The organism is Streptomyces purpureus, from assembly GCF_014648195.1.
GTDB classification, from domain to species: Bacteria; Actinomycetota; Actinomycetes; order Streptomycetales; family Streptomycetaceae; genus Streptomyces; species Streptomyces purpureus.
The window spans coordinates 17,818-128,590 of sequence record NZ_BMQQ01000018.1 but is presented as its reverse complement, the minus strand read 5'-3'; the positions used below and the strand labels follow the sequence as shown (position 1 = coordinate 128,590).

Sequence of the window (110,773 nt, the reverse complement as noted above, 5' to 3'; positions counted from 1 at the left end):
CGCCACGGCCGGAACCGCGGCTTGCCCGGCCGCCGGTTTCGTGTCACAGCACTTCCACAAGGACCACAACGGCGTCGACATCGCCAACGACGTCGGGACGCCGATCTACGCCGTCGGCGACGGTGAGGTGACCATCTCCGGACGCGAGCCCGGCTACGGCCAGTGGATCCGGGTCCAGCACCCCGACGGGAGGATCTCCGAGTACGGGCACATGTCCCGGCGGGACGTCTCCGCCGGTGACCGGGTCGTGGCCGGTCAGCAGATCGCTCTGATGGGCTCCGAGGGGCAGTCCACCGGCCCCCACCTGCATCTGCGGATCTGGGGGGATCGCTCCGCCACGTACGGTATCGACCCCGAGGACTACCTCGCGGAGCGCGGCGTCGTGCTGCCCTGCACCCCGGGCAACGGCCCGCGCCCCCGGCCGTTGGTGTATCCGGCCGAGTCGGGGCGGGTCGTGTCGGCGCGGTCGGCGGACGGGCGCCTTGAGGTGTTCGCCGCCGGAGCCGATGGCATCCACCACGCCTGGCAGCAGGAGGTCAACGGCAACTGGTCGGCTTGGGAAGCCCTCGGGGGACCCGGCAACGCGGAACTCGCCATCGCGCCCAACGCGGACGGCCGCCTGGAACTGTTCGCCCTCAATGGGAACACCTTCCAGCACCGCTGGCAGATGAGCCCGTCCGGTGGCTGGTCGAACTGGGAAACCTTCGGCGGTGGCGGACGGGACACCGCGGCCGGTGTCAACGCCGACGGCCGTATCGAGGTCTACGCCTCGGGCCCGGTCGGTCTCTTCCACCGGTACCAACTCGCCCCGAACGGCGGCTGGTCGGAATGGGAGCCCACGGGCGGCGGCCCTGCCGACAGCCGCGTGGAGATGGAGAAGTCACCCGACGGGCGCCTGGAAGTCTTCGCCCTCAACGGCGACACCTTCCAGCACCAGTACCAGACCGCCCCCAACGGCGGGTGGTCCCCCTGGGGCGCCTTCGGCGGCGGCGGACGCGACCTGACGGTCGACCACAATGCCGACGGCCGCCTGGAGATCTTCGCCTCCGGTCCGGTGGGTGTGTTCCACAAGTACCAGACCAGTCCGACCAGTTGGTCCGAGTGGGAGCCCACCGGCGGCCCTGCCGATTCGCAGCTCACCAGCGAACGTACCCCCGACGGGCGTGTGGAGGTCTTCGCCATGAACGGCAGCACCGCCATGCATATGTGGCAGAGCGCCGTCAACGCGCCCTACAGCGAGTGGGCCGCCTTCGGCACCGGCGGCAGCGAAGTCACCGCCGCCACCAACGCCGACGGCCGCATCGAGATCTTCGGCACGAGCCACGCCGGCACCTTCCACAAGTGGCAGACAGGCTTCACCACCTGGTCCGAATGGACCTGGGTCAACGACACCCCCGGCCCCACCCTCAACTGACCATCTCCCCCGTCCTCATTGACCTCTCCCGTGGTCGGCTGTGCCCTGTACGACGCACGGCCGGCCACCGGTCCCGCTGGAGGGACTCGTGCTTCCGATCAGCAGACGGAGCCTGTTGCGCGGTGCTGCCGGGGCGGGCGCGCTCCCGTTCCTGGGCGCCGGCCCGGCCGTCGCCGCGACCTCCGCGGACGCCCCGGCCCCGCACTGGGTCGGCGCGGGACCCTTCACGTACGTCTACGACCCGTCCACCCCGGCCGGCCCGCGCTACCTCAACGACCATACGCTGATCAAGGCCCAGGGCCGCTGGCACCTGTTCGGCATCGTCGGAGACAGCGCGCCGCGCGGCGAATCCCCGGACAGCTCGGCGGAGATCACCTTCGCCCACGCCTCCGCGGCGAGTCCGAACGGGCCGTGGACCACCCACGCCGACGCGCTCACCGTCGACCCGTCCTATTTCGGCGAGGAACACCTGTGGGCGCCGCACGTCGTCGAGGCCGGCGGCACGTTCTGGATGTTCTACGCCGCGGGCGGCGAGAGTGGTGCCGCGATCAACCTCGCCACGTCGACCGACCTGTTCACCTGGACCCGCGAACCGTCCGGCCCGCTGTTCCGGGGGCTCGCCGCGCGCGACCCCATGGTGCTGCGGGTCGGCGGCGAGTGGGTCATGTACTACACAGAACTCTCGGGTGCGGGCGGCCACCATGTCGTGGCCTACCGGCGTTCCGCCGATCTGCTGCACTGGAGCGAGCCGGGCGTGGCCTTCACCGACGCGAGCACGGACGCGACCGTCTCGGTCACCGAGTCGCCGTGCGTCGTCGAACGGGACGGCTGGTACTACCTGTTCATCGGGCCGCGCGGCGGCTACGAGGGCACCGACGTACTGGCCTCGCGGGATCCCTTCCACTTCGAACTGGCCGGGTACGCGGGTCATGTGGCCGGTCACGCCGTCGAGGTCGTGCGCGACGGGGAAGCGTGGTACGCCAGCGCCGCGGGCTGGTTCCGTCATGGGCTGTACGGGGCGCCGCTGTACTGGCGGGACACCCCACCGCCGTGGCAGAGCCCCGACAACCCGGTGGCCGGCCTCGACGTGCACGGCCGACTGACGGTCTTCGCACTCGACGCCACCGACCGCTCGATGCTGCGGCGCGTGCAGCTCGACCCGTACACCGACACCTGGTCGGAGTGGGAGTCCTTCGGAGGACCGGCCGGCGCGGTTCCCACCCTCGGCCGCAACGTCAACGGCAGGCTGGAGGTGTTCTCCCTCGCCCCGGGCGGCGTCAACCTGCACCACCGGGCGCAGCGGCCGGACGGTGGCTGGCACGCCTGGGAGGAGTTCGGCGGCCCGGCGGGTGCCACCCCTGCGGTCGCCCGCGACGCCGACGGCCGGCTGGAGGTCTTCGCCCTGAGCCCCGGCGGCGCCTCCGTCGCCCGGCGTCGGCAGGGCTCGCCCGGGTCCCTGAGCTGGGACCCGTGGGAGCCCGGCTTCGGCGGGGCGGCGGGCGCGCCACCGGTGGTCGCGGCGAACGCGGACGGCCGGCTGGAGGTGTTCGCCCTCTCCCCCGGCGGCTCCGGGATCTACCACCGCTGGCAGGAGGCGCCCGGCGGCCGCTGGACCGCGGCATGGCACCGGTTCGGCACCGCGGCCGGCGCCGCCCCTCGGGTGGCCAGGGACGGCAGCGGCCGGCTCGGTGTCGCCGCGATCGGTCCGTCGGGCGTGGGAAGCTTCGCCCGGCGGCAGGCCGCGCCGAGCGGTGGCTGGGGCGACTGGCGGGGGCTGTTCGGCTGGAGCGCCGCCGCCCCGGCGTTCGCCGCCAACGCCGACGGCCGGCTGGAGGCGTTCTCCCTGACGCCCGGCGGCGCCCGGCTGAGCCACCGCTGGCAGGTCGCTCCGGGCGGGGACTGGCATCCCGGCGGCGAGTTCGGCGAGCCCGGCATCAGGCTCGTCGCCACGCCCACGGCCGCGCTGGACTCCACCGGGCGGCTGCACGTCTTCGCCGTCACCGGCGCGGGCAGGATGCGGACCCGCGTCCAGGACCGGCCGAACGGCGGGTGGCACCCATGGACGGCCTTCGGCGACCGCACGGTCGCGCCCCTCGTGTCGGGCAGTCCCGCTCTGTGAGCGGAGGGTGCGGATCTCGCCAAGTGAACGGGCACATCGACGTTTCGTCGGCGCCGCGAAGCCGCCCCGTACGCCGGTTCCTTCCCTCCCCGCACGGTGACGTTCCCCACCTTGCGCAACGCGGAACGAGGCATCCGCACCCGGCGCGGGAGGCTCCTCCCGCGCCCCGGCCGCCCGCGGCGGCAGGCCGTTCCCCCGGCGCCTCGGCGCGATACCCTCCGGGCCGAACAGCCGGGCAGAGAACGGGAAACAGCCTCAAATCGCTGCCCCTCTCGCGGCACCCCGGTGACCTGAGACACAGCCAACGGAGTGCCTCACGGGACCCGTGAAAGAGCGCCCTGGTGAGAGCGGTTCAGGAGCCTGCTCGCACCACATTCGGCCGGCCGGCCTGACCCCGTCGGCGGTCCCGGTGAAGTGGCCGAAGTACGCCGGTGAACTCCCCTGACCGATGAGTATCGTTCCGCTCGTCAGGCAAGTGCGACGCGGGGGAACGGGGGGGAGCGGTGAGCGGCGTAGTGGTCCATCTGCCGCAGGGAAGCGGTGGCGCCGACGGCGGCGAACCGCACGGTGACGCGGTGACGTTACGGCTCGGCCCGGGCGAGGTCGCCCGCTTCGGACGGGGCTCCACGACGGTCCCCGTCGAGCTGCGCCTCGCCGACCCCGCGATCTCCCGGCTCGCCGGGGAGATCCGCGTGACAGACGACCACTGGCAGCTGACGAACCACAGCACCACCCACAGCTATCTCGTGGAGAATCCGGAGGGAGCGGGGGAATACCTGAGGGTTCCGCCGCGACGGGTCGGGGCGCCCATCCCGTTCGAGTTCTCCCGCGTCGTGCTGCCCACCCGCGGTGACGTCACCATCTCCTTCCAGGTGTTCGCCCCCGACCACCTCTATCTGGACCCGGAGGCCATGGGCGTTCCCTGGGGAACCAGCACGGTCACCGCCTACTCCCTGGACGAGACGGCCACGTACTTCCTCGTCCTGGTCGCACTCTGCGAACCGCGCCTGCGTGACCAGTCCCGCGTGGCGGTCCCCACCACTCCGCAGATCGTCGAGCGGCTCAGGGGGCACGTCACCTGCGGCACGCTGACCGCGCGGGCGGTCAGCTCGCACATCGACTACCTCGCCGAGGAGAAGTTGCGCCTCGGCGTCGCGGACGCCCACGAACCCGGCAAGGGCGACCGCCGCAACGGCAAGCGGGAGGAGATCGTCGGGCTCGCGCTGCGGTTCGGCCTCGTACGGGAAGAGCACCTCGCGCTGCTGCCGCCCCTGGCCGGGGCCGGCGGGCGGGAGCGGCCGGCCGCACGATGACACCGCCGCACGGCCATGGAGACACCGCGGAGCACGACCGCGCCGACCTTCTCCCACCCGGCTGTCAGGTGGGCGGCTGGGTGGTCACCGAGCTGATCGGATCCGGAGGCTGGTCCTCCGTCTACGCGGCGCGGCCTGCCGACGGGCCCCCGGGCGGAACCGGCGAGGCCCGCACGGGCCGGTCCTCGGGCCCCAGCGACGTCGCGCTCAAGATCATGCCGACCGCGGGGCTCGCGCCTCGGCAGGCGCGCAGGATCGTGGAATCCGCCCGCCGCGAGGTCGAGCTCGGGCGCAGGGCCGGGCATCCCAGGCTGATCGGCCTCCGGGAGTCGTTCGTTCTCGCCTCACCCGACCGTCCCTCCCTGGAGGGGGCGATCGTGCTGGTCATGGAGCGGGCCGCCGGCAGTCTGCGGGAACTCGTCGACACGGGGGTGCCCGAGGCCGATCGCGCCCGGCTGATCGCGGGAATCTGCGAGGGACTCTCGCATCTCCACCGCTCGGGCTGGGTCCACGCGGATCTCAAGCCGGAGAACGTCCTCCTGGGCGGGGACGGTTCCGTGAAGCTCTCGGACTTCGGCCTCGCCACCGAGCTGACGGGGACGCACGGCTATGCGCCGCCCATGGGCACCCTGGACTACCTGCCGCCCGAGCGCTGGAGGGCGCCCCTGGGCGAACTCGGCGTGCGGGTCCGGCCGACCGCCGACATCTGGGCCCTGGGCATCCTCATCCACGAGGTCTTCGCGTCGGGCGCCTCACCGTTCCCCGGCGCCACACCCATGGCGCGGGGCGCCGCGGTCCAGGAGTACGGCGAGGGGCGTGCCCCGCTGCGCATGGACCACGCCGTGCCGCCGTTCTGGCGGGCGCTGATCGCCGACTGCCTCGCCCCGACCCACGCGGCCCGCGCCCCGCACACCGCCGAGAGCCTGCTCGCCCGTATCACCGCCGAGCAGCAGACGCCCGGGGCGGGGCGGCTACGGGGCCGGGCCCGCGCCGCCGTCCTCGCCACCGCGCTGTGCGGGGTTGCCGGCGCGACCCTGTACTCGGACGCGGTACGCGCGAGCTCGCCCGCACAGTCCGGCCGTACGGGCGCGACGGTCGGCACGGTCCGGGTCTTCAACGCGGAGCGGGGCTGCCAGGACCGGGTCGACCGGGACCGGCAGTGCAGTCTGGGCCTGGCGATCGATCCCGCACAGCCCTACACCGCGGAAAACGTCGTACCGACCAGGGTGTGGCACGGCGACGTCCTCACCGCGGACTGCGAGCTGCCCGACGGACAGCCCATCATCGACGAGGAGGACCTGCGGTCCACCCACTGGTTCCGCGTCCACCTCCCGCCCGGCTCCACGCCCCCCGCGGCCTGGCTGCCCGCCGTACGCACCAGGGAACGGCCGGCGCTGCCGGAGTGCCCGCACCCCACGGCCGTGCGCTGACGCACCTCGACGCACATCGTCGAACGGCGCGCATCATCGAAGGTGGGGGGGAGCGTCGAAGGTGGGGGGAGCGTCGATGAGGAGTGGCGATGCGGCTGTCGTTCCTTGAGCCCCTCTACGCGGAGTCGGGCCCGTTCGCCTCCGTGTACCTGGACACCTCCCGGGACGTCGAGCATCCCGAGCGGGCCATCGCGCGGCGCTGGGGGCGGCTGCGCGAGAGCCTCTCCCGCCAGGGCGCGGACCGGGCGCTGCTGAACGTACTGGAGGAGGTGGTCGGCGCCGACTCGGAGGTGCCGGGGATGCACGGTCAGGCGATCTTCGCCGCCCACGGCACGCTCCTCCTGGACGGCGAGCTGCCCAGGCCGCCCGAGCACGACTCCGCGCGCTACAGCACCCTGCCGGACGCGATGCCCCTGGTCACCCAGCACGTTCCGGAGATCCCCTACCTGGCCGTGGTCGTCCACTACAGCGGCCTTCCCACCGCCGAGACCCACGGCTGGGTGACCCTGGAGGCGGAGACCGGCACCTGGCCCGCCTCCACCGTCACCCCCGGTGAGCGCCTGCACCACAGGGTCGCGGTGGCGACCTGGCACCGCACCTGCCTCCGGCTCGGCCACCTGCTGGACGAGCGGGCGCGGCACGCCCATGCCGACGCCGTCGTCATGGGCGGGGACGAGTGGGCATGCAACGTACTGATCCGCCGCCTGCCGCAGACCCTGCGGGACAAGGTCGTCCGCGTCGGCGGCCGGACCCCCACCGACACCGGGCGCGCCCTGCTGGAGCCTCAGCTGGACGCCGTCTTCCGCGGCCACATCGCCGCGCACGACCGGGAACTCGTGGACCTCTTCATCAGCCGGCGCGCCCTGGACGGGCCTGTCACGGAGGGGCTGGCCGCCACCGTCGCCGCCCTCCAGCGCGGCCAGGTCGCGGCACTGCTGCTGAACCGTACGCCCCGATCCTCGCTGCGGCTCTGGACGGGCTCCCAGCCCACTCAGCTCGCGCTGACGGAGGCGGAGCTGGTGTCCTTCGGGGTCCGGGCCCCGCGCGAGGAACCCGCCGACGAGGCCCTCGTCCGGGCCCTCGTCGGCACCGGCGCCGAGCTGGTCGCCGTACCGGAGAGCGGACTGAGGCTGTACGAAGGCGTGGGCGCCGTACTGCGGTACGCCGACCCGGGGACCTCCCGGGGGTCCGATGCCCCATGACCCCTGAAGGGACCCCCGAGGACCTGGTCCGGGCGGCCCGCGCCGTGGGCGTGAGCGACAGCCGCCTCCTCGATGCCGTACGCAGCATCCCTCGGGCGGACTTCGTCCCCGTGGAGGAGGCCGCGTCCTCGTACCGGGACACGCCCGTTCCCCTCCCGCACGGGCAGGTCACCACCCAGCCCTCGCTGATCGCCATGATGGTCGCCGCGCTCGGCCTCACCGGAGACGAACACGTCCTGGAGGTCGGGACCGGATACGGCTGGCAGACCGCGCTGCTGGCCCGCCTGGCCGCGTCCGTCGTCAGCGTCGAGCGCTACCCCGACCTGGCCGAGGAGGCCCGCCTGCGGCTGGCCGCGCAGGGGGTCGGCAACGCCGAGGTCGTAGTCGGCGACGGGACCCTCGGGGTGCCGGCCCCGGCGCCGTACGACGCCGTCATCGTCTGCGCGGCCTTCCCGCAGGTGCCGGAGCCGCTGGTGGAGCAGCTGCGCGGCGGTGGCCGGCTCGTCCAGCCGATCGGGCGGGGCGGGCAGGAGTACGTCGAGCTGTACGAGCGGGGGGCCTGCGGGCTGGTGCGCCTCAGGACGGTCGCCGTGGCCAGGTTCGTCCGGCTGTACGGCGCCCATGGCTACGACGAGCGGTGACCGGCTCGCTGCCCCGGCTACGGCCGACGGTGACCGGCCGGCTGCTGTGGCTACGGCCGACGGCGACCGGCCACTCCTCCCCCGGCAACGACCGGCCCCGTGCCGGCTCAGCGTTGGTAGGTACCGACGAGGGTGCCGGAGGCCAGCTCCTTGCCCTTCAGGGCTCGGTGTACGTCGTCCACGCCCGGGTGTTCGGGCAGCTGGAGTGGCTCGGACAGGGCGTACAGGCGGAAGAAGTAGCGGTGCGTCCCATGCCCCGGTGGAGGCATCGGCCCTCCCCAGCCCACGTGCCCGAAGTCGTTGGGCCAGGGCAGGCCGCCCGTGGGCTTCTGGCCCTCCGTCACACCGGTGGTCCCGGGGTCGATGCCCGTCACCAGCCAGTGCAGGAAGGTGGACCCCGGCGCGTCCGGGTCCTCGCACAGGAGCACCAGCTCCGTGGCCTCCTCGGGCACCCCCGACCAGGTCAGAGGCGGTGAGATGTTCTCTCCCTCCCCGCTGTACCGGCGGGGAATCACCGTCTTGTCGTCGAACGCGGCACTGCTGAGTTCCATTCCGCTCATGCGCGGCGCCATACCCGCCACGGCGGCCCCGGCACCGGCCAAGCACCCCAAAACCCCTGTTCGGCCGAGCCGCCCGCCCGGTCCGTTCGCGGAAGCGGGGTGAAGATGGCGGTGTGCCGACGAGAATCCTGCTGGAAGGCCGCCCGGGCGTGGGCAAGACGACCGCCCTGCGTCGACTGTCCGCGCTGCTGCCCGCCGGCGCGGCCACCGGCTTCACCACCGAGGAGATCCGGCAGTCCGGCGCCCGCGTCGGTTTCGCCCTGGAAACCCTGGCGGGCCGACGGGAGGTGCTCGCCCATGTCGACCTGCCCGGGCCGCCGCGGGTAGGGAAGTACGGCGTCGACCTGGGCGTCATGGAACGGCTGGCGCTGCCGTCGCTTCGGCCGGCTGCAACCGGCGAAGCGGCAGGGCAGCTGGTGCTCATCGACGAGCTGGGGCGGATGGAGCTGGAGTGCGCGGAGTTCCGGGACGCGGTCGACGCGCTGTTCGTGGCGGAGGTCGACGTCGTCGCGACGGTCCACGTGCACCGCGATCCGTTCACCGACGCCCTGAGGCGGCGCACCGATATCGAAGTCGTCCACCTCACGGCGGCGAACCGGGACGCCGTTCCCGGTGAGCTCGCGGCCCGGCTGCGGCAGCTCCGGAAGGACACTTGGTGACACGGTCCGCCGGGGGCTGTTCAGGACAGCTCGGTCGGTCTGCGTGGCGGCGGGACAGCCCGGAGCAGCTCCCACAGGGGACGCGAGCCGGACGCCCACACCGCGAGGGTGTGGCGGTCGACGACGTGGAGCCGCTGCTGCGTGGCGAAGGCCACAGCCGGTGCGGTGACCCGGCCGTTGGTGACGATCACCGCGACGTCGGCGCCGTGGACCTGGCGTGCGGTGCCGTTGAGGACTTGGAGGTCCGGCGTCCCTACCGCGGCTCCGGCCAGGCCGTTGCGCCGGTGTTTGCACTGGATCACCCAGCGTCGCCCGTACGGGTCGGTGGCCTTCACGTCGGCCCCGAGGTCTCCGCCACCGCCGCTGCGGACCGCGTCCCGGCAGCCGTCACGGCGCATCAAGTCCCGTACGGCGTCCTCGAACCGGGAGTGGTGCAGGGCGTCCAGCTGGGACAGTCCGTACCGCAGCCCCTGCGTGCGGACCGCCTCCCACCGGGCCCTCTGCTGCTTCTGGTGGAGCCGGACGCCGCCGGCCAGTACCGCGAGCGTTCCGACGACGACCAGGATCCATCGGTGGGCCAGCAGCCAGTCGACAACGGCCACCATCAGGGCGACGGCGACGACCGCGGCCACGAGGAGCCCAATCACCCGGTCCTCTGCGCGCTGCCGCCGCTTGCCGGGCCTGCGGGCCCGGGTCCGCCGCCGGGCCGGCGGGCGACCCCTGCGCGCGCGGGGGCTCATCGGCCGGCCTGCGTGACGCCGCTCGCGAGCTCATTGATGGTCAGCAACCGTTCAGACCTCCCCCAACGACCGGCAACCACGACGCCCGGGGCGGCAGCGGGCCACTCCAGCCCTCTTGTCTAGCTGGGCGTCGGAGATACCGGCGGCCGTTTGCCGACGAATGGCACAAAGCCGTTCGGGCCTGGCTGGATACCGCGCGGCGGGACGCGGCGGGACTATCCCGGCTGAGGCACCCTCACGTTCAGCGAGGGCGCTCTCCACGCCAGAGCCGCCCCGCTCGGGGGGACGACTCGCCTACGGGCAGTGGGTCGAGGGTGAACTCCCACTCGTGCCGGCTCTTGTCGATCACGAGCAGGAGGGGGCCCTCGGGGATACGGACCTTCTCCTTGACCCGGCGGCCGTTCCAGGCGTGGATGAGCTCCTCGGCGGGGCGTCGCAGCTCGGCGGGTGTGTCGCCCTGGTGGTGGTTCAGTTGGAACCATCCGTTGTGCCGGTCCGTCGCCCGGACCTTCAGTTCGGCCGCGCCGCCCGTGTGGATGAAGACCTCGCGGGCGCTTCCCTGGACCGTCCCGGTGCCGATCGGGCGGGCCGCGGACAGGGGCCGGAGGGTGAGCTCCCACTTCCCGGAGTGGCCCACCTTCATCTTCAACGGGCCGCCCTTGCGGGGCGGCACGAGCAGGGCGCGGCTGTGGAATTCAGGCAGGTCGTCGCAGAAGACGTCGCTGGAGCGGCCGACGATCTGGACGTGGAGGAATTGGTACTCCTGGACTCGTGCCTCCAGGATCACCGGTTCGCAGTCCGGCGGGAACGGCAGGTCCACGGTGACCGTCTTCTCGCCCTTGCCGCTGTAGACGCGCGGCTCGAAGTCGAAGAATCCGGCTCCCCAGGGCAGGGTGTCGGTGGGGGCGGTGACGGTGGCGACCTCGGGTGCGGAGGGCACCGGCTCGGCCGGGTGAGGCGCCGCGGGCGCCGGCACCGGTGGCGTGGCCGTGCCCACCGGCGCCGAACCCGTCTTGGTCACGCCCGTCAGCGGCACCGGTCCGGACGCCGGCGGAGCCTCCCCCACTACGACCCCGAAGTCCGTCGCCAGCCCCGCCAGCCCCGAGTCGTAGCCCTGGCCCACGGCGCGGAACTTCCACGCCCCGTCGCGCCGGTAGAACTCCCCCAGCACGAAAGCCGTCTCGCTGGAGGCGTCCGTCACGTCGTAGTGCGCCACCACCGCGCCGTCGAGCGACACCACCTGCGCGCGCAGGCCGGGGACCTGGCCGAACACCCCGCCGTCCACGGACCCGGCGATCAGCACCCGCTGGACGGCCGGTTCGATCCGCGGCAGGTCCAACTCCAGCCACTCGGCGAGCTGCCCGCCGCCCTCACCGGTGCCCACGTGCCGCACGGCCCCGGACGGATGCGCAGGCCGAGTGTTAAGGACGATGTCGGCGCCGCCGCGCACCTTGCCGGTCGCGTCGAGCAGCAGGGCGGCGGCGCTGACGGCCGGCACCCCCGGCACCCGGTTGCGGCCCACGGCGATCCGCAAAGGGGCGGTGGGGACAGGGGTGTTGGCGCCCTTGGCGATGTGCGTCATACGGCACATGGTGACAGTGAAGGTGGTGTGAAGAAAAGATCTTCGGCGCCGAGTCGACTGCCATACCCGGCGCCTCCTTCTCGTCGGGGCGGTGCGGGCCCGTGCCCCGATGCCGAGTTCGTCAGGTGTCGAGTGGAAGTTCCAGCAGTTCCTCCGAGGGTTGGAAGCCGGAGCGCTGCCAGAGGGGGCTGCTGCGCTCGGACGGCCAGACGATCAGGGTGTCGAAGCCCACGTTGCGGCAGTGCTGCTTCAGCGCCCCAAGGAGCGACGAGCCGGCTCCCTTGTTCCGCTGCGCCGGTCGTGGATCCACTGCTCGGCCCCTTCCAGGGGCTGCGCTCTTGGCCGTCCTTCGTGATCCTCTTGCTTGAACGTCCAGCGCAGTTCTGCCAACAGGCGCGCATCGGCGGGTAGGGCCGGGCGCACGGTGAAGTCGGTGGTCATGGGACGAGTTTGGCGTTTGCACCACCGTCAGGTGTAAGTTCGGCGACGCCGTGCGCCGCTGCGAACTGAAGGAGGTGAGACCGATCAACGATGTGACGTGTCGGGCCTCCCTCCTCCGCATGGCCTAGGGAGTGCCCGAAGGCATCCCGAAAGGCTTCACACGCTATGCGCTTCACCTCTGAGACGTCCTCCGACGGCGTCCGCGAACAGCTCTTCACCCTCGGCGAGATCCCCGGCGTGCTCTGGACGCCGGAAGGCGCTGCCGGTACTCGCCCCCTGATCGTGATGGGACACGGCGGCGGTCAGCACAAGAAGGCCCCCGGCATCCTTGCCCGTGCGCACCGTTTCGTGGCCGAGTGCGGTTTCGCGGTGGCGGCGGTCGACGTACCCGGTCATGGGAACCGGCCGATGGACGAGACGTACAACCGGATCGCGACCGAGAACCAGGCTCGCGTGGAGGCCGGGGAGGAGTTGGCTCCGCTGATCGCCGGCTTCCAGGCGCTCGTAGCCGGTCAGACCGTCCCGGAATGGCAGGCGGTGCTCGACGCGGTTCAGCAGCTCGACCAGGTCGGCGCCGGTCCGGTGGGCTACTGGGGCGTGTCGCTGGGGTGCGGACTGGGGGTTCCGTTCGTTGCCGCCGAACCCCGGGTCCGCGCGGCGGTGCTGGGGCTGGGCGGGGCCTTGGCCACGGCCGAGGACGCCGCGCGGATCACCGTCCCGGTGGAGTTCCTGGTGCAGTGGGACGATGAGCGGGTGCCGCGCGAGCAGAGCCTGGCGCTGTTCGACGCGTTGGCCTCAGCCGAGAAGACGCTGCACGCCAACCCCGGCAAGCACGGGGAGATCCCGGCATTCGAGCTGGACAGCGCGCTGAGGTTCTTCTCCCGGCACCTCGGCTGACATCACCGCCGCCCGCGGTCCGCGACGCGCCGATGGGGACCCGTTTCCGATCGGCGCGTTCGGCGAACCATGGACGCTCCGGCGACGTGGGGCGGAGCGTGGTGCGGAGCATCCGAAGAGGCGCCGGGCCGGGGGGAGATGGGTCCCGCCCGGCGCTTCTCATGCCGTACGCGAGGGGGTGGTCAGCGCCGCGTGGAGCAGCACGCCCAGCTGCTGGGGCAGCCGCTCCGGCGAGCGGTTCTGCATGTAGATCACGGCGAAGACCGGCCCGGACACCAGGGCGTGCACCAGGGACACATCCGGTACGACGGTCAACTCCCCACGGGTGACCGCCCGGTCGAGGAGCTGACCGATTCCCAGCTTCTGGCGGGTGACCATGGTGTCCTCGAAGCGCGCGGCCAGCTCCGGAGAGCCGGCGATGTCGCCCATCAGCCCGGGGAGCGCGGCGGCCGCGGCCGGGTTGGTCATATGGTCCACGATCTCCTGTACCAGCGCGGTCAGATCGCCGAGCAGTGTGCCGGTGTCGGGCGGCGCCGGCAGGTCGGCGCCGTGCACGGCCGCCGCGAAGACCATCTCCTGCTTGGTGGCGTGGCGCCGGTAGATCGCGGCCTTGCCGATCTGGGCGCGCTCGGCCACGGCGTCCATGGTGAGCCCGGCGTATCCGCTCTCCGCCAGCAGTTCGCGCGTGGCGGTCAGGATCGCCTCGTCCACGCGGGAGTCTCGGGGTCGTGCCATGCGGGCCATGTTACGGTACCGACAGTTTCGGAACTAGGAGTTTCGTAAGGGGGCGGTCCGTCATGACACGTTGGGCTGGGTGGATTCTGCAGTCGTTGGGGTTGCTGCATCTGGTGGTGCTGGGGGCACAGAACACCCAGTACTTCGGGGACTGGTTGACCGGCGCACTGTGGAACCTGCCGCGCGAGGAGTTCGTACACCCCGCCGGTGCCGCCGGCGCCTTCTGGGTCTCGATCGGCAGCTTCGCGCTCCCGCTGATCCTGCTGGGCGCACTCGTCCTGAGCCTGGCGCGCCGCGAGGTGCGGGTCCCGCCGTTCATCGGATGGGCCCTCACCGCTTGGGCTTTCGTGGGAGCGGCCATCATGGAGCCGACGCCGATGATCCTGGTGCTGGTGCCGGCCGTCCTGCTGATCAGGGCCGGTAAGGACCGGCCGGTGGCCTCGCGCTAGGTCTTGTCACGCCGCCTCGATCACGGCCTGCGGCAGCCTCGCTGCCGCAGGCCGGAAAGTCGCCCCGACGGGCGCCGGACGGATGCCGGCGCCCTGCCCTCAGTCCAGGCAGAATTCGTTCCCCTCGGGGTCGGCCATCACGATGATCCCCTCGTCCATGTCATTGGGCTCGAGCCGGTACAGCCGCTTCGCTCCCAGCCCCTCCAGCCGGGTGGCCTCCTCCTCCAGCGCGGCCATCCGCTCGTCCCCGGTCAGGCCGGGTGCGGCGCGCACATCCAGGTGCAAGCGGTTCTTCACCACCTTGCCCTCCGGGACCTTCTGGAAGAACACCCTCGGCCCCTTGCCGTCCGGATCCGTGATGGCCGACCGGTCGTTGTGGTGCTCGGGCGGCACGCCCCATGCCGTCAGCGCAGCCGTCCAGTCCGGGAAGCCCTCGGGCGGGGGCGCGATGCGATAGCCCAGAACCGTCGCCCAGAACGCCGCCTGCGCACCCGGATCGGCGCAGTCGTACGTCACTTGGAATTCCTTGGCCATGCCGCCTCCGACCGCTCGCAACTGTCGACGTCCTCGTCCCGGTCGCCTGACCCGGGACACACTGCCATCCTCGCACCGCCCTCTGACAAACCGTTTGCCGACCCGAAAGAGTTGGCCGGATCGCGGTTCGGCGAGACAGGATGCTGTGGTGCGCCGTGCCTATGAGGATGCCGAGTTGCTGGACCTGGTCCGTCGCTATGTCACGCCCGACCGCCGCTACCTGAAGCTCGGCGGCAGCCTGCTGCGCCTGGAGGGGCCGGAGTACGACCGGTTCGCGCGGGCTCTCGTCGAAGACGCCGGACTCATCACCTCCGACGAGCTCGCCGTACTCCTTGAAGGCGGGTGGCGTGAGCGCAGGACCGCGGCGTGGCTCATCGCCGTCTCCGGGCGGACCGAGTTCCGCGAGCGCCTCGGAGATCTGCTGCTGGCCAGCGAGGTGTGCTGTGCCGGCTTGGCGTACTGCGTGGCCCTGGCCACGTTCGGCACGCCGCATGACGCCGATCTGCTGGCCGACTACCTTGATCGATACCTCCGCCGTCCCGACCTCGCCTACAACCAGCTGGTAGCGATGGGCGCCCTTCTGTACCTCGACCTGAACCTGGGGGCAGACCACGCCTCGCGCTTTCTGGTCCCGGACGGGCTGTGGCATCAGTGGCTCCAGGGCGCCCCCGGAGGCGCGCCGAGGGACCCCGCCACCTTCCTGAGCCTGATCCGCCGGCTCCGCGCCTTCGTCGACGACTGCGCCGAACTGCGTCCATCGGGGTGATCTCCGTACGTGGTCGATGAGTCACTCGGGTGGCCGGAGGGAGGGCGGGCAGGCGGGTGGGTGTTTCGCGCACGCGTTATCCGGTGCGTGAAATCCGGCAGATATCCGTGATCTGTCACCCATCGGAGAGGGATCGCTGTGAGCGAGTACAACATCTGGGGCTACCAACCGGCTGCAGGCTTCCAGCAGGGGATTGATCTGATCGGCTACAAGGTCGAGGCCAAGGACGGCGTCATCGGGAAGATCAGCAAGCATTCCGACGAGGTCGGCGCCTCTTACGTCGTCGTCGACACCGGAGTGTGGATCTTCGGCAAGCATGTTCTGCTGCCGGCCGGGACCATCAAGCAGATCGACATCACCGAGGAGAAGGTCTACGTCGACCGGACCAGGGACCAGATCAAGGACGCTCCGGAGTTCGACGAGATCAAGCAGGCGGGCGAGCCCAGCTACCTGGATCAGTTCGCCCGGTACTACAACCAGCCGCACATGTAGCCGCACATGTAGGAGACGATGAGGGGCGCATCGACGCCCCTCACATGCCCCTGCGCTCCGCCCGCGGTCCGCGCGCCGCGAGCAGCCCCACGCCCAGGACGAAGGCGGCAAGCGCCACCGCCCATGCCGCCCGCTGCGGGCCGGGCTGCATCGTCCAGGCCCAGATGGCCGCGTGGCCGCCGGGGACGGACGGGGCCGCGAGGTAGACGGCGCTGGTGTACACGGTCATCGGCAGCCAGCTCAGGCGGGCGCCGAGCAGCGCGGCGGCCGCCGCGGTCACCCCGGTGGCGCCCAGCACGTTACGTACCATCGCCGGCGCGCCGAAGGCGTCGGGGTGGCCGGGGACCGCGAGCGCCAGCAGGGCCGTGGACAGGGCCGTCAGCATCAGCAGATGGGACAGTCGGCGCGGCCACCAGGGCCGTACGGCGGTCCGGTCCAGCTCGTCGCTGTGGGTGTACAGGCTGGTGCCGACGGCGGACGCGGTGAGCAGCGGTGCCAGTACGACCACCGGTACGCGCGCGGCGTGGTCGAACCCGGGCTGGCCCTGGAGCCACCAGGCGCTCCAGGCGGCGGCGAGCGCGGCGCCCAGGAGGACGGCGAGGGTGGCGGGCAGGACCCGCGAGCGGGCGTAGAGGACGAAGGCGGTCACGGTACGGGCACCTCCTCGGCGTCGCAGAGGTCGGCGGCGAGATAGCGCGCCAGGTACGCGCGCCGCTCGGCCGGGGACTTGGTCTTGAGCCGGGCGAGATCGGCGCGGCTTCGGTCGGTGAGCACGGGCTCGTACGCGGCGGAGGGGGCGAGCCACTGGATCACGGCCGAGTTGACCTCCGAGGCGCGCGCCCAGCCGGGGTGCTCGTAGTCCTGGTCCTCGCAGGAGTCCGAGAACAGGTACTGGACCGCGCCGTGGGCGTACGCGCCCGGATCCCTGAGCCGGCCGCGGAGGGATTCGAAGGCCGGGGTGGGCAGCGACGCCTCGTCGGGACCGGCCGGCCGCGGGCCGTCCGTCCAGCGGACGGGGGCGCCGGGAACGCCTCGTAGGGCGCCGTTGAGGTCGGCGAGCGCGGCGGAGACCTGAGGGAGCAGCCGGCTGTCGACGGCCGTCACGCACACCTGAGGCGTACCGTCGTCGCAGACCAGGCGGGCGGCCGCCGTGTCGGCACGCCACGGGCCCTGGCCGCCGTTGCCGGTGCCGATGAGGACGGCGGCGGCGCAGGCGGCGGCCAGCGGGGGCAGGGCGAGGGTCCGGCGCCGGGCCGCGTACGCGAGGAACGCGGTGGCGGCCAGGCCGCCCGTCCATACGACCGAGGCGGGGGCGAACCACCACACCGCCTTGTCCCAGTTGTAGGAGTGGGCCATGGCGGGATCCAGCCACTGCCACGGCGTGTTCCCGTAGGCGGGGAAGCCGAGTACGACGTAGGTCGCGGCGGCGAGCAGCGGGGCGGTGAGCCGCCAAGGGATGACCCGGCCCGCGACAAAGCCGAGCGTGCCAAGGGCCGCAAGCGCGACCGCGTCGGCCAGGACGAGCAGGAGGTCGGGCCGCCCGGCGCTCACGTACGGCCAGGTGGCGAGCAGGCAGCCGGTGGCGGCGAGCAGGTGGCCGAGGGCCGGCCAGAGGGCGGCGGGCGCGGCGGCGACCGCCGCCCGGCGCAGCGGTGTGCGGGCGGTGGACGCCCACAACTCCCCCGTGCCGCGGCGCCGTTCACGGCCGCCCTGCCAGCATCCGGCGGCGACCGCGAGCGGGCCGCCGAGGAGCAGCCCGGCGGTCCGCAGCAGGCTCGTGGCCTCGCCCCAGCGGCTCTGCCAGCCGTCGATGTAGTCCGCCTTGCCGTACATCGCGATCGAGACGGTCAGCGCGAGCGCGGCGCCTGCCCAAGGTCCGACGCCCCGGCGGAGTTCGGAGAGCAGGGGACGGACCGTACGCGCGCGTGCCGGGGTGGGCGCGGGCGCGGTGTCGTCGAGGACGGGGGCGGCGGTCATCGGGCCGCCTCCGCCAGGGACGCCCGGTGGGCGCGCAGGGCGGTGGTGTAGCCGCGTTCGATGGCGTTGCCGTCGGAGTCGCGGCCGTGCTCCCCGCCGAGGGCGGTCAGTTCGGCCGTCGTCCCCCGGTAGGCGATGCGACCGGACTCGATCAGCGTCACCTCCTGGCAGGCCGCCGCCACGTCCTCCACCAGGTGGGTGGAGACGATGACGGTCGAGGTGGCGCCGAGATCGCGCAGGAGCGCTCGGAACTCGACGCGCTGTTCCGGGTCGAGTCCGGCTGTCGGCTCGTCGAGCAGCAGCAGCTCCGGCTCGTTCACGATGGCCTGCGCGATGCCGGCGCGCCGCACCATGCCTCCGGAGAGCGTCTTCATCTTCGTGTCGATGCGGTCCGCGAGTCCGACCCGTTCCACGGCCCGTTCCACCGCCGTCGGGACGCGCGCGGCCGGCATCTCCTTCAGCCATGCGACGTATGAGACGAACTCCCGGACCGTGAAGCCCGGGTAGTGGCCGAACTCCTGGGGCAGATAGCCCAGCGCGCGCCGTACCGCCGCACGCTCCCGGTGCGCGCCCACGTCCCGGCCGAGCAGTTCGATCCGCCCGGCGGCCGGTGCGGCGACGGTCGCCAGGACACGGATGAGGGAGGTCTTGCCCGCGCCGTTGGGGCCGAGCAGACCGTGTACGCCGGTGCGGAAGTCCAGGTCCACGGTGTTCAGCGCGACGGTCCTGCGGTGCCGGACGGTCAGTGCGCGTACCGTCACGCTGGTGGTCATCGGGGCTCCATGAGGTCGAAGGAACGGCGCCGCAGGACCAGCAGCCCCGCGCACACCACCGCGCCCGCCGCCCAGGCGCCCTGGGCGGCCGCGCCGGACAGGAGACGTACGAGGTCGGCGGCGAGCGGCAGGGACCCGGTGCCCGGTCGGCCGACGACCGGTCCCGCTACGGCGAGCAGCCAGGCGGTGGAGAGGGTGCCCGCGGCCGCGCGGCACCCGACGAACGAGCCGAGCGCCAGCGTCGCCAGCGTCAGTGCGAGGCCAGGCAGCAGCCAGGCCGCCGCGCCCGGCCCGCCGGAACCGCCGGGCAGCACGGCCCCGGCCGCAGTGAGCAGCGGCACGCTCACGGCGAGCACGGCCGCCGTCCGGGTCAGCAGCAGTCGCAGCCCGCCGGAGGGCGTCGACGCCCCGATCTCGTACATCGGGTCCGCGTGACGCCCGTACGAGACGGCGACCCCGGCGAGCGGCAGGACCGGCGCCACGGCGAGCAGCGCCTGGCGGGCGGCGCCGTAACCGGCCCCGTAGGCGAGGGCGACGGCGGCCGCGCCGACGAGCACCACGGCGACCATCCAGGCCCCCCGCACCGCGGGCCCCGCGGCCCACAGCAGACGGGAGGCCCGGGCGGCGAAGTGAGGCACGCCGCCGCGCGCCGACAGGCGGAGGCCGCCGCGCGCGTCCAATTCCCCGAGCCGCCCCGTGACGGCTCGGGGTGTCGTTGCCGCGGTCAGGATCGACGCGCGGATCGCGGCCAGCTCCGGGCCCGCGGTGGTGGCGCGGACGGCGGCGGAGACGCGGGCGGCGCAGTCGCCGCAGGATTCCACGTGCTTCTCCAGCGACCAGGCGTCCGTCTCGGGCGCCGAACCGGTGGCGTAGGAGGCGGCCTGGGCGTCGGTCACATGCCAGGGTGTGGGGCTTCCGCGCCTGGGCGTGGGGTTCACAGGTGGGGGCGTGGGGTTCAGAGGTGGGAATGTGGGGTTCCCATGCGGGGGTGTCGGGTTCCCATCCCGGTGCGTGGGGTTTCCATGCGGGGGCGTGGGGTTTCCATGCGTGGCGCTCATGCCAGACCTCCCAGCGCGGCCGGGCCGAGCGCGGCGCGCAGTTCGCGGCGGGCCCGCAGGGCGCGGCTCTTCACCGTGCCCTCGGGGATGCCGAGCAGGCGCGCGGTCTCACGGGTCGTCAGTCCGTCGACGACCGTGGCCCGCAGCACCTCTCTCAGTTCGGGCGAGATGCGGTCGAGCGCGGCGCCCACGTCCCCGTACTCAAGACCAGCGAGGACGCGGTCCTCGGCGGAGGGGGCCGGGGGCGCCGGTGCGACCGCGGGCATCCGGTCCGTACGTTCCGCGGCGCGCAGGGCATCGACCAGACGCCGCGCCGCGATCACCCACAGCCAGCCGCCCGCCTCTCCGCCCCGGTGCGTCCCGGCGGAGCGCCAGACGGTCACGAAGGTGTCCTGGAGCACCTCGCGTACGGTCTCGGGGTCGCCGCAGCGGCGGGTCAGACGGGCGTGCAGCCAGCCGGAGTGCCGGTCGTACAGCGTGGCCAGGGCCTGGGCGTCACCGCGCGCGACCGCGCGCAGCAGCGCCGCGTCGTCGTCAGGATCTTCCCCTGTGGGGCGCAGCAGTCTCACGCCCTCTCTATCGCCGGTACGGTGCGGGCCGGTTCACGCTTTGCGATACGTGTTCCAGATCACCCACGTGCGGGGCGGGACTCCGGGGCGAGGTGCTCCTTGCGCGGCCTCAGGGCGGCCCCGGGCGGCGAACACCGCCGGGGGCCGGCCTGAGGAGCGGTCACTTCCGCCAGAACAGGTGGTGCGTGACGCCGCTCGGGCTGGGCACGACCTCCAGGTGGAACCGGTCGAGCAGCTCGTCGGGTGACTCCCAGAGCCGTAGTCCGGACCCGAGCTTCACCGGCGAGACCGCCACGTGCATGGTGTCGACGAGGTCCGCGTCGAGGAACTCCCGGATGGTGGTCACGCCGCCGCCGAGCCGGACGTCCTTGCCTTGCGCCGCCTCCCGCGCCTGCTCGAGGACCGTGGCCGGATCGCCGTCCACGAAGTGGAACGTGGTGTCGGAGAGGGTGAACGAAGGACGCTTGTGGTGGGTCATGACGAAGACCGGAGTACGGAACGGGGGCTCGTCACCCCACCAGCCGCGCCACTCGTGGTCCTGCCAGGGGCCGCGCTGGGGACCGAACTTGTTGCGGCCCATGATCTCGGCACCGATGTTGCGTGCGTAGTCCCGCGTGAAGTAGTCGTCGAGGCCCCGGCTCCCGCCGGGTTCCGTGCGCATGGGCCAGCTCGCCGTGGCGCCGGCCCAGGCGAACAGCCTTCCGGGATCGACGTGGCCGAACGGACGCTCGAAGCTCTGGTCCTCACCGGCACCGATGCCGTCACTCGAGACGTTGAAGTTCTGGACTCTCAGTAGCTGGGTCATGAGTTGCTCCTGTCGCTCCTGTTGCTCCCGTTCTGGCGATAACGGTGATGAGACTCTCCGGCGAGGCAAATATCATCGGTGCGTCCATGACTGGACAGGAACCGGCACGCGTCGACCGCCGAACGGCACCCGGAATCAGCGATACGAGCGATCAGACAGTCAGCGCCGCAAGCTCCGCGTTGGCTTGTTCGGTGACCAGGGCGAGGACGCGGCCTGCGACGGCCAGGTCCTCGGCGGGTATTCCGCCCCAGACGCGGGCGGTGATGGGGGCGACCTCCGCGCCGACGGCGGCGAGAAGGTCACGCCCCGCATCCGTGGGGCGAAGGTGCGCGCCGTCCGCGACGAGGAGGTGCTTGTCCAGCAGCTCGTCGAGAGTGGCGCGAATGTCGGCCGTATCGGCCTTGAGGGAGGCCTGGACCTGGGCGATGAGGTCGTCCGGCGTGTGCGGGGCGTCGGCGGTGACGGCGGCGCGCAGGGTGATCTGCTGCTGGAAGGTGATGCCGTGCCGGGCGAGGACGTGCTCCAGGACGCCGCGGGCGGCGTAGTGGGCGAGCCCGAGGGCGCGGGAGTCGGCGAGGGGTGCCGAGGTGGTGGCGGATGCGGTCGTGGTGGATGCGGTGATGGTCATGGTGTTGTCCCCTGAGTGCTCTCGTCGTTCGGTACGGATGGAGCAGGTGGAGCGAGAGGTGCGTCGAGCAGGGTCGTCAGTTCGTCGGTGAAGGCGCGCGTCCGCGGGGCATCGAGGCCACCGAGCGGCTCCAGCAGCTGCTGGAGCAGTTTTTGGACGACACCGATGGCCTGCCGGGTGACGGCCTGGCCCTGCTCCGTGAGCGCGAGCTGCACGGCGCGCGGGTCTCGGGGGTCGCGGGCGCGCTCGATCAGGCCGGCCGACTCCAGGGCGCGGGCCAGCTTCGACACGTACAGCGCCTCCAGGCCGGTGTGGTCGGCGAGCCGTCGCTGACTGGGCCGCTCGCCGGCGCGCTGCATGCCGTGCAGAGAAGCGACCAGGACGTACTGCGCGTGGGTGAGGCCCAGCGGGGCCACCGCGCGATCGACCGCGACGCGCCACTTGTTGGCGAGCCGCCACACCAGGAAGCCGGGCGTGGGACCCGGTGAACCCTTACTCATGCCGATAGAGTACATGGCTACTATGTCCATGGCTACTATTTCTGCGTGGACGTGCCCCCCCGAAGACCCGTCGACCCAGGGTCACTGGTGTGCGGCGAGCCGTTCCAGCAGGGCGGCGCTCTGCGCCAGCAACGCCCGCTCCTCATCCGTGAGTTCGGCCTCGATGGCCTGCGCGAGCCAACCGGCCCTGCGGCTGCGCTCCGCTTCCAGGGCAGCCCGGCCCGCGTCCGCGAGCTCGACCAGCGACTTGCGGCCGTCCGTGGGGTGCGCGCGGCGCGTGACCAGGTTCTGTTCCATGAGCAGCCCCACCGACCGGGCCATCGACTGGGGGCGTACGCGCTGATCGGCGGCGAGGTCGCTGGTGGTCATGGGGCCGTTGCGGTCGAGTGCGCCGAGCACGGCGGCCTGGCCCAGCGGGATGCGGTCCTCGTGTTTGACGCGCCGGGTGAGCTTGCCCATGGCGATGCGCAGTTCGGCGGCGATGGCGGCGGCTTCCGAGGAGGACATAGGGCACTTTACCCCGCTGACCAGCAAAGCCGTGCAGCTGACCTGCACAGCAATGCTGTACAGCAGAACTGAACAGCATTGCTGTATGGTTTGGGTTGTCGGGCTCAGCGCCAGCGTTGTCGCAGCCGGGGCCACGGCACACGACAACGGGAAGGAACTCCCATGCCCACCAAGGCAGTCGGAACCGTCAACGCCACCATCGAGACCGTCACCGCCCGCCGGATCATCGACAGCCGGGGCAACCCCACGGTCGAGGTCGACGTCGTCCTGGCGGACGGGTCCCTGGGGCGCGCGGCCGTCCCCTCCGGCGCCTCCACCGGCGCCCGGGAGGCCGTGGAACTGCGCGACGGAGACCCGGCGCGCTGGCACGGCAAGGGCGTCGACCGCGCGGTGGCCTACGTCGACGGGGAGATCGCGGCGTCCGTGCGCGGCCGGGACGCGGCGGACCAGGCGGGCCTCGACGCCGCGCTGGTTGCCCTGGACGGCACCGCCACGAAGTCCCGGCTCGGCGCCAACGCGATCCTCGGCGTCTCCCTCGCCGCCGCCAAGGCCGCCGCTGCGGCCCACCGCCAGCCCCTCTACCGCTACCTCGGCGGCGCCGAGGCCCACCTCCTGCCGCTGCCGATGATGAACATCGTCAACGGCGGTGCCCACGCCGACAATCCGCTGGACTTCCAGGAGTTCATGATCGCGCCCGTGGGCGCGGACAGCTTCGCCGAGGCCGTCCGTATGGGAAGCGAGGTCTTCCACACTCTGCGCCGCGATCTGCTGGCCGCCGGGCACTCCACGGGCGTCGGCGACGAGGGCGGCTTCGCGCCCTCGCTGCGTACCGCCGAGGAGGCGCTCGACTTCGTGATGACCGCCATCGAGCGCACCGGCTACCGCCCCGGCACGGACATCGGCCTGGTCATGGACCCGGCGTCGTCGGAGTTCTTCCGGGACGGGGTGTACGACTACACGGGCGAAGGAGTGCGCCGCACCCCCTCCGAGCACGCCGACTACCTGGCCAAGCTCATCGACGCCTACCCGGTCGTCTCCATCGAGGACCCGATGGCGGAGAACGACCTGGACGGCTGGCGCGAGCTGACCGCGCGCGTCGGCGACCGCTGTCAGCTCACCGGCGACGACGTGTTCTGCACCAACGAGACGCTGCTGCGCGAGGGCATCCGCACCGGCGTCGCCAACTCGATCCTGGTCAAGGTCAATCAGATCGGGACCCTGACCGAGGCGCTGGCCGCGGTGGCCACGGCCCATCAGGCGGGCTGGACGGCTGTCATGTCGCACCGCTCGGGTGAGACGGAGGACACCACCATCGCGGATCTGGCGGTGGCGACCGGCTGCGGTCAGATCAAGACCGGCTCGCTCTCCCGCTCCGACCGCACGGCGAAGTACAACCAGCTGATCCGTATCGAGGAGGAGCTGGGCGACTCGGCGCGCTTCGCCGGCCGCTCCGCACTGCGTCGGGCGTGACGGGCAGGCAGGGATAGGGACCGCGCGGGCCCCCGATCACGATCGGGGGCCCGCGCGCATGCCGGCGAGACGGACGAGGAAGTCGCGGTCGTGCCCAGGCTGTCGCTACCGCCCCGGCCTGGCGCGCTGTTGCGTGGCCGTCATCACCGTCCCTGCCGGACGAGTTCGGCGACCGCGTCGGCGACGTGGTCCACTTCCTCTTCGGTGTTGTAGTAATGCGGCGACAGGCGCAGACACCAGTCGACGTCCTTGTCCCCGAAGTCGAACTGGGCGAACTCGCGGAAGCTCAACGCCGAGTTGATGTTGCGGGCGTCCATGGCCTCCTTGAACGGCTGTGGCTGCCAGCCTCGGTCGACGGCGAAGGTGACGAGAGCGGCCAGCCGCGGGCCGCGGTCGAGCACGCGCACTCCGGGGACCGTTTCGAGTCGACTCCGCAGCCTCGCGGCGAGCGCCGGGGTGCGGCGGGCGATCGCTTCCAGGCCGACGTTGCGGGCGTAGCGAGTGGCGGCGGCGCTGCCGAGCACGGTGGCGTACGGGAATTCCCACTCCTCGAACCGGGCCGCCGTCCCGACGGGCCGGTAGCTGCCGGGCGCGGTCCAGCGGGCGCCGTGCATGTCGATGAACAGCGGCTCGTAACCGGCGCGCAGAACGCGGTCGGAGACGTAGAGGAATCCGGAGCCACGCGGGCCGCGGAGGAACTTCCGGCAGGTGGCGGTGAGCAGGTCGCAGCCGATCTCCTCGACGTCGAGGGGGTACTGACCCACGGACTGGCAGGCGTCGACCAGGTACAGCAGCTCCAGTTCACGGCAGTGCCGGCCGATCTCGGCGACCGGCGTGACCAGGCCGGAGTTGGTGGGGACGTGGGTGGCGGACACCAGGCGGGGGCGGTGGGTCCGCATCAGCTCGGCCATCGCCGGCACGTCCACCCCGCCCTCGGGGGTGTTGGGCGCGTGCACGATCCGTACGCCGAACCGCTTGCGCAGGGACAGGAAGGCGATCTGGTTGGAGACGAAGTCGTCGCGAGTGGTGAGGATCGTGTCGCCGGACTCGAACGGGATTGACGACAGGGCGTTGGCGTACGCGTGCGTGGCGCTGCCGGCGAAGGCGATGTTGTCGGGTGTGGTGTTGATCAGTGCGGCAAGCTCCGTGTAGAACTCGCGGACTCCGTCGGCCCGGGCGGCCGATGCCTCGTAACCGCCGATCCGTGCCTCCAGGTTGAGGTGACCGACCATCGCGGTCAGCACCGGGGCGGCCAGGAGTCCGCAGCCCGCGTTGTTGAAGTGGATGACCTGGCGGCACCCGGGGGTGTCGGCTCGCAGGGCGGCGATGTCCAGCTGAAGTGCTTCCGGGGTTGCGACAGAAGCGCTATTCTGATCTCTCATGTCAGACAGTAGCACTTCTGCCGAATTGGCGGCCAAGCTCCGCGAGTTGCTCGCTGGACTCTCGCCCGGGGACCGGCTGCCGAGCAGCCGGGAGCTGATCCAGCGGTACCGGGTCGGCCCGGCGACCGTGGCGCGGGCCATTGCCGTGCTGGCAGCGGAGGGCGCTGTGGTGACCCGCCCGGGCAGCGGTACGTACGTGGCGGTGCGAGCACGACCCGAGCCCGGGGTCGTGGACACCGCCTGGCAGACCGTCGCGCTCACCGACCGCACCGTCGACACACGCCTGATCGCCGAACCGCTCGGACCGGCGCCGGCCGGCACGATCACGATGGACGGCGGCTACATCCATCGCTCGCTCCAGCCGACCCGGGCACTGAGCGCCGCGCTGGCGCGGGCGGCGCGCCGCCCGGACGCCTGGGAGCGGGCCACGGCGAACGGACTCGGCGCGCTGCGCGCCGCGTTCGCCGAGATCGCCGGTAGTGGCGTGAACCCCGATGATGTGCTGGTCACCGCGGGCGGGCAGAGTGCCCTGTCGATCGCGTTCCGGGCGATCGCGGGGCCGGGGAGCCCGGTCCTGGTGGAGTCGCCCAGCTATCCGGGCGCGCTGGCCGCCGCCGGCGCCGCGGGGCTTCGCCCGGTTCCCGTACCGCTCGACACCGACGGCGTACGGCCGGACCTGCTGGCCGACGCCTTCGCGATGACCGGGGCACGGCTGCTGTACTGCCAGCCGACGTTCCACAATCCGACCGGCACGGTCCTGGCACCCGAACGACGGCGGCAGATCCTGCGCGTGGCGCGGGCCTCGGGAGCCTTCGTGATCGAGGACGACTTCGCCCGGCACCTGGGTCACGGCGGTCCCGTGCCCCGGCCGCTGGTGGCGGACGACGGCGACGGCACGGTCGTCCATGTGACCTCGCTGACCAAGCCCGCGGCGCCGAGCCTGCGGATCGGGGCGCTGGTGGCCCGCGGCCCGGTGATGGAGCGCATGCGGGCGGTCCGCATGGTCGACGACTTCTTCATCGGCCGCCCGCTCCAGGAAGCGGCACTGGAACTGCTGAGTTCCCCCTCGTGGGCCCGTCACGTCCGGACACTCGGCGCCGACCTGCGAGAGCGGTGCGTACGGCTGACAGCCGCCCTCTCCCAGGAGATCCCGACAGCGGCCGTCACGAGCGTTCCCGCCGGCGGACTGCACCTATGGCTCCGGCTGCCGCCTGGCGTGGACGACAGGGCACTCACTGCCGCTGCCCGGCAGCGGGGCGTGGCCGTGAGCGCGGGCAGCCGATACTTCGCCACCGAGCCGCCGGCAGCCCACCTCCGCCTCGGCTTCGCCGCCACCGCCGACCTCACGGAACTGGAGGAGGGAGTACGCCGGTTGGGAGCCGCGCTGCAGGACCTCGGCCCGGGTGGTTCCCACCACCTCGGGCATGCCCCTCGGTGACGCCCTCGTTCACTCGGTCCACGGACGCAGTTTCTCCGGGTTGCGGATCGCCCAGATACGAGTGATGCGGCCGTCAGTGATGCTGAACGCTGCCACGGTCACCGTGACGCCCGCGTGCTGGGCGACCAGGCCGGGCCGGCCGTTGACCGTCCGCTCCAGAAGCTCCAGCCCGGAGGCTCTGTCGGCGAGGTTGAGCAGGTACTGGGCAATGCGCTCGCTGCCGTCGACCGGACGGAGGGCGGCGCCGAGCAGTCCGCCGCCGTCGGCGACCATCGTGGCGTCGGGGTCGAGGAGGCCCACGAGGGCCTCGATGTCCTTGGCTTCCCAGGCCTCCTTGAAGCGCCGCACCAGACCGGCCTGCCCCGCCGCCGGAACCGCCGGACCCTGCGCGGCCCGAGTACGCCGGCGGGCCGAGGACGCCAGCTGCCGACAGGCCGCGGGCGAACGGCCGACGATCTCGGCGACCTCGGCGAAGGGGTACCGGAAGACGTCGTGCAGGATGAACGCCGTCTGCCCCAGCGCTCCGGCACCCGGTCGTAGCCGGTCCGGCGCCGGCCTGGCCCGCCCCGGAAGATCCGGGCCGAGCCGCTCGGCCAGGAAGGCGATGATCTCGTCCCGGGCCCGCATGGTGGGGTGACCGTCCTCGTCGACGAGGTGTGCCGTGACGACGCTGTGGGCGCAGCCGACGACGTCACGGAAGAACGGTGGGGGGTTCGTGTTCGCCGTCTCGGCTTCGAGTACGCGGCCGTCGAACGCGTCGCCGAGCAGGGCCCGGTAGGCCGCGAACCGCCGGCCGGTGCACCAACTGTCGTTCTCGAAGCGGTAGGCGAGAACCTTCAACCCGTCTCGCGCCACCCGTTCCGCCACCGCGGCAGCGTCCTCGTCGCTGAGCTCCAGACCGCCGGGGTCGTCGAGCGGAAGCGACGGATGGTTGACCACCGGCGCGATGACAGCGGGTTCGAGCGCCATGGTCAGGGCGAAGTTGCCGGTGAAGCACAGTCCGACGGCGCCGACGCCGGGGCCGCCACGCTCGGCGTGCGCCAGGCGGGCGAGGCCGCGCAGCCAGGTGACGACGGGGCTGGTGCCGCCACCGGCGAACGCGCGGAACTCGGCGCTGACGCACGCGCGTCGGACGACGGTCTCGCGTGCCTCGGCGAGCGGGTAGGCGCCGTCGACGCCGAAGAGGGAGGGCAGGTACACGCAGAAGCCGGCATCGCGTACCCACCGCGCGAACCGCGCGACGTCGGGGCTGATGCCCGGCATTTCGGGCATGAGGATGACCGCCGGTCCCGACCCGGCCACGTACACGGTCTTGTCGACGTCGTCGACGCTGACGGTTCTGCGCGAGAAGTCGTCCAGGGGGTCGCTCTGACCTCGGATGATTGTCATGACCGAGATGGTGGTGAGCTGCCGCGCTCCTGAGAAGCGGCGACATCGCCATGTATCCCGGTAATATCGCCAGCCGTTCGAAGCGCGGGAGGGGCAGCATGAGTGCGCTGCGCGTGGGTGTGCTGGCTTACCCCGGCTGCTTCGCCTCGGAGGTGTTCGGCGTACCCGACCTCCTGACCATGGCGACTCATGTCGCCGCGGCGCGCGGCCCGGTCGAGCCGGCCTACGAGACGACGGTCGTCTCGCCCCGGCGGCGGGTGGTCGCGTCCGGCGGCTCGGTCCTCGACGTCTCGGCGGTTCGGCCCGTGGACGTCCTGATCGTGCCGGGCTTCGAGCTGTCGCCCACGCTCGATCTCGACGCGACACTCGCGAGCCTGGGACCGGAAGTGGCGTCGATTCGAGCGCAGGCGGCCTCGGGAACCGCTGTCGTGTCGATCTGCGTGGGTGCCTTCCTGGTCGCAGAAGCCGGGCTGCTCGGCGGGCGCGAGGCGACCACGTCGTGGCTGTTCGCGGATCGGTTCGCCCGCCGGTACGCCGATGTGCGGCTGCGCCCGAAGAAACTGGTCGTGACCGACCAGGGGGTGACCACCACGGCGGCCTTCAGCGCCATGTACGACTTCGCGCTGCAGCTCATCCGCGGGCACCACGGCCCCCGCATCGCCCGGAGCACGGCCCGTATCGCGCTCGTCGACGACGCACGTTCCACGCAGGCCCCGTACGTCGACACGGAGCTCATCCCCACCGTGGGCAGGGAGTTCTCGCTCAGCGTCAAACGCTGGCTCGACCAGCACCTCAGCGCTCGCTACGACCTGCCCGCCCTCGCCCAGGAGTTCCATGTCAGCACGAGAACCCTGCTCCGTCGCTTCGGCGAGGAAGCCGGCGAGACGCCACTGGCGTACCTGCAGGCGGTCCGGGTACGCCGCGCCCGACACCTGCTGGAGACGACCGACCTGACCGTCGCAACCATCGCCGCCGACGTGGGGTACCGCGACCCTGGGGCGTTCAGCGGCATCTTCGCGCGACACACGGGCCGCCGGCCGAGGGAGTACCGCGCGATGTTCCATCGCCTCGGCAGCCGGCAAGGGCCAAACCGCCAACCGCAGATGTGAAACGTACCCGCAAGGGCACTTGCGGGCGTGTCTCCCTGCTCGCCAGGCTATTCGAAGATGACGTAGAAGCCGCCAGGTGCGATGGACAGTCCATCGCCGGCTTGGACACGGCAGATCACGGCCGCATCTTGGAAACCGGGCTCGCATCGGACCGCCGTTCCGTTTCCATCCTTGGTCAGGACGCCGGTGATGTTCGGACCAGCCGTATACAGGATCGGCCCAAACGCGTCGTCGTTCGGATGCGCGACCGAACAAGCAACGACAGCCAGGGGCGTAAACTCCAGCTTGAAGCAGTACGCCCCGAATGCAATCGTTTGACCATCGCGGATGGCCTTTGCCATGCCGACGACACCCTTTGAGGCGACAAGGTTTCCTGGATTGTCGACTCGGGCGAAGCCACGTGCCACGGTGAGATCACCTTCAATAGACGGTCGTGAATCGCATTCGGACTTCCGTCCGTGGAGTTCTGTGCGGCTTGGCGCGACGTACGTCGGGCGTGCGGAGCGTGTGCACCGGGGTTGGAGCTGCTGCCTGCAACGATGCCGCAAGCCGGCCGACGGTTCGAGAACCTGGCCATGCAGGCTCGCCGGATTCACCCGGCCGGGGCGGCCTCCCGACGAGACGGGACAGCGCAACTCGTCCGCCAGAGCGGTCTCACCGACAGGTCCGTCTGGGCGTCGGCGCCGAACGGGAAGTGGCCGACGCCCTTTACATCGGCCGCGGCGGAATCCCCCAGTAACCGGACTCACCGGAGCGCGTACGGCGGTACGAGACGGTGGTGCCGGGCGGTTTGGTCACCGCCCGGCACCACCTCCGGGCCGCCGTCCGAAGTTAGACGGACGGGGCCGTGAGCGTGGCGAGTTCGGCGAGGGCCTTGGCCGCCGGCGCCGGGTCGACCAGCCACTTCAGGTGGCTGCCGTCGAGGGTGCGGACGTCGTACGGGTTGTCCGGCGTCAGCTCGTTGCCCTCTCGGATCAGCCGGTCCTGCAAGGCGAGCGGGAGGCTGGTGTCGTCGGCCAGGCGGATGAAGGTCTTCGGGATCCGGCCCCAGGTCGCGGCCTGCGCCCGGTCGGTGGAGGCGCCGAAGTCCAGGTTCTCGTCAGGCTGGAAGGTGTTGAGGAAGGCCAGGAACTCCTCGTCGGTACCGTCGGCGAGGAAGGCCGCCTTGAGGGCCGCGAGGAGGTCAGGATCCGCGGTGCGGAAGTTGACGCGGAGCAGGCCCAGTTCGGCGGGGTTGCCGGTCATCGCCGCGGCCAGGGCGGCGACGTCGACCGTGGCCATCTCCGGCTCGGCGTAGTAGTCACCGGCGTCGAGAGCCACCGGGCACCAGGCCGACACGTAGACGATACGGTCGATCAGGTCCGGGCGCGCGTTGGCCGCGGCGGTGGCCGTGACGCCGCCGCGGCTGTGGGAGACCAGAATCACGGGGCCGTTCCGCTTGGCCCGTTCCAGGATCCCTATCAGGTGCGCGACGTTGTCGGCGAGCGTGACACCCTTGATCGAGCCGGGCGTTGTGGCGAACTCGCCGAGATCCTGCGGTGCTTGGTAGGCGCGGGTGTAGGTCGCCGAGAATCCGTGGCCGGGCAGGTCGACGGCGACCGAACGGTGCCCGAGGAGGCCCAGTTCGGCCTGGAGCGGCGCGAAGGAGAAGGAATTCGCGAAGGCTCCGTGAACCAGTACGAACGTCGGTTGCATATGTCTACTCACCTTCTTCTCGCCTCACGCCGCTCGCGCAAGCGCCGCGCAAGACGGTTGGTTGATGTCCGAGGCTGCACCCTACCCAACCAAGATCATCGGCACTAGCTGTTGACCGGGATGCCGGGGCGGGGCAGGTCGGGTCAGCGCCTGCGGCCGTCGCGCAGCTCCAGCCGCTCCCCCGGGAACCGCTCGCGGAAGCCGCGGTCGTGCGAGACCGCGACCACCGCCCCCGGGTACGCCGCCAGCGCCGCCTCCAGGTCCTCGACCAGGTCGAGCGCGACGTGGTTCGTCGGCTCGTCGAGTACGAGCAGGTCCGCGGGGCGGGTCACCAGGTTCGCGATCTGCAGCCGCCGCTGCTGCCCCGCGGACAGCGCCAGGACCGGTACATGCAGGTCCTCCTCGCGGAACAGGCCGAGCGACAGCAGCTGTTCGGCGTGCTCGTCGGGCAGGCCGGGTCGCCCGGCCGCGAAGGCGGCGAGCAGCGGGAGCCGCGTGGTGCGCGCGGGCAGCTCCTGCGCCAGGTAGCCGATGCGGGCAGGGCGGCGTACCGCGCCCGCGTCCGGTTCCAGGTCGCCCGCCAGGACGCGTAGCAGCGTCGTCTTGCCCGCGCCATTCTCTCCCGTGACCAGCAGGCGCTGCCCCGGCGCGATCGTCAGCAGCCCGTCCAGCCGCAGCCGTTCGCCGACCGCCACGCCGTCGAGCTCGGCGAGCGGGCGTTCCACGGGACGATCGACGGGGCGGTCGCCGTCCGTCGCCGACAGGGCCGCCGTGAACCGCAGCGGTACCGGCGGCGCCGCCACCGGGTTGCGCCGCAGATGGGCCAGCCGCTCGCGGACGGCCCGTACCTGCCCGCCGAGCTTCGCCTCGTGCGAGCGGCGGTGCTTGCCGAAGCCCTGCCCCGGGTCCTTGCCGGTGGTGGCCAGGCGCTTGCCGGCGGCTTCGAGAAGGTCCTCGGTACGGGCCACCGCCTCCAGCCAGTCCGCGTGGTCCAGCTCGGCCCGGCGGCGGGCGGCGGCCTTCGCGGCGCGGTAGCCGGCCCAGCCGTCCCCGTACCGGTGCACCGTACGCGCGTCCCGGTCGACCTCGAGGATCGTGGTGGCGATGCGTTCCAGGAAGCCGCGGTCGTGGGTGACCGCGACGACGGTGCCGCGGTGTGCGCGCAGGTGCTCTTCGAGCCAGTGCACGGCCGCCGCGTCGAGGTGGTTCGTCGGCTCGTCGAGGAGCAGCAGTTCGGGGGCGGCGGCCAGGACACAGGCGAGCGCGAGCCGCGACTGTTCGCCGCCGGAGAGCGATCCGAGGACGCGGTCGCGGGTGATCCCGGCGAGCCCGAGCCCGTGCGTGGCGGCGTCGACGCGGGCGTCCGCCTCATATCCGCCGCGCTCTTCGTACGCGGTCAGCAGCTCGCCGTACGCGGCGAGCTCCTCCTCGGACGCCTCGCCGAGGCACTCCTCCGCCGCGCGCAGTCGGCGTTCCATGTCGCGCAGTTCGGTGAGGGCGAGGTCGACGGCGTCCTGCACGGTGCAGTCCGGGTCGAGGTCGAGGGTCTGGGCGAGGTGGCCGGTGCCGCCGGGGAAGCTGACGGTGATCTCTCCGGCGTCAGGCGCCTCGACGGCGGCGAGCAGCCGCAGCAGAGTGGACTTGCCGGAGCCGTTCTCGCCGATGACGGCGGCCCTCTCGCCCGGTCGGACGGTGAAGGAGACCTGGTCGAGGACGGTCCGGGTGCCGTACGACTTGGTGACGTCCTTGACGGACAGCTGGGCGACGGCAGTGGGCACAGCGGTATGGGCGCGTTCGCGCATGGACTTTCCCTGGGTATGCGAAGTGTCTACGGACAGCAGAAACGGCGGCGTGGGCCGTGCCCGGACTCAGAGAAAGTAGAAGAAAGCCATGCCCCGACTATAGCAAGACGATTCGTCTCGTCTCTAGTGGTTTACTTCACGAACTTCGGCGATGCGCCCGTGGGCGCCGTCCCGCCCCGCCCCACCGGCGCGCGGGACGGGGTGAGACGGGTGCGGGACGGGTGCGGTTTACGGGGTGACGGTGATCTGCTGGGCCGGGTCCGTGGTGTCGGCCACGTTGTATACGGCGTTGAAGGTGGAGGTCGTCGCACTGGTCGGGCAGCCGAACCCGCCGGTGACCTTGACCGGGACCGAGGCGTTGGTGAAGGTCAGGGACGACGGGGCGCCGTTGACCCAGGTGCCCGGAACGCTGGCCGCGCCCGTGGGAGCGGCGACGACCGTACACGAGGCCAGGCCCGAGGTGGTCACCTTGAGGCCGCCCGCGGGAACGGACATGGTCGCGGTGATGGGGCTGCCGTGCTGCATGGACACCGCCCAGGCGCCGCTGGTGGTCACGGTCGGGGTGACGCCGGGCATGCTCGAAGTGCAGGAGCTGTAGGTCGGGGCGGAGATCGGTGAGGAGACCGGCCCGGCGGGGTTGTGGTTCCCGGGGGCGGCCGGGACGGTGCCGGTGGCCACGGAGACCGTGCAGGTCACGGTGACCGAGCCGGCCTTGAGGGTGGCCTTGCCGGTGAGCGTGGCCTTGAAGCCGTGACCGGCCGGAGTGACCGTGGTCGGGCCCGCCAGGGGTAAGGGCGCGGCGGTGGCGGACGCGGAGCCCAGGGTCAGCGCGCCGGCTGCGAGCAGCCCGAGGACGAGCGAAGAAGATGTTCGGCTCATGGCAACTCTCCATGGGGATGGTGGAGCGGGGGTGGGGGTGAGGGGGACGGTGCTGGGCGGTGTCGTACGGCTGCCGTCCGGACGACACCGGGTTGATTCAGGGCGCCCGATCAGGCTGAGCGATCGGAGCTCTCGGGCAGACGGGCCGCCTCGGCCGCCGAGGCCTTGACCACAGAGGTCCCGGCCGCCCCGCCGGTCTCGCCGGCTTCGTCGGCCGTACCGGACCCGTCGGGTGCACTGGACCCGCCGGCCGTACCGGACCCGTCGGATGTACGGGACCCGTCCCTACGGGCCCTGCGGGCGCCCGGCTGCCAGGCGAACATGAGGCCGCCGCCGAGAATGCCCAGCAGTGTCCCGATGAGGAAGCCACCGAGGTTCGACAGCACCAGCGCGGCGGTGGCGATGAGAGTGGTGACGATCCCGGCGAGTGCCCGGTAGTGCGGGGCGAACCATACGGACAGGCCGAGCAGGATCATCACCAGCCCCATGAGGACGGACGGGATCCCGGCCACGCCCTGGGTGAGCATGACCTTCAGAGGCGCGAGCGGCAGGACGCAGATCTCGGCCCCGGCGATCACGGCGAAGAGTCCGCCCCAGAACGGCCGGGACCGACGCCACCGCCGGAACCGCGTCCGTACGGAGGTCAGAAGCATTCCTTCGTGCCCTTGCTGATCTTCAGATCGAGGCCGGAGAGCGTGAAGGTGCCGGCGTTGGTGGCCCACGCGGTCTGCTTCAGATCGGTGATCTTCACGGTGTCGGCCTGCTGGGAGAAGAGGTCCTGCATCCCCTGAGCACCGTCCGGTCCCTTGTCCAGGGTGGAGGCGTCGCGGCCGATCTCGATGTTCGTGAAGCTGGCGTTGCCGGAGAGCTGGGTGGCGTCGACGAAGAGGTTCGTCGCCTCGACCGGGGTCTTCTTTCCGGCCGTCAGGTTGAGCGAGATGTCGCCGATCACCGGCAGCGAGGTGACCACCGACTGGCAGAGGCTGTTCAGCTCCGCCTTCTTGATGGCCGTGACGGCCACGGGGATGAGTTCGTCGCGGGCGTTGACGTCCACGCTGCCGTACTGGACGAAGCCCTCACCGGTCAGACTCTTGGCGGAGACCTTGAACTGCTGGCCCGATACGGCGAAGGAGGCGGCCAGCGCTCCCTGGGCCAGCGCGATGCCCAGGCCTGCCGTCAGGGCGACGGCCGGAACCGTCAGAACGGCGAAGCGCCGCCATCTGACTTTGCCGTCGTCTAAGTCGTGCTCCATATCGGATCCCCTCACGTGGGTGGGTGGGGTGCGGTGGAGTGCGAAGCGGTCGGCACCGGCGCCTCCGCGGCGGCCGAGATCGTTACTCGCCGGTATGACCGTGGAGTTGAATGTAAGAGTGCCAATAGCGGTTGGCAAGGTTGCGGGACTGCCCCCTTTCGGCCAATCCCTACTGCTCCGTACGCAGCAGAGCGGCGACTTCCGCTTCCACCCGGCGAGCCATCGCACGGGCGAATTCCGCGGCCACGACGTCGCCCGCCACCGGACGCAGTGCCCCTGCCGCCTGGGCGACGTGATCCAACTGGGCGGCCGAAAGTCGCTCCAGCCCTTCCGGCCCGATCACATGCCTCCGGAAGAGGCCGACGAACCGGTCCGCGAGCGCCGCCGCCTGGATCTGTACGAATTCTCCCGCGTCCAGGATCTCCGCCAGCGGCACCCCCAGCCGCACCAGCGTCTGGGTCACCTCCAGCAACCGCCGGCTCGGGAACGTGACGGTGTCCCCCTCGACCCGTACGTACTCCAGCTCGGCCGCCCGCCGGGTGTCCCGCGGCGTCGCCGCCGGGCCGAACATCTCCCGCAGCTCGTCGAGACCGACCGTGACCGGCTCCTCCTGCACCCAGTCCCTCGTCATCTCCCGCTCGACACCTAGGAGTTGGGCGATACCTCCGCCTTGATCCCAGGCGGCCAGCAGCTCGGCGATGCCGTTCACCGTGTAGCCCCGGCCGAGCAGGTCGTCGATCAGCCGCAGCCGGGCCAGATGATCCTCGGAGTACCAGGCGATCCGTCCTTCGCGGCGGGGCGCGGGCAGCAGTCCCCGCTCCTGGTAGTAGCGCAGGTTCCGCACCTTCACCCCGGCCGCGGCGGCCAACTCCTCCCGCCGGTACCTCACCCCCGCAGGCGTGCTCGTGTCCGCGGCCGCGGCCGACGCCGTGACCGAATCCGATCGCGATCCCGCGCCCGCTTCCGTACCCACTTCCTTGCCCACCGTCGCATCCGCCGCTGTGCGACCTGCCGCTTCGCTGCTCACGGCCCCGAGACTAAAGCGTGTCTCGACGGCGGGCAGGCCAGTTGATCGGATGAGCCTGTCCGGTTCACGCTTGCGTCTCCCGATCGCGTCAGCCCTCCCCCGCCATAGAGTGCGGGCATGGAAGACTTCCCCTGGTTCGAGTACGACGAAGACGACCTGAACGTCGCGCAACGCGCGTTCGTGGAAGTCCTCGCCGAACGTGCGAGCTCCTGGCTGATCGACCCTCTCGACACGGTCGTGGCACCCCCGGCGAACGCCTCCGACCACGAGCTGATCGTCTGGCTGGACATCGTCGATCCGCAACGCAACCAGGCAGTCCTGACGGTGGGCGCCCACTTCGACGGATCCGCCATCCACGCGGACAAGCTCCACAACCAGCACTTCTCACTGCCCGAGGAGGCGACCGAGTTCACCTTCACGGCCACCGGAAATCCGACAGAGCTGGCAGTACGGACGGCTGCCTGGTTCGAGGCGATCCTCGCGCGACCTCTGATCCGCTGCGAATGGCAGCACGCGGGAAGGACCTACGCGGGCCGCTTCGAGTTCGCCGATACGGGCCGAGGTCTTACCGAGAGCTTCGAAGACAGGTACGCGCCCCGTGGGCTGCGGGAGCGGCTCGCCGCAGAAGGCGTTGTCCGAGGCCGGGGACGGATCAATCGCGCCGGCCTTGGAGAACCGGACCTGATCAGACAGGTCAGAGGCCGTCCGACGGTCGCGTGATCCGCCGGACACCGCCTGGGCGCTCGGCGAGGGCATCGAGGTGCTCCGGCTGAGCCAGCACGGACATCGCCGCTTCTTGTCCGCGGTGGAGTGCGGCGACCTCTTGACGCAACGCGCGAAGGCGCACGCGCCTCCACCACCGCGTCTGCCAGGGGTGCCACAGCGTCCGGAGCAGGAGTTGGGCCGTCGCCTGCCGATATTCCTCGCACCGCGTCATGAGTTCTTCGAGCGAATCACCCAGGACACCGCCCAGGCGGAGATCGATCACTCTGATGACCTCGCACTGCAAGGCACGTTCCTCGCCGCCTGCGGCGAAGTCCAACACCCTGCGGGGTACGCCGGCCGAGAGCGCGGCCACCACCAGATCCGAGATCGCTTCCCGCTGGGCATGCTCGGCGTCATCGCCGTCCTCCAGGACCGCCGTGACGCCGAAGCGCGCCGTGGCAAGCAGTCGTAACCCAGTTGTGTGCCGCGACGGGCTCTCCCTCTGGCTCGGCACGATGTCGCTGATCCGGTCGCGCACCGCTGCGACGCGGAGGAGCTGTTGCATGACCGCTGCTCGCAGCTGCCGGCGTTCCTGGTTCCTGGACAGGTAGTTGGTCACCACGGCGCCGACGACACCGCCGGCCGTGGTGTACGCCAAGTCCATCCATCCAGGCATGAAGCCGCCTCACTGTCCCGGGATCGAGCAATCACTTGGCACCAAAACGGTCCGAGCGTAGGCGGGCCGCTGAGCCCGGGCAAGACCGAGATCACGTGAGGCGGCGGTGCGGGACTACCGCGCCTGGGCCGCCCAGGCGGTCAGGCCAAGCCGGCCGGACCGCATGGCCAGGGCGTGGTTGAGGTGGAAGAAGGGCCGTGCCAGGGGCATCCAGCGGCGTAGCGCGGGCCGGCGCACGGTGACGTGCTCGGTGAAGCGGGCCAGGCAACCGTCGTGTTCGTCGGGTTCCACGGCCCAGCGGACGCTTCCCGCGATGTCACCGTCCACCGCCGCCTCCAGAACGCGGGCGACGGGGTCCTCCACGACCGGCGTCAGCCGGGCTGTCAGCTCGTAGGGCAGCAGGGAGCCGATGACGAATTCGCATTCGCGTTCTCCGGTCTGCCGCACCGAGCGGAAGGCCGGCCACCAGGAGGGATAGGCCCCGACGTCGGCGAGCTTCGCGTACACGGCGTCCGGCGCGAGCGGTGCTCGCCAGGCGCCGGTGAATCGGATGTCATGGCGGTTCACGCGGCACTCTCTGTCGGCAATGGGTCGTTGGTCGCGGGAAGGTGGCTGCGGGTCCGGGCGACGAACGCGGCCGCGCCGAACAGCCACATGGCGAGGAACCAGGCGGGGCCGAGCAGCAGATGACCGTACGGAGTGACCGAGGAGGTGAAGCCGCCGGCGACCGCGACCTGTGTGGGTCCGTACCCGGGAAGGAGCTGGAGGCCCTGCTTGTCGCCGCCCGTGTTGCTCATGGGGTTCTGCAGCATGGTGTCGAGCAGGCTGGCCATGATGATGACGAAGAGACCGGCCAGTTCGTTGCGGAGGAACGCGCCGAGCAGGATGCCGATGCCGCCGTAGCTCACGGCGGCGGTGAACAGGCCGAGCGCGAGGAGTGCGGGCCGGACCGGATCCCAGTACCAGCACACCACGACCGTGGCGTACGCCGCGATGAGCGCGGAGGCGACCGTCATCGCGATGACCTTGCTCAGCAGCAGGCAGCTACGCGGGTATCCGGCGAGCGCGAGTCTGCGGTCGAAGGCGAGAGCCTTGAAGGTCGTCATGAACATCATGAACCCGACGATGAGCGTCACCGTGTTGACGGCCCCGGACACCATCGTCAGGTGGTTGCCGTTGACGGTGACGGTCTGCCCGTCCGCACGCAGCAGGAAGCGCGCGGGAGCAGGGGTGACGAACCAGTGCTCCAGCGTCAGCCAGACGGGGATGTAGGCGACGACCAGGACGAGAGCCAGACGGTTGCGGGCGTGTTCCAGGAGCGCGAAGCCGGCGCCGGTGCGGAACGCCTCCCATGCGCGGCTCACCGTACGGCCCCGCGCGGCGCGTCGACCGGTTGGCCTTCCGCGTTCCAGGGCGTCGCCACGCCGTCCCGCAGCCGGTGGAGGACGTCGAGGCGGTCGGCGTCCCAGGCCATGTGCGACACGACGAGGACACAGCGGCCCCGGTCGCGCAGCCGGGCGGCGACCTCCCAGAACCGCAGGTACGTCTCCCAGTCGAAGCCCTGGTACGGCTCGTCGAGGAGCAGCACGTGCGGGTCGTGCAGGAGCGCCAGGGTCAGGTTCAGTTTCTGCCGGGTGCCTCCGCTGAGCTCCTCCACCCGTGTGTGCCGGTACTCGGCGAAGTGCAGCTCTTCCAGCAGCTCCTCGGCGCGGCCGGTTCCGTCCAGGCGGTAGGCCGTCCGGAACCACCGCAGGTGCTGGTCGACGGTGAGCGCGTCGTTGAGCACCGCCTCCTGCGGGCAGTACCCCAGCGAGCCACGGCGCTTCACCTCTCCCGCGTCGGCGGCGATCTGCCCGCACAGCACGCGCAGCAAGGTGCTCTTGCCGGAACCGTTCTCCCCCACGACTCCTGCCAGGGTGCCGGGCTCGAGGTGCAACGAGACACCTCTCAGCACGCGGCGCGAACGGTAGGCCTTGTGTACGTCACGCACGCTCAAGGCGTACGGGGTGGCGGGCACGGTGAGTCCTCTCTCGGGTGGGTCAGCGCCTGCGGCAGGACAGGCAGTCGATGAGAGAACCCCACTGCTGCCGCACGTCGTGGGGAAGCACCGCCTCGTCCAGCATGGCGACGGCCGCCGCGATGTGGCCGGCAGCGGCCTCCTCGGCGCGTACCCGGCTGTCGGAGGTCTCCAACAGGCGCATGACTTCGGCGACCTGGTCCGGTGTGGGCGGGGCGGTGCCGAGCAGGTCCGCGATCCGCCGGCCGTCGGCGGAGCCGGACGCCGCGGCCAGTACCAGCGGAAGGGTCTTCTTGCCTCGGGTCAGGTCCGTACCGACGGGCTTCCCGGTGAGCTCGCTGTCGCCCCACAGGCCGAGCACGTCGTCGAGGATCTGGAAGGCCACACCGAGGCCGCACCCCGCGCCGCGCAGCGCGCCCACCACGGCCGGCGGCGCGTCCGCGAGAACGGCTCCCAGGGCCGCCGCGCAGCCGAAGAGCGCCCCGGTCTTACCGCGCGCCATGCGCACGTACCGGCTCGCGGAGATCTCACCGAGGGGTCGGTGTTCCAGGGCGAGGTCCTCCGCCTGGCCCTCCACCATCTGTTCCACGGCGGTGATGAGCTCCGCCATGGCCGCCTGGGATCCCGGGGCCCGCGCGTGGAAGAGCGTGGCGACGGCCTGGACGACGAGAGCGTCACCGGCCAGTACGGCGGCGCCGGTGCCGTACCGGGCCCAAGCGGCCGGCCTGCCCCGCCGCTCCGTGTCTCCGTCCATGATGTCGTCGTGCAGCAGGGAGAGCTGGTGTACGAGCTCCACCGCCGTACCGGCGACGGCGGCGAACCGCTCGGGCGCGCCGACGGAGCGTACAGAGAGCAGCGCGAGCGCTGCCCGGACCCGTTTGGCCGCCTGCTGCACCGTGCCCTGGGATCCGTCGCCGTCCCATCCCAGGTGGTAGCGGCACACCGTGGCCATGGACGGGTGCAGCCGGTCCACGACCTCCCGCAGCGGCGGGTCGACGAGTTCCCTGCCCCGTCTCAGCAGCTCCTCGGCGTCCGCTCCGGCGTCGGACGTACTCAGCAGGCTGGCGCCGTACACCGGAGCGTGTGTCATCGAACCCTCACCCAGACCCGTCGTCCACCAGGCCGCGTGGCCCCTCGGTCGCCTAACGACAGGCGGCGATCACAGGTGTGCCACTCATTCGTGGGACGCGGCGGCTCGGGCGTGGGTAGGCTGCCCGTACGGATGATCTTGACTTGGCCGAGGTGAATGTCTTTGTCCCCCATATCAGACGGATCTTCCGTCCAGATCGGCGCTCTTGTTCCGCTGACGCGGCCTGGCTGGGTGGGGGCGGGCCGGCACTTGCTCGCCGGACTCGAGCTGGCCGTTCGCGACGTGAATGACGCCGGTGGGATCGGCGGAAGGCCGCTCGAGCTGGTGGTCCGGGACACCGCGGCCGATCCGCGGAAGGCCGCGGCGGCCGTGGAGGAACTGGCCGGCCTGGGCGTGTCGGCCGTGGCAGGGGAGTATCACAGCGTCGTCGCTCGCTCCGCTGCCGCCAGGGCCGACGCCCTCGGCCTGCCGTTCCTCTGCTCGTCGGCGGTTCTCGACGCGCTCACCGAGCAGCCGACGGAGTGGGTCGCGCGGCTTTCGCCGCCGCAGTCCCGGGGCTGGCGGGTCTACGCGGACTTTCTTCTGGGCGCGGGACACAGCCGTATCGCCGTGGCAACCCAGGCGAGTGTCTACTGGGCGACCGGGACCCGCATTCTGCGGGACCACTTCGCCGCACGCGGCGGCACCGTCGTCGAATTCGACATGAACGCGCTGACCCCCTCGGCGTTGTGCGACGAACTCGTCAACACTGGCGCGACCGCCCTCCTGCTCCTGGTCGGCCACCCGGACCCGGCGGTGCCGATCGTCAAGGCCGTCCGTGGCGACCAGCGCGTCGCCGGGCTCCTCATCGGTGCTCCGGCCGGGCAGCCGGAGTTCGCCGAGTGGGCGGCGTCGCTGGGCGAGGACAGCGCCGCGATCCCGTTCCTGCGCTACCGGCCCGAGCGCCTCAGCCCACTCGGTGCCCGGGTCGAGACGACCCTTCGCGAGCAGCTGGCCCAAGCGCCCTCCTTCGTCGCCTTCGAGGGCTACGACACGGTCACCGTCCTCGCCGATGTGCTGCGTTCACATGGCACGGACCGCGCGCGCATCGCCGAATCCTGGCCGCGCGTCGCGGTCGAAGGCACCCGCGGGCAGATCCGGTTCTCCCGCACACCGGGCATCAGCGTGTGGCAGTGGAGGTGGGCGCCCGTCCACGTCGTTGACCGAGATCCGGGGGAACCCGATCGCTTCCGCGTCCTTCACGCCGGCTGAGCGAGCACGGAGCATCACCTACGTACACTGGCCGGCATGGCATGCCGTATCAGTGAGTTAGTGATCGACTGCACCGACCCCGGCCGGCTCGCCGCATTCTGGAGCGAGGTCCTCGGCTACGTCGAGCTCCTCCGGGACGACGACGGAAGCATCGAGATCGGGCCGCCCGGCGTTGGCTTCGGCGGCCCGTTGCCCACCCTCGTCCTCAGTCCCAGCGACGCCCCGCGGACCGGGAAACTCCGGCTCCACATCGACGTCAACGCCACCGACCGCGACCAGGGCGCCGAGCTGGAGCGTCTGCTCGCCCTCGGCGCCAAGCCGGTCGACGTCGGCCAGACCGGCACCGAGAACTGGCACGTGCTGGCCGACCCGGAAGGCAACGAGTTCTGCCTCCTGCACGCCCGGATCCAGCCCGTCTGAGCGCCGGTGCCCGCGTGCCTGGCCCCGGCTCCCCGCCTCAGACCTGGACCAGCCCGACCATGCGGTGGTGAAAGGACGGTCCGATCTCGGACATCGCCTGGCGGGCGAGCCGTTCGACCTCGTGGGCCGCGGGACCGGGTGGCAGTGCGCCCTCGTACGTGATGTGAACGACCACGTTGGCCTGAAGGATCAACGCTCCGATGCGGTTGACGGGGTTCGGCGGCAGCTTGGCCGGGTCGTGGATGACCGCCCGGTCACCGAGAGAGGTCAGGGGCTGTCGCCAGCTGCCGCGGAAGTCGGTTCCCAGGGTTTCGTCGAAGGTGTCGCGGGCTCTGTCGGTGCCGGTCTTGCCTACGAAGTGGTCGTAGCGGTGGAAGGTCACCGTGAGCCGTGGGTCGGGCCCGCTCCCCCACTGGCACTCGCTCGTCTGCTTTCCCACCTCCTCGTCCTCGTTGGGGTTGCCCTCGCCCTGGCCGACGAGCGCGGTGACGGGATCGGGTTCCGGTAGCCGGTCGAGGGCCTTGCAGGCGGCCGGGATCGAGGTCGCCTCGTGGCGCCATGGCCACCAGGTCTGGCTCCCGTAGCCGCCGTCGAAGGACAGCGCCAGGGTGAGCATCATGGCGGGCGCGGCCAGGTTGGCACCGAGGTGCCAGAGGCGGCCCGTGAGAGGCATCGGTGCCGTGCGTGGCATGGGCGAGAGACGGTCGCGCCACCGCTGGATCGCCATCACCTTGGCGTCGAAGACCGGATCGCGCGCGAACAGGTGGGTGCGCGGTGTGCCGGGATCACCGTTCCGCTGGATTACGGCGATCCCGACGGCCGTACGACCGTGGTGGCCGTGTCCCGGGTCGCGGCGACCGACACCGCGCACCGGATCGGCACGATGGTGCTGGTGGCCGGCGGTCCGGGTGATTCGGCGCTCCAGAACGGCTCCGAGCCCCCTGCCGCCATGGCGGGCATCGCCTCTCGCTTCGACGTCGTCGGCTACGACCCGCGGTTCGTGGGGCGCAGCGCCCCCCTCGACTGCCGGTGGCCCACCGGTCACGCGCTGCGTTCCGCCGGTCTCACCCGTCGCAGCTTCGAACGCCAGGTCGCCTTCCAGAGGGACCTCGCCGATCGCTGCCTGCGTACGCGGTCCGATCTGCTGCCGTACGCGACGACCCGTAACACCGCTCGCGACCTCGACATCGTGCGTGGTGTCCTGGGGAACGCCGGATCTCGTACTACGGCTTCTCCTACGCGACCTATCTGGGCGCCGTCTACGCCCAGATGTTCCCCGGCCGCCTCGACCGTGCCGTCTTCGACGGGCCCATGGACCCGTTGCGCTACGACACACGGCTCCTGAGGGACGCGGCACCGGCCAACGAGGCGGCGCTCTCCGCCTGGGCGACGTGGGCGGCGCACCGCCATGCGCGGTACGGGCTCGGTCGCACCCGCGCTCAGGTGCTCGCCCGGGTCCACGGCATCGTGCGGGCCGCGGCGGAGCGGCCGCTGGTCGTCGGGGCGGCCCCGCGGGTGTTCCACGTGGACGACACTGTGGTGCCGGCACTGCTGCTGCACCACCTGATCAGTGACGCGGAGAGCGAGCGGAAGGCGCTCGCCGGCGCGCTGGTGGTGCTGGCTCAGGCCGCCGACGGCAAGCCGGCCGTTCCGGATGCGGTTCTTGGGGCGTCGCTGGAGTGGTTGTTCGCCGGGACGGCTTCCGCGTACGGCAGTGCCGCGGCCGCCATCCTGTGCGGCGACGTCGCCGCCCCGCACGACCCGGAGACGTACTGGCAGGACATCCGACGCAGCCGCCAGGCCCACCCCGTCTTCGGCCCCGCGGTGCACAACATCACGCCGTGCGCCTTCTGGCCCACGCCACCTCGCGAACAGCCCACCGCCATCCGGAAGGACGCGGCCGTCCTCCTCACCGCCGCCACGGGCGACCCTCGCACCCCCTACCAAGGGGCACGGGTCCTGCGCCGCCTGCTCCCGAGCTCTCGACTCCTCACCCTGGAGGGGGGCCACCACCATGGGTCGGCCAGGACAACGCCTGCGTCATCGAGGTCATCCGTACGTACGTGGCTCACGGGCGACTCCCCGCCGGCGATACGACCTGCCGCGCGGCGGGGGCTTAGGCACCGCTATCGCTCGGCGAGCGGCTTCTCCCGCGCCAGCAGAGCCAGGGCCAGGGCGACGGCCATGCAGGGAACTGTCCAGAGGAACACCTGTTGGAAGGCGTGGCTGGAGTCGTCCGGGGTGGGGCTGCCGTGCGGGAGTCGAGCGGTGAGGAGGGCGCCGAAAAGGGCGGAGCCGAATGCGCCGCCCATGCTTCTGAAGAAGATGAGTGTGCTGGTCGCGGCGCCCAGGTGCCGGCTGTCGACGGCGTTCTGGCCGGCGAGGAGGCAGACCTGGATCACCAGTCCCAGGCCGGCGCCGGCGAGCGCCAGCGGGACGATCAGGGCGAGCGGGCTGGTGTGCTGGTCGGCACGGCTGACGCAGAACATCGCGGCGCCGGCCAGGGTGGCGCCGATGACGGGGTAGGGCTTGTAGCGGCCGGTCTTGGTGATCAGCGGGCCGGAGATCATCGTGGCGACGACCAGGCCGGCGAGCAGGGGGATGATGAACAGCCCTGCCGTGACAGCGGACTTGTGCTGTGCGCTCTGCAGGAACATGGGTACGTACAGCATGGCCACGAAGAGGACCAGCGTGGCGATCAGGTACTGGACCGAGGCGGAGGTGAAGGCTCCGGAGCGGAACAGGTGCAGGGGTGTGATGGGGGCCGTGGCACGGCTTTCGATACGGAGATAGCCCGCCAGGGCGATCACGCTCAGGGTGGTCAGCCCGAGAATGAGCGGCGAGGACCAGGGGTGGGCGTGGCCTCCCCAGGTGGTGACGAGCAGGACGGCAGTGGTGAAGACGGTGACGGCCAGGGCACCGGGGAGGTCGACTCGCTCTTCGGTGCTGCGGTCGGGCAGGTGGAGCAGGGCCCCGATGGCGAGGAGAGCGACGACGCCGATGGGCAGGTTGATGTAGAAGATCCACCGCCACGACAGCCCTTGGGCGAAGACACCGCCCAGCAGGGGGCCCGCGATCAGGGCGAGCAGGGAGACCGCCACGGTCGCGGCCTGGTAGGTGGCGCGACGCCGGGCCGGGACGAGATCGCCGGTGATGGCCATGACGAGGGAGGTCAGCCCGCCCACCCCCTGCAACGCACGGGACAGGACGAGCATGGTGAGGCTGTTGGCGACACTGCAGAGCAGTGACCCCAGCAGGAAGGCCGCGATGCCGATCTGGAGCATCCTCTTGCGGCCGTACATGTCGCCGAGCTTGCCGAAGATCAGTGTGGTGACCGCGCTGGTGAGCAGATAGGCGGTGACGACCCAGGAGACACCGGCGGTCGCCCGGAGGTCGGCGCCGATGCTGGGCAGTGCGACCGCCACGCTGGTCTGGTCGAGATTGGTGACGAAGAGCACCAGCATCAGCGGGATCATCAGCACCGTGGTGCCCTGGCGGGTCGGGCTGGGTGGTGTGCTGGTCAGAGTGTCGTCGGCGGACACGGACTCTCCGGACCTCAGCCCTTGCGGGCCTCTTCGAAGTTCTTCTCCCAGGCGGCGTGCTTGGCCTTTGCCTGCTGGATGTACGGGCTCTTGCCGATGCGCCGGATGATGCGACGGTTGAGCGCCGCGTACGGGAAGGGCAAGGGCCGCTGGACGTCCATGAAGAGCACGACTCGGTCCTCACTCGTCCGGTTCCAGGCTTCGTGCGGGTAGCTGTCGTCGAAGACCATGCTCTTGCCCTCTTCCCAGTGGGCGGTTTCGCCGTTGACGGTGATGCCGCAATCGGTGGCGGGAGAGGGGACCTTCAGGGCCAGGTGGTAGCGGATGACTCCGTTGTACGGGCCTCGGTGCTCCGGTAGGTGTTTTCCTGGCCCGAGGATGGAGAAGAAGGCCGTCTCGAGGCCGTCGACGCCCGCCAGGAGTTCCGTCGTACGCGGGCACCTGTCGGCGTTCTGGGCGAAGGGGACACCGTAGGCGGTGAAGAAGTACGTCTTCCAGTTGGCGTCGGCGGTCAGGGCGCGCTGCTCCTCCGAGATGTCCTGGAAGTTGGGCAGATCGTCGCGGTGGGCGAGGAGTTGATCCAGTTCGCCGCGGATGCTCTGCCAGTTCCGCTCCAGCGTCGCGGCCCAGGGGAACACATCGGCGGGGAAGAAGGCGGAGTTCCCGATCGACGAACGGTGATGAACGATGCGCTCGAAGCATCGGATCGCGAACGTGGGCATGGCGGTCTCCGGAGTGTTCTCGAGTGCTTCTTCAGACGGGGAGTTCGGTCACTGCGGACGACAGGTCGCACATGTCCAGTACGAGGGGCAGGACGTAGGTGCCCCAGCTCGGCAGGAAGCAGGGCGGGCCGGCATAGCGTGCGCCGAGGCCGGCGAACAGGTTGAGCGCCCTCGGATAGGGCAGCCCGTCGATCGAATCGGCCCCCGCCTTACGCTCCGCCTCGCTGTAGAAGGGCCTGAGGCCGACGCCGGTCTCGGGCGAGGGGTCGAGGGCGATGGCCCGCTGTGGCACATCGCAGTGTCCGCGTGCCTGGGCGATGGCATGGATGAGCCGTGCGTCTTCGGGGTGATCGGTTTCCATCGTGGCCCGCGCCACCCAGTGCGTCACGCCTGCGGCGAGAGATTCACGCCGGGCGAGCGCCAGAATGGCGAGGGAGGCGCCCTGCCGACGGTGGGATCGCAGCACGCACATGCGCGCGAGCTCGGCGTACCGGTCGCCGGGGTCGAATCCCTCGAACCGCCACGCGTCGTGGACCTCCATCGCGTGGTCGTGCCGGCGCGCGGCAGGTCCTTGCTCCGGGAGCATCAGGCGGAGGGTGGCGACAGGCTCTGTCTCGTCGTAGGCGACGATGAGCCGGGCGGTGGAAAGGCTGTCGAATTCGTCGGCCAGCTGGATCGGTTCGGCATCGCCTGATTCGATGTAGCCGACCTCTTCCACGAACACCCGTCGTCGCAGGTGGAAGACCTGGTCAAGCTCGCTGACCGTCGAGGCCACTTTCGAGGCCACTTTCAATTGCGTCGTCATGTCCGACCGTAACCGTCGTCTGTGCACGTTGCCTGAGGAGTTTCTTGTCCGGCTTTCCGGACTCAGTCAAGGGGATTTCCGCGGCGACCGTGACAGCGGACGGTTCGTACCGCGCGCCCAGCGTGGTCCGGACGAACTCCCGGATGTGCTGGTGGTCGAGCGCGGTGCCCTGTACCGGTACGACGACCGCGTGCACATCCTCCGTCCAGTCGGATCGGCGCACCCCGAAGACGGCGCAGTCCGCGATGTCGGGCCGGGAGTTGAGAACGTCTTCGATTTCGGCGGGGTGGATTCGCCCCACGGATTTGTTGATCACTTCGTTGGCGCGCCCGGCCACGGTGAGGTAGCCGTGCTCGTCGAGGCAGCCGAGGTCTCCGGTGCGCAGCCAGCCTCCGGACAGGGATTCACGGGTGAGTTCGGGCTGCTTCCAGTAGCCGCGCATGACCATGGGGGACTTCACGCAGATTTCGCCGACGGCGCCCGTCGGCAGGTCGAGGCCGGATTCGTCGCGGACGGCCACCTGGACGCCGGGCAGGGCCTTTCCGACCGAGCGCAGTCGTTCGGGCCGGTCCGGATCGTGGTCCTCGGCCCGCAGGGCGGTGATGATGCCGGTCTCGGTCTGCCCGTACACCTGGATGAGCACGGGTCCGAAGTGGCTCAGCGCGTCGGCCACGCGTCGGGGGGAGGCGGCGCAGCCGCCGTAGACGATGTGCGTCAAGCTGGAGGTGTCCCGCCTGGCGAGGTCCGGGTGGTCCAGGAGCTCGAAGAGCATGGGGGGTGGCAGGTAGACGCCGCTGATGCGTTCCCGCTCGATCACCTCGAGCACGCCGGCCGCGTCGAAGCCCTCCGTCAGTACGACTGTTCCGCCGCCGTAGAGCGCCAGATCCGCGAGGTAGCCGCCGATCGCGGCAGGCGGGGTGCACAGCAGCTCCCGCCCTCCGGGCGGCCTCAGGTCGAGCAGCTGAAGCCGGAAGCCGACTTGCTGCGCGGCTGTGTGGCATACGCCCTTGGGGTGGCCCGTGGAACCGCCGGTGTGCAGGAGGGTGTGCACGGCGTCCGGTCGGGCCGGACAGGCGAACGGCTCGGCGGAAACCCTGGCGGCTGCCGCGAGCAGATCCTCACTTGTTTCTGACCATCGCTCGTCGGGGGCGTGCGGGGTGCCCAGGACGAGGAAGTCCTTCGTTCCCGCTCGGGCGGCGATGTCGGCGCCCCGGCCGATGTGGCCCGGGTCGACGACGAGGGCGTGGTCACCCAGACCGCCGAGCAGCAGGCTGTGCAGGTCGGTGGAGAGGTCGTGGCGCAGGTAGGTGATCTGACAACCGGCCAGTTGGACGGCGTGGCGAAGGACGAAGGCCTCCGGGGAGTTTCCGGTCAGCAGGGCGACCGTCGTGCCCGGGCCGAGCCCACGGGCATTCAGGGCCCGGGCCAGTCGATACGTGAGATCGCGGACCTCACGCGCGGTCATCCGGCGGCCACCGGAGATCAGAGCTACCCGATCAGGCTGCCTGCCCAGGGCCGTGAGGATTTCGCCGACATAGGACGCCGTCTGGTTCTGGGGGGTTTTCGTCATTACCTCTGCGCCATGTCGGCATTCGGGTCATCGAGTTGTCCTGACGGCTTCACCATCTCGGAGCGTGAAGCATTCGGCGAATGCGTACACGCCTCGGAGCCGGCGACAAGGAATCGATCACTCGGAGGAATGAGACGATGTCAACTCGGCGGAATTCAGGTAGCCCCCGCGCGGAATTCAGATGGTCATATGACATTGGTGCGCCGCGTGTCAGAGCGGCGCGAGCAGCATCAATATCTCGTCGCGGCCGTCGCCCGCGGATAGCCGGAGAGCGCCCGGCCATCGGCCGGCTTCCTTCCACCCCAGCCTTCCGTAGAAGTCCTCCAGGCCCTCCCCGCCGCGTGCGGCCAGATGCAACTGCTCCAGGCCCATCTCGTCCCGGGCGATACGGCGCACCTCGTGCATCAGGGCCGCTCCAACGCCCTGACCCCGCAGGGCGGTACGGGTCTGGACGTGGTGGACGGTGCCCCAGTGGGCGATGAGCGCGAACGGGTCGCGCCGGACGTTCAGCCAGCCGGCCAATTCCCCTTTGACGCTCGCGGTGAGCAGGCGGCTGGTGGCGGGAGCGAGGGAGTCGACGAGGGCGTCCAGGACGGGTCGTACGCGCGCGAGTTCGACGGGCGGGAAAGGGAATCCCGCCGCGCCGCCGGCGTTGGTGACCTCGGCCCAGCACTCGGCAAGGCGCTGAAGGCGGGACGGTGTGACGTCGGCGGACGAGGCCAGTTGGTCGAGAACGATCGTTGGCGAAGTCATCCGATGAATGTCGCATGCGTCCGGGTGAGCCGCCCCGGGCCGGGTCCGTAGAACTCAGTCGTGTGGTGCCGTGCCGCTGACGCGGTGGTCGGCGTGGCTGAGGGCCTCCAGGACGAGGCGGCGCAGGTGGCCGTCGCGCAGGCTGTAGAAGACGTGGCGGCCCTCCCGGCGGGTCTCCACGAGCCCTGCCAGTCGCAGCTTCGCCAGGTGCTGGCTCACCGCCGTCCGGGAGGCCTCGCAGCGCTCGGCGAGGGAGGAGACGTCCGACTCCTCCTGGGCGATGAGCCACAGCAGATGGAGCCGGGTCGGGTCGGCCAGCATGGCGAACACTTCGGTCGCCTCGGCGAGGCGCGCGCTGTCCGGTGTGCGCAGATGCGCGTCGGGTGCAACTGACAGAGCTTCGCGAACGGCCATGCAGACAGCGTAGAGCTCCTCCGCGCGCTTTCGGTCCTCCCAGCGCACCCAAACTGTCATATGCGCAGATGCGCACATGACAGTACAGTGGGAGTACCGACCCAACCCTCGGGGCAAGGGGCCGCGCCATGCTTTCGATACTGGGCGATCGCACCTATCGACACCTCTTCGCGGCGCAGGTCGTCGCTCTCGTCGGGACCGGTCTGGCCACGGTCGCTCTGGGGCTGCTCGCGTACGACATCGCCGGCGCGGACGCCGGGTCGGTCCTCGGGACCGCGCTCGCGATCAAGATGGTGGCGTACGTCGTGATCGCCCCCGCTGTCGGCGCGATGGCCGGCCGGCTGCCGCGCCGGGCGCTGCTGGTGGGGGCCGACCTGGTGCGGGCGGGGGCCGCGCTCGCTCTGCCCTTCGTGGACCAGGTCTGGCAGGTCTACGTCCTGATCTTCGTGCTCCAGGCCGCCTCCGCCGCCTTCATGCCGGCCTTCCAGGCGGCGATACCGGAGGTGCTGCCCGACGAGCGCGACTACACCCGGGCCCTGTCGCTGTCCCGGCTCGCCTACGACCTCGAAAGCCTGCTCAGTCCCGCTCTCGCCGCCGTACTGCTGTCGATGACGACGTACAACTGGCTCTTCAGCGGCACCGTCGTCGGCTTCCTCGCCTCCGCGGCCCTGGTCGTCTCGGTGACCGTGCCGAAGTCCGGGGCAGCGCCGCGCACCGGCGGCTTCTCCGCCCGGGCCACCGCCGGGGGCCGGCTGTTCCTCGCCATCCCACGGCTGCGCGCTCTGCTCGCCCTGGACCTGGCGGTGGCCGCTGCCGGAGCCGTCGTGCTGGTCAACACGGTCGTGTACGTCCGCGAGCACCTGGGCCGCCCCGCCGGGGACGTCGCCCTCGCGCTCGGTGCTTACGGCGCCGGTTCGATGGCGGTCGCGCTGGTGCTGCCGCGACTGCTCGACCGGGTCTCGGACCGTGCCGTCATGCTGCGAGGCGCCCTGCTGATCGTCGCGGTCTTCGCCGGCCTCGCCGCGATCACGGCGGCCGGTGCCGGGGCGTGGCGGTGGCCGGCTCTGCTGGGTGCCTGGGCCGCGTTCGGCACGGCGTCCTCGATGGTGCTCACCCCCTCCGGCCGGCTGATCCGCCGCTCGTCCGGGCCCGCGGACCGTACCGAGCTGTTCGCGGCGCGGTTCTCCTTGTCGCACGGGTGCTGGCTGCTGACGTACCCGCTGGCGGGCTGGCTCGGATCGGTCGCCGGCCTTCAGGCGGCCGTCGTCACCCTGGGGGCGGTGGCGTGCGCGGCGGGCTGTTCGGCCGCCCGCCTGTGGCCGAGGGCTGGTACGCGCCCGGTCCCCCACCTGCACACGTCCCTCGCGGCGGGACATCCGCACCTGGCCGACGCCATACCGGTGGCGGGCGGCTGGAGGCACAGCCATGCCCGGGTCCTCGACGGCCTCCACCGCTAGGGGCGGGAGGCCCGGCCTCCTTGCCGTCACCAAGCCGGGCCTCGACGAGTTGTACGCGTGTTGTACGCGCGCGACGAGCGCGCGGTGTACGGAACCGGGACGACGAGGTGGTGGCGATGAGTTCAGCGGGACGACGCTTCCTGGGGGCGGCCCTGACGGTCGCCGGGCTGCTCCTCACGGCGGCCTGCGGCAGCGACGAAGCCGGTGCGCCGCATCCGCGGCCGACGGCCGGCAGCCCCTCGACCAGCCCTCCACCCGAGCACCGGACGGCCACGCCCACGATTCCCGCGCCTCCCCCGCCCACCCCGACCGCTCCACAGGATCCGGTCGCGGCGGAGAAGGACATCAACGCCGGCTGGGAGCGCTTCTTCAGCCCGGACGCCTCTGTAGAGGAGCGGGCGGGCTTCGTCGAGGACGGCAACCAGTACGCCCTGATGATCGAGGCGCTCGCCACGGACCCGGAGTCGAGTCTTCTGCGGGCGCACGTCGACGCCGTGACGTTCTCCTCCGACCTGCGGGCCACGGTCCACTACACCCTCTACTCCGACGGTCAGAGGGTCGGCCCGGACGAGCCCGGCATCGCGGTACTGCAGGACGGCACATGGAAGATCTCGTTCGCCACGCTGTGCTCCCTCACCCCGTACGGCCAGGACGTGCCCCCGGCCGGCACCTGCCCGGCCGTGGAGGAGTGAGCGGATCACGCACGAGGCGACGGGCTTGTGGCGATCGGTTTCTTCGCACAGCTGCGGGCCACCGTGTCGGCGAAGGCCCGGGCCAGGGGCGGCAGGGCGTCCCAGCGGCGTACGGCCCAGCCGACGGAGACCGGTGGGAGGGAGGGGATGGGGATCAGCCGCAGCGGGCCGTCGCCGGACGCTGACGCTGTCGGCTGGGCGGGGACGGAAGGGACGGCCGGCACGACGGCGTGGCCGAGGCCGAGTTCGGCGAGCAGCAGGGCCGTGTCCCAGTCCGCGACGCTTGTGTCGGAGCCGGTCCGGATGCCCAACTCCGCGAAGGAGGCCTCCAGATGGGCGCCGGATGTCGAGTTCGGCGGGAGTCGTACGAGGCGGAGACCGGCGAGGTCGGAGGCGTCGATGTGCGGTCGGGTGGCGAGCGGGTCGTCGGCCCGGGTGGCGAGCGCCCAGGGGAGGTCGAGGACAGGCCGCTGCTCGATGCCCCGGACGGGTCCGCCCATGGTGATCCAGGCGAGGTCAAGATTGCCGGCGAGGAGGACGTCGAAGCAGCGGCGGCTTGAGGTCTCGGTCTGGAACTCCAGGTTCACCTTGGGGTGACGCCGGCGGAAGTCGACGATCGCTTCGGCCATGAAGTGCCGTACGGTCGTGCCGCCCGTCCTGACCCGTACGGAGCCGCTCTCTCCGTTCGCCAGGTCGCCGAGGCGACGCAGTGCGAGGTCGAGCCCGGCGATGCCGTCGGCCGCGGCGTCGCACAGGATGCGCCCGGCGTCCGTGGGCACGACGCCCCGGGGCTGACGCTCCAACAGGCTCATGCCGGTTTCGCGTTCCAACCGCTTCACATGCTGGCTGACCGCCGACTGAGTGCACGACAGGTCCCGGGCCACGGCGCTGAGGCTCCCGGCGCGGCAGACAGCCACGAACACACGCAGGTCGTCCAAGGTCATGGAAACCCAAGCTACACCTTGGGGAACGGGAGTAAACCCAAGGATTGACTGGAGAGTCGCCCGGGCGAAAAATTGTTGTTGGGCCCAGGCGGCAACCCGTCCGGCGCCTTCCCGCGGATCCGGACCGCGCGAAGGCGCCGGACGGGTGCCGACCACCCGTCAGAAGACAGACCAGGGAGCTTGAATGCCTACTCCCCCGGCTGCGGCCGACCGGGCCGTGGCCCTCCTGCGCGAGTGCGGCGCCGACGGCGTCGCCCATCCCGGCGGCTCGCTCCTTGCCCATCTCCAGCGGGTGCACGCCCAGCTCGCCACCTGGAAGGCCCGCCCGGCCCTCCAACTCGCCGGGCTGTGCCACGCGTTCTACGGCACCGACGGTTTTCCCACGGCCCTGCTGCCGCTGGACCGCCGTTCAGACCTGGCGCGGGTGATCGGCAAGGAGGCCGAGGGCATCGTGTACCTGTACGCCGCGTGCGACCGTAAGGCCACCTATCCGGCTCTCGGCCGGGCCGGCGCCCCCTTCCACGACCGGTTCACCGGCCGCGGCTACGCGCCTGAGCCACAACTGCGGCGCGACTTCGCGGAGTTGTCCGCAGCCAACGAGCTGGACCTCGCCCGTATCGACCCCGCGTTCCGGGCGAAGTGGGGCGAGGAGCTGCTCGCCCTGTTCACCCGTCTCCGCGGCCTGCTGAGCGCCCCCGCCTGGTCCGACTGCCGTACGGTGCTCACCGGCTCCCCGGCCGAAGAGTAGGTGCGGGCCGGCGGGTCGTGCACAGCAGGGGCGCCCAGGCGGCGGATCCGGTGAAGTCGGTGCCGCCCGCCGGGACGACGTCCAGGACGACGCGGTCCGGGCGCAGCAGAGCCGCGTCCGCGCCGCCGGTGCGCAGCCAGTGTGCGAGGGTGCCGTCGTCGCCGGCCTCCGACACCTGGAGGGTGCGGGCACCGAGTCCCTCGGTGAGGGCGCGCAGCGCGGGCGTGAGCGGCGCCGCGGTGAGGACGGCGAGCGAGTCGCCGAGGACGTCGTCGAGGCGGACCCGTCTGCCGTCGAGGGTCACCCAGGGTTGGGGGCAGTGGCTGCCCGCCAGGCCCCGCGGGGGAAGGCGGGGCGTCGTACGAGCGGTCCTGGGGGCAGGGCCCGGCCGAGGTCCTGCCCGGCCGCCGCGGTCACGCCGGGGATGCGGCAGGCCGCCGCCACCACCAGGGTCCTGCGCAGTGCGGCCGCGCGGTCCTGGCCGCCGGTCATGGCCCATCCGGTGGCGACCGCGAGACGGATCAGCCGGCGGGCGTGGGGTTTGCGTTCGCGCTGGTAGGTGTCGAGGATCCGTTCGTCGGCCCCTTCGGTCAGGACTCGGGCGAGTTTCCAGGTGAGGTCGAAGGCATCGCGCAGGCCGGCGCACAGCCCCTGGCCGACGAAGGGCGGGGCCGGTGAGGGCGTGCCCGCCTCGGTGGAGGTGACGGCGTCCTGGATCGCGTCGCGGTCGGCGATCAGCTCGGCGGTGGTGAGTGCCTTGCTGCCGATATGTACGGCACGTTCGCCGCGCACCGCCCACCAGCCGTCTTCGGTGCGCAGGATGTTGATGCTCATTGGGTCATCGCTTTCATCAGGCCCAGGAGGCGGGCCGGGTCGAGTTCGTTGTCGCCGCGCAGCGCCGCCAGGACCTCGCGGAGCCGGGCGGGCGAGGGGCGGCGCCGAGGAAGTCGCGGGTGACCGGCGGGCCCCACTGGGCGAGCCCGCTCGCCGACATCGGGGCCCAGCCGGGCTCGATGTCGCAGGAGAACCGGTCGCCGTCGGCGAAGTGCTCCAGCATGAAGTGGTCGGCGTCGCGCCAGTAGTCGAAGAGCTGGCTGCCCTGGATGTGCCGGCCGATGCCCCAGCTGCGCCGGTATCCGCGCTCGGCCAGGTACTCGCCGCCGGCGGCGAGCGCGTCAAGGTCGGTGACCTGGTAGGCGGAGTGGACGTAGCCGGTGCCGGGGCCGAGGTGTGCGTATCCTCCGGCCGCTTCTCCCCCGTCGATCCGACCGTCGCCCTGTCCGCCCTGGGCGGCACCCTGCTGTCCCTGGTGGAGCTGCGGTTCACGCGCCCAGACCTCGACGGTGACGAGGCTGCCGCCGACCTGGCCGAGATGGTGCTGCGCATGCTGGGTCTCGCGCCGGACGACGCCCGCGAGGTGGCCCGGCGCCCGCTGCCCGGCCTCGACTGACGAGCCCTGTACAGACGGACGGAGGCCGACGAGGCCGACGAGGCCGACGACCAGGCACATGGACGGGCCTGGGCGGCTTTCCGCCCAGGCCCGTCCATGTGTGTATGTGCGGCGCCAAGCCGTCACTTGTGCCGGCGGATCTTCCCCTTGGTCTCCTCCGCCGCGCCCTTCACGGCGTCTTCGACCTCTCCGGCAGCCTGCTTGGCCTTGCCGGCCGCCTGGTCGCCGGCGCCTTTGACGCGCAGATCGTCCTTGCCCGTCATACGGCCGGTCTTCTCCTTGGCCTTGCCCATCGTTTCCTGGGCCTTGCCGCGAATCTTCTTGCCCTCAGCCACGCGGATCAGCTCCTCGACCCGGTTGATTTCCCATACTTCATGCGGGTACCTCCGAAAAGGCCCCGCAAACGTCTGCGACAGGGCTTGGGGACCGGCTCAGCGCAGCAGGTCGAGGACCGCCTTCTCCACCGGCCCTTGAGTGGCGAGCACCCCGGGGCGCGGGGAGACGCCGAGGTCCCCCAGCGATCCGGCGATGGTCACGCCGTCCTCGTAGAGCTCGAAGAGTCTCGGGTTGATGTAGGAGGAGCGGCACACCGAAGGCGTATTGCCCAGATAGTCGGCGACCTCCCGCACGGCCCGGACGACCGCGCGCTTGCGTACCGCGTTCGACGCGTCGGCGACCGGTACGGACACCGCCAGGGCGACGGCCGCCAGCACCGTCGCATGCCAGGTACGGAAGTCCTTGCTCGTGATGTCGTGCCCCGACAGCCGGCGCAGGTGGGCGTTGATGTCCGCGCCGGTCACCTCGTGCCAGGCGCGCCCCTCCCAGTACTCGAAGAGGCGCTCGCCGCCCTGCCGCCGTCTCAGCAGCGCGCGGGTCACCGCGAAGGCCTGTTCGTCGACCAGTTCCCGGCAGTACTTCCGGCCGCTCTTGGCCGGGTAGTCGAAGCCGATCTCACCGCCCCGGCAGGTCACTTGGTCACGCAGGACCGTGGTCAGGCCGTACGACTCGTTGGCCTTCGTGTACTGCTCGTCGCCGATACGGAAGAAGCCGAGGTCGAGGAGGCGGACGGCCAGCGACAGGACCCGCTCCCTGGTCAGGCCGCGCGCGCCGAGGTCGTGGGCGACCCGCGACCTGAGCCGCGGGAGCGCGGTGGCCACCAGCAGGACGTGCTCGTGCTTGGCCTCCTCCTGCTGTTCACGGAAGCGGGGGTGGTACAGGTACTGGCGCCGACCGGCGGCGTCAGTGCCGATGGCCTGGATGTGGCCGTTCGGCCAGGGGCAGATCCAGACGTCTTCCCAGGCGGGAGGGATGACCAGGCCGCGGATCCGCCGACGCGCCTCGTCGTCCTGAAGGGGGCGTCCCGCCTGGTCGACGTACCGGAATCCGCGTCCGTGTCTGCGGCGTCCGAAACCGGGCCTCGTCGGATCGCTGGTGCGCAGGCGCATCGTGCTCCGTCCTCCGCTCCGGGCGCCCGCCGACGGCGGGCGCTCACACCTCGCGTCTCCCCCGCCTCGCACCGCTCACACCCGGCCTCGCGGCACCGGCGGTGGCCCGGCGGCAGGGCGAGGGTCACGCGGAGTCTGTCACCCGATCGCCGCACACCACCGCGCCCCGAGAGCCCTGCCGGGAGAGCCTGGGCGGAGTGCCGGACGGCATGGCGCCACTCGGCGGGCCGTGGGCGCGGACCGCGCGGCCGGGACGCATGCCGGCAGGCATCCGGCCGGCTGCCCATCTCAGGGAGAGGGACATGAACAACACTTTCTCGCGCGTCTGGGAACACGCTGTGGTCACGGGTGGTGCGGGTTTCGTCGGTTCCCACCTGTGCTCGGCGCTCCTGGATGCGGGTACGGACGTCACCTGTGTCGACGACCTCAGCACCGGCCGCCCGGAGAACATGTCCGAGTTCCGCGACCGGCCCGGCTTCACCTTCATACGTGCCAACGTCGCCGAGCCCATACCCGTCGACCGGCAGCCGGACCTCGTCCTGCACTTCGCCTCCCCCGCCTCCCCCGCGGACTACCTGCGCCTGCCGCTGCACACGCTGGAGGCCGGCAGTCTCGGCACCCGCAACGCGCTCACCCTCGCCCGCGGCGCCGGCGCCCGGTTCGTGCTCGCCTCGACCTCCGAGGTGTACGGCGACCCGCAGCAGCACCCGCAGAACGAGCGGTACTGGGGCAATGTGAACCCGGTCGGTCCGCGCAGCGTCTACGACGAGGCGAAGCGCTTCGGTGAGGCGTTCACCACCGCCGAGGCGGATCACCACGGTGTCGACACGGCCATCGTGCGGCTGTTCAACACGTACGGGCCGCGTATGCGCGGCTACGACGGGCGCGCGGTGCCGACCTTCGTACGGCAGGCGCTCGCGGGCGAGCCGCTCACCGTCACCGGTGACGGGCTGCAGACCCGGTCCCTGTGCTACGTCGACGACACCGTGCGCGGGATCCTCGCCGTGGCGGCGCACGGGATGCGCGGCCCGGTCAACATCGGCAACCCCACCGAGATCACGATGCTGGAGCTGGCGCAGTTCGTCATCGACCTCACCGGCTCCCGGTCCGAGATCCGCTTCATCGAACGGCCGACGGACGACCCGGCGGTGCGCTGCCCGGACATCACCCTGGCCCGGGACAAGCTCCAGTGGGATCCCGTGGTGCCCGCCGAAGAGGGCCTGCGGCGCACCATCGAATGGTTCCGCGCCCACAGGGACAGCTGAGCGGTTCGGCCCCCGTCCTGACTCCGCAGCCGGCTTCGACCGCTTCGCCGAAAGGCCTGGACTCCCATGCGCATTCTCGGAATCAACGCCCTGTTCCACGATCCCGCCGCGGCTCTCGTGATCGACGGCCGCACCGTCGCGGCCGCCGAGGAGGAGAGGTTCTCGCGGCGCAAGCACGGCAAACGGCCGGTGCCCTTCTCCGCCTGGGAGCTTCCCGAGCAGGCCGCCGCCTGGTGTCTGAAGCGGGCGGGGCTGCGTCCGCAGGACCTCGACGCCGTGGCGTACTCCTTCGACCCCTCGCTCGCCCGGCCCGCCGACTCCATGGGGCTCGACGACCCCTGGGACCATCTGCGGCTCGCGTACGCCCGCGAGGCGCCCGGATTCCTGGGCACCGCGCTGCCCGGGCTCGATCCGGGCCTCGTACGGTTCGTGCCGCACCACATGGCGCACGCCGCTTCGAGTGCGTTCGCGGCGCCCGGCGCGGAGGACTCGTCGGTGCTGGTGCTCGACGGCCGCGGGGAGCGTGCCTCGCATCTGGCGGCGCACCGCACCGGTGACCGGCTGGAGGCGCTGCACGCGCAGGAGCTGCCGCACTCGCTCGGCCTGGTCTACGAGGAGCTCACCGAGCACCTCGGATTCCTGCGCTCCTCCGACGAGTTCAAGGTGATGGCGCTGGCCTCGCACGGCCGTCCCCGTATGCTGCCGGAGCTGCGGCGCCATGTGTATGCGACGGGCGACGGCGGATTCCACGCCACGGCCGTGCCCTGGCACGAGCTGTGTCCGCCGCGCGGCCCGGACGAGCCCTGGACGCAGGATCACGCGGACGCCGCGGCCAGCGCCCAGGCGGCCCTGGAGGAGACGCTGCTGGACCTGGTGCGCTGGTTGCACGGGAAGACCCATGACAGCGTGCTCACCCTTGCCGGGGGTGTCGCGCTCAACTGCGTCGCCAACTCCCGTATCGCCCGCGAGGGTCCCTTCTCCCGGGTGTGGGTGCAGCCCGCGGCCGGTGACGCCGGTACGGCCCTGGGCGGCGCCCTGCTCCTCGCGGTCGGTGCCGGTCACGAGCCGGAGCCGATGGCGGGGGCGGATCTCGGCCGGGACTGGTCGGACGCGGAGCTCGGGGCCTGGCTGAAGACGGCGGCCGTGCCGTTCGAACGGCCGGCGGACATCTCGGCGACCGTGGCGCAGGCGCTGGCCGACAACGCCATCGTGGCCTGGTTCCAGGGGCGTTCGGAGTACGGGCCGCGCGCGCTGGGGCACCGCTCGCTGCTGGCCCATCCCGGCCACGCGGGCAATCTGGAACGGCTCAACGACGTCAAGGGCCGCGAGCAGTTCCGCCCTGTCGCCCCCATGGTGCTCGCCGACCGCGCGCCCGCGATCTTCGACGGTCCGATGCCCAGCCCGTACATGCTCTTCGTCCACGACGTGGTGGACGAGTGGCGCGAGCGGATCCCGGCCGTGGTGCACGTCGACGGCACGGCACGGATCCAGACGGTCGACCCGGAGCGTGAACCGCTGGTGGCCCGGATGCTCACGGAGTTCGAGAAGCTGACCGGCCTGCCCGTCGTGGTCAACACCAGTCTCAACACGGCCGGCCGGCCCATGGTGGACGATCCGCGCGACGCTCTGGAGTGCTTCGGCTCGTCCCCCGTCGACCTCCTGGCGATCGGCCCGTACGCCATCCGGCGCGGCGCGTTCTTCCGCTCGGCCGCGGGGAAAGGGGCGGGGCGATGACCAAGGCCGCGCAGCAGACGGCGCCCGCGTACGCCGTCGTGATTCCGACGCTGGGGCGGCCCAGCCTTCAGGTGTGCCTCCGGGCGCTGGCTTCGGCCCGCGGTCCGAAGCCGGTGCAGCTGGTGCTCGTCGACGACCGTCCCCAAACCTGCAATCCGGCGCTGTCCGTCGACTCGATCCCGCCGGTGCTGCGGCAGGTGACCACGGTCGTGGCGGGCGGCGCCCGTGGTCCCGCCGCGGCACGCAACACCGGCTGGCGCGCCGCCGATCCGGTGCCGTGGATCGTCTTCCTCGACGACGACGTGATCCCGGGCCCTTCCTGGGGCGAGGACCTGGAGCGTGACCTCTCTCGCGCGTCGTACCTGACGGCGGGAGTCACCGCCCGGATCACCGTGCCGCTCCCCGCCGACCGCGCGCCGACCGACTGGGAGCGCAACACCTCCGGGCTCGCCACCGCCCGGTGGATCACCGCCGACATGGCCTACCGCCGTGACGCGCTGCTGGCCGTGGGCGGTTTCGACGAGCGGTTCCGGCGGGCCTTCCGTGAGGACGCGGACCTCGCGCTGCGGGTGCAGGCCGCGGGCTGGTCGCTGAGCACGGGGACCCGCCGCACCACCCATCCGGTCCGTCCGGCGGACCGCTGGATCTCCGTGCGGCTCCAGGCGGGCAACTCCGACGACGTGCTGATGAACCGGCTGCACGGCCGAGACTGGTGGGGGCGGGCCGCCGCACCCCGCGGGCGGCTGCCCGGGCACCTGGCGGTGACCGGCGCGGCGTTGGCGTCGGTCTCCTGCGCGGTCCTCGGCCGGCGGACCGCCGCGACGGCGTGCGCCGCCGGATGGGCCGCCGGTACGGCGGAGTTCGCCGCCGCCCGGATCAGGCCGGGCCCGCGGACCCGCGACGAGATCGTCACGATGCTGCTCACCAGTGTGCTCATCCCGCCGACGGCGACCTGGCACTGGCTGCGCGGGTACGTACGGCACCGGCGGACGCCGCCCTGGGCCGCGCCGGGAACGGCGCCGCGCGCTCCACGGACCCAGGTCCGGGACCGGGTGGGGCCATGAACGGCCACGGCGCGGACCCGCTCCGCGCGGCGGAGGCCCGCGCCGGTGCGCCGCCGGCCCCGTGGCCGCTGGACAGTCCGCCGCTCCCGGACCGGCGTGGTGCGCCGCCCGCTCCCTGGCTGCTGGACGGCCCGCCACCGCGAGGCCGCCGTACGCCGCAGGGGCCTCCGCGACTGCGCGACCGCTTCCTCCCGGACGCCGTCCTCTTCGACCGCGACGGCACACTCGTGGCCGACGTGCCCTACAACGGGGATCCGTCACGGGTCGTGCCGATGCCGTCGGCGCGGGCCGCGGTCGCCGCCGTGCGCGCCGCCGGGATACCGACGGGCGTGGTGAGCAATCAGTCGGGCGTGGCCCGCGGGCTGCTGACCCGCTGGCAGGTGGAGGCGGTACGGCGGCGGGTGGACGAGCTCTTCGGGCCGTTCGCGGTGTGGGCGGTGTGCCCGCACGGGCCCGATGACGGCTGCGGCTGCCGCAAGCCCGCGCCGGGTCTTGTGCTCGCCGCCTGCGAACGGCTCGGGGTGCCTGCCGCGCGGACCGTGGTCATCGGGGACATCGGCACGGACGTCGCTGCCGCGCACGCCGCGGGGGCGCGCGGGGTACTCGTACCGACGCCGGTCACCCGGCCGCAGGAGATCGGGGCCGCCGGTGAGACGGCGCCCACCCTCATCGACGCCGTCCGGCTGCTCCTGGGCAGCGAGGACCGGGCTGTGACGCGACAACAGCGGTCGGGGGATTCGCGATGACCGGCCCCCGCACCCTCGTGGTGCGCCTGGACAGCGCCGGCGACGTCCTTCTCGCCGGGCCCGCGGTTCGGGCGGTGGCGGCGGGCTCCTCGTACACCGCGCTGCTGTGCGGGCCCCAGGGCGCCCCGGCGGCCCGGCTCCTGCCGGGCGTGGACGAGGTGCTGGTCTTTGAGGCGCCCTGGGTGGGGCTGCGGCCGGTACCCGTGTCGCGGGAGGAGACGGACACACTGCTGCGGACGGTGGCCGACAGGCGTTTCGACCGCGCCCTGATCCTGGTCTCGTACCACCAGAGTCCGCTGCCCGTCGCCCTGCTGCTGAAGCTCTCCGGCGTCGGCTGGATCGCCGCCGACAGCGAGGACTATCCCGGCGCGCTGCTCGACCTGCGCCACCACCGGGATCCGCACGGTCACGAGGCGCGGGCCGCCCTGGACCTGGCCCGGGACGCCGGCTTCCGCCTGCCGCCCGGCGACGACGGCGCGCTGCGGGTGCTCGCTCCGCCCGACGTCGGGCAGCTGACCGGGCCCGGACCGTATGTGGTGTTCCACCCCGGCGCGGCCGTACCGGCGCGTGCGTGGAGCGCGGCCCGGGCTGCGCGCGTGGCGGCCGCGCTGTCCGCGGCAGGGCACCGGGTGGTGGTGACCGGCGCCGCGGCGGAGAAGGAGCTGACCGCCGTGGTCGCCGGGGACCATGCCCTCGATCTCGGTGGTGCGACGGATCTGGCACAGCTCGCGGGCGTCCTGGCCGGGGCCCGGGTCGCGGTGGTGGGCAACACAGGTCCGGCGCATCTGGCCGCCGCCGTGGGCACGCCGGTGGTGTGCCCGTTCGCGCCGGTGGTCCCGGCCGAGCGGTGGCGGCCGTACCAGGTCCCGCATGTGCTTCTCGGGGATCAGAACGCGCCCTGCGCGGGGAGCAGGGCCCGCGACTGTCCGGTTCCTGGGCACCCCTGCCTGGACGGGGTGTCCGACGAAAAGGTGGTCAGGGCGGTGGCCGCGTGCGACGGACGAGGTACGAGCGTCAGCCCGGGCCCGTCCGGCCCTGAGGTCACGTCCGTCGCCCCGGACACGGCCGTCGGCCACGGCACGAGCGGCCTCCACGGCCCGTCCAGACCCGGGGACGCCTCCGGCACAGAGCGAGGAGCGACCGTATGAACATCCTGCTGTGGCACGTGCACGGATCCTGGACGACGGCGTTCGTCCAGGGACGGCACACCTACCTCGTTCCGGTGACGCCCGGCCGCGATCCCGACGGACTCGGGCGCGCCCGGACGTTCTCCTGGCCCGAGTCGGTCCTGGAGGCGACACCGGAGCAACTGCGCGACGCCGAGATCGACATCGTCGTCCTCCAGCGGCCGCACGAACTGGAGCTCGCCGAGCGCTGGCTCGGCGGGCGCCGCCCGGGCCGGGACATTCCCGCCGTGTACCTGGAGCACAACGCCCCGGACGGCGACGTGCCGGACACCCGTCACCCCTTCGCGGACCGCGACGACCTGACCCTGGTCCATGTCACACACTTCAACCGCCTGTTCTGGGACTGCGGATCCACGCGTACGCGCGTGATCGAGCACGGCATCGTGGACCCGGGGCATCTTTACACCGGGCATCTCCCGCGTGCGGCCGTCGTCGTCAACGAGCCCGTGCGCCGCGGCCGTTACACCGGCACGGACCTGCTGTCCGCGCTCTGCGAGACGGCGCCGCTGGATGTCTTCGGCATGCGTACGGAGGGGCTCGCGCGCCGGCTCGGCATACCGGAGGAACTGTGCCGCAGCGCCGACCTCCCTCAGCGGGACCTGCACGCCGCGCTGGCGCACCGGCGGCTCTATCTGCATCCGGTGCGCTGGACCTCCCTCGGGCTGTCCCTCCTGGAGGCCATGCACCTGGGGATGCCGGTCGTGGCGCTCGCCACGACGGAGGCCGTCGAGGCGGTCCCGGCGGGCACCGGCGTCCTGTCCACCCGGCCCGAGGTACTGGCGCGGGCGATGCGGCGCTATCTGCACGAGCCGGAAGCGGCGGCCGAGGACGGGGCGCGCGGCCGCGAGGCGGCCGTCGAACGCTACGGCCTCAAGCGCTTCCTGGACGACTGGGAAGAGCTGATCACGGAGGTGCGGTCATGACGTCCCACGACCCGGCGCCCACCGGCCCTCTGTCGATCGCGCTCGTCTCCGAGCACGCGAGTCCGCTCGCCGCCCTGGGCGGCGTCGACGCCGGAGGCCAGAACGTCCATGTCGCCCGCCTCGCCGCCGCGCTCGCCGACCGCGGCCATCACGTGACCGTCTACACCCGGCGGGACTCGCCCGGCCTGGAGCGGCGCGTGCCCCTTCAGGCCGGGGTGGAGGTGCATCACGTGCCGGCCGGGCCGCCCGAACAGCTCCCGAAGGACGAACTGCTCCCCCATATGCCGGCCTTCGCCCGCTACCTGGAGCAGGAGTGGCGGGTGCGGCAGCCCGAGCTGGTGCACTCACATTTCTGGATGTCCGGACTGGCGTCGCTGGAGGCGGCCGGCTCCCTGCGGCTGCCTCTGCTGCACACGTACCACGCGCTGGGCACGGTCAAGAGGCGTCATCAGAAGGCGGCCGACACGAGCCCGCCGGTGCGCATCGGCTGTGAGACGAAGGTGGGCCTCGGCTGCGACCGGATCGTCGCCACCTGCCGGGACGAGGTCGTCGAGCTGGCCGGAATGGGCATATCCGCCGACCGGGTCAGCATCGTTCCCTGCGGTGTCGACACCCAGCAGTTCACCCCCGAGGGACCCGTCGCGGCCCGAGGGCCGTACCCGTACCGGCTGCTGCAACTGGGGCGTCTCGTCCCGCGCAAGGGAGCGGAGGTGTCCATCGCGGCCCTCGCCCGGCTGCCCGACGCCGAGCTCGTGGTGGTCGGCGGGCCCGCCCCGGAGCGGCTCGACGACGACCCGGAGGTGCGCAGGCTGCGCGGCCTCGCCCAGGACGCGGGCGTCGCGGACCGGGTCCGCCTCACCGGTGGCATACCCCGCGATCAGGTCGCGCCGCTGCTGCGCAGCGCCGATGTGGTGCTCTGCCCGGCGGACTACGAGCCGTTCGGGATCGTGCCGCTGGAGGCGATGGCCTGCGGCAGACCGGTCGTCGCCACCGCCGTGGGCGGGCAGCTGGACACCGTCGCCGATCCGGCCACGGGCAGGCTCGTGCCGCCCCGGGATCCGGAGGCGCTCGCCGGGGCGGTCGCCGAGCTGCTGGCGGACCCCGACCTGCGGCGCGCGTGCGGGGAGGCGGGCCGGCGCCGGGTCCTCGGCCGGTACGGCTGGGCCCGGGTCGCGGCCGTCACCGAAAGCCTGTACGGCGCGGTGCTCACCGAGCGCTACGCCACGACTGGAGTGAGGTGACCGGCCGGCGGTCCCCGTCCGCCGGCGCCGGTCCGAGCCGCCGGGCCGTCGGGGAGCACCCCCGGCAGGCCGGGCCGGCACACCGAGAGCACCGATGTCCCGAAGGAGGTGCGGGGCCGGCCGACTCCCCCGCGGAGGCCGAGGCCACCCCGATCACGATGAGCGAATCCCACGCACTCGACGGCGCCCACCGGCACTGCCAGTCACTGCAGGACGCACTCGGCCGCTTCCGCCGGGACGGCCTGGGCCGGATCGCCGACTGGGCCGTCCACCTCGCCGACGTCCTGCCGAGCGGCGGCCGCCTCCTGGCCGCGGGCAACGGAGGAAGCGCCGCGCAGGCGCAGCACCTGACCGCCGAGCTCGTGGGCCGGTACCGCAGGGAACGCCCGGCCTTCTCCGCCATATCGCTGCACGCGGAGACGTCCAGCGTGACCGCCATCGGCAACGACTACGGCTTCGAGCACGTGTACGCCCGCCAAGTGGCCGCCCACGGACGCCCCGGGGACGTCCTGGTCCTCATGTCGACGTCCGGGCGCAGCGCCAATCTGATCACCGCCGCGGTGGCCGGCCGGGCCGCCGGGCTGCGGGTCTGGGCGATGACCGGACCGGGTCCGAACCCGCTGGCGGAGGCCGCGGACGACGCCCTGTGCATCGACGCCGACACGACGGCGACCGTGCAGGAGGCCCATCTGGTCGCCGTCCACCTGCTCTGCGAGAGCTTCGACACCGTGATCAGCCACTCCCCGGCCCCGACAGCGGCGGCAGCCGCCCCGGCGCGGGCCGTCGCCGCCCACCGGAGCGTGTCGTGAGCGCGGGCAAGCCGGTCGTCGTGGTCGGTGACGTCCTGCTCGACCAGGACATCGAGGGCGTGGCCACCCGGCTCGCCCCGGACGCGCCGGCTCCTGTCGTCGACGTCACCGGCGACCGTCGCCATCCTGGTGGCGCGGGCCTCGCCGCCGCCCTGGCCGCGAGCGACGGACGCGAGGTCACGCTGGTCACGGCGCTCGGCGACGACCCGGCCAGCGAGGACGTACGGCGCGCGCTGCACGGCAGGGTCCGGCTCGTGGAGATACCGCTCGCCGGAACCCTGCCGGTGAAGACCCGGGTGATGGCGAGCGGGCGGCCGCTCGTGCGGATCGACCGCGGCGGTGGTACGCCCGGCGAGGCCGGCGAGGCCGTGCCCGACGCGCTGGCGCGGGCCCACGCCGTCCTCGTCGCCGACTACGGCCGGCACACGGTCCGGGCCGTACGGGACCACCTCTCGGCCGTCGCCCGCCGGACGCCGCTGGTGTGGGACCCGCATCCGCGGGGCGACACGCCCGTGCCCGGGACGAGACTGGTCACCCCGAACGCCGCGGAGGTCTGCGCCCTGAGCCCGGGCGACGGCACCTCGCTCAGGGCGTACGCCCAGCGGGGCGCGGAACTCGCCGCGCGCTGGCAGGCGGCCACGGTCGCCATCACGCTCGGCGAGCGGGGCGTACTGCTGGCCGGCGCGGGAGATGTGACACCGATGCTCGTCCCGGCCCCCTACCGCGCGGAGGGTGATCCGTGCGGGGCGGGCGACTGCTTCGCCGCGACGGCCACCGCCGCGCTCGCGGACGGCGCGCTGCCGGAGGAAGCCGTGCAGCGGGCGGTCGCCGAAGCCGCCGCCTACGTTACCGCGGGCGGCGCCGGCAACCCGGCCCTGTGGGAGAGCCCGCCCCCGCCGCGCTCCCCCCGGCCTTCGGGAACCGACCCGTTCGCCCTCGCCGAGAAGGTCAGGGCCCGCGGCGGCACGGTGGTCGCCACGGGCGGCTGCTTCGACCTGCTCCACGCGGGGCATGTGGGGCTCCTCGAAAGCGCCCGCCGCATCGGCGACTGCCTCGTCGTCTGCGTCAACTCCGACGAGTCGATCACCCGCCGCAAGGGCCCGGGGCGCCCCCTGAACGACCTGGCCGACCGCGTGCGCGTCCTCGCCGCCCTCGGCAGCGTGGACGCGGTGGCGGTCTTCGAGGAGGAGACCCCCGTGGAACTGCTGAAGCGGCTACGGCCGGACGTCTGGGTCAAGGGCGGCGACTACTCGGTCGAGGACCTGCCGGAGGCGGCCGTCCTGCGCACCTGGGGCGGCCAGGCAGTCCTGCTGCCCTACCTCGACGGCCGCTCCACCACCCTCCTGGCCCGCCGCGCGGCCCAGGCGGCCCGCCCGCCGGCCGGCTGACATGGCCGGCGGCGGCCCTGCGGACGGCGTATGGAACTCCCGTACGCGCGCGTCCGCCGCGAGAGGCGGCGGCCAGACATCCCGTACCGGCGCGGCCGCCGCGGCGGGAGGCGACGCCCGAGCGTGGCCAGAGGGCGCGGACGGCGCGAAAGGCGGCGGCGCCCGAACCGCCCGTACGCGCGCGGCCGGCGCGGCGAGGGGCGCACCGGCATCCCGTACCGGCCGGTCGGGCGCGGACGACGGCGGGCGGCGGCCGCGGGTGCTCGTGTTGCGGGCGCTGGGGCTGGGAGATCTGCTGACGGCCGTGCCCGCGCTGCGGGGGCTGCGGCGGCATCTGGGCGGGCATGACGTCGTCCTGGCCGCCCCTGAGCGGCTGGCGGGAGCGGTCGCCGCGATCGGGCTGGTCGACCGGCTCCTGCCCGCCTCCGCACCCGGGCGCTCGGTCCCCGCTTCGCTGGCGTGGGAAGGCGGGGCGCCGGACATCGCCGTGGATCTGCACGGCAGCGGACCGTCCAGCCATCTGCTGCTGGAGCGGCTGCGGCCCGGTCGGCTCTTCGCGTACGGGCACGCGGGCACTCCCGGGATCCGAGGTCCCGTGTGGCGTGCGGACGAGCACGAGCGGGACCGCTGGTGCAGGCTGCTGCGCTACTACGGCGTGCCGGCGCTCGCGGACGACCTGCTGATCGAACCTCCGGCGGCGCCCTCTCCCGCCCCCGGCGCGACCGTCGTGCACCCGGGCGCCGACGCCGCCGCCCGCCGCTGGCCCGGCGACAGGTTCGCGGCGCTGGCGAGAGCGCTCGAGGCGGCGGGCCACCGGGTCGTGGTGACCGCGGGTGCGGGCGAGGAGGCGCTGGCCCGGAGCGTGGCGGAGCACGCGGGACTGCCGCCGGAGGCCGTACTCGGCGGGCAGGACGGGCAGGGCGACATGCCGTTCGAGCAGCTGGCCGCGCTCGTCGCGCACGCCCGCTGCGTGATCGTGGGCGACACCGGCCTCGCGCATCTGGCGACGGCCTTGGGCACCCCGTCCGTGGTGCTCTTCGGGCCCGTCTCACCCAGCCTGTGGGGCCCTCCAGCGCACCCCCGCCACCGTGTGCTGTGGCATCCCGGGCCCGACCGCTCGCCCCGCCCCGGAGACGCTCATGGCCAGGTCCCGGACGAGCGGCTCCTGCGGATCACCGTCGACGATGTCCTCGACGCGGTGGCCGCGCTCCCGGACCCCGGCCGGCCAGGCGAACAGTCCCGGTCAGGCGGCGGTCGTCAGGGCCGGTTTTCCGACCGCGACGGGCTCGTCGGTCCGCAGGACGACCGTGGTCGTGCCGCGGCGCGTACGGAGCACATAGCCGGCCCCGATGGCACCGGCGATGAGCAGACCGCCCGTGACGAGCGCGCCCCGCGCTCCGGCCAGTTCCATCAGGAGACCGAGCAGCGGCGGGCCGGCGAGGCCCCATGAGGTCTTGATGGTGTTCCAGACGCCGAGCACGCGTCCGCGCATGTGCGCGGGCGGATCGGTCTGGAGGACGGTCGTGCCGGCCGTGTCCGACACCGACTCGACCACGGCCATCGGCAGGACGAGGACGAGCAGGACGGCGAGGGAGGGCGACAGGCCCGCCACCGCCTGGAGGAGGGCTCCGGCCGCGGCGAGGGTGCCGACGAGCCGGACCGAGGGCTTGCGCAGCCGGGCGCCGAGAACCGCGCCGAGGATGCCGCCGACGGCGAGCACGGTGGAGACGGTGCCGAAGGCGCCCGCTCCGCCCGCGAGCGGACCGGTGACGAGGACCGCCAGGGTGAGCCCGTAGTTCCGGCCGAAGACGGCGCTGATGCCGGTGATGCCGGCGAGCGCGACCAGCCGTGGCCGGCGGAAGAAGAACATGAGCCCCTGGCGCACCGTCCGGTCGTCCTCGCTCCGGGCGGTCGCCGGCACGTCCGCGGCCTCGGGGCGGGCCTCGGCGCGGCGCGCGGCCTGCGGTACGGGACGCAGGAAGGGGATCACCAGGGCGACGAACAGGAACGACAGCCCGTTGGCCGCGTACGCGGCGGCCGTACCGAGGAAGCCGACCGTGATACCGGCCATCGCGGCTCCGGCGAGCCGGCCGGCGTTGTGCACGAGCGATCCGACGCCGATGGCGGAGGGAACGTCCTCGGTGCGGACCAGGTCGTTGCCGAGCAGCGCGCACGCGGGGCCGTCGACGGTGGCGATCAGACCGGTGATCGCCGCCAGGGCCATCAGGACGCCGAGGTTGAGCTGGTCCGTCACGACGAGTACGGCCGTCACGAAGGCGACGGCGCCCAGCAGGGCCTGGCTGACGGCGGCGGTCAGCTTCCGGGGCCACCGGTCGACGACGGCGCCGCCGACGACGCCCATGAGCAGCCCGGGCGCCGCCTGGACGGACAGCGACAGGCCGGTGGCGGCGGCGGATCCGGTGATCTGCAGGACGAGCAGGTTCTGGACCGTGAGCTGCATCCACGTGCCCGCGTTGGACACGAAGTTGGCGACGGACCACCAGCGCATGCTGCGGTACTTGAGGGAACGCCAGGGCGAACGGTCGTCCCGTGCGGAGGCAGGACGCGGCGCGGCCGAGGCCGTGGAGTGAGAGGGCACAGTCGAGTACTCAGTGACGAGCCCGGGTGCGAAAAGCAGCCCCGGGCTGGCGGATGTGGCGAGGAGCGGGCGTGAAAATGCGTGACGCTGCCGCTCCGCCGGAACTCTTGCGTGCTGTACCGCTCGTCGGGCGCTCCTTCGGGCCTCCTGGCACAGCGGTGACCAGTTTGGCAGAGAACGCCCGATTGGAAAGGCGGAGCGTGGGAAGCGGTGCCCTCGGTGGCACGAAATTCCATGGAGACAGGACGACTTGGACTTCTGGTGTGCTTGCTCACAGGAACCGCTGCTTGGACTCCTCCGTACGGTTCGGGCCGCGTCGACGTGACGCGGGCCACGCTCGCGCGTGCGCCGGGGGTCCGGCCGCCGGTCCACCCCCGCGTGCCGGATCCCCCCGCAGGCTCCACAGTGGGAGACGAAGCGGTCACTCCTTGCACACGACCGGCGCGAGACCGCAGGCGACGGAAGGCGGAGAGCATGGACAGCGGAGTACGGGTCGACCTCCACGGCAGGCGGGCCCTGGTGACCGGTGGGGCACGCGGACTGGGGGCGTCCATCTGCCGCAGGCTGGCCTCGGCCGGGGCGTCGGTGCTGGTGGCGGACGTACGCAAGGACATGGCCCGGGAACTGTGCGACGACCTGACCGGCGCCGGGCGCGACGCCCGCTTCGTCGAGATGGACGTCCGGGACCCCCGGATGGTCGCCGACGTCTTCCGCGACCTGGACGCGGAGGGCCATGCGGTGGACGTGCTGGTCAACAACGCCGCCGTGGACGTGTCCAAGCCGATCGAGCACCTGACGGCCGACGAAGTGACCCGGGTGGTCACCACGAATCTGCTCGGCCCGATGTACCTGTGCCTGGAGAACTACCGCCGCATGGTGGCCCGTGGCGGCGGTCACATCGTGAACATCCTCTCCACCGCGGCCAACCGCACCTGGACCGAGGCGGGACCGTACGCGGCGGGCAAGACGGGCCTGCGCGCCTTCACCCACACGCTGTTCAAGGAGGCGCAGCGGGACTGCCCCGGCATCGGGGTCACCGGTGTCATCGCGGGCGGCATGGAGACGCCGTTCATCATGGAGCGCTTCCCGGACGCCGACGTGTCGATGCTGCAGAGCCCGGACATCGTGGCCGACACCGTGCTGTACGCCCTGTCGGTACCGGCCGGCAGCGCGGTCTCCGAACTGGTCGTCGTCCCCCGCAAGGAGCCCTCCTGGCCCTGACCGCCCGGCCATGCCCTCCCAACCAGTGAAGGAGCGAGATGTCCACCTCCCCGGGTGCGCAGACCCCCGTCGCCGTCATCACCGGCAGTGACTCCGGCATCGGGCGGGCCACGGCCGTCCGCCTCGCCGCCGACGGCATGGACGTCGGCATCACATACCACACCGACCGGGAGGGCGCCGAGGCCACCGCGGCGGAAGTACGCCGCCATGGCCGGCGGGCCTCCGTCGCCCAGATGGACCTCACACACCTGCCCGAGGCGGCCGATGTGATCGACGCGCTCGCCGAGGATCTGGGCCGTCTGGACGTGCTGGTCAACAATGCCGGCACCGGCACGGCGACCCCGTATCTGGAGCTCGACCACGCGAAGGTCCAGAAGGTGATCGACGTCGACCTGATCGGCCCCTTCCTGTGCGGGCAGCGGGCGGCGCGGCGCATGATCGCGCAGGGCGGCGGGGGCAGGATCGTCAACGTCACGTCCGTGCACGAGCACCAGCCGCGCGTCGGCGCGGCGCCATACTGCGCCGCCAAGGGCGGCCTGGGTCTCCTCACGCAGGTGATGGCCCTGGAACTCGCCGAGCACGGCATCACGGTCAACGCCGTCGCCCCGGGCGAGATCGCCACCCCCATGACCGGGCAGGAGGACGAGGACGTGACGAAGGTGACGCGCCGCGGCATTCCGCTGCGGCGCCCCGGGGACGCCCGCGAAGTCGCCGCCGTCATCGCGTTCCTGGCGGGACCCGAGGCCTCCTACGTCACGGGAGCCTCCTGGTCGATCGACGGCGGGATGCTGCGGATGGGCCCGATGGCGGGCTCGCACCTCGACGACGACTCCTGGCGCCGCCCGTGAGGGGCTGATCCGCGCCGCCGGGGCTCACCCAGTCGCGGCCGGGGCTCAGTCGCGGCCGCCGCGCAGGATGGAGTCGGCGGCGGTGTCGTGCAGGGCGTCCACGGAAGCCATCTGATCCGCGGCCCGCTCCAGCAGCGTCTGCAGCCGCTCCTCGTCAAAACCGTCGTGCTCCATGACGACGGGCAGAAGCGCCTGCCACAGCTGGTGCTTGCCCTGGATCCCCATCCGCAGCGCCTCCAGCTCGATCAGCGTGCTCAGGCCCGACCGGTGGTAGACGCGGCCGTTGGGCTTGAGCCGGCCGACCTTCTCCGCGACCCACCCGCCGTAGACCTTGTAGCGGCGAGGAGTGACGTCCAGTGCGTCCATCAACTCCAGGAGACTCTCCCGGTCCTCGGCGATGTCGTCCGCCAGACGCCGCAACTCCCCCGCCCGCCCCGAGGAGCGGTGCGCCCCCGCGATGCGCCGGGCCAGTTCGACCCCGGACGTGGCTCCCGCCAGATGGTCGTTGAGGTAGATGCTCACAGCTTGGTGGTTCACAGGGCCTTCTTTCTCCCGACAAGGACCGGTTCGTTCTCTTCGTTACGCATCCTCGCTCGTCCACGGCCGATCCACGCGTGTGGCGCGAGCGGCCGGACGCCGGATTGCGGCCGCGCTCACCCGGGCGCAGGGTGGCATCAGGCGCTGGGCGGCCCGGTGCCGGCCGTGCCTCAGCGGGAACAGCGGAGGTGACGAGGCATGGGAACGACCCATGACGGGCAACCGGAGCAGGCGTACGACGCCACGCCCTTCCTGCCCGGCGGCCGGGCGGGCCTGCCGGGTCTCCGCAAGGCGGCGGCCCAGTGCCGGGGATGCCCGCTGCACGAGGACGCGACCCAGACCGTGTTCGGCGAGGGCGACACCTCCGCCCGCCTTCTTCTCCTCGGGGAGCAGCCGGGCGACCAGGAGGACCGGCAGGGCAGGCCGTTCGTCGGTCCGGCCGGCAGGGTGCTGGCGCGAGCGCTGGGGGATGTGGGCATCGACCCGGAGGCGGCGTACGTCACGAACGCGGTGAAGCACTTCAAGTTCACGACCCCCGAAGGCGGCAAGCGCCGCATCCACAAGTCGCCGAACCTGCGGGAGATGACGGCGTGTCGGCCATGGTTCCTCGCCGAACTGCGGCTCGTGTCCCCGGAGGTGGTCGTCGCGCTCGGGGCCACGGCGGGAAAGGCGCTGCTCGGTTCGTCGTTCCGGGTCACCGAGCAGCGTGGCGCGCTCCTGCCGTGGCCGGATCTGGGCGACGGCGGCGAGGCCGCCGAGAGTGTGCGGGGGCTGGTGGCGACGATTCACCCTTCGGCGGTTCTGCGGGCCGACGACCGGGACGCCGTGTACGACGGGCTGGTCTCCGATCTGCGGGTGGTGGCCGACGTACTGTCCCACGACAAAGGCGCTCCGTAGCCGTAGCCGTATGCGTGGCCGTCATCCTTTGCTCTTGCCGCCGGGCAGGAGGTTCTGGACCTTCGCCTTGAGGCCCTGGCGCACGACCGATGCCCGGTCGCTGTCGCCGTGGACCATGGCCCCGGCGACGTTGGCGATCTGGTCGAGGGTGGCGTGCGGCGGGATGGGCGGCACGGCCGGGTCCGTACGGAAGTCGATGACGAAGGGCCGGTCCCCCGTCAGAGCCTGGCGCCACGCGGACTCCACGCCGTCGGGTTCGTCCACCCGTGCTCCGTCCAGGCCCAGTTCCCGGGCGAACGCGGCGTACGGCACGTCGGGCAGCCGCTGGGACTCCTCGAACTGCGGTGCTCCCTCCAGGGCGCGCATCTCCCACGTCACCTGATTGAGGTCCCGGTTGTTGAGGACTGCCACGACGAGCCGCGGATCGCGCCACTGCGTCCAGTACTTGGCGACCGTGATCAGCTCGGCGAGGCCGTTCATCTGCATCGCGCCGTCGCCGACGAGGGCGACCGCCGGCCGGTCCGGCCGGGCGAACTTCGCGCCGATCACATAGGGCACGCCCGAGCCCATCGTGGCCAGCGTCCCCGACAGGGACCCGCGCATGTCACCCCGCAGACGCAGGTGCCGGGCGTACCAGTTCGCGGCGGAGCCGGAGTCGGCGGCGAGGATCACGTCGTCGGGCAGGAGTCCGTCGAGGGCGTGAACCACGTATTCCGGGTTGATCGGGTCGGCGGACACGGCGGCTCGGCGCTCCATCACCTCCCACCACCGGGCCGTCTGCCGCTCGACGTTCTCGCGCCAGGACCGGTCGGTCTTGTGGTGCAGCAAGGGGATCAGCCGTTGGAGGGTCGCCTTGGCATCCCCGACGAGATTGAGCTCGAAGGGGTAGCGAAGCCCCGCCATCGACGGCTCCAGCTCGACCTGGACGGCCCGTACCTTGCCGAACTCCGGCAGGAACTGGCTGTACGGGAAGCTGGAGCCGATCACCAGCAGGGTGTCGCAGTCCCGCATCAGCTCGTACGACGGCCGGGTGCCGAGCAGGCCGATGGCACCGGTGACGTACGGCAGGGTGTCGGGGAGGACGTCCTTGCCCAGCAGGGCCTTCGCGACGCCGGCTCCGAGGAGTTCGGCGAGCTGTTCGACTTCGGGACGGGCGTCCCGTGCCCCCTGCCCGACGAGTACGGCGACGCGTTCGCCGGCGTTGAGGATCTCGGCGCTGCGCTCGATGTCCTCGTCGGCGGCCACGACCACGGAACGGCCCAAGCCCAGGCTGGAGGGGACCATCTTGAAGGCGTGCTCGGGCGCCTCGTACTCCAGCTCCTGGACATCTCCCGGGACGATCACGGCGGTCGCGGTACGGCGGGCGGTGGCCACGCGCATGGCCCGGTCCAGGACGTTGGGCAGCTGCTGGGGGACGGTGACCGTGCCGCAGAAGTCCGATGCCACGTCCTTGAAGAGGGCCGGCAGGTCGACCTCCTGCTGGTACGAGCCGCCCAGCGCGGTGCGGTCGGTCTGCCCGACGATCGCCACCACGGGAACGTGGTCGAGCTTCGCGTCGTACAGACCGTTGAGCAGATGGATGGCGCCGGGGCCGGAGGTCGCCACGCAGACGCCCGTACGGCCCGAGAACTTGGCGTAGCCGACCGCCTCGAAGGCGCTCATCTCCTCGTGCCGCGACTGGATGAACCGCGGCCGGTTGCCGGCACGCCCCCAGGCGGCCAGCAGACCGTTGATGCCGTCACCCGGGTAGCCGAAGACGTGCTCGACGCCCCACTCACGGAGCCGTTCGAGGATGTGGTCCGAAACCTTCATGACGGGGACTCCGTCCGTTGTCACCGGTTGGATCGGTACGGCGCCTACCCGGCTGCGGCCGGGGAAACATGGCCGGGGCGGATTCAGGATGTTCCGTCCGCCCGGGGGTACCCGCCGATGGGGCGGCCCGGCCGCCGGCGGCCGGCCGTCGAACCTATCCGGACCGGGAGGACGCGATGCGTGCACTGACCTGGCAGGGCAGGAGGGACGTCCGGGTCGAGACGGTCCCCGACCCTCGGATCCAGGACCGGACCGATGTGATCGTCCGCGTGACCTCGACCGGGATCTGCGGTTCCGACCTGCATCTGTACGAAGTCCTGGGCCCGTACCTCGATCCCGGTGACATCCTCGGCCACGAGCCGATGGGCATCGTGGAGGAGACCGGCTCCGACGTGCGGAGCCTGTCGCCCGGCGACCGGGTCGTGGTGCCCTTCAACGTCTCCTGCGGTACGTGCTTCATGTGCGAGCACGGTCTGCACTCGCAGTGCGAGACGACCCAGGTGCGTGAGCGGGGAACGGGCGCCGCGCTGTTCGGGTACACCAAGCTGTACGGGCAGGTGCCGGGCGGGCAGGCGCAGTTCCTGAGGGTGCCGTTCGGTGACACGCTGCCGGTCAAGGTGCCCGAGGGGCCGCCCGACGAGCGTTTCGTCTATCTGTCCGACGTGCTTCCGACCGCGTGGCAGGCCGTCGAGTACGCCGCCGTTCCCCCGGGCGGTTCGCTCACGGTCCTCGGCCTGGGGCCGATCGGTGACATGGCCGCCCGTATCGCGCTGCACCGCGGCGCCTCGCTGGTCGTCGGCGTGGACCTCGTACCGGAACGGCTGCGCCGGGCTTCCTCGCGCGGCGTGACCGCCCTGGACCTGCGGGAGCACGACCACGGTCTGGGCGACACGATCCGTGACCTCACCGACGGCCGCGGCACGGACGCCGTCATCGACGCCGTCGGCATGGAGGCGCACGGCGCGCCGCTGGTCAAGGCGGCGCAGTGGGCCACGGCCAAGCTGCCCGGCGCTCTCGCGCAGAAGGTCATGGAGCACCTCGGCGTCGACCGGCTGAACGCCCTGTACACGGCGATCGACGTCGTGCGGCGCGGCGGCACGATCTCACTCGCCGGGGTCTATGGAGGGATGGCCGATCCCATTCCGATGCTGACCCTGTTCGACAAGCAGCTCCAGCTGCGGATGGGGCAGGCCAACGTCCGGCGCTGGGTGGACGACATCCTTCCCCTGCTCACGGAGAGCGATCCCCTGGGCGTGGAGAATTTCGCCACGCATGTGCTGCCGCTGGAGGAGGGGCCGCAGGCGTACGAGACGTTCCAGGCGAAGGCCGATGGGATGGTCAAGACCCTGCTGAAGCCGTAGGGGCCCTCGGACGGGCCGTGCGCGCACGGCCTTCCGTCCGTACGGTCCGTGCTCAGAGAATCAGGACGAGCGCGTAGACCAGGAAGAACGCCGCGATCAGGAGCACCACCACGGAGATCGCGAACAGCGGGCCCTTGCCCCAGCCGCGGTTCCGGGGCTCGTACGGGCCGGCGCCCGAGGACGTGCTCGACTCGGCCGGTGGCGTCTCTCCCGGCGGGACCGAGCCACCTGGCTCCAGGCCGGAGGACACCCCGGGATCGGGGTCGGGGTTGTGGACGGGGTCCGGGTTGTTGGCAGTCATACGCAGCGGCTGCCCGGTTTGCCCCGATCTATTGATGGCGGGTCTATTGATGACGGGCCAGGGAGGCTACGGGCTCGGGCGAGGCGAGTGGCACCTCGAGGTGGTAGACGGCGAACGCGCGGTCGATCACGGGCTGTGCCACATTGCGTACGCGGACGCCGCCCGCCGTCATACCGTGCTCGACGCCCAGGTGGGCGTGGCCGTGGACGGCGAGATCCGCGCCGCCCTCGTCCACCGCCTCGGCGAGCAGATAGCTGCCGAGGAAGGGGTAGATCTCCGGCGGCTCGCCGGCGAGGGTGTCCGGCACCGGCGAGAAGTGCGTCAGCGCGATCCGTACGGCGCATCCGTCCGCGGCGAGCTCTTCGAGCGTGCCGCGCAGGCTCGAAGCGCAACGGCGGGTGTAGCGGACGAACTCCTTCATCAGCGGCTCGCCGAACTCGCCTGCGCTGCGGCCCTCGTAGCCGCCGCAGAAGCCCTTGGTCCCCGCGATGCCGACCCTGGTGTCGCGGATGTCCAGGGTGGTGCCGTCCCCCTCCAGGACGGTGACTCCGGCGTCGGCCAGTACGGCCGTCACCTCCGCCTCCTGGTCGGAGTGGTAGTCGTGGTTTCCGAGGACGGCCACGACCGGGACCGGCAGTCCGGCCACCTCCGCGGCGACGATCTCGGCCTCCGGGACGGTGCCGTGGCGGGTGAGGTCGCCGGCGAGCAGGAGGACGTCCGCGGAGTCACGGAGGGTGTCGAAGGCCGGGCGGAGCAGGCCTCGGCAGTCCTCACCCAGATGGATGTCGCCGACGGCCGCGATCCGGATCATGGGAGCTCCTCGGGGCGGTCGGGCGCGGACGCGGAGGCGACCATCAGGTCGGAGCGTACGACGACGGTGTCGCCCAGCTCCTCCTGGGCGATGCGCAGGATGTGGTCCCGGTGCGCGGCTGTGGGGACGGTGCCGGAGAGGAGGAAGGCTCCGCCGCGCTCCTCGATCCGGATGCCCAGCTCGGCGATGTCGTCGCGGGCCAGCCGCTCACGCAGGCGCGCGATGCGGTACCCGTGTTCTGCGGTCCCGCCGGGGGTCATGGGCCCTCCTTCTGGGCGTCCCGGGGCTCGATGACGCCGAGCCGTTCGAGGAGGTAGAGGAACGCGTCGGGCAGCGGCTCGTGCTGGTACTCGGCGCGCAGGGCGTCCCAGTCGATGCGCTCCCGCAGGGCCCGCGCGATGGTGAGCAGCCGTCCGAAGTCGCAGTACTGCTCGGACAGGGCGGCGAGCCGGCTGCTCAGCATGTCGTGCGGGGCCAGGACCGGCATGCGGACGGAGTCGACGGCCAGCACATGTGCCTTCTGCAGCATGTCGTCGGTGACGGGCCGGTGGGACAGCTCGAAGATCAGGTCGATCTCCTCGCCGCCGGCGCGGGCCTTGACCAGCCAGTCCTCCGGGCTGGGCACGATCTCCACGCCGCCCTCCCGCAGGCTCTGCACCACGCCGTCGACGTCCTGGCGCCGGATGCAGAAGTCCGTGTCGTGCTGGAGGACGGCCGGGACGCCGTGCGCGTGGGCGGCGACGCTGCCGGCGAGCGCGAAGGGGTAGCCGGACGCCTTCAGCAGCACGGCCACCCGTTTGGTCGTCTCCAGGATCGCCTGAGTGTGGTCCTTGGGCAGGGGCTGGGCCTCGCCGGGGGCTCGGATGTCGGTCCCGTCGGGGCCGGGCGAGCCGGAGCGTGGGGCATCGGGGGCGTCGGCGACGTACAGCCGCCGTGATTCGCCCTGGCTCTCTGCCGTGCTCTGGGTCGTGGAGTGACTCTCTGTCGCGGAATTCATGACGCGCTCCGTCCTGCCCGTCCGTCCGGCACGAGCGCCGAACGCCGGGTGCTGCGTGGGCGGAATCGGCGGTACTGCCAGACCAGTCCGAACCGGACAAATGGTACGCCACGCGAGGCGCGCGGGCCGTGCACCACCAGCCTCTCCCCCTCCGTCGCCACGTGCCTCCCCGTGGCCCGGCTCCGCCGGAGCCGGGCGACCGGTCGCATGCGTGAGGCGGGGGCTCAGGCGGCCGCGGGCCGCGTGGCGGAAGGCGCGCCCTCGCCCGGGCCGGACGGCGTGGCGCCCTTGTTCCGGCGGCGGAACATGGCGTAGCAGACGCCGAAGCCGATGGCGACAGGCCATTCGAGGACGTCGGCGGCGCCGAGAACCCCCAGGCCCACATAGACCGGGACGCCGCGCTTCGCGGGGAGGACCTGGCGGGCCAGCGCGACCGGCAGCATCGCCGCGTTCACCGCGCCGCTCGCCACCCGGTCGAAGGAGGGGACGGTGACGGTGATGGTGCGCTCCTCGCGGTCCTTCGTGGCGCCGCCGCCGCTCTGGTCGGCGTACTCCGGACCCGGCTCGGGCCCCTTGCCCTCGGCGGCCTTCGCGGCCTTCACCTTGCCCGCGGACTCACGCTTGCCTGTGTTCTTGGGTGCCGTCATGGATCTCACATCCCGACGATGCGAAACAGTGGACAACCCGCTTATGCCCCCTCTTGCATGGCCCATCCGGGACCCTTGCATGAAACTGGAGCCATGTGGGTGCCTTCCCCGATCGGATGGCTGACATCGGGCGTCACGGCGGGAGTACGCGGTCTGGCGGTCGCCGCCGGGCTGCCGAGGCGTGACGTCTGGTGGCGCCCGGGACGCTGCTACGTCGAGGTCCACGGAGTGCACGGCCCGGAAGGCGAGCAGGTGGCCCGGCGGGTGGAGCGCGTGCTGGAACGCCATCCGGGAGTGCTGTGGGCGCGCGTGAACGCCCCGTCCGAACGGGTCGTCGTGGCCGTCGCGGCCACGCCACCGGACGAGCGGGAACTGATCGCCCTCGTCGAACACGCCGAAGCCCACGGCCCGGAGGAGGCGGACCAGTTCGACGAATGGTGCCCTGAACCGCACCACCCCTGCGAAGGCCCGAAAACCCGCCAGACGGTGTCCGCGCTCACGGCGGACGCCGTCGGGCTCGGGATCTCCACCGCCCGGCTTCTCACGCCCTGGCTCAGGCTCCCGCCCGAGGTACCGGCGTTCATCGACGCGCTTCGGTACCACCCCGACCTGCGGCATCTGGTCGCCGCGCTCAGCACCCCCGAGCAGACGGAGTCGCTGCTGCCCGTGATCAGCGCGCTGGCCAAGGGCGTGGCGACCCGCGGCGGCGGCATCGTCTTCGACATCGTCAAGCGCCAGGCGCAGTGGCGTGAGGCCACCGCCGAACGCAAAGCCTGGGAGGAGGCCGAGCCCCGGCTCGTACGCGGCCCGGAGGATGCGGCGGCCGAACCCCTTGTGGTCGAACGGCCCGGCCCGACACCCCGTGACGTCACGGACCGCTACGCCCGGAAGGCCGCGGCGGTCGGTACCGCCGCGGGCGCGGCCTCCGTCCCCTTCGTCGGTCTCCGGCGCGCCATGGCCCTGGCCCTCGCGGCGGTACCCAAGGCGCCGGACGCCGGGCGCGAGGGGTTCGCCACCACCCTCGGCCGGTCGCTGGCCCTGCGGGGAGTGGTGACGATGGACCGCGGCGCCCTCCGGCGGCTGGGCCAGGTCGACACCGTGCTCCTCGACGAGGACACGCTGCGCAGCGACCGGTACGAGCCCGTGGACCTGGAGGTGCTCGGCGGTGCCGACCCGGAGCTGACGGCCGAGCGGCTCTTCGCGCTCTTCGACCCGGACGAACCCCTGCGGACCACCCGCGACAAGACGGGCTGGACGCTGGGGCCGCTCGCCGAGCTCGACCTGACGGGCCGTACGGGCCGCCAGGCAGAGGGACGGCTGCGGCGCCGGGGCAGTGAGCGGGCGATCGGACTTGCCAAGGGCCGCCGGCTCCAGGCCGTGGCCGGGCTCTCCGCGCAGAAGGCCCACGGCGCGGACGCCGTGGTGGCCGCGGCGCGGCGGGCGGGCGCCCGCGTGGTCCTGGCGACCGACCGGGACCGGCCCGGGTTCTCCTTCGCGGACGCCGTGGTCCCCGCCGGCGGACGGCTCGTCGCCTCGGTGCGCGGGCTCCAGGCGGACGGGGCGGTCGTGCTCGTACTCTCCGGGAACCGGCGGGCGCTGGCCGCGGCCGACTGCGGAGTCGGTGTGCAGGTCGAGGGCGAACCCCCGCCGTGGGGGGCGCACCTTCTGGTGGGCGCCGACCTGGAATCGGCGGGGCTGATCGTGGATGCCGTGGGCGTGGCCGCGCGGGTCGACCACGAAAGCGCGATGCTCGCCGCCGGCGGCAGCGGAGTCGGCGCGGTGGCGGCGCTGCGGGCCCCGCCGCGGCTGGCGACGTCCCGGGCCCTGGGCGTGGGCGACACGGCGGGAGGCTTCGCCTTCTGTCTCGGCGCCTGGCGTGCCCGGCAGCTTCTGGCCCGACCGCTCGCTCCGCCGGTGAGCAACGTTCCCTGGCACCTCATGCCTGCCGACCGGGTGCTTGAGCGCCTCGGCAGCAGCCCGGACGGGCTGAGCGCCGACGAGGCCGCGGGCCGTGCCAGGGGCGCCTCCGCACCGGGCGAACCGGCGCGGCTCACGCTGCCGTGGGCGTTCATCGACGAACTGGCCAACCCGCTCACTCCGATCCTGGCCGCGGGCGCGGCACTGTCCACGGCCCTCGGCTCCCGCACGGACGGCGCGCTCGTCGCCGCCATCACGGGCACGTCCGCGCTGGTCGGCGGCTTCCAGCGGGTCAGGACGGAGCGGGCCCTCGCCGAGCTCTTCGCCCGCTCGGCGATCGGCGCGCGGGTACGCAGGGGCGGCCGCGAACGCCTGGTCGCGGCGGGCGACCTGGTCCCGGGCGACGTCGTCGTCCTGGGCCCCGAAGACGTGGTGCCCGCCGACTGCCGGCTGCTGGAGGCGGAAGGCCTGGAGGCCGACGAGTCGTCCCTGACCGGCGAGTCGCTCTCGGTGAGCAAGGACCCTTCTCCGGTGGTCGCCGCCGAACTCACCGGCCGCCGCTCGATGCTCTACGAGGGCACCACGGTCTCCGCCGGCCGTGCCGTGGCGGTCGTGGTGGCCACCGGGTCGGCCACCGAGGTAGGCCGCAGCCTGGCCACCGCACGGCAGGCGGCCCCCGAAACCGGCGTCGAAGCCCGGCTGACCGCGCTCACCCGGGCCAGCCTGCCGGTCGCGCTCGGCTCGGTCACCGCGGTCGCCGTCTCCGGGCTGCTGCACGGCCGGCCCCTGACCGACAATCTCGCCTCGGCGGTCAACCTCGCCGTCGCCTCGGTCCCCGAAGGGCTTCCCTTCCTGGTCAACGCCGCCCAGATGGCCGCCGCACGCCGGCTGGCCGATGCCGGTGCGCTCGTACGCAACCCCCGCACCATCGAGGCGCTGGGCCGCGCCGACGTCCTCTGCTTCGACAAAACCGGGACGCTCACCGAAGGCAGGCTCCAGCTCGCGGAGGTCAGCGACGCGCAGGAGGCGCAACCCGTCGACGCACTGGACGGCCCGCGCAAGCAGGTGCTCGCGGCGGCCCTTCGGGCCACTCCCCCGGCCCGGCAGGCGGAGGCCATGGCGCACCAGACCGACCGGGCGGTGACGGCGGGAGCGCGCCGCGCCCGGGTCGCGGCGCGGACGGGAGCGGCCCGCTGGCGGCGCCAGGACAGCCTGCCGTTCGAGCCGTCCCGCGCCTACCACGCCACCTCCGGACAGACCACGCACGGCGTGCTGCTCAGTGTGAAAGGCGCCCCGGAGAACGTTCTCGAACGCTGTACGCGGCGGCGGGAGGGCGGCAAGCAGGCCCCCCTCGACAAGGACGGGCTCGGTGAACTGACCGCGCGGGCCGAGAAGCTGGCCGGCGCGGGGCGGCGGGTGCTCGCCGTGGCCGAACGGACCATGGACAAGGGCGAGGAGCTCACCGACGACGCCGTGCGCGACCTGGAGTTCCTCGGCTTCCTCACCCTCGCCGACCCCGTCCGTACCAGCGCGGCGCCCGCCACCGCCCGCCTGCGGGAAGCGGGCGTACAGACCGTGATGCTCACCGGCGACCATCCCGCGACCGCCGATGCCATCGCCGCCACCATCAGCGACGTGACGGAACCGAAGGTGTGCACGGGAGCCGAGCTGGACGAGCTCGGCGACGACGAACTCGACGAGCTCCTGCCGACGGTCGACGTCATCGCCCGGTGCAGCCCGCACCACAAGGTCCGTATCGTCCAGGCATACCAGCGCATCGGCCGCGTCGTGACGATGACCGGGGACGGCGCCAACGACGCGCCGGCGATCCGGCTCGCCGACGTCGGTATCGCCCTGGGCAGGCGGGGCACTCCCGCGGCGACCGCGGCCGCCGATCTGGTGGTCAGCGACGACCGCCTGGAGACGATCGTCTCGGCCCTGATGGAGGGCCGGGCCATGTGGACCTCCGTCCGGGCGGCGCTCGCCATTCTCCTGGGCGGCAACCTCGGCGAGGTCACCTTCAGCGTCCTCGCCTCCGCGCTCACCGGCAGCACCCCCCTGAACGCGCGCCAGATCATGCTGGTCAACCTCCTCACGGACCTCGCGCCGTCCCTGGCGATCGCCGTACGAGAACCGACGGGCCAGACCGCCGAGCGCCTCCTCATGGAAGGCCCCCACCGCTCCCTGGGCACGGCGCTCACCGCCGAGATGCTGCTCCGCGGGCTGACCACCGCCACCGGGGCGGGCCTGGCCTGGGGCGCGGCCCGTCTGACGGGGCGCGCGGCACGGGCCAGTACCGTCGCGCTCGCGGCGGTCGTCGGAACGCAGCTGGCGCAGACGCTCATCACGGGCGGCTGGGACCGCCATGTCCTGATCGCAGGGCTGGGCTCGGCGGCGGTGCTGGCGGGCATCATCCAGACGCCGGGGGTCAGTCAGTTCTTCGGCTGCACCCCTCTGGGCCCGGTCGCCTGGGGCATCACCCTGGGCGCCATCGCCACGGCCACCGTGCTGGGGACGCTGCTGTCCCCGCTCGTTCGCAACATGAGCGAAGCGGCCGCCGAAGCGGAGGAGGAGGGCGGGGAGCCCGCCCCGGCCGACGCGCCGGAAGACGCGCAGGCCCCGGCCGTGAGCGCGGTACCGGTCACCGGGGCCGGGTGACGGCCTTCAGCTCACCGCCTTCTTGATGAGCGCGCCGATGAGTGCCTCGTCGGCGGGGGTGAGCTCCCTCAGGGCGAAGGCCGTCGGCCACATCGTGCCCTCGTCGAGGTTGGCCTGGTCGTTGAAGCCGAGCGTGGCGTATCTCGACTTGAACTTCTGCGCGCTCTGGAAGAAGCAGACGACCTTGCCGTTCTTGGCGTACGCGGGCATCCCGTACCAGAGCTTCGGCGTGAGGGCCGGCGCGTCGGCCTTGACGATGGCGTGGATGCGCTCGGCGAGGACACGGTCCGCCTCCGGCATCTCGGCGATCTTCGCGAGCACCTCGCTCTCCGTGTCCGCCTTGGCCGCACGTGTGCCCCGGCGCGCCGTCGTCTTCAGCTCCTTGGCGCGCTCCTTCATCGCGTCCCGTTCCTCGTCCGTGAATCCGTCGTACTTGTTCGCGGGCGTCTGGGTGTCGTTCATGGTGGGTTCTCCCTTGGCGAGGTGTGATCGGGGCCCTTTCAGGCTAGGCGTGGGCCCCGGTCGATGGCTTCTTCGAAACTGATCGGTTGTCCGCGAGAGCAACTTCGCCGGCGCCGGGGCCGCCGTGGCGCAGCAGGGCCGCGGCGCGCTCGATCCGACGCGCCGTCAGGTAGTCGTACGGGGACAAGCCGTAGGCGAGCCGGAACTCCCGGCCGAGGTGCGCGGGCGGCATGTCGGCGTCGCGGGCGAGCGCCTCGACGTTCAGCGGCTGGGCGTACTCCCGGTCGATCCGGTCGCGGACGCGGCGCAGCCGGGCGAGGTCGGCCAGGCGCTGCGCGGCCACGCGTGCGCGCCGCCATGCGGGATGGCACATGAGGGAACCTTTCCTCGGTGTCCACCGGCCCCCGCGTACGCCGCCGGGGCCGGGGTCCGTGGCCGGACGGCTCAGCGGAGTTCCTGGATGCGGATCAGATTGCCCGCGGGATCGCGGAAGGCGCAGTCGCGGATGCCGTAGGGCTGCTCGGTCGGCTCCTGGACGACCTCGGCGTCGCGAGCCTGCACCTTCTCGAAGGTGCCGTCGAGGTCGCGAGTGGCCAGCAGGATCCAGCCGTACGTGCCCTTGGCCATCATCTCGGCGATGGTGCGGCGCTCGTCCTCGGTGATGCCCGGGTCGGCGGCCGGCGGCGCCAGGAGGATGGAGGTGCCCGGATCGGCGGCCGGGCCGACGGTGATCCAGCGCATCTTGCCCTGTCCGACGTCGCTGCGGACCTCGAAGCCGAGGGTGTCCCGGTAGAAGGCCAGGGAGGCGTCGGGGTCGTCGTGAGGAAGGACGGTGGTGTGAATGGTGAGGTCCATGCAGGTCACGTTAGTTGCAGGTGGGTGAGGGACGCTTCTCCATTCCTGATCGTCCGGCCGCCCGCCCCCTTCACGGATCTTGCCGGCTGTACAGCCTCTCCGTCGGCGCCGCGCGGATGCGAGGGTGTGAGGGTTCGCACCGGCTCAACGGAAGGGAACCATCACATGGCCGTCATCCACCAGACCGTGCTCAAGCCGACCAAGCTCGAACTGCTCACGTCCTGGCTGCCGTCCCGTCCGTGGTACCAAGGTGGCACGGGTGAACCGGAGTTGGCGAAGGCCGGCGGCTTCCGGCTGGACGACCCTGAGGGCGAGGTCGGGATCGAGTTCATGGTGGTCACCGATGCCGCAGGCGCCCACCCGGTCGCCTACCTGGTGCCGCTCACCTATCGCGGTGCCCCGCTCGACGGTGCCGAGCACGCCCTCGTCGGCACCATGGAGCACGGCGTGCTGGGTCCGCGCTGGGCCTACGACGCCTGCCACGACCCCGTGGCGGTCGCCCAGTTGGTGGCCTTCATCGACGGGCGCGTGCAGGCCCAGGACCAGAACGTCAGCGACCGCCCCGACCCGGAGGTCACCGCCTCGTACACCGGCGAAGGCTCCCTCTCCACGGACTTCACCACCGCCGACGACGAAGACGGCACCGGACTGACCACGCCGCAGGGCACGATCCTCCGCCTGCAGCGTGTCCTGCAGCCCGCCCCGGACGGCTCGCCCCTTGCTCCGCAGGGGACGATCGGCCAGGTCGCCGGTTCGTGGCAGACACCGGGCGGCGGCCGCGCCCGCGGACTGTTCGCCGTCTTGCGCGCCGGCACGCGAGCGTAGCTCTCCCTCGGCCTGCCGTCATGCCCGTCCCGACCGGGTGCGCCCACCGCGCGGGGCCAGCGCGGTGTCCGCAGCATCGAGGATGTTGCGGAAGGTACGGGTGATGATCGGGCGCGCGAGATGGCGGGTGAGGAGGGCGCCGACCAGCGGAACGGGGATCTCGGCCCGGGTCGTCCAGCACACGTGCGTACCACCGTCGACCTCGGTGAACGTCATCCGGCCGAGTTCGTGCCTGGACGGCGGCAGGCTGCGCTCGACGACGTACTCGGTGGCGTACGGCGGCTCGTACGTCGTGATGCGTTCCCGGAACCAGCCGATCAGCCAGAGGTGGCTGCGCACCGCGCCGACCCCGTAGGGCGCGCCCTCACCGCGCCGGGTCAGGCGGCAGCGCAGCACCACGGGTGAACGGGTGTAGTTGGTGGTGGTGGTGAGCCAGGCGAACACCTCGTCGATCGGGGCGTCGACGACACGCTCGACGGTCATGGTTTCCATGTCTGTCGTCCTCCTCTGTCGAGTGGCCGCACGGCATCGGCGCTGTGCAGCTTGTCCGGGTTGCGGATGCCGTAGAGGCCGGTGATCCGCCCGCCGTCGATCTCGAACGCGACCAGCCAGTCGAGTACGCCGTCGTTGACGAACCGGGCGGCGGGCATGCCGTTGTACGCGGTGTGCTCGACCCGGGTCGTCGCGGTGGTGGCGGTGCGCAGGACGCCGAGGACGAAGTGGGCGACGTCGGCGCGGCCGGTGATCGGCCGGCGGGCGGCGACCACTTTTCCTCCGCCGTCGGAGATCTGTACGACGTCGGGCGCCAACAGGTCCATCAGGGCCTGCACCTCACCGCTCGCCGCCGCGCGGAGGAACGACTGGACGACCTCCCGCGCGGCGTCGGAGTCCGGCTCGAAGCGGCGACGCCGGGCATGCACATGCTGGCGCGCGCGATGGGCGATCTGCCGGACGGCCACCTCCGTCCGGCCGATCGAGGCGGCGATCTCGCCGTGGGTGTAGCCGAACACGTCGTGCAGCACGAACACCGCACGCTCGTTCGGGTTCAGCGTCTCCAGGACGAGCATCATGGCCATCGACACCGACTCGGCCAGGACCACGTCCTCGCCCACGTCGGGCGCGGTACGGATCGGCTCCGGCAGCCACGCACCGACGTACTCCTCGCGCCGCGCCTTCACGGCCCGCAGGTGGTTGAGGGCCTGCCGGGTCACCACACGCACCAGATAGGCACGCGGATGCCCGACCGTGGCCGGATCGACCGCGCTCCAGCGAAGGTAGCTCTCCTGCAGTACGTCCTCGGCGTCGGCGGCGCTGCCCAGCATCTCGTAGGCGATGGTGAACAGCAGCGGACGCTGCTCGGTGAACGCGTCCTCAGCCATACGCCGCCGCCTCCGCCGCCTCCGCCATGAGCGTGCGGTGAACTCCCGACATCACACCCGGCTCCTCTCTTCGCACGCCCATCGAGACACGCGGCGTCGGAGAAGCGTGACAGTCCACCGTCGTGATTCAGCTCACGGCGGCCTGATGGAGCTTGGCGTGCCGGTGGGCCGGCCGAGGTCAGGAGCTCGTCAGGATGACGAGTTGCTGGGTCGCCCTGGTCATCGCGACGTAGCGGTCGACCGCTCCCTCGATGCCCACGCCGAACGTCTCCGGGTCGATGAGGACGACCAGGTCGAACTCGAGCCCCTTCGACAGCTCCGGGGTCAGCGACCGGACGCGCGGCGTCTCCCGGAAGGCGGGGTCAACCCCCTGGGCCCCGATGACACAGGCGATCCCGTCGGCGTTCGCGGCGAGCCAGGTGTCGAGGACCGTGTCCAGATCCGCGACGCAGCCGTGGACGACGGGGAGGCCGTTGCTGCGGATGGAGGTCGGCACGTTGGCGTCCGGGAGCGCGGCCCGGATGACCGGCTCGGCTTCCGTCATGACCTCTTCCGGGGTGCGGTAGTTGACGCTCAGGGAGGCCATGGTGATCCGGTTCAGTCCGACTCGTTCGAGCCGTTCCTCCCACGACTCCGTGAACCCGTGCCTGGCCTGGGCGCGGTCCCCGACGATGGTGAAGCTCCGGGACGGGCAGCGCAGCAGCAGCATCTGCCATTCCGCGTCGGTCAGTTCCTGGGCCTCGTCCACGACGATGTGCGCGAACGGGCCGGCGAGCAGGTCCCGGTCGGTGGTGGGCAGTTCGGAGTCGTCGACCAGGCTGACCTTGGCGTCCTGGCCACGCAACATGGTCACCAGGCCTACGCCGTCGTCACCGTCGGCGCCGGAATCGGCCGCGGCGGCGATCAGGTTGTCGACGACCTGCGTCATGCGCTCGCGCTGGGCGGCGAGGGCGGCCGCGTGCCGTTGCCTGCGCCGGGACGCCTCCGGGTCGCCGAGCCGCTGACGTGCCGCGTCCAGCAGCGGCAGGTCGGAGACCGTCCAGGCCTGCGGGGCCTCCTTCCGCTGGAGCGTGCGCACCTCCTCGCGGTCGAGCCAGGGCGCGCACATCCGCAGGTAGGCGGGGACCGACCACAGGTCGCCGACGATGTCGGCCGCTTCGAGCAGCGGCCACGCGCCGTTGAGGGTGCTGACCAGCTCCCTGTCCTGCATGAGCGACTTGCGGAACTGCTCGGGCGGGACGTCGCCGTCGAACTTGTCCATCAGGATCGTGACCAGCTCCTCCCAGATCTGCTCGCGCGCTTCGTTGTGCGGCGTCCCAGGCCCCGGCGCCTCGAACGCCTCGGCCCAGTCGTCGGCGCTCAGCCAGAGGTCGGCCCAGTCGGTCGTGACCGTCATCCCCTTGACGGGCGGCTCCTCGTAGAACCTGACGGCCATCTCGACCGTCTTCACCATCTCCGCAGACGACTTGAGGCGGGCCACCTCCGGGTCGGTCTCGACCGCCGCCGTGGCACCTTCGTCGACGAGGTCCCGCAGCGTGCAGGTCTGGACGCCCTCCTCGCCGAGGCTCGGCAGGACGTCTTCCACGTACGCCAGGTAGGGCCGGTGCGGACCGACGAACAGGACGCCGCCCCGACGGTGACCGAGACGGGGGTCGGAGTAGAGGAGGTGGGCGGTGCGGTGCAGGGCGACGACGGTCTTGCCCGTGCCCGGCCCGCCGTCGACGACGAGCGCACCGCGGGATTCCGCCCGGATGATGGCGTCCTGGTCGGCCTGGATGGTGGCGAGAACGTCCCGCATCCGGCTGGACCGGTTGCCGCCCAGGCTCGCGATGAAGGCGGACTGGTCGTCGAGCGCGGCGTGCCCCTCAAGCCCTTCCGCGGTGAAGACCTCGTCCCAGTAGTCGCTGATCCGGCCACGGGTCCAGCGGTAGCGGCGGCGGCTGGCCAGGCCCATCGGGTTGGCGTGCGTCGCCGCGAAGAACGGCTCGGCCGCGGGAGAGCGCCAGTCGAGCAGCAGCCGACGTCCGGTGCTGTCGGTCAGACCGAGTCGCCCGATGTACACGGGCTCGAAGTCGTCCGCGCCGACGACGTGTCCGAGGCACAGGTCCAGGCCGAAGCGGCGCAGGCTACGCAGACGGCCGGAGAGCCGGTGGATCTCCGCGTCCCGCTCCATCGCCTCGCGGCCGATGCCGCCGGGCGCCTTGCGAAGGGCGTCGAGACGGTCGGAGAGTTCAGCGATCGCCTGCTCCAGGCTCTCCGCGATGGCCGCGAAGTGCTGCTCGTCTCCGGCGATCAGGGCCGGGTCGGCCTTGGGGGAAAGGTGGTCGGGAAGGTTGAACGCGCTGGTGGTCAGGGCAGTCCTCGCAGTCAGGTGGTACATGTCAACAGCTCCGATCCAAGGCCACGCCCGCGAAGTCCGACGGAGCGCACTGCTGCGCCTCGTGGAACGTTTCCGCAGGTCCTGGCCTTAGGTGAGCGATTGTGCGGTACGACCGGGGCCTTGCCGCAAGCCCCCCTGTGCGCTATAAGTTGAGAGTGGCAAGGAGTGGTTTCACCTCCTTGCCTTTGTCGTTCACGGGCGATGTGGGCGTGGCCGGTTCGCTCAAGACCCCGCCGGCAGCGGCTTCGTACCGTAGCGGGCACGAAGACCTACGCCTCGGCCTCCCTCCACAAGTGTCCTCGCCGACGGCACCGGCGGCGAGGCGGTGTTCGCTCTTCGCCGCCGGGCGGGAATGAGCGACGCGGGGTTCCGGCGCGACGCGGACGCCGTACTCGCCGGCCTCGTCACGCTCAAGGACGTGATGGAGCGCGCCCCGCATCACCCCGCTGATTTCCGGTCGGCCTTCCTAGCGCGACACGAGGAAGTGGACCTCGCGGGGCTTGACCTCCAGGTCGCTCAGGCCGTCGGGTGTCGCGTCCATCTTGCGGCCCACTTCGGCCGCCGCCAGGAAGGCCTCTTCCGACTCGAACGCGCCGGTGGTGACGACGGCGTCGCCGGCGGGGGTGACCCAGACCCCGACGGACTGGAAGCCGGGCCGGCGCCGCGCCGCATCGGTGACCCGGTGGCACTCCCGGACGAACTCTGCACGGCCATCGGCAGCCACTTCCTCGCCGCCGACCACCCCGGCCGCTCCCGCACCCCGGTCATCGCCCGCGCCGCCGACATCATCCTCGATGTCCCTCGTGGCGACTCCGTCGGATGACGTCCCCAGGCCGAGTGGCGAATCCTTCCGCTGTCACTCCGAGCCCGGTGCGGCCGGGATGCCGAGCGTCGCGAGGAAGGCCGTCGCCGCGGGCGTAGGGCTCGTGCGGCTCCAGATGGCGTACTCGACGCGGGTCGGCGCGTCGGTGACCTCGATGGTGGTGACGCCGGTGAGCTGCGGGACGTAGGCGGCGGGGAGCATGGCGATGCCGAGGCCCTGGCCGACCAGGCGAGCCATGACGAAGTCGACGGTAGTCACTTCGAAGGCGACGTCGCGGCTGAGGCCGGCGGCGGAGAAGGCCTGGTCGGACTGGGCGCGGCCGCCGTTCCGGCTGAGAGGTCGACGAAGACCTCGGAGGACACCCTGCGCAGGTCGACCGCCGGCTCGCCGGCGAGTGGGTGGTCCGGTGCGACCACGGCCACCAGCCTGTCGCGGGCGAGTTCGTGGGCGGCGACGCCGTGCGGCCGTGCCGTGGCCGGCAGGCCGCGGAAGGCCACATCGACGGCTCCTTGTCCGACCTGCTCGGCAAGCCCCTCGCTCGCGCCCACGCGCAGACTGACCCCCACCTACGGGTACCGCTGCCCGAAGTCCCGTAGCGCGCCCGGAATGTCGACCGCGGCGACCGTGGGGATCAGGCCTACGGCGAGCCGTCCGCGTACCTCTCCTACGGCGGTGGCGACCTCCGCGGCCGCGCGCTCGGCGGCGTCCAGGCACTGACATGCGGCGGGGAGGGATGCCGTACCGGCCGGGGTCAGGCGCGCCCGGAGGCTGGTGCGCTCGAAGAGTCTGGCGTCCAGTTCCTTTTCCAGGCGAGCGATTTGGTAGCTGAGGGAGGACTGGACGACCAGGCGCAGCGAGCGCACCACGCGCCAGGCGGCCTCGCATCCCCGAGGCCGTCCCCTCCCGCTTCCCCCAGTGCCATCGGGGCCTCCCCCCTCCTCCTCCCTCCTCCTCCGGTCCTACCCGCCCGTCCCAGCCGTGTGCGCGCGTGCCGGGGCCCGTTCCAGCAGGGTGGTCAGATCGGCTGCGCCGGCCTCCAGTTCCTTTCCGCGCGCGTCAAGGACGTCCGTCATCGTCCGCAGCGGCCGGGCCAGTTCTTCGAGACCGGTCCGGACGTCCGCGATCGCGGTGCTCCAGCCGAAGTCCGGGCGGTCCTCGCCGGCGCCGAGCACGCGGTCCACGACCGTGTCGGCTGTTTTGTCGAGCTTGCCGCGGAGTTCGCTGCGCCGCTCCGCCTCCCGGGCCTCCAGGCGGGCGCCCTCGATCTCACGGAAGAGGAGAGTGCCGAGTTCGAGCACGGACGGAAGCACCGCGTCCAAGATCTTCATTCGCTGGAGCGAGGCCCGCGCCTGCGCGACGTGCTTGGCGTCGGCGAACCCGACGCCGCTGCGGTAGTAGTAGCGGAGCTTGCGCCGCTGGTCAGCGAGACTCTCCACCTGTCCCAGTTCCGCCACGGCCTGGTCGAGTGACATGCCCAGTTTCTTCTCCAGGTGGCTCTGGTAGAGGCTGCGGACCACCCAGCGGACCTGACCGCGCAGCTCTTGCAGGACGAGGTCGAGGCTGCGCTCTGTCTTCGCCACGGCCTGCGGTGTGTGCGGGACCGGTGGGTCGGTGAGCGTGCCCACGAAGTGCTGGAAAGCCGTCGCGGCGGCGCGCTGGGCCCGGGCGGCCAGTTCGGTGTCCGTCTGCCGCACCAGGCGGTCGAGTTCCGCGCCCCAGCGGGTGGACCACCCGGCCAGGACCTTGCCGAGGCCGCCCTCCGCCTCGGCCCGGATCGCGGCTTCGTCCGCCCCGTGCAGGTTCTCGACCGCGGAGCTGAGCAATTCGTTGACGGAGGCCCGCAGTTCCGCGCGTGCGGTGGCGACGACGCCGTCCAGCTCCGTGGTGACGGCGGCGAGCTGGGCCAGTTCCCGGCGTGCCTCGTCGGCCGCGAGCCGGGTCTGCGTCCGCTCGTTTTCGGCCTCGTTCAGCGCCTGCGTCGCGACCCGGCTCCAGAGCCGCACCTCGGCGGCGGCGCGCAGCTCCGGGTGCCGGTCGACGAGGGCGGCCAGGTTCGCGCGGAGGCCGGCGATGCCGTCCCAGTCCCCGGTCGGCCCGTCGAACACGCCAAGACCGTAGGGGTCGGCGGCGACGAGGTGGACCGGCACGTGGTCCGGCGGCAGGCCGTCGTCCGCGCCGCGGGCCAGGAGCAGGGCCAGTTCATCGCGCTTACGGGCGCAGAGCCGCCGGTACGCGTCCGGATTGTCCTGCGGGTCGATGCCCGCCTCGTCCATCCGCCCCACGGCCAGCAGCAGTGCGCCCGCCGGGAAGAGCCGGGACGCCTTCGGCCCGAAGAGGGCACCGGTGGCGACGGCGCGGATGTGGTCCACGCCGGTGGTGGCCAGTTGGGGCGGGAGCACGACGAGCAGGGCGTCGGTGACGCCGAGCGCGTTGTCGGCGGCGGCCGCGTGCTCGGGGTGGCCGGCGGAGATGCCCGGGGTGTCGGCGTACTCGATCCCGGCGCTGGTCTCCCGGCCGACGACGAAGGTCTCGGGGCGGGCACCGATCGTCAGCCAGGACGGCACGGCCGTCCCGTCCTCCACCAGCAGGCGCTTGACCAGGCTCGTCTTGCCGGCGTCGTAGGGGCCGTAGACGGTCACCCGCACGGCCGTGCTGTCCCTGAACTCGTCCCAAAGGGCCGTGACCTCGTCCGTGACGCCCTTCCCGGCGACGGTGCGCACCGCGGCGCGGATCCGGTCGATCCACTCCCCGATGCCGCCGATTTCCGCCCCGTTGACGGACGAGGTCGCGGTCCCGCTCTCGTTCTCGCTCATCACTCCCCCTCTGTGTACTGCCGTACCGAGTGGCCGACGGGCTCGTGGCCCAGGTGGGCGAGCGCGTCGGCGATCACTTCCCGGATGGTGCCGATCCTGTCCCGCAGCGCGTCCGTGGTCCGGGTGTACACGGCCGCGCGGTCGTCGATCTCCTTGACGCGGGCGCTCAGTTCCTCGCAGTCGCCGTCGAGCCCGGACAGCAGGCCGGGTTCGTCCTCGGTTCCGTCCGTGATCACCTCGGCCCACCGGGCGCCGGACTCCCGCAGGGCCACCGACACCGCCAGCCGGCCCCGGGCCAGTTCCTGGTCCTCCTTCACATTGCGGACCAGGGTGTAGACGTCAACGGCGCTGCCGGCCACCTGCAGGACCATTCCCGCCCTCGCCATCAGCACCGCCCCGCGCGTGAGCGTGGCCGGCTCCAGGCTCCGGCCGAGCCACGTCGCCACCCGGGCGATCAACGGGCCGTCGGCGGCCTTCCCGATCAGCGCCCCCACCCTGCCGAACCCCCGGGCGGCTTTCCTGCGGCGCTCGCGGCGCGGGTGGCCGTTCAGAAGGCTGAGGTCCTCCACGGCGCCGGTCTGCGGGAAGGTCCGGGCGAACGCCTTGGATCCCAGGCGGCGGCGGAAGGAGTGGGCGGTGCGCCGCCGCCATACCGTGATCTCGTCGGCCGACTCGGCCCACCACTGCTCGACGACCGCCTGCAGGTCCGGGTCCTCCGTCCACCGGTCGAGGCGCTCGGCGAGCGCCTTGCGCTCCTCCGGGTTGCCGTTGCGCAGTGCCCGCCCCAGTCCGCGGTCGAGGAACTCGACCACCAGGTCGGTGAGGCGCGCGGCCCGTACCTGACGGATGGCAAGGCCTTCGCGGAGCCGGTCCACGACGTCCGCGCGCAGCCGGTCGAGCTGTTCGGCCCGTTCGCGTGCCACACGCTCCTCGGCCTCGGCGTTTCGCAGCACGGCGCCGAACCGCGCGAGTCCGCCGTGCAGTACGGACAAGTCGACGCCGTTCGCGTCCAGACTCGGCCGCAGTTCCTCCAGTGCCTCGGCAAGGACGTCCATGCCGTCCCAGTGGCGGTGCGGGTCGAAGTGTTCCCTGCGGCTGCCCTGGAAGCCGTAGGGGTCGGCGGACACGCACACGACGCGGTCCGGGTCGACCGGGGGCCGCCCGGAACCGGGCGGCGCCGTCCGGTCCAGGGCCTGCGCGAGTTCCATGCGCTTGCGGGCGCAGCGCAGGGCGAACTCCTCGGGTGCGTCGAACGGATCGGGGCCGATCTGGTCGGAGCGGTTGATGATCAGGACGGTCCGGTCGAGCTTCCCCTGCAGGTGCCGTTCCGGGTCCCCGTCGAGGACAAGGTCCAGGTCGTCGCGTTTGCCCACGACCAGGTTGGGCGGGAACAGGTAGAGGACGGCGGCGGCGTCCGGCACCGCGCTGTGCGCCGCCGCGTGGTGCGCCTTCCGTCCGCTCTGGAAGCCGGGGGTGTCGACGAACACAAGGCCATCGATCTCGTACGAGGTCGGCTCGGCGGTCTGCGGCATGGCGGCGACGGCGGGGAGTTCATCCGGGTCCGTCTCGGCGTCCACCAGCTGGCGCCGGATGAAGGAGGACTTGCCGGTGTTGTAGTCCCCGCACACCAGGACACGGGGCCGGGCGTCGGCCGCGAGCCTGCCGAGCTGTGCCAGCACCTCGTCTGTACCGACGTCGGCGGCGGCAGCGGCCTCGGCCGTTTCGGTGTCTTCGGCCGCCTCGGCCGCTTGGGCGTGGCCGTCGGAGCCGGCGGTGGTGCGCTCGCGCAGCCGGCGGCGGGTCTCCCGCAGCCAGCGCCGGCCGGATCCCGGGATCGGCACGGCGAACGGCCCGTCGGCCGCCCCTCGCGTCCACTCCAGGAATCCGGGCTGGGCGATGGACTGAGCCGGTTCGGACGGCCGCGTGGGTGCCTCTCCGGTGCCCGGCTTCGCCGCGCACCAGGACTCGCCGAGCCACAGGTGTGCGGCCGCCGCGTTCCCGGCGAGGCCGGTGGCGGCCTCGCACGCGAGGGCGGTCTCGCGCAGCACTGCCGCCGGATCCGCAGGGTCCGGCAGACCCGCGGCCGTATTCCGCAGCAGCTCCCGGCGGTGCCCAGCGGCCTCCGCGACGCGGCGCAGTTCGACACCCTGTCGCACGGCGGCGCCGACCCGTTCGGCAAAGGCCTGGCGGACCAGCTCGCCCGCCCGCTCGGCCGCCGCCGTACGAGCCCCCTCGAATGTCGCGGCCACGGCCTTGCGAGCGTCGGCGCGGGCGCGTGCCAGCGCCTCCTCCTGGCGCAGGCGGGCACGGCGGCGGCTCCAGCCGCTGAACGCCCGCCCGATCAGGCCGGCGGCCGCACCCGCGAGCAGGATGCCGCCGATGGTCCAGCCGACCGGGTTCCAGATGTTGGCGGCGACGAGGGCCGCCATGGCGGCGCTGCCGACGCCCGCCGCCGCACCGCCCACACCGGCGGCGATGCTCATGCCGCGAAGGACTCGCCCGGCCCGGCCCTCCACCCGGGCCCGCTCGGCCGCGACCGCGGCCAGGTCCGCAGCCGCGTCCTCGACGACCAGGCCGACCCGGCGCCGGAGGTGTGCGGCGCTCGCCTTCAGCGCCCCCCGCAGGGCGTCTTCGATCTCCGCGGTGTCGAAGACCCGCTCGGCGAACACATTGTCCGGCACCGCCTCGTTGCGCGCCATGGCCCGGTCGACGACGTCGTCGGCGCGCCGCTGGGCCGCGTCCCGCACCGGAGCCAGTGCCGCACGGATCGCGTGGTCGGCGTACCGCTCGAACTCCCCCGTCGGAGGTGCCTCGAAGCGCCCTCCGCGCATCCGCTCCAGCTCGGCGAGGGCGGCGCGCAGACCCCCGTCGTCCCGGCGCGGGTTCCGCTCCGGTCGGCCGCGTGCGGCACCGGATCCCGCCTCCGTGCCTGCCGTGCCTGATTCGTCCGCCGCGGGATCGGGGTCCGTGAAGGCCGACTCCGGTGAGCCCAGGACCGTCAGCATCCGTTCGATGCCGATCTCCGTCTGCTCGGCGAGCCGGAGGGCGGGCTCCTCAACGTGCACCCGGAGTCTGTGGTCCGCGTTCCGGCAGGCCCCGCCGATCTGGGACACCAGCGCGCCGAGCCGCAGACCGACCGCGTCCCGGCCGAGGGCCGTGGCGAGCAGGGATTCGAGGGCCGGCAGGTTCGACCAGTCGAGGAGGACGTCGATGGAACCCGCCTCGGCCCGGTGCTTCGAGAGGCTGTCGGCGTCGGGCCCCTGGTAGGGCAGGGCGGCGCGGGCGAACACCGCCCGCTTGGTGTTGAGGGCCACAACCGGGACGTCGTGCAGACCGATCCGGGCGAGTTCGTCTCGGATGTTCTCGGCGTGCTCGGCGACGGAGCGGGAGAGCCTGCGACGGATCTCCTGCCGCGGCACCCGGGTGGGGAAGCGCCACATCGAGCTGCGGTTGTTGAGGACGGCGACCACCGGCTTGCCGTAGCCGGCGATCCAGTCGGCCACCTTGGCGAACTCCCCCTCCTGCTGGCTCTGGCTGTCGAAGCAGAGGATCACCACATCCGCGGAGACCAGTGCCTCACGGGCGGTCTCCTCCAGCTCCGAGCGCGACTTCGTCCGCCCCCAGCCGTTGGTGCCCGGGGTGTCGACGACGCGGCAGCCGCGCCACTGGCCCGGAGCGACGCCGGTGGTCCAGTCGGACGCGCCGTCAGGAGAGATCGAGTCGCCGAAACCCTGGGTCAGCGCCTCGGTCAGGCTGCTCTTGCCCGTACCGGTGCGGCCGAACAGGACGAGGTTGAACGTCCCGAGTTCGTCACCGAGCCGTCGCTTCGTCAGCTCCTCCAATTCGCGGACGACGGCCCGCACTACGTCGTCGGCGTACGCGCGGAGCGCGTCGGAGCCGGGCGGGGACGACGCGCCGGAGGCGGGCGGCGCCGACCCGGCCGACCCGGCGGACAGTTCGTGCCCGACCCCCTGCATGAGCCCACCGACGAGCCCGTTGATCTCGCGTTGCAGATCCGCCGCGACCGGACGGCTCCGTTGGATCGCCTCCGCGACAGCGCGCTCAAGATTTTCCGCCCCCACCAGAGCCTCCCCCGCTCCGTCCCCGCCCGTCGCCCTGCCGAAGGCCGGGCAACGGGGGGCAATCGTGGCAGAAGAATGACCCTCCCGGGAGGCTTTTTCAACATATGCGCGAGCTGGTGGACACGCCCGCGTTCTGAGGTTGCGCCTGGTTTGGTCAGTGGCGGCGACACGGTTTCGCGTCGCCGTCGTTGTCGTGCTTTCCGCGGGCGCCATGCGAGCCGTGCCGCCCCGCCCCGCCGGACTGCGTCCGGCGGCGGAGCAAGCGGGGTTCGCGCTGCTCGCCCTACGCTGATCGTGCTGGTAGGCAGCTTTCTGCCCGATCTATGGTCGAGGCGCCCGGAGCGACGGCGCGATGCACGCCTCCTGGCCTTCCGCATCCTCCGCCTCCTCGAACGGCGGAGGTGAGCATGGCTACTGCGGTTTTCGGCCTAGGGTGACGGTGATCTCGCTGATGGGTGTATCCCTGTGTCAGGCGGTATAGCGATGGAGGTGGCCTGACCGCGAAGCAGCGGGCGGTGCCACCACCCGCAGTTGGGGACAGACGACCTGTGAGCGCGTCTGAACCGTGCTCCAGCGGTTCCTCGATGACACGACGTACCCCGCGACGAGAGACAGAACGTCGGGCCGGATGACGATGGCCTCCACGACGGACCGCCCCACCCGCCAGGTGCCGGCCTGCGTGATCTGCCGCGCGGACACCGGCCTCGGCATCCTCGACTGACCTGGCGTGTGGCCGTGTACTCATCGGTGCAGCAGCCCGACGGTGAGGGCCGCATGCATCTGGCAACGAGGGCCGCCGGGCGGCCCGCGGGAAGTGGCAGGCGAGTGGCTGGCATGCGATGTCGGTGCAGCGGAGGACACTTAGAAGCCGCTGCCATACCGATCATGGAGTCTGTCGATCGAACGGGAGCCTCGATCGGGTGATCGCGGGGCCTGCCCGGCATGAGAGCAGTGCCTGGCGGTATAAGGGGAAAATCCAGGGGAGCGGACGGCCGCGCGCTGCTACGGTCGGGCGCCATGAGCTGGCTTCCCGATGACTTCGTCCACCCCGTCCTGGTACCCCTGCCGGGCGGTGGCCATCACCTGCGGCCGATTCGGGAGGCGGACACCCCGCTCGACTATCCGGCTGTGATGGGTTCGCGCGAGCGGCTGTGGACCATCTTCGGCCCGGCCTGGGGCTGGCCCGCGGGCACCATGACCTACGAGGCCGACCAGGCCGACCTGTTGCGGCACGAGAAGGAGATCGCCGCGCACCAGTCCTTCAACTACGCGCTGTTCGACGCGGCGGAGACAGCTCTGCTCGGCTGTGTCTACATCGACCCGCCGGAGAGGGCCGGCGCGGACGGCGAGATCTCCTGGTGGGTGGTGGACGAGCTGGTGGGCAGCAAGGTCGAGCAGGCCCTCGACGCGCTGGTGCCGCAGTGGATCGCCGCCGACTGGCCGTTCGAGCAGCCGCGCTTCCTCGGCCGCGAGATCTCCTGGTCGGACTGGCTCGCCCTGCCGCAGCATCCCGACACGTAAGTGGTTGTTACCCGTACCGATCTCGAAGGCTGTCGATCGAACGGGAGCCTCGATCGGGTGACTGCGGCGGTTTCCGCGCGTGAAAGCAGGGCCTTCTGGTAGCTCGGGGTGCGATCCCATTCCGAGTGGTTCCCGGAGGCCCTGGTGTCTTTGTTGTACGTGCCCGGGCACGTTGACTTCAACTCGCCCACCGTGTCGTGCGATTGCCTCGCGCATGCGTACGGCAACGCGGCCGACCATCCGGACCGGGAACGCCGGTATCCCTCCGACATGACGGACACGGAATGGGCGGCCGTCCGGCCGTTGCTGCCGGTGCCGGCCTGGCTGAAGGGCCGGGTGGACGGCCCGAGGGCTACTGCCACCGGCAGCTGTTGGACACGATCCGCTACCTGGTCGCGGGCGGGATCTCGTGGCGGGCGATGCCCGCGGACTTCCCTGATTGGGGCCGGGTCTACGCCTTCTTCCGCCGCCGGCGCGAGCACGGGCTGATCGCCGAGGTCCACGACCGGCTGCGCGGGACGGTCCGTGAGCGCGAGGGCCGCGAGGCCGAGCCCACGGCGGGGATCATCGACGCGCAGTCAGTGAAGGCCGCGGCCTCGGTGCCGGCCGTCTCACGCGGCTGCGAAGGCGGCGGGAAGAAGGTGCCGGGCCGCAAGCGGCACATCGTGACCGACACCCTCGGCCTGCTCCTGGCCGTCGCGGTCACGGCTGCGAACATCGGCGCCCGGGACGCCGCGGCGGGCCTGCTGATCCGGCTGCGCCGTCTGCACCGCGACATCACCCTCGTGTGGGCCGACGGCGGCTACACCGGCTCCCTCGTCGGCTGGTGCCGGGACCAACTCGCCCTGACCTTGGAGATCGTCAAGCGCACCGACGACATGGCTGGGTTCGTGGTGCTGCCGAGGCGGTGGGTGGCAGAGCGCACGTTCGCGTGGCTGATGAACTCCCGCCGCCTGGCCCGGGACTACGAGACCCTGCCCGCCACCAGCGAAGCGAGGATCCGGTGGTCTGTGGTCACGCGTTCGAGCCCTTTCTCCGCCTGGCGTCTCGCCTGGGGCCTGGCCGGCGTGGCCGGCGTCGGCCTCGTGGTGATCGGACCGGAAGCGGCGCTCGACGTCGTCGGGGTCGCGGCCGGGCTCGGCAGCGCGGCCACGATGGCGCTCGGGGTGACGCTCACCAAGCGCTGGGGGCGTCCGGCCGGTGCCGGTCCCGCGGCCTTCGCCGGCTGGCAACTCACCGCGGGGGCCTGTTCCTGCTGCCTCTCACCTTCCCTGTCAAGGGGGCGCCGCCCGTCGTGGACCTTCCCGCCTGCGCTCGGCTACCTCTGGCTCGGTCTGGTCGGCGGGCTGCTCGCCTTCGTGCCGTGGTTCCGCGGCCTGACCACGTTGCCCGTCACCTCCGTCGCGGTTCTCGTCCTGCTTTCGCCGCTGGTCGCCGCGGTTCTCGGCGCGGCCCTGCTCGGCCAGACCCTGGGGCCGGTCCAGCTGCTCGGATTCGCGCTCTCGCTCGCGGCGATCGTCGCGGGGCAGCTGCCCGCGCCGGCCAGGAAGGTCTCAGCAGACCGGACGGGTGCGCAGCCAGTAGGAACGGGATGCCGTCAGCAGCGCGAGGCCGTACACGGCGAAGCCCACGTGGCCCACCCAGCCCATGAGCAGGGCGTCCTGCAACGTGGGAGAGTCGCCGAGCCGCATGGAGGCGGCGCCCATCGACACCAGGGCCAGGTAGCCGACGCCCCCGAGGCCGTAAGGCACCAGGGTCGTGGCCCCGATCAGCGCGGGAGCCAGCGGCAGCCAGCGCGGCACGCTCCGGCCGCTCAGGCCGAGGGTCCAGCGGGGGAAGACCTGACCCCAGGGGCGGATCAGTCCGAAGAGCAGGAAGATCCCCAGCGCGGCGAGCAGTACGGTCCCGTCCACGCCCCACGATTCGAGCGTGAGCCACACCCCTGAGGCTCCGTTGCGTTCCGAGATCCGCAGCAGCTCCGCCCCGCTGATCCCGGCGAACGTCCCGCCCAGGGCCCAGACCATCTTCATCCCTATGTACGGGACGAAGGCGAGGATCCCGCCGTAGGCGACCAGGCGCACACGGCGGGGAGCGTGGGACGGATGAGGCCTGACGACCGCTGTGTGCACCGTGCCGCACCGGGCGCAGATCGCGGGCCGTCGCGCGTGGCTCGTGGCGGCGAGGAGAACGGCGCCCAGCAGTCCCAGCGTGTGCAGCACCGCGGCGGCGACATTGTCGACACCGTGCGCGAACAACAGCCCGACCACATCCATCAGCAGGCTGAACCCCGTCACCGTCGACAGGGCGCAGGCCGCCCACAGCAGTCCCCGTACGGTACGTCCCTCGTGCCCCCGCACGGCGGCCGCGGCCGACACTCCGCCCAGTACGGCCACCCCCGCCGCGAACCAGGCCAGGCCCACCGGCGGCTGGTCGCCACCGACGGTCGTACCCGACGTACCAGCCCATACGCAGGCCAGAGCGACGATGCTCTGCACCACCGCCCAGCCCAGCGCGGCCCCTCCCGCGATCCGTGGCTGTCTGCCCCAACGGTGCTGCCAGGGAATGGTCGTCGGCGCCTGTTTCACTTCGCTCATGGCATGAGCGTCACATCGCCCGGTGTGCGGCACGTCGACCGCCGGGACGATCCCTCTCCCCCGGAGGGGTGAGAGCCCGCGACGTGTGTCAGGGCCGCGCGTCCGCCGCCGGGGGGACCGGCTCCCACCACACCACATGGGAGGCCGCCTCGGTGACCGGCTCGATGATCTCCCACCCCTCGGCGATCAGCCCGTCCTCCAGCCTCCAGATGTCGACGCCCGCGATCCCCGGCCCGGCCCCGGGTATCCAGCGCCGCGAGTGCATCACGACGTGATCGCCATCGGCCAGTACGTGATGAATCTCGACCCGCAGGTCGGCGATCGGCACCGCGCGTACGGCGGCGAGCCACTCCGTCTTGGACGACGAGCTCGCATCCGGCCGTGATGAACGAAGTCGTCCCTCAGGAGCGGCGCGAGCGTCGCCCCTCCCGATCAGCTTCGACAGCGCCTTTTCTACGAGGGTTTCGTTCTCCGTGGTCATGAAGGCAGTGTGTTGGGGGCAGGGAGGGTTGTCGATGAACTGGCATTTCATGGCGTGCGGCGCCACAGGGACGTAGCCTCGGTGATCATGCGGACGGTCGGGGAGTTGTTGCGGCAGTGGCGGCGGCGTCGGCGACTCAGCCAGCTTGATCTCGCGATCGCCGCCGAGGTCTCAGCCCGTCACGTCAGTCCCATCGAGACCGGCAAGACCCGTCCGAGCGCCGACATAGTCCTCCGGCTCGCGGATCAGCTCGATGTGCCTCTGCGTGATCGCAACCAGCTGCTGCTCGCGGCCGGCTTCGCGCCCGGTACGCCGAGCGCCCGCTTGACGGCGATGCGCTGTCGGCGGCCCGGGACGCACTCGGGAGGGTGCTACGCGCGCATGAGCCGTACCCGGCGCTGGTCATCGACCGTCGATGGAACATCGTGATGACCAATCGCGCCGTCGACCCGTTCTTCGCCCACGTCGCCCCCGACCTGCCGCGGCCCCCGGTCAACCTGCTGCGGCTTGGGCTGGACCCGCGCGGGCTCGCTCCGCCTGTCGTCAACCTGGCCGATGTACGGGCGGTGTTCCGCGCCCGCATCACGCGTCAGCTGGTCAAAGCCACCGACCCCGAACTCGCGGCGCTCTGCGAGGAATTACTGACGGCCGATCCCGATCCGGAGAACACGACGAGCCTGTCGATCGCATCGGACATCGTGCTCCCGATGGTCATTCGCCTCAGGGGACGCGAGCCGCGGCTGTTCTCGACCATCACCACGTTCCGGACGCCGATGGACATCACCCTGGACGAGGTCGCGATCGAGTCCTGCTACCCGGCGGACGCGGAGAGCGCCGCGTACTTCGCTCCACCGGGTTCGGATTCCCGCCGATGATCCGTCCCTGGGCAGTCGTACGGGCGCCAGCCCGCGCCGGCCGCTAGAAGCGTTCGGCGTGCTCGGCCACCCACTGCGCGAACGTACGCGCCGGACGGCCGGTCACCTGCTCGACGGTCTCGACCACGGTCGTCGAATCATCGGTCGGGGCGGCGTACCAGCCGACGACATAGTCGGCGTCCGGCCGCGAGACGCCGGTGGCCATCAGCCTCTCGACGGCCTGTTCGTGCGTGATCGGGGCGAAGGCGATGTCACGGCCCACCGCCCGGGAGAGGATCTCGATCCGCTCACTCGGTGTCAGCGCTTGCGGACCGGTGAGGTTGTAGGCACGCCCCGCATGACCGTCGTCGAGCAGCGCGGCCGCCGCCACTGCCGCGATGTCGGCCTCGTGGACGAGCGCGCTGGGAAAGTCGTACGGCTCGCGGACGACGCCCTCGGCGCGAATCGATTCGGCCCAGAACAGTGTGTTGGACATGAACTCCTGCGGCTCCAGCCGCGTCCATTCCACCCCCGAGTCCGCCACGGCCGTCTCGACCGGTCCGACCCAGCCGCCCCAGAGTACGGTGATGCGCTGAACACCCGCGTCAACCGCCCGCCGCACCAACTCGGGCCCGGTGTCGGCGAGTCCGGCCGTCACGGTGATGTGCATACGGGTGATTCCATCGAGGGCCGCGTCCAACGTCTCCGGTTGCGTGTGCGTGCCGGCCACCAGCTCCACCTCGCCCGGGAACTTCTCCGCGGCCGCAGCCGGGTTCCGCGTCAGTGCCCGTACGCGCTCTCCTCGGCGGACCAGCTCCGCCACCACATGCCGGCCGGTGTTTCCCGTGGCACCCGTAACCAATGTCGTCACGTCGAGTTCCTTTCGTCGCTGACGACGCTAAGAGCTCAACCGCGCTTGAGGTCAAGGGACTTCTTACGGAGGACCCTCCGCGAGCCGTGACGTTTCTGTTGCCGGAACTATGGGCTCCGTCACAGTCGGCATCATGCGGCCCTGATGGACTCGTTCGATGGCGTTCCTGCTGCTGTTCCTCGTACCGGCCGGACTCGTGGCGACACTCTGGCTCGCGGGCTACGGCTTCGGCTCACTCGGCCGGTACGGTCTCCGACACGCCGGCCGTGAGGTGTGGCTGCGCAGCGTCGCCGCGCTCCTTGGTGCCGTCGCGGCCGCCATGTACACGTGGGGGCTGCTGCATGTCACCTGGGCGGTCATGGAGGCGGAGGACGGCGGAACCAATTCGGCACCGATCCGGCCGTGCCGCACGGCGGGCTGGCAGGACCGTACGACGGCCAGCATGATCAGCGATTACACGGTGAGCTTCCTGCCTCTGCGGTTCGTCTGCCGGACGAACGACGGTGGACGCCATGCCACCGACACCGTCCCCGGCCATGTGAACCCGTCCGTGCTGACCTTCGCCATGGGCGCCGCCGTATGCGTCGGCGTCGCGGCCCTCGGGTCGGAGCGCCGGATCAGGAAGAACGCCGCCGACTGACCACCGCCCCAGGCCGGCCGCCCTGCCACGACGGCCTCGCGCGGTTCACGCGGACACCGGCGTCCCTTCCTGGCCGGCGGCGCCGAGCAGCAGCGTCGCGGCCACTGTCACCCCATCGGTGCGGATCGTGCCGGACACGGCGGTCGCTCGCGCGCGGGTCTCGGGCGTCAGGGCCGCCTTGAGCGCGGCCGAGAGCGACTGGGCGGTCGGCATCGGTCCTTCGTGCTCCGCGCCGATGCCCAGATCCGCCACCCGGCCGGCCCAGTACGGCTGGTCCGCCCCCTGGGGTACCACCACCTGAGGCGCGCCGGCGCAGGTGGCCGTTGCCGTCGTGCCCGCGCTGCCGTGGTGGACGACGGCGGCCGCCCGGCGGAACAGTGCCTGCTGGTTGACCTCGCCGACGACGAAGCAGTCGTCCTGGTCGTCGATCAGGGCCAGATCGGCCCAGCCGCGGGAGACGACCACGCGGCGGCCGTGCGCGCGGACCGCCTCGACGGCCACCCGGGCGACGCCCTCCGGGGCGCTCATCGGCGTGCTGCCGAAGCCCACGTACACCGGTGCTGTCCCGGCGTCCAGGAACGCCGCCAACTCGGCCGGCAGCGGGCGCTCGTCGGGCAGGATCCACGCACCGGTCTGCACCACGTCGAGGTCCGTCGGCTGCCACGGGGACAGGACCGGGTCCGTGGCCAGCCACGGCTGGTCGGTGAAGGCGTAGTCGCGGACGCTGCCCACCGGTGGCAGCCCGGCCGACGCCCGCTGGGCGTTGAGCTCCTCGCCGAACATCGTGTTCGCGATCTGGGCGTCCAGGTCCCACAGCGCCCGATTGTCGGTCGCCCCTGGGGGCAGCGGCTGTCCCCGCCGCGCGGGCGGCCTACGGTACGGCGACGGCAGGCTGACCGGCTGGTGGCTCACGTGCACGTAGCGGATGCCCAGTTTGTCGGCCACCGACCGCGCGGCCGCCGTGGCCGGCAGCGGGCCGGTCGCCACCAGCGCATCACCTCCCTCGGCCGCCGCGGCGACCGTGTCGAACTGCGCGGCCATCAAGTCGGCCGCCCGCTGCGCCAGTCCCGCGGCCGACCCCGGCGTCACCGTGGTCACTACCGGGCGCACCGGCGCGCCGGTCGGCACCATCTCCACGCCGAGCTCGGCCAGCCGCTCCGCGAACTCCTTGTCCGGCGGGGCGCACACCCGCACCTCCGCGCCGAGTTCCCGCAGCCGCACCGCGAGTCCCGCTATCGGTTCGACGCTTCCGCGCGCCCCGTACGTCGAGAACACCACTCGCATGTCGCCACTCCCCGTTTCCGTGATCTTCGGCTGAGGTGCGTGATTCTGCGGCATGGCCCGGGCCTTGCCGCAAGCGCCCCTGTGAGCTATATCTTGATCAGGGAAAAGGGGTGAGCACTCCCCATTTCCTCTGCGATCCGCAGTGGGCGGACAACCTCCCCATCACCCGTATGGATGACTCGGCGTATTTTCCCTGCGCGGCGGCCGTAGCGCCCCGGGTCGATCACGAGCAGGTCGGAGGCTCTCCGCGTGTCGCCGGATGTCTGGCACGGGAGTTGGGCGTGTCCGGCGCCGTGATCACGAGCGGCTATAACAGCTCGGTGATCTTCCACATCGCCCCTCTCGGCGCCTGGCTCGCCGACCCCGATCGGCCCTACACCCCACCTTCAACGCCCCGCGACGGCACGGTCCACTGCCTCTGCGCGCCTGAGGCGGTCCTCGCCGCAGCCGGCCGTTTCCACCGGGAGACCCCGGGACCGCTCGTCGCCCTCGTCATCGACGAGAGCCTGCTCGGCGCGGCGGTCGACCGGGTTCCCCCGGCGTCCGGTTCGCCGCTCGCGGGGCAGCCGGGCGCCCGGCTCACGCGGATTCACGGGCCGGTCGACCATGACGCGGTGACCGCCCTGCTGGAGATCGTGCGCGACGAGCACGGCAGGGCGTCGCACCTCACCCCGATGCCCGACCGGGACGGCTGCCCGAGCACGGAAGGAGCGCCGCGATGACCGCCGCGGAGACCGTGCCGACGTGCCCGTTCCGCCATGACGACGCCCTGGAGCCCGATCCGTTCATGGCCCGGATGCGGGCCGAGGCTCCCGTCGCCCGTGTGCGTATGCCGTACGGGGAGGGGGACTGCTGGCTGGTGACCGGCTACCGCGAGGTGCAGGTGGTGACCTCCGACCGCCGGTTCAGCAGGGCCGCGCTCGTCGGCCGGGACTTCCCCCGGATCACCCCGGCGCCCATCGCCCAGAGCGGGTCCATCAACCTGATGGACCCGCCTGCTCTCAACCGCGTCCGCAAGCTCGTCATCAGGGCCTTCACCACCCCGCGGGTCGAGGCCCTGCGGCCATGGACGCAGCGGACCGTCGACGCCTTGCTCGACACGATGGCCGCGGCCGACTCCCCCGATGTCGCCGCCCATCTGGCCGAAGAACTGCCCTTAATGACGATCTGTCAGCTCATGGACATCCCCGAGCGGGACCGCCCCCAGTTGCGCGCATGGGCGATGTCGATGATGTCGATGAGCGCCGCGGACCGTACGGCCGCGGTCGCCGCCAAGGCGGGCCTGCGGGGCTACTTCGACGAGCTCACCCGTGAGCGGCGCCGTAACCCCGGCGAGGACCTGGTCAGTTCGCTCGCCACCGCGCGCGTGGGCGAGGAGATGCTGGGCGAAGCGGAACTGGCCGTGCTGGCCATGCTCCTGGTCGTCACGGGGCACGACACCACCACGTACGACATCAGCAACGTCGCCTATACGCTCCTCACGCACCCCGAGCACCTCGCCCAACTCAGGGAGCGGCCTCAGCCTTTACCCCAAGCCCTTGAGGAACTGCTGCGGTTCATCCCCTTCCGCCAGGGCGTCGGCATTCCGCGCGTCGCCCTGGCGGACGTCGAGCTGGGCGGCGTACGCATCAAGGCCGGTGACACCGTCCATGTCTCCTACCTGACCGCGAACCGCGACGGTCTCGTCTACGACCGGCCCGACACCCTCGACTTCGAACGGCAGGACCCCGCCGGACACATGGCGTTCGGCTACGGCAGTCATCACTGCCTCGGCTCACATCTGGCGCGCATGGTGCTCCAGGTGGCCATCGGGACGCTGTTGAAGCGTTTCCCCACGCTACGGCTGGCCGTGCCGGCCGAGGAGATCCAGTGGAACACAGTGTCCATCTGGCGCTATCCGCTCGCTCTGCCCGTCGCCTGGTAAGGAACCCGCAATCCCCGTGGCCACCCTCTGCCGCCCCGCCATCAGCGTCCCCGAACACGTCATCACGCTGGACCAGACCCTCGAACTGGCCCGCCGCCTGCACGCCGGGCACCCGCAACTCGCTCTCGCCCTCCGGCTGATCGCCAACACCGGCGTCCGGACCCGTCATCTCGTCCAGCCCGTCGAGGCCACCCTCGACCACCCCGGGTTCACCGCCCGCAACGCGCTCTACGAGGCCGAGGCCAAGGCGCGGGTCCCCGAAACCGTACGGCGGGCGCTGGAGCACGCCGGGCTCGGTCCGGAAGACATCGACATGATCGTCTACGTCTCCTGCACCGGCTTCATGATGCCGTCCCTGACAGCCTGGCTCATCAACACCATGGGTTTCCGCCCGCAGACCCGGCAGCTGCCGATCGCCCAGCTCGGCTGCGCGGCCGGCGGCGCGGCCGTGAACCGCGCCCACGACTTCTGCACCGCCTACCCGCAGGGCAACGTACTGATCGTGTCGTGCGAGTTCTGCTCCCTCTGCTACCAGCCCACCGACCTCGCCGTCGGCAACCTGCTGTCGAACGGTCTCTTTGGGGACGCCGTCGCCGCCGCGGTCGTACGGGGCGAAGGCGGCCGGGGTGTGCGACTGGAGCACAACGGCTCCCACCTGGTCCCCGGCACCGAGGGCTGGATCTCCTACGCGGTCCGCGACACGGGCTTCCCCGTTCGACGAGCGTGCCGATGGCGGAGGCTCCGTCCTTGCCGCTGATCAGGTCGCCCTCCCAGTGGCCGGGTACCGCCCGGTCATCCGCCTCGGCAGGTCGGTCGCTGATCATGACCATCGGTTCGCGGAAGCGGGGCTGACGTTGCTGGGCCTGACGGCGGGGCTTGCGGCGGGCCCGGCCGGTGCGGAGGGCCTTCGCCAGGTCCCGGCGCAGTTCTCCCAGGCCCTGGACATAGAGGGCCTGGTAGATCGTCTCGTGGTCCACGTGCATCTCCGGCCGGTCGGGAAAGTCCTGGTGCAGGTGCTGGACGATCTGTTCCGGACTCCAGCGCCTGCCCAGACGCTCCTGTATGTAGTCCCGCAGCTCCGGGTTCTGGGCAATCTTCCCGGCCTTGGGGCGGGGCCGGCGCGAGTCGGCGCGGGCCTCGGCGGCATGAGGCCGGTACTGGCCGTTGATGGGGTGGCGGTTGCGGCGTATCTCGCGGCTGATCGTCGATGGGCTGCGGCCCAGGTCCGCGGCGATCCTCCGGACCGGCGCCTTCGCCCACACCTGGTCGGCGATGTAGAGACGCTCCTCCAGCGTCAGGTGCCGAGACGCGGAAGAGGCCCGCTCAGCCCGCACTCTGTGTGCGGGCTGAGCGTGTCTCTTCTTCGTTGCGTTGGTGCCGTTGCGCCAGCGCTTGCCGGTACGCCGGTTGAAGCCGACGATCCGGCACGCTCCCGACTGCTCACGCCTTGATCCATGAGCCGGAAGTATTCCGCCCGCTCACGGTCGAGCTTCTTCCGTCCCTGAGTTTTGCGGATCTTACGGATCTCGAAGGCCATCGCGTCCCCGAAGGTCGGGTATTGCGATGACCGCTAGAACCTAAGGGGCGCCAGGACGGCGTGGCGTTCCCGTGGGCGGCGGTGGGTCAGGTCCGCTCGACGTGGAAGTCGGCGGGGTCCGGATGCGGCTCCGCCAGGATGTCGCCCGAGGAGCCGAGCTTCGCTCGCAGCCTGAGGACGGCTCCCAGGGGTACGCCCTGGAGGAGCTCCCGCCGGATTCCGAGGCTGATCCGCTCCGTGGTCAGGTTGGTCGAGATCAGGTCCGCCATGCCCGCCACGGGCGCGGTGGTCAGCACCTCGGCGGTGGCCAGCTCCCAGTCCGCCAGCCGGGGGTGAGCGGTGCGGGTGAGGAGCCGGAGCGTCAGGGCGGTGAGGTTCTCGACGGGCGGGCCCATGACGCTCAGGCCCCTGCCGGGATGGCGGCTCGCTCGCCGTCGAGGAGGTCGACGAGTGTCCTGGCGATCGGCAGGCCGGTGTGCGCCTCGTAGTAGCTGTAGGCAGGCATGGGGTTGACCTCGAAGCACACCCACTCGCCGTCCGGTGTGCACCGCAGGTCGATGCCCGCGAGCGGCAGGTCGAGGGAGCGTGCCAGGTCCACGCAGCGGCGGGCCGTGTCCGGGGGGAGGTCGAGCGGGGTCAGCCTGGCGGCGTCCTTGCCCTGGTCGTGGGCGTAGCGGTAGTCGATGGCGTCGCAGTCGACGGCCGCGGCGTACGGGTGCTCGCCGACGACGTGGACGCGTACGTCCCGGCCAGGCACGTACGCCTGGAACTGGGTCGGCAGTCCCCGGACGAGGTGGACCCGGCTCTCGTCGGCCGCGGTGAACTCCCTGACGATGGAGCGGATGCCGCTCACGGACTTGTACACGATCCGACCGTGGCGGACTCGAAAGTCGGAGACCTCCTCGGGGTCGTCGGTGACCAGCGTCTCGGGTACGGCGAATCCCGCACGGGCGATGAGCTGTGCCTGGTAGGGCTTGGAGGAGTTGGACTCCATGGCGCGGGGCCGGTTCACCACGAAGGCCTCGGTGGTGTCCAGCCACGCGACGAACCACTCCTGGAACGCCGCCGCCCGCGCCCGCGCGGCGAGGTCCCCGCCAACGGGCGGCTCCAGCGGGCGGGCGTAGACGGCGGACACCTCGGCGAGCGGGAGTCTCATCCCTTCGATGGTCAGCACGCCGTCCAGCGCACCGGTGCCGGTGACGAGGTCGTAGCGGGCCAGGCGGGCCTGATCGACGACCAGGTGGTCGAGGTCGGCGTCCCCTGCGGCGTCGACGGCGCGGGTGAGGGGAGGGTCGTCCGTACGGCCGTAGAAAAGGATCACGCCTGCCTCCTGGTCGGCTGTTCGGCGAGGGCGACCAGCAGCGCGGCGGTGGCGGCGACATGCCGGTCGTCGTCCAGCGGCGGGCACAGGTTCACATCCGTCACCACGGGGCCGCCCGGCCCGGGAGCGAGCCGGAGCTCGAAGAGCGGCGTGCCCAGTTCACCGGCGAGACGACGACAGTGCGCCGCGTAGCCGGTGTGGCCACCGATGATGTGATCGCCCGCGCGGA

100 protein-coding genes and 13 pseudogenes (1 of these 113 cut by a window edge) are annotated in these 110,773 nt (G+C 72.0%); 45 read left to right on the top strand and 68 right to left on the bottom strand.

From position 1 onward, the window contains the following. The 6 genes from IEZ01_RS22550 to IEZ01_RS22525 form a co-directional block, all read left to right on the top strand. A protein-coding gene (locus IEZ01_RS22550) for a DUF8189 domain-containing protein (protein ID WP_028798311.1) crosses the window boundary here: on the top strand, nt 1-1,414 show its 3' portion. 104 nt of this gene lie to the left of the window's left edge; 1,414 of the gene's 1,518 nt are visible here — the last part of the coding sequence; the start codon falls outside the window, past its left edge; its stop codon occupies nt 1,412-1,414. An 88-nt stretch (nt 1,415-1,502) separates the two neighbouring features. Beyond that, nucleotides 1,503-3,533, top strand: coding sequence for a DUF8189 domain-containing protein (locus IEZ01_RS22545; RefSeq protein ID WP_189203416.1), 2,031 nt, complete (start codon nt 1,503-1,505; stop codon nt 3,531-3,533). A gap of 503 nt (nt 3,534-4,036) precedes the next feature. After that, on the top strand, nt 4,037-4,846 hold the full coding sequence (locus IEZ01_RS22540; RefSeq protein ID WP_028798309.1) for an FHA domain-containing protein: 810 nt from the start codon (nt 4,037-4,039) through the stop codon (nt 4,844-4,846). Further along, nucleotides 4,843-6,276 (top strand): serine/threonine-protein kinase, encoded by a 1,434-nt coding sequence (locus IEZ01_RS22535; protein WP_189203414.1) that lies wholly within the window; start codon nt 4,843-4,845, stop codon nt 6,274-6,276. Before IEZ01_RS22540 ends, IEZ01_RS22535 begins: the two co-directional genes overlap by 4 nt. Before the next feature lie 89 nt (nt 6,277-6,365). Beyond that, nucleotides 6,366-7,478, top strand: a complete 1,113-nt coding sequence (locus IEZ01_RS22530; RefSeq protein WP_189203412.1) for a baeRF2 domain-containing protein — start codon at nt 6,366-6,368, stop codon at nt 7,476-7,478. Further along, a complete protein-coding gene (locus IEZ01_RS22525; RefSeq protein ID WP_019891633.1) occupies nt 7,475-8,119 on the top strand; it encodes a protein-L-isoaspartate(D-aspartate) O-methyltransferase in 645 nt (214 codons plus the stop codon). Before IEZ01_RS22530 ends, IEZ01_RS22525 begins: the two co-directional genes overlap by 4 nt. Nucleotides 8,120-8,226: 107 nt before the next feature. Here IEZ01_RS22525 and IEZ01_RS22520 read toward each other — a convergent pair whose 3' ends face one another. Then, entirely contained in the window at nt 8,227-8,679 is a 453-nt protein-coding gene (locus IEZ01_RS22520; RefSeq protein WP_028798307.1) for a YbhB/YbcL family Raf kinase inhibitor-like protein, read from the bottom strand. Nucleotides 8,680-8,792: 113 nt separating this feature from the next. Between IEZ01_RS22520 and IEZ01_RS22515 the strand changes: the two genes are divergently transcribed. Then, complete coding sequence (locus IEZ01_RS22515) at nt 8,793-9,338, top strand: nucleoside-triphosphatase (protein WP_189203410.1); 546 nt, start codon at nt 8,793-8,795, stop codon at nt 9,336-9,338. A gap of 20 nt (nt 9,339-9,358) precedes the next feature. On the opposite strand, the gene IEZ01_RS22510 is transcribed toward IEZ01_RS22515, so the two are convergent. The 3 genes from IEZ01_RS22510 to IEZ01_RS35130 form a co-directional block, all read right to left on the bottom strand. Then, entirely contained in the window at nt 9,359-10,078 is a 720-nt protein-coding gene (locus IEZ01_RS22510; protein ID WP_189203408.1) for a restriction endonuclease, read from the bottom strand. 241 nt (nt 10,079-10,319) lie between these two features. Beyond that, nucleotides 10,320-11,660 (bottom strand): TerD family protein, encoded by a 1,341-nt coding sequence (locus IEZ01_RS22505; protein WP_229833151.1) that lies wholly within the window; start codon nt 11,658-11,660, stop codon nt 10,320-10,322. A gap of 121 nt (nt 11,661-11,781) precedes the next feature. After that, the gene (locus IEZ01_RS35130) at nt 11,782-11,970 is read right to left on the bottom strand and encodes a GNAT family N-acetyltransferase (RefSeq protein WP_229833150.1); all 189 of its coding nucleotides are present in this window, start codon (nt 11,968-11,970) and stop codon (nt 11,782-11,784) included. 296 nt (nt 11,971-12,266) lie between these two features. Between IEZ01_RS35130 and IEZ01_RS22495 the strand changes: the two genes are divergently transcribed. Continuing rightward, nucleotides 12,267-12,998, top strand: coding sequence for a dienelactone hydrolase family protein (locus tag IEZ01_RS22495; RefSeq protein ID WP_189203404.1), 732 nt, complete (start codon nt 12,267-12,269; stop codon nt 12,996-12,998). Nucleotides 12,999-13,157: 159 nt separating this feature from the next. Here the strand turns inward: IEZ01_RS22495 and IEZ01_RS22490 are convergent, their stop codons facing one another. After that, nucleotides 13,158-13,733, bottom strand: coding sequence for a TetR/AcrR family transcriptional regulator (locus tag IEZ01_RS22490; RefSeq protein WP_229833147.1), 576 nt, complete (start codon nt 13,731-13,733; stop codon nt 13,158-13,160). Between the two features lie 62 nt (nt 13,734-13,795). Here IEZ01_RS22490 and IEZ01_RS22485 point away from each other — a divergent pair, with 62 nt between their 5' ends. Next, complete coding sequence (locus IEZ01_RS22485) at nt 13,796-14,182, top strand: DUF6463 family protein (RefSeq protein WP_229833145.1); 387 nt, start codon at nt 13,796-13,798, stop codon at nt 14,180-14,182. Between the two features lie 99 nt (nt 14,183-14,281). Here IEZ01_RS22485 and IEZ01_RS22480 read toward each other — a convergent pair whose 3' ends face one another. Further along, the gene (locus IEZ01_RS22480; RefSeq protein WP_189203402.1) at nt 14,282-14,716 is read right to left on the bottom strand and encodes a VOC family protein; all 435 of its coding nucleotides are present in this window, start codon (nt 14,714-14,716) and stop codon (nt 14,282-14,284) included. Nucleotides 14,717-14,864: 148 nt separating this feature from the next. Between IEZ01_RS22480 and IEZ01_RS22475 the strand changes: the two genes are divergently transcribed. Next, a complete protein-coding gene (locus tag IEZ01_RS22475) occupies nt 14,865-15,482 on the top strand; it encodes a DUF6000 family protein (RefSeq protein WP_229833143.1) in 618 nt (205 codons plus the stop codon). Nucleotides 15,483-15,620: 138 nt separating this feature from the next. After that, entirely contained in the window at nt 15,621-15,974 is a 354-nt protein-coding gene (locus IEZ01_RS22470; protein ID WP_019891620.1) for a PRC-barrel domain-containing protein, read from the top strand. 40 nt (nt 15,975-16,014) lie between these two features. Here the strand turns inward: IEZ01_RS22470 and IEZ01_RS22465 are convergent, their stop codons facing one another. From IEZ01_RS22465 to IEZ01_RS22425, 9 genes are all read right to left on the bottom strand, one after another. After that, nucleotides 16,015-16,623 carry a hypothetical protein gene (locus tag IEZ01_RS22465; protein WP_189203398.1) on the bottom strand — a complete coding sequence of 203 codons (609 nt, stop codon included), beginning with the start codon at nt 16,621-16,623 and terminating at the stop codon, nt 16,015-16,017. Continuing rightward, nucleotides 16,620-17,951, bottom strand: coding sequence for a hypothetical protein (locus IEZ01_RS22460; protein WP_189203396.1), 1,332 nt, complete (start codon nt 17,949-17,951; stop codon nt 16,620-16,622). Before IEZ01_RS22460 ends, IEZ01_RS22465 begins: the two co-directional genes overlap by 4 nt. Beyond that, nucleotides 17,948-18,724, bottom strand: a complete 777-nt coding sequence (locus IEZ01_RS22455; RefSeq protein WP_019891617.1) for an ABC transporter ATP-binding protein — start codon at nt 18,722-18,724, stop codon at nt 17,948-17,950. The genes IEZ01_RS22460 and IEZ01_RS22455 overlap by 4 nt, the downstream gene beginning before the upstream one ends. After that, a complete protein-coding gene (locus IEZ01_RS22450) occupies nt 18,721-19,620 on the bottom strand; it encodes a zf-HC2 domain-containing protein (RefSeq protein ID WP_189203394.1) in 900 nt (299 codons plus the stop codon). The genes IEZ01_RS22455 and IEZ01_RS22450 overlap by 4 nt, the downstream gene beginning before the upstream one ends. 158 nt (nt 19,621-19,778) lie before the next feature. Continuing rightward, entirely contained in the window at nt 19,779-20,351 is a 573-nt protein-coding gene (locus IEZ01_RS22445; RefSeq protein ID WP_189203392.1) for an RNA polymerase sigma factor, read from the bottom strand. A gap of 160 nt (nt 20,352-20,511) precedes the next feature. Further along, entirely contained in the window at nt 20,512-21,156 is a 645-nt protein-coding gene (locus tag IEZ01_RS22440) for a dihydrofolate reductase family protein (RefSeq protein WP_019891614.1), read from the bottom strand. Between the two features lie 151 nt (nt 21,157-21,307). Beyond that, nucleotides 21,308-21,784 (bottom strand): winged helix DNA-binding protein, encoded by a 477-nt coding sequence (locus IEZ01_RS22435; RefSeq protein WP_019891613.1) that lies wholly within the window; start codon nt 21,782-21,784, stop codon nt 21,308-21,310. Further along, entirely contained in the window at nt 21,781-22,284 is a 504-nt protein-coding gene (locus tag IEZ01_RS22430) for a MarR family winged helix-turn-helix transcriptional regulator (RefSeq protein ID WP_189203390.1), read from the bottom strand. Before IEZ01_RS22430 ends, IEZ01_RS22435 begins: the two co-directional genes overlap by 4 nt. 81 nt (nt 22,285-22,365) lie before the next feature. Beyond that, a complete protein-coding gene (locus tag IEZ01_RS22425; RefSeq protein WP_019891610.1) occupies nt 22,366-22,791 on the bottom strand; it encodes a MarR family winged helix-turn-helix transcriptional regulator in 426 nt (141 codons plus the stop codon). A gap of 162 nt (nt 22,792-22,953) precedes the next feature. On the opposite strand from IEZ01_RS22425, the gene eno reads away from it, so the two are divergent. Continuing rightward, nucleotides 22,954-24,261, top strand: a complete 1,308-nt coding sequence (eno, locus tag IEZ01_RS22420; RefSeq protein WP_019891609.1) for a phosphopyruvate hydratase — start codon at nt 22,954-22,956, stop codon at nt 24,259-24,261. A gap of 143 nt (nt 24,262-24,404) precedes the next feature. Here the strand turns inward: eno and IEZ01_RS22415 are convergent, their stop codons facing one another. After that, entirely contained in the window at nt 24,405-25,643 is a 1,239-nt protein-coding gene (locus IEZ01_RS22415; protein ID WP_040875252.1) for an aminotransferase class V-fold PLP-dependent enzyme, read from the bottom strand. Between IEZ01_RS22415 and IEZ01_RS22410 the strand changes: the two genes are divergently transcribed. Then, a complete protein-coding gene (locus tag IEZ01_RS22410) occupies nt 25,642-27,081 on the top strand; it encodes an aminotransferase-like domain-containing protein (RefSeq protein ID WP_189203388.1) in 1,440 nt (479 codons plus the stop codon). The two genes, IEZ01_RS22415 and IEZ01_RS22410, sit on opposite strands and share 2 nt — an antisense overlap. Nucleotides 27,082-27,090: 9 nt before the next feature. Here the strand turns inward: IEZ01_RS22410 and IEZ01_RS22405 are convergent. Together IEZ01_RS22405 and IEZ01_RS35720 are read right to left on the bottom strand one after the other, a co-directional pair. Next, nucleotides 27,091-27,594 (bottom strand): annotated as a pseudogene (locus tag IEZ01_RS22405) (sigma factor-like helix-turn-helix DNA-binding protein); the annotation flags it as partial. A 417-nt stretch (nt 27,595-28,011) separates the two neighbouring features. Beyond that, nucleotides 28,012-28,470 (bottom strand): annotated as a pseudogene (locus IEZ01_RS35720) (dienelactone hydrolase family protein); the annotation flags it as partial. A 98-nt stretch (nt 28,471-28,568) separates the two neighbouring features. On the opposite strand from IEZ01_RS35720, the gene IEZ01_RS22395 reads away from it, so the two are divergent. Continuing rightward, on the top strand, nt 28,569-29,579 hold the full coding sequence (locus tag IEZ01_RS22395; RefSeq protein ID WP_189203386.1) for a GlxA family transcriptional regulator: 1,011 nt from the start codon (nt 28,569-28,571) through the stop codon (nt 29,577-29,579). A 47-nt stretch (nt 29,580-29,626) separates the two neighbouring features. Here IEZ01_RS22395 and IEZ01_RS22390 read toward each other — a convergent pair whose 3' ends face one another. From IEZ01_RS22390 to IEZ01_RS22360, 7 genes are all read right to left on the bottom strand, one after another. Further along, entirely contained in the window at nt 29,627-29,986 is a 360-nt protein-coding gene (locus IEZ01_RS22390) for a hypothetical protein (protein ID WP_158685741.1), read from the bottom strand. 424 nt (nt 29,987-30,410) lie between these two features. Continuing rightward, the gene (locus IEZ01_RS22385) at nt 30,411-31,274 is read right to left on the bottom strand and encodes an alpha/beta fold hydrolase (protein WP_019891603.1); all 864 of its coding nucleotides are present in this window, start codon (nt 31,272-31,274) and stop codon (nt 30,411-30,413) included. A gap of 143 nt (nt 31,275-31,417) precedes the next feature. Then, nucleotides 31,418-33,076, bottom strand: coding sequence for a ribosomal protection-like ABC-F family protein (abc-f, locus tag IEZ01_RS22380; protein ID WP_189203384.1), 1,659 nt, complete (start codon nt 33,074-33,076; stop codon nt 31,418-31,420). 228 nt (nt 33,077-33,304) lie between these two features. Then, on the bottom strand, nt 33,305-33,955 hold the full coding sequence (locus IEZ01_RS22375) for a hypothetical protein (RefSeq protein ID WP_189203382.1): 651 nt from the start codon (nt 33,953-33,955) through the stop codon (nt 33,305-33,307). Between the two features lie 110 nt (nt 33,956-34,065). Next, the gene (locus IEZ01_RS35715) at nt 34,066-34,608 is read right to left on the bottom strand and encodes a DUF6114 domain-containing protein (protein WP_019891600.1); all 543 of its coding nucleotides are present in this window, start codon (nt 34,606-34,608) and stop codon (nt 34,066-34,068) included. Next, nucleotides 34,599-35,207, bottom strand: a complete 609-nt coding sequence (locus tag IEZ01_RS22365; RefSeq protein ID WP_019891599.1) for a DUF6230 family protein — start codon at nt 35,205-35,207, stop codon at nt 34,599-34,601. The genes IEZ01_RS35715 and IEZ01_RS22365 overlap by 10 nt, the downstream gene beginning before the upstream one ends. A gap of 169 nt (nt 35,208-35,376) precedes the next feature. Then, nucleotides 35,377-36,096 carry a MerR family transcriptional regulator gene (locus IEZ01_RS22360; RefSeq protein WP_040875248.1) on the bottom strand — a complete coding sequence of 240 codons (720 nt, stop codon included), beginning with the start codon at nt 36,094-36,096 and terminating at the stop codon, nt 35,377-35,379. A gap of 255 nt (nt 36,097-36,351) precedes the next feature. On the opposite strand from IEZ01_RS22360, the gene IEZ01_RS22355 reads away from it, so the two are divergent. Next, nucleotides 36,352-36,954 (top strand): hypothetical protein, encoded by a 603-nt coding sequence (locus IEZ01_RS22355; protein WP_189203380.1) that lies wholly within the window; start codon nt 36,352-36,354, stop codon nt 36,952-36,954. Here IEZ01_RS22355 and IEZ01_RS22350 read toward each other — a convergent pair. From IEZ01_RS22350 to IEZ01_RS22330, 5 genes are all read right to left on the bottom strand, one after another. Beyond that, nucleotides 36,929-37,603, bottom strand: a complete 675-nt coding sequence (locus tag IEZ01_RS22350; protein ID WP_189203379.1) for a hypothetical protein — start codon at nt 37,601-37,603, stop codon at nt 36,929-36,931. The two genes, IEZ01_RS22355 and IEZ01_RS22350, sit on opposite strands and share 26 nt — an antisense overlap. 126 nt (nt 37,604-37,729) lie before the next feature. After that, nucleotides 37,730-38,182, bottom strand: a complete 453-nt coding sequence (locus IEZ01_RS22345) for an SRPBCC family protein (protein ID WP_189203377.1) — start codon at nt 38,180-38,182, stop codon at nt 37,730-37,732. Then, nucleotides 38,179-38,979 carry an ABC transporter permease gene (locus IEZ01_RS22340; RefSeq protein ID WP_189203375.1) on the bottom strand — a complete coding sequence of 267 codons (801 nt, stop codon included), beginning with the start codon at nt 38,977-38,979 and terminating at the stop codon, nt 38,179-38,181. The genes IEZ01_RS22345 and IEZ01_RS22340 overlap by 4 nt, the downstream gene beginning before the upstream one ends. After that, nucleotides 38,976-39,611, bottom strand: coding sequence for an ABC transporter ATP-binding protein (locus tag IEZ01_RS22335; RefSeq protein WP_028798297.1), 636 nt, complete (start codon nt 39,609-39,611; stop codon nt 38,976-38,978). The genes IEZ01_RS22340 and IEZ01_RS22335 overlap by 4 nt, the downstream gene beginning before the upstream one ends. Nucleotides 39,612-39,654: 43 nt before the next feature. Next, nucleotides 39,655-40,722: a polyprenyl synthetase family protein gene (locus IEZ01_RS22330; RefSeq protein WP_040875247.1), complete on the bottom strand. Its 1,068-nt coding sequence runs from the start codon at nt 40,720-40,722 to the stop codon at nt 39,655-39,657. Between the two features lie 156 nt (nt 40,723-40,878). On the opposite strand from IEZ01_RS22330, the gene IEZ01_RS22325 reads away from it, so the two are divergent. Together IEZ01_RS22325 and IEZ01_RS22320 are read left to right on the top strand one after the other, a co-directional pair. After that, nucleotides 40,879-41,973: an ABC transporter substrate-binding protein gene (locus IEZ01_RS22325; RefSeq protein ID WP_189203373.1), complete on the top strand. Its 1,095-nt coding sequence runs from the start codon at nt 40,879-40,881 to the stop codon at nt 41,971-41,973. A gap of 36 nt (nt 41,974-42,009) precedes the next feature. Continuing rightward, the gene (locus tag IEZ01_RS22320) at nt 42,010-42,393 is read left to right on the top strand and encodes a VOC family protein (RefSeq protein WP_028798295.1); all 384 of its coding nucleotides are present in this window, start codon (nt 42,010-42,012) and stop codon (nt 42,391-42,393) included. A 37-nt stretch (nt 42,394-42,430) separates the two neighbouring features. Here the strand turns inward: IEZ01_RS22320 and IEZ01_RS22315 are convergent, their stop codons facing one another. After that, nucleotides 42,431-43,264 (bottom strand): hypothetical protein, encoded by an 834-nt coding sequence (locus IEZ01_RS22315; RefSeq protein ID WP_189203371.1) that lies wholly within the window; start codon nt 43,262-43,264, stop codon nt 42,431-42,433. 398 nt (nt 43,265-43,662) lie between these two features. Between IEZ01_RS22315 and IEZ01_RS36080 the strand changes: the two are divergent. Then, a pseudogene (locus tag IEZ01_RS36080) lies at nt 43,663-44,421 on the top strand (alpha/beta hydrolase); the annotation flags it as partial. Nucleotides 44,422-44,519: 98 nt separating this feature from the next. On the opposite strand, the gene IEZ01_RS22305 reads toward IEZ01_RS36080, so the two are convergent. The 6 genes from IEZ01_RS22305 to IEZ01_RS22280 form a co-directional block, all read right to left on the bottom strand. After that, nucleotides 44,520-45,935, bottom strand: coding sequence for an MDR family MFS transporter (locus tag IEZ01_RS22305; protein ID WP_229833142.1), 1,416 nt, complete (start codon nt 45,933-45,935; stop codon nt 44,520-44,522). 14 nt (nt 45,936-45,949) lie between these two features. Then, a complete protein-coding gene (locus IEZ01_RS22300; RefSeq protein ID WP_189203369.1) occupies nt 45,950-46,657 on the bottom strand; it encodes an aspartyl/asparaginyl beta-hydroxylase domain-containing protein in 708 nt (235 codons plus the stop codon). Between the two features lie 31 nt (nt 46,658-46,688). Next, nucleotides 46,689-47,462: a GNAT family N-acyltransferase gene (locus IEZ01_RS22295; RefSeq protein WP_189203367.1), complete on the bottom strand. Its 774-nt coding sequence runs from the start codon at nt 47,460-47,462 to the stop codon at nt 46,689-46,691. Then, complete coding sequence (locus IEZ01_RS22290; RefSeq protein ID WP_189203365.1) at nt 47,407-49,032, bottom strand: AMP-binding protein; 1,626 nt, start codon at nt 49,030-49,032, stop codon at nt 47,407-47,409. Before IEZ01_RS22290 ends, IEZ01_RS22295 begins: the two co-directional genes overlap by 56 nt. Nucleotides 49,033-49,242: 210 nt before the next feature. Further along, nucleotides 49,243-49,785 (bottom strand): GNAT family N-acetyltransferase, encoded by a 543-nt coding sequence (locus IEZ01_RS22285; RefSeq protein WP_189203363.1) that lies wholly within the window; start codon nt 49,783-49,785, stop codon nt 49,243-49,245. A 54-nt stretch (nt 49,786-49,839) separates the two neighbouring features. Then, the gene (locus IEZ01_RS22280) at nt 49,840-50,199 is read right to left on the bottom strand and encodes an ArsR/SmtB family transcription factor (protein WP_028798294.1); all 360 of its coding nucleotides are present in this window, start codon (nt 50,197-50,199) and stop codon (nt 49,840-49,842) included. A gap of 128 nt (nt 50,200-50,327) precedes the next feature. Between IEZ01_RS22280 and IEZ01_RS22275 the strand changes: the two genes are divergently transcribed. After that, the gene (locus IEZ01_RS22275; RefSeq protein WP_019891583.1) at nt 50,328-51,656 is read left to right on the top strand and encodes an MFS transporter; all 1,329 of its coding nucleotides are present in this window, start codon (nt 50,328-50,330) and stop codon (nt 51,654-51,656) included. A 116-nt stretch (nt 51,657-51,772) separates the two neighbouring features. After that, the gene (locus tag IEZ01_RS22270) at nt 51,773-52,348 is read left to right on the top strand and encodes an MTB12 C-terminal domain-containing protein (RefSeq protein ID WP_189203361.1); all 576 of its coding nucleotides are present in this window, start codon (nt 51,773-51,775) and stop codon (nt 52,346-52,348) included. A 5-nt stretch (nt 52,349-52,353) separates the two neighbouring features. On the opposite strand, the gene IEZ01_RS22265 is transcribed toward IEZ01_RS22270, so the two are convergent. Beyond that, nucleotides 52,354-53,292 carry a LysR family transcriptional regulator gene (locus IEZ01_RS22265; protein ID WP_019891581.1) on the bottom strand — a complete coding sequence of 313 codons (939 nt, stop codon included), beginning with the start codon at nt 53,290-53,292 and terminating at the stop codon, nt 52,354-52,356. 184 nt (nt 53,293-53,476) lie between these two features. Between IEZ01_RS22265 and IEZ01_RS22260 the strand changes: the two genes are divergently transcribed. After that, nucleotides 53,477-54,040 (top strand): DUF6817 domain-containing protein, encoded by a 564-nt coding sequence (locus IEZ01_RS22260; RefSeq protein ID WP_028798293.1) that lies wholly within the window; start codon nt 53,477-53,479, stop codon nt 54,038-54,040. Here the strand turns inward: IEZ01_RS22260 and IEZ01_RS22255 are convergent. Together IEZ01_RS22255 and IEZ01_RS35710 are read right to left on the bottom strand one after the other, a co-directional pair. Next, nucleotides 54,015-54,709: pseudogene (locus IEZ01_RS22255) on the bottom strand (FAD-dependent monooxygenase); the annotation flags it as partial. The gene IEZ01_RS22260 and the pseudogene IEZ01_RS22255 overlap by 26 nt on opposite strands. 161 nt (nt 54,710-54,870) lie before the next feature. Further along, nucleotides 54,871-55,271 (bottom strand): annotated as a pseudogene (locus IEZ01_RS35710) (VOC family protein); the annotation flags it as partial. Here IEZ01_RS35710 and IEZ01_RS35115 point away from each other — a divergent pair. Next, nucleotides 55,266-55,490: pseudogene (locus IEZ01_RS35115) on the top strand (TetR/AcrR family transcriptional regulator); the annotation flags it as partial. The pseudogenes IEZ01_RS35710 and IEZ01_RS35115 overlap by 6 nt on opposite strands. Before the next feature lie 122 nt (nt 55,491-55,612). Here IEZ01_RS35115 and IEZ01_RS22245 read toward each other — a convergent pair. After that, complete coding sequence (locus IEZ01_RS22245) at nt 55,613-55,825, bottom strand: CsbD family protein (RefSeq protein WP_019891578.1); 213 nt, start codon at nt 55,823-55,825, stop codon at nt 55,613-55,615. Between the two features lie 96 nt (nt 55,826-55,921). After that, nucleotides 55,922-56,935 carry a DNA topoisomerase IB gene (locus IEZ01_RS22240; protein WP_019891577.1) on the bottom strand — a complete coding sequence of 338 codons (1,014 nt, stop codon included), beginning with the start codon at nt 56,933-56,935 and terminating at the stop codon, nt 55,922-55,924. A 302-nt stretch (nt 56,936-57,237) separates the two neighbouring features. Here IEZ01_RS22240 and IEZ01_RS22235 point away from each other — a divergent pair, with 302 nt between their 5' ends. The 10 genes and pseudogenes from IEZ01_RS22235 to IEZ01_RS22190 form a co-directional block, all read left to right on the top strand. Then, entirely contained in the window at nt 57,238-58,200 is a 963-nt protein-coding gene (locus IEZ01_RS22235; RefSeq protein WP_189203359.1) for a UDP-glucuronic acid decarboxylase family protein, read from the top strand. Nucleotides 58,201-58,266: 66 nt separating this feature from the next. After that, nucleotides 58,267-59,934, top strand: a complete 1,668-nt coding sequence (locus IEZ01_RS22230) for a carbamoyltransferase family protein (protein WP_189203357.1) — start codon at nt 58,267-58,269, stop codon at nt 59,932-59,934. Next, complete coding sequence (locus IEZ01_RS22225) at nt 59,931-60,998, top strand: glycosyltransferase family 2 protein (protein WP_019891574.1); 1,068 nt, start codon at nt 59,931-59,933, stop codon at nt 60,996-60,998. Before IEZ01_RS22230 ends, IEZ01_RS22225 begins: the two co-directional genes overlap by 4 nt. Next, the gene (locus IEZ01_RS22220; RefSeq protein ID WP_189203355.1) at nt 60,995-61,744 is read left to right on the top strand and encodes a D-glycero-alpha-D-manno-heptose-1,7-bisphosphate 7-phosphatase; all 750 of its coding nucleotides are present in this window, start codon (nt 60,995-60,997) and stop codon (nt 61,742-61,744) included. The genes IEZ01_RS22225 and IEZ01_RS22220 overlap by 4 nt, the downstream gene beginning before the upstream one ends. Beyond that, on the top strand, nt 61,741-62,892 hold the full coding sequence (locus IEZ01_RS22215; RefSeq protein WP_189203353.1) for a glycosyltransferase family 9 protein: 1,152 nt from the start codon (nt 61,741-61,743) through the stop codon (nt 62,890-62,892). Before IEZ01_RS22220 ends, IEZ01_RS22215 begins: the two co-directional genes overlap by 4 nt. Beyond that, nucleotides 62,889-63,854 carry a glycosyltransferase gene (locus IEZ01_RS22210; protein ID WP_019891570.1) on the top strand — a complete coding sequence of 322 codons (966 nt, stop codon included), beginning with the start codon at nt 62,889-62,891 and terminating at the stop codon, nt 63,852-63,854. Before IEZ01_RS22215 ends, IEZ01_RS22210 begins: the two co-directional genes overlap by 4 nt. Beyond that, nucleotides 63,851-65,095 carry a glycosyltransferase gene (locus tag IEZ01_RS22205; RefSeq protein WP_189203351.1) on the top strand — a complete coding sequence of 415 codons (1,245 nt, stop codon included), beginning with the start codon at nt 63,851-63,853 and terminating at the stop codon, nt 65,093-65,095. The genes IEZ01_RS22210 and IEZ01_RS22205 overlap by 4 nt, the downstream gene beginning before the upstream one ends. A gap of 158 nt (nt 65,096-65,253) precedes the next feature. Continuing rightward, nucleotides 65,254-65,904: a D-sedoheptulose-7-phosphate isomerase gene (locus IEZ01_RS22200; RefSeq protein ID WP_189203349.1), complete on the top strand. Its 651-nt coding sequence runs from the start codon at nt 65,254-65,256 to the stop codon at nt 65,902-65,904. Continuing rightward, nucleotides 65,901-67,292, top strand: coding sequence for a D-glycero-beta-D-manno-heptose 1-phosphate adenylyltransferase (gene rfaE2, locus IEZ01_RS22195; RefSeq protein WP_189203347.1), 1,392 nt, complete (start codon nt 65,901-65,903; stop codon nt 67,290-67,292). Before IEZ01_RS22200 ends, rfaE2 begins: the two co-directional genes overlap by 4 nt. 1 nt (nt 67,293) lies before the next feature. After that, nucleotides 67,294-68,331, top strand: a pseudogene (locus tag IEZ01_RS22190) (glycosyltransferase family 9 protein); the annotation flags it as partial. A 204-nt stretch (nt 68,332-68,535) separates the two neighbouring features. Here the strand turns inward: IEZ01_RS22190 and IEZ01_RS22185 are convergent. Continuing rightward, complete coding sequence (locus IEZ01_RS22185) at nt 68,536-69,801, bottom strand: MFS transporter (RefSeq protein ID WP_229833140.1); 1,266 nt, start codon at nt 69,799-69,801, stop codon at nt 68,536-68,538. Between the two features lie 564 nt (nt 69,802-70,365). On the opposite strand from IEZ01_RS22185, the gene IEZ01_RS22180 reads away from it, so the two are divergent. After that, entirely contained in the window at nt 70,366-71,112 is a 747-nt protein-coding gene (locus IEZ01_RS22180; RefSeq protein ID WP_019891565.1) for an SDR family oxidoreductase, read from the top strand. Nucleotides 71,113-71,150: 38 nt separating this feature from the next. Then, nucleotides 71,151-71,960: an SDR family oxidoreductase gene (locus IEZ01_RS22175; protein ID WP_189203343.1), complete on the top strand. Its 810-nt coding sequence runs from the start codon at nt 71,151-71,153 to the stop codon at nt 71,958-71,960. A gap of 45 nt (nt 71,961-72,005) precedes the next feature. Here the strand turns inward: IEZ01_RS22175 and IEZ01_RS22170 are convergent, their stop codons facing one another. Beyond that, nucleotides 72,006-72,497 (bottom strand): hypothetical protein, encoded by a 492-nt coding sequence (locus IEZ01_RS22170; protein WP_028798291.1) that lies wholly within the window; start codon nt 72,495-72,497, stop codon nt 72,006-72,008. A gap of 198 nt (nt 72,498-72,695) precedes the next feature. On the opposite strand from IEZ01_RS22170, the gene IEZ01_RS22165 reads away from it, so the two are divergent. Continuing rightward, nucleotides 72,696-73,394, top strand: a complete 699-nt coding sequence (locus IEZ01_RS22165) for a UdgX family uracil-DNA binding protein (RefSeq protein ID WP_019891562.1) — start codon at nt 72,696-72,698, stop codon at nt 73,392-73,394. A 21-nt stretch (nt 73,395-73,415) separates the two neighbouring features. Here IEZ01_RS22165 and IEZ01_RS22160 read toward each other — a convergent pair whose 3' ends face one another. Continuing rightward, the gene (locus IEZ01_RS22160; protein ID WP_019891561.1) at nt 73,416-75,206 is read right to left on the bottom strand and encodes a thiamine pyrophosphate-requiring protein; all 1,791 of its coding nucleotides are present in this window, start codon (nt 75,204-75,206) and stop codon (nt 73,416-73,418) included. Nucleotides 75,207-75,382: 176 nt separating this feature from the next. Here IEZ01_RS22160 and IEZ01_RS22155 point away from each other — a divergent pair, with 176 nt between their 5' ends. Continuing rightward, the gene (locus tag IEZ01_RS22155; RefSeq protein WP_019891560.1) at nt 75,383-76,567 is read left to right on the top strand and encodes a zinc-dependent alcohol dehydrogenase; all 1,185 of its coding nucleotides are present in this window, start codon (nt 75,383-75,385) and stop codon (nt 76,565-76,567) included. A gap of 52 nt (nt 76,568-76,619) precedes the next feature. Here IEZ01_RS22155 and IEZ01_RS22150 read toward each other — a convergent pair whose 3' ends face one another. The 5 genes from IEZ01_RS22150 to IEZ01_RS22130 form a co-directional block, all read right to left on the bottom strand. After that, nucleotides 76,620-76,868, bottom strand: coding sequence for a DUF6480 family protein (locus tag IEZ01_RS22150; RefSeq protein WP_019891558.1), 249 nt, complete (start codon nt 76,866-76,868; stop codon nt 76,620-76,622). A 43-nt stretch (nt 76,869-76,911) separates the two neighbouring features. Then, the gene (locus IEZ01_RS22145) at nt 76,912-77,679 is read right to left on the bottom strand and encodes a metallophosphoesterase family protein (RefSeq protein WP_019891557.1); all 768 of its coding nucleotides are present in this window, start codon (nt 77,677-77,679) and stop codon (nt 76,912-76,914) included. Continuing rightward, complete coding sequence (locus IEZ01_RS22140; protein ID WP_019891556.1) at nt 77,676-77,939, bottom strand: BON domain-containing protein; 264 nt, start codon at nt 77,937-77,939, stop codon at nt 77,676-77,678. Before IEZ01_RS22140 ends, IEZ01_RS22145 begins: the two co-directional genes overlap by 4 nt. Continuing rightward, entirely contained in the window at nt 77,936-78,676 is a 741-nt protein-coding gene (locus IEZ01_RS22135) for a nucleotidyltransferase family protein (protein ID WP_189203341.1), read from the bottom strand. The genes IEZ01_RS22140 and IEZ01_RS22135 overlap by 4 nt, the downstream gene beginning before the upstream one ends. Nucleotides 78,677-78,900: 224 nt before the next feature. Then, nucleotides 78,901-79,323 (bottom strand): hypothetical protein, encoded by a 423-nt coding sequence (locus IEZ01_RS22130; protein WP_019891554.1) that lies wholly within the window; start codon nt 79,321-79,323, stop codon nt 78,901-78,903. A gap of 93 nt (nt 79,324-79,416) precedes the next feature. Between IEZ01_RS22130 and IEZ01_RS22125 the strand changes: the two genes are divergently transcribed. Beyond that, on the top strand, nt 79,417-83,898 hold the full coding sequence (locus IEZ01_RS22125) for a cation-translocating P-type ATPase (protein WP_189203339.1): 4,482 nt from the start codon (nt 79,417-79,419) through the stop codon (nt 83,896-83,898). A 6-nt stretch (nt 83,899-83,904) separates the two neighbouring features. On the opposite strand, the gene IEZ01_RS22120 is transcribed toward IEZ01_RS22125, so the two are convergent. The 3 genes from IEZ01_RS22120 to IEZ01_RS22110 form a co-directional block, all read right to left on the bottom strand. Then, nucleotides 83,905-84,360 carry an iron chaperone gene (locus IEZ01_RS22120; RefSeq protein WP_019891551.1) on the bottom strand — a complete coding sequence of 152 codons (456 nt, stop codon included), beginning with the start codon at nt 84,358-84,360 and terminating at the stop codon, nt 83,905-83,907. 43 nt (nt 84,361-84,403) lie between these two features. Further along, complete coding sequence (locus tag IEZ01_RS22115) at nt 84,404-84,733, bottom strand: helix-turn-helix domain-containing protein (protein ID WP_189203337.1); 330 nt, start codon at nt 84,731-84,733, stop codon at nt 84,404-84,406. A 71-nt stretch (nt 84,734-84,804) separates the two neighbouring features. After that, the gene (locus tag IEZ01_RS22110; protein ID WP_028798290.1) at nt 84,805-85,215 is read right to left on the bottom strand and encodes a VOC family protein; all 411 of its coding nucleotides are present in this window, start codon (nt 85,213-85,215) and stop codon (nt 84,805-84,807) included. Nucleotides 85,216-85,380: 165 nt separating this feature from the next. On the opposite strand from IEZ01_RS22110, the gene IEZ01_RS22105 reads away from it, so the two are divergent. After that, nucleotides 85,381-86,040, top strand: coding sequence for a maltokinase N-terminal cap-like domain-containing protein (locus tag IEZ01_RS22105; protein ID WP_019891548.1), 660 nt, complete (start codon nt 85,381-85,383; stop codon nt 86,038-86,040). 18 nt (nt 86,041-86,058) lie between these two features. On the opposite strand, the gene IEZ01_RS22100 is transcribed toward IEZ01_RS22105, so the two are convergent. The 7 genes and pseudogenes from IEZ01_RS22100 to IEZ01_RS22070 all read right to left on the bottom strand — a co-directional run bounded on the left by IEZ01_RS22100 (nt 86,059) and on the right by IEZ01_RS22070 (nt 97,517). Further along, nucleotides 86,059-86,532, bottom strand: coding sequence for an SRPBCC family protein (locus tag IEZ01_RS22100; protein WP_028798289.1), 474 nt, complete (start codon nt 86,530-86,532; stop codon nt 86,059-86,061). Then, nucleotides 86,520-87,419 carry an RNA polymerase sigma-70 factor gene (locus IEZ01_RS22095; protein ID WP_019891545.1) on the bottom strand — a complete coding sequence of 300 codons (900 nt, stop codon included), beginning with the start codon at nt 87,417-87,419 and terminating at the stop codon, nt 86,520-86,522. Before IEZ01_RS22095 ends, IEZ01_RS22100 begins: the two co-directional genes overlap by 13 nt. Before the next feature lie 178 nt (nt 87,420-87,597). Beyond that, the gene (gene helR, locus IEZ01_RS22090) at nt 87,598-89,799 is read right to left on the bottom strand and encodes an RNA polymerase recycling motor ATPase HelR (RefSeq protein WP_189203335.1); all 2,202 of its coding nucleotides are present in this window, start codon (nt 89,797-89,799) and stop codon (nt 87,598-87,600) included. Nucleotides 89,800-90,265: 466 nt separating this feature from the next. After that, nucleotides 90,266-90,523, bottom strand: a complete 258-nt coding sequence (locus tag IEZ01_RS22085; RefSeq protein ID WP_229833138.1) for a hypothetical protein — start codon at nt 90,521-90,523, stop codon at nt 90,266-90,268. Nucleotides 90,524-90,655: 132 nt separating this feature from the next. Further along, nucleotides 90,656-91,488, bottom strand: a pseudogene (locus tag IEZ01_RS22080) (LysR family transcriptional regulator). 93 nt (nt 91,489-91,581) lie between these two features. Then, entirely contained in the window at nt 91,582-93,435 is a 1,854-nt protein-coding gene (locus IEZ01_RS22075; RefSeq protein WP_189203330.1) for a GTPase domain-containing protein, read from the bottom strand. After that, on the bottom strand, nt 93,435-97,517 hold the full coding sequence (locus tag IEZ01_RS22070; RefSeq protein WP_189203328.1) for a GTPase: 4,083 nt from the start codon (nt 97,515-97,517) through the stop codon (nt 93,435-93,437). Before IEZ01_RS22070 ends, IEZ01_RS22075 begins: the two co-directional genes overlap by 1 nt. Nucleotides 97,518-98,534: 1,017 nt before the next feature. Between IEZ01_RS22070 and IEZ01_RS22065 the strand changes: the two genes are divergently transcribed. Beyond that, nucleotides 98,535-99,038 carry a GNAT family N-acetyltransferase gene (locus IEZ01_RS22065; protein WP_019891536.1) on the top strand — a complete coding sequence of 168 codons (504 nt, stop codon included), beginning with the start codon at nt 98,535-98,537 and terminating at the stop codon, nt 99,036-99,038. Nucleotides 99,039-99,322: 284 nt separating this feature from the next. After that, nucleotides 99,323-100,546, top strand: a pseudogene (locus IEZ01_RS35110) (IS5 family transposase); the annotation flags it as partial. Nucleotides 100,547-100,591: 45 nt separating this feature from the next. On the opposite strand, the gene IEZ01_RS22055 reads toward IEZ01_RS35110, so the two are convergent. Both IEZ01_RS22055 and IEZ01_RS22050 read right to left on the bottom strand, forming a co-directional pair. Further along, nucleotides 100,592-101,632 carry a hypothetical protein gene (locus IEZ01_RS22055; protein ID WP_189203447.1) on the bottom strand — a complete coding sequence of 347 codons (1,041 nt, stop codon included), beginning with the start codon at nt 101,630-101,632 and terminating at the stop codon, nt 100,592-100,594. Nucleotides 101,633-101,720: 88 nt separating this feature from the next. Then, the gene (locus IEZ01_RS22050) at nt 101,721-102,113 is read right to left on the bottom strand and encodes a nuclear transport factor 2 family protein (protein ID WP_229833136.1); all 393 of its coding nucleotides are present in this window, start codon (nt 102,111-102,113) and stop codon (nt 101,721-101,723) included. Between the two features lie 87 nt (nt 102,114-102,200). Between IEZ01_RS22050 and IEZ01_RS36075 the strand changes: the two are divergent. Continuing rightward, nucleotides 102,201-102,988 (top strand): annotated as a pseudogene (locus IEZ01_RS36075) (MmyB family transcriptional regulator). Nucleotides 102,989-103,031: 43 nt separating this feature from the next. Here the strand turns inward: IEZ01_RS36075 and IEZ01_RS22040 are convergent. Beyond that, nucleotides 103,032-103,838: an NmrA family NAD(P)-binding protein gene (locus IEZ01_RS22040; protein WP_028798285.1), complete on the bottom strand. Its 807-nt coding sequence runs from the start codon at nt 103,836-103,838 to the stop codon at nt 103,032-103,034. Between the two features lie 157 nt (nt 103,839-103,995). Between IEZ01_RS22040 and IEZ01_RS22035 the strand changes: the two genes are divergently transcribed. Then, a complete protein-coding gene (locus IEZ01_RS22035; RefSeq protein WP_189203317.1) occupies nt 103,996-104,478 on the top strand; it encodes a hypothetical protein in 483 nt (160 codons plus the stop codon). Nucleotides 104,479-104,523: 45 nt separating this feature from the next. On the opposite strand, the gene IEZ01_RS22030 is transcribed toward IEZ01_RS22035, so the two are convergent. Then, on the bottom strand, nt 104,524-105,762 hold the full coding sequence (locus IEZ01_RS22030) for a glycosyltransferase (RefSeq protein ID WP_189203315.1): 1,239 nt from the start codon (nt 105,760-105,762) through the stop codon (nt 104,524-104,526). A gap of 281 nt (nt 105,763-106,043) precedes the next feature. On the opposite strand from IEZ01_RS22030, the gene IEZ01_RS22025 reads away from it, so the two are divergent. The 3 genes and pseudogenes from IEZ01_RS22025 to IEZ01_RS22015 form a co-directional block, all read left to right on the top strand. Beyond that, nucleotides 106,044-106,484, top strand: a complete 441-nt coding sequence (locus tag IEZ01_RS22025) for a DUF952 domain-containing protein (protein ID WP_189203313.1) — start codon at nt 106,044-106,046, stop codon at nt 106,482-106,484. Further along, nucleotides 106,481-107,686, top strand: a complete 1,206-nt coding sequence (locus IEZ01_RS22020) for a cytochrome P450 (RefSeq protein ID WP_189203311.1) — start codon at nt 106,481-106,483, stop codon at nt 107,684-107,686. The genes IEZ01_RS22025 and IEZ01_RS22020 overlap by 4 nt, the downstream gene beginning before the upstream one ends. 16 nt (nt 107,687-107,702) lie before the next feature. Continuing rightward, nucleotides 107,703-108,395: pseudogene (locus IEZ01_RS22015) on the top strand (type III polyketide synthase); the annotation flags it as partial. On the opposite strand, the pseudogene IEZ01_RS22010 reads toward IEZ01_RS22015, so the two are convergent. The 4 genes and pseudogenes from IEZ01_RS22010 to IEZ01_RS21995 all read right to left on the bottom strand — a co-directional run. After that, nucleotides 108,391-109,223: pseudogene (locus IEZ01_RS22010) on the bottom strand (IS30 family transposase); the annotation flags it as partial. The pseudogenes IEZ01_RS22015 and IEZ01_RS22010 sit on opposite strands and share 5 nt — an antisense overlap. Nucleotides 109,224-109,309: 86 nt before the next feature. Beyond that, entirely contained in the window at nt 109,310-109,618 is a 309-nt protein-coding gene (locus IEZ01_RS22005) for a hypothetical protein (protein WP_189203309.1), read from the bottom strand. Between the two features lie 5 nt (nt 109,619-109,623). Then, complete coding sequence (locus IEZ01_RS22000; RefSeq protein WP_189203307.1) at nt 109,624-110,544, bottom strand: ATP-grasp domain-containing protein; 921 nt, start codon at nt 110,542-110,544, stop codon at nt 109,624-109,626. Continuing rightward, a pseudogene (locus IEZ01_RS21995) lies at nt 110,541-110,773 on the bottom strand (hypothetical protein); the annotation flags it as partial. The pseudogene IEZ01_RS21995 and the gene IEZ01_RS22000, both read right to left, overlap by 4 nt.

Excerpts from the sequence above, each read along its gene's own strand:
- IEZ01_RS22535 (WP_189203414.1), top strand. The coding sequence starts at position 4,843 with ATGACACCGCCGCACGGCCATGGAGACACCGCGGAGCACGACCGCGCC.
- IEZ01_RS22530 (WP_189203412.1), top strand. The coding sequence starts at position 6,366 with ATGCGGCTGTCGTTCCTTGAGCCCCTCTACGCGGAGTCGGGCCCGTTC.
- IEZ01_RS22525 (WP_019891633.1), top strand. The coding sequence starts at position 7,475 with ATGACCCCTGAAGGGACCCCCGAGGACCTGGTCCGGGCGGCCCGCGCC.
- IEZ01_RS22520 (WP_028798307.1), bottom strand. The coding sequence starts at position 8,679 with ATGAGCGGAATGGAACTCAGCAGTGCCGCGTTCGACGACAAGACGGTG.
- IEZ01_RS22510 (WP_189203408.1), bottom strand. The coding sequence starts at position 10,078 with ATGAGCCCCCGCGCGCGCAGGGGTCGCCCGCCGGCCCGGCGGCGGACC.
- IEZ01_RS22505 (WP_229833151.1), bottom strand. The coding sequence starts at position 11,660 with ATGACGCACATCGCCAAGGGCGCCAACACCCCTGTCCCCACCGCCCCT.
- IEZ01_RS22495 (WP_189203404.1), top strand. The coding sequence starts at position 12,267 with ATGCGCTTCACCTCTGAGACGTCCTCCGACGGCGTCCGCGAACAGCTC.
- IEZ01_RS22490 (WP_229833147.1), bottom strand. The coding sequence starts at position 13,733 with ATGGCACGACCCCGAGACTCCCGCGTGGACGAGGCGATCCTGACCGCC.
- IEZ01_RS22485 (WP_229833145.1), top strand. The coding sequence starts at position 13,796 with ATGACACGTTGGGCTGGGTGGATTCTGCAGTCGTTGGGGTTGCTGCAT.
- IEZ01_RS22480 (WP_189203402.1), bottom strand. The coding sequence starts at position 14,716 with ATGGCCAAGGAATTCCAAGTGACGTACGACTGCGCCGATCCGGGTGCG.
- IEZ01_RS22460 (WP_189203396.1), bottom strand. The coding sequence starts at position 17,951 with ATGACCGCCGCCCCCGTCCTCGACGACACCGCGCCCGCGCCCACCCCG.
- IEZ01_RS22455 (WP_019891617.1), bottom strand. The coding sequence starts at position 18,724 with ATGACCACCAGCGTGACGGTACGCGCACTGACCGTCCGGCACCGCAGG.
- IEZ01_RS22440 (WP_019891614.1), bottom strand. The coding sequence starts at position 21,156 with ATGACCCAGCTACTGAGAGTCCAGAACTTCAACGTCTCGAGTGACGGC.
- IEZ01_RS22435 (WP_019891613.1), bottom strand. The coding sequence starts at position 21,784 with ATGACCATCACCGCATCCACCACGACCGCATCCGCCACCACCTCGGCA.
- IEZ01_RS22430 (WP_189203390.1), bottom strand. The coding sequence starts at position 22,284 with ATGAGTAAGGGTTCACCGGGTCCCACGCCCGGCTTCCTGGTGTGGCGG.
- IEZ01_RS22425 (WP_019891610.1), bottom strand. The coding sequence starts at position 22,791 with ATGTCCTCCTCGGAAGCCGCCGCCATCGCCGCCGAACTGCGCATCGCC.
- eno (WP_019891609.1), top strand. The coding sequence starts at position 22,954 with ATGCCCACCAAGGCAGTCGGAACCGTCAACGCCACCATCGAGACCGTC.
- IEZ01_RS22410 (WP_189203388.1), top strand. The coding sequence starts at position 25,642 with ATGTCAGACAGTAGCACTTCTGCCGAATTGGCGGCCAAGCTCCGCGAG.
- IEZ01_RS22415 (WP_040875252.1), bottom strand. The coding sequence starts at position 25,643 with ATGAGAGATCAGAATAGCGCTTCTGTCGCAACCCCGGAAGCACTTCAG.
- IEZ01_RS22395 (WP_189203386.1), top strand. The coding sequence starts at position 28,569 with ATGAGTGCGCTGCGCGTGGGTGTGCTGGCTTACCCCGGCTGCTTCGCC.
- IEZ01_RS22385 (WP_019891603.1), bottom strand. The coding sequence starts at position 31,274 with ATGCAACCGACGTTCGTACTGGTTCACGGAGCCTTCGCGAATTCCTTC.
- abc-f (WP_189203384.1), bottom strand. The coding sequence starts at position 33,076 with ATGCGCGAACGCGCCCATACCGCTGTGCCCACTGCCGTCGCCCAGCTG.
- IEZ01_RS22375 (WP_189203382.1), bottom strand. The coding sequence starts at position 33,955 with ATGAGCCGAACATCTTCTTCGCTCGTCCTCGGGCTGCTCGCAGCCGGC.
- IEZ01_RS35715 (WP_019891600.1), bottom strand. The coding sequence starts at position 34,608 with ATGCTTCTGACCTCCGTACGGACGCGGTTCCGGCGGTGGCGTCGGTCC.
- IEZ01_RS22365 (WP_019891599.1), bottom strand. The coding sequence starts at position 35,207 with ATGGAGCACGACTTAGACGACGGCAAAGTCAGATGGCGGCGCTTCGCC.
- IEZ01_RS22355 (WP_189203380.1), top strand. The coding sequence starts at position 36,352 with ATGGAAGACTTCCCCTGGTTCGAGTACGACGAAGACGACCTGAACGTC.
- IEZ01_RS22350 (WP_189203379.1), bottom strand. The coding sequence starts at position 37,603 with ATGGACTTGGCGTACACCACGGCCGGCGGTGTCGTCGGCGCCGTGGTG.
- IEZ01_RS22330 (WP_040875247.1), bottom strand. The coding sequence starts at position 40,722 with ATGACACACGCTCCGGTGTACGGCGCCAGCCTGCTGAGTACGTCCGAC.
- IEZ01_RS22325 (WP_189203373.1), top strand. The coding sequence starts at position 40,879 with ATGTCTTTGTCCCCCATATCAGACGGATCTTCCGTCCAGATCGGCGCT.
- IEZ01_RS22320 (WP_028798295.1), top strand. The coding sequence starts at position 42,010 with ATGGCATGCCGTATCAGTGAGTTAGTGATCGACTGCACCGACCCCGGC.
- IEZ01_RS22300 (WP_189203369.1), bottom strand. The coding sequence starts at position 46,657 with ATGCCCACGTTCGCGATCCGATGCTTCGAGCGCATCGTTCATCACCGT.
- IEZ01_RS22295 (WP_189203367.1), bottom strand. The coding sequence starts at position 47,462 with ATGACGACGCAATTGAAAGTGGCCTCGAAAGTGGCCTCGACGGTCAGC.
- IEZ01_RS22290 (WP_189203365.1), bottom strand. The coding sequence starts at position 49,032 with ATGACGAAAACCCCCCAGAACCAGACGGCGTCCTATGTCGGCGAAATC.
- IEZ01_RS22285 (WP_189203363.1), bottom strand. The coding sequence starts at position 49,785 with ATGACTTCGCCAACGATCGTTCTCGACCAACTGGCCTCGTCCGCCGAC.
- IEZ01_RS22280 (WP_028798294.1), bottom strand. The coding sequence starts at position 50,199 with ATGGCCGTTCGCGAAGCTCTGTCAGTTGCACCCGACGCGCATCTGCGC.
- IEZ01_RS22275 (WP_019891583.1), top strand. The coding sequence starts at position 50,328 with ATGCTTTCGATACTGGGCGATCGCACCTATCGACACCTCTTCGCGGCG.
- IEZ01_RS22270 (WP_189203361.1), top strand. The coding sequence starts at position 51,773 with ATGAGTTCAGCGGGACGACGCTTCCTGGGGGCGGCCCTGACGGTCGCC.
- IEZ01_RS22265 (WP_019891581.1), bottom strand. The coding sequence starts at position 53,292 with ATGACCTTGGACGACCTGCGTGTGTTCGTGGCTGTCTGCCGCGCCGGG.
- IEZ01_RS22260 (WP_028798293.1), top strand. The coding sequence starts at position 53,477 with ATGCCTACTCCCCCGGCTGCGGCCGACCGGGCCGTGGCCCTCCTGCGC.
- IEZ01_RS22240 (WP_019891577.1), bottom strand. The coding sequence starts at position 56,935 with ATGCGCCTGCGCACCAGCGATCCGACGAGGCCCGGTTTCGGACGCCGC.
- IEZ01_RS22235 (WP_189203359.1), top strand. The coding sequence starts at position 57,238 with ATGAACAACACTTTCTCGCGCGTCTGGGAACACGCTGTGGTCACGGGT.
- IEZ01_RS22230 (WP_189203357.1), top strand. The coding sequence starts at position 58,267 with ATGCGCATTCTCGGAATCAACGCCCTGTTCCACGATCCCGCCGCGGCT.
- IEZ01_RS22225 (WP_019891574.1), top strand. The coding sequence starts at position 59,931 with ATGACCAAGGCCGCGCAGCAGACGGCGCCCGCGTACGCCGTCGTGATT.
- IEZ01_RS22220 (WP_189203355.1), top strand. The coding sequence starts at position 60,995 with ATGAACGGCCACGGCGCGGACCCGCTCCGCGCGGCGGAGGCCCGCGCC.
- IEZ01_RS22215 (WP_189203353.1), top strand. The coding sequence starts at position 61,741 with ATGACCGGCCCCCGCACCCTCGTGGTGCGCCTGGACAGCGCCGGCGAC.
- IEZ01_RS22210 (WP_019891570.1), top strand. The coding sequence starts at position 62,889 with ATGAACATCCTGCTGTGGCACGTGCACGGATCCTGGACGACGGCGTTC.
- IEZ01_RS22205 (WP_189203351.1), top strand. The coding sequence starts at position 63,851 with ATGACGTCCCACGACCCGGCGCCCACCGGCCCTCTGTCGATCGCGCTC.
- IEZ01_RS22200 (WP_189203349.1), top strand. The coding sequence starts at position 65,254 with ATGAGCGAATCCCACGCACTCGACGGCGCCCACCGGCACTGCCAGTCA.
- IEZ01_RS22185 (WP_229833140.1), bottom strand. The coding sequence starts at position 69,801 with ATGCGCTGGTGGTCCGTCGCCAACTTCGTGTCCAACGCGGGCACGTGG.
- IEZ01_RS22180 (WP_019891565.1), top strand. The coding sequence starts at position 70,366 with ATGGACAGCGGAGTACGGGTCGACCTCCACGGCAGGCGGGCCCTGGTG.
- IEZ01_RS22175 (WP_189203343.1), top strand. The coding sequence starts at position 71,151 with ATGTCCACCTCCCCGGGTGCGCAGACCCCCGTCGCCGTCATCACCGGC.
- IEZ01_RS22165 (WP_019891562.1), top strand. The coding sequence starts at position 72,696 with ATGGGAACGACCCATGACGGGCAACCGGAGCAGGCGTACGACGCCACG.
- IEZ01_RS22160 (WP_019891561.1), bottom strand. The coding sequence starts at position 75,206 with ATGAAGGTTTCGGACCACATCCTCGAACGGCTCCGTGAGTGGGGCGTC.
- IEZ01_RS22155 (WP_019891560.1), top strand. The coding sequence starts at position 75,383 with ATGCGTGCACTGACCTGGCAGGGCAGGAGGGACGTCCGGGTCGAGACG.
- IEZ01_RS22150 (WP_019891558.1), bottom strand. The coding sequence starts at position 76,868 with ATGACTGCCAACAACCCGGACCCCGTCCACAACCCCGACCCCGATCCC.
- IEZ01_RS22145 (WP_019891557.1), bottom strand. The coding sequence starts at position 77,679 with ATGATCCGGATCGCGGCCGTCGGCGACATCCATCTGGGTGAGGACTGC.
- IEZ01_RS22140 (WP_019891556.1), bottom strand. The coding sequence starts at position 77,939 with ATGACCCCCGGCGGGACCGCAGAACACGGGTACCGCATCGCGCGCCTG.
- IEZ01_RS22135 (WP_189203341.1), bottom strand. The coding sequence starts at position 78,676 with ATGAATTCCGCGACAGAGAGTCACTCCACGACCCAGAGCACGGCAGAG.
- IEZ01_RS22130 (WP_019891554.1), bottom strand. The coding sequence starts at position 79,323 with ATGACGGCACCCAAGAACACAGGCAAGCGTGAGTCCGCGGGCAAGGTG.
- IEZ01_RS22125 (WP_189203339.1), top strand. The coding sequence starts at position 79,417 with ATGTGGGTGCCTTCCCCGATCGGATGGCTGACATCGGGCGTCACGGCG.
- IEZ01_RS22120 (WP_019891551.1), bottom strand. The coding sequence starts at position 84,360 with ATGAACGACACCCAGACGCCCGCGAACAAGTACGACGGATTCACGGAC.
- IEZ01_RS22115 (WP_189203337.1), bottom strand. The coding sequence starts at position 84,733 with ATGTGCCATCCCGCATGGCGGCGCGCACGCGTGGCCGCGCAGCGCCTG.
- IEZ01_RS22110 (WP_028798290.1), bottom strand. The coding sequence starts at position 85,215 with ATGGACCTCACCATTCACACCACCGTCCTTCCTCACGACGACCCCGAC.
- IEZ01_RS22105 (WP_019891548.1), top strand. The coding sequence starts at position 85,381 with ATGGCCGTCATCCACCAGACCGTGCTCAAGCCGACCAAGCTCGAACTG.
- IEZ01_RS22100 (WP_028798289.1), bottom strand. The coding sequence starts at position 86,532 with ATGGAAACCATGACCGTCGAGCGTGTCGTCGACGCCCCGATCGACGAG.
- IEZ01_RS22095 (WP_019891545.1), bottom strand. The coding sequence starts at position 87,419 with ATGGCTGAGGACGCGTTCACCGAGCAGCGTCCGCTGCTGTTCACCATC.
- helR (WP_189203335.1), bottom strand. The coding sequence starts at position 89,799 with ATGTACCACCTGACTGCGAGGACTGCCCTGACCACCAGCGCGTTCAAC.
- IEZ01_RS22075 (WP_189203330.1), bottom strand. The coding sequence starts at position 93,435 with ATGAGCGAGAACGAGAGCGGGACCGCGACCTCGTCCGTCAACGGGGCG.
- IEZ01_RS22065 (WP_019891536.1), top strand. The coding sequence starts at position 98,535 with ATGAGCTGGCTTCCCGATGACTTCGTCCACCCCGTCCTGGTACCCCTG.
- IEZ01_RS22055 (WP_189203447.1), bottom strand. The coding sequence starts at position 101,632 with ATGAGCGAAGTGAAACAGGCGCCGACGACCATTCCCTGGCAGCACCGT.
- IEZ01_RS22050 (WP_229833136.1), bottom strand. The coding sequence starts at position 102,113 with ATGACCACGGAGAACGAAACCCTCGTAGAAAAGGCGCTGTCGAAGCTG.
- IEZ01_RS22035 (WP_189203317.1), top strand. The coding sequence starts at position 103,996 with ATGGCGTTCCTGCTGCTGTTCCTCGTACCGGCCGGACTCGTGGCGACA.
- IEZ01_RS22030 (WP_189203315.1), bottom strand. The coding sequence starts at position 105,762 with ATGCGAGTGGTGTTCTCGACGTACGGGGCGCGCGGAAGCGTCGAACCG.
- IEZ01_RS22020 (WP_189203311.1), top strand. The coding sequence starts at position 106,481 with ATGACCGCCGCGGAGACCGTGCCGACGTGCCCGTTCCGCCATGACGAC.
- IEZ01_RS22005 (WP_189203309.1), bottom strand. The coding sequence starts at position 109,618 with ATGGGCCCGCCCGTCGAGAACCTCACCGCCCTGACGCTCCGGCTCCTC.